General features: G+C 40.5%; 107 protein-coding genes, 4 tRNA genes, 3 rRNA genes and 1 other RNA gene (2 of these 115 cut by a window edge). 105 read left to right on the forward strand and 10 right to left on the reverse strand.

Annotated features, from left to right (window positions below; all coding sequences use genetic code 11):
- The 3 genes from acnA to RBB56_RS17235 all read left to right on the forward strand — a co-directional run.
- Positions 1-2,116, forward strand: the 3' portion of a protein-coding gene (gene acnA, locus RBB56_RS17225) for an aconitate hydratase AcnA (RefSeq protein WP_306720186.1). 572 nt of this gene lie to the left of the window's left edge; the window shows 2,116 of its 2,688 coding nt (coding positions 573-2,688); its start codon lies beyond the left edge, outside the window; it ends in the stop codon at positions 2,114-2,116.
- Positions 2,117-2,232: 116 nt separating this feature from the next.
- On the forward strand, positions 2,233-2,907 hold the full coding sequence (locus tag RBB56_RS17230) for a DUF5680 domain-containing protein (RefSeq protein ID WP_306720187.1): 675 nt from the start codon (positions 2,233-2,235) through the stop codon (positions 2,905-2,907).
- A 117-nt stretch (positions 2,908-3,024) separates the two neighbouring features.
- Positions 3,025-3,783 (forward strand): SDR family NAD(P)-dependent oxidoreductase, encoded by a 759-nt coding sequence (locus RBB56_RS17235; protein ID WP_306720188.1) that lies wholly within the window; start codon positions 3,025-3,027, stop codon positions 3,781-3,783.
- A gap of 147 nt (positions 3,784-3,930) precedes the next feature.
- Here the strand turns inward: RBB56_RS17235 and RBB56_RS17240 are convergent, their stop codons facing one another.
- A complete protein-coding gene (locus tag RBB56_RS17240) occupies positions 3,931-5,985 on the reverse strand; it encodes a catalase (protein ID WP_306720189.1) in 2,055 nt (684 codons plus the stop codon).
- Between the two features lie 173 nt (positions 5,986-6,158).
- Positions 6,159-7,154, reverse strand: a complete 996-nt coding sequence (locus RBB56_RS17245; protein ID WP_306722205.1) for an SPL family radical SAM protein — start codon at positions 7,152-7,154, stop codon at positions 6,159-6,161.
- A gap of 376 nt (positions 7,155-7,530) precedes the next feature.
- Between RBB56_RS17245 and RBB56_RS17250 the strand changes: the two genes are divergently transcribed.
- From RBB56_RS17250 to RBB56_RS17355, 23 genes are all read left to right on the forward strand, one after another.
- On the forward strand, positions 7,531-7,995 hold the full coding sequence (locus tag RBB56_RS17250) for a GyrI-like domain-containing protein (protein ID WP_306720190.1): 465 nt from the start codon (positions 7,531-7,533) through the stop codon (positions 7,993-7,995).
- Between the two features lie 15 nt (positions 7,996-8,010).
- Positions 8,011-8,556, forward strand: coding sequence for a GNAT family N-acetyltransferase (locus RBB56_RS17255; protein ID WP_306720191.1), 546 nt, complete (start codon positions 8,011-8,013; stop codon positions 8,554-8,556).
- 22 nt (positions 8,557-8,578) lie between these two features.
- On the forward strand, positions 8,579-9,205 hold the full coding sequence (locus tag RBB56_RS17260; RefSeq protein ID WP_306720192.1) for a class I SAM-dependent methyltransferase: 627 nt from the start codon (positions 8,579-8,581) through the stop codon (positions 9,203-9,205).
- Positions 9,206-9,402: 197 nt separating this feature from the next.
- Positions 9,403-10,158, forward strand: coding sequence for a MerR family transcriptional regulator (locus RBB56_RS17265; protein ID WP_306720193.1), 756 nt, complete (start codon positions 9,403-9,405; stop codon positions 10,156-10,158).
- 174 nt (positions 10,159-10,332) lie between these two features.
- Entirely contained in the window at positions 10,333-11,256 is a 924-nt protein-coding gene (locus RBB56_RS17270; protein ID WP_306720194.1) for a helix-turn-helix transcriptional regulator, read from the forward strand.
- A 138-nt stretch (positions 11,257-11,394) separates the two neighbouring features.
- A complete protein-coding gene (locus tag RBB56_RS17275; RefSeq protein ID WP_306720195.1) occupies positions 11,395-12,252 on the forward strand; it encodes a hypothetical protein in 858 nt (285 codons plus the stop codon).
- A 45-nt stretch (positions 12,253-12,297) separates the two neighbouring features.
- A complete protein-coding gene (locus RBB56_RS17280) occupies positions 12,298-13,206 on the forward strand; it encodes a helix-turn-helix transcriptional regulator (protein ID WP_306720196.1) in 909 nt (302 codons plus the stop codon).
- Between the two features lie 54 nt (positions 13,207-13,260).
- On the forward strand, positions 13,261-13,521 hold the full coding sequence (locus RBB56_RS17285; RefSeq protein ID WP_306720197.1) for a DUF3795 domain-containing protein: 261 nt from the start codon (positions 13,261-13,263) through the stop codon (positions 13,519-13,521).
- Positions 13,521-13,844, forward strand: coding sequence for a TfoX/Sxy family protein (locus RBB56_RS17290; protein ID WP_306720198.1), 324 nt, complete (start codon positions 13,521-13,523; stop codon positions 13,842-13,844). The genes RBB56_RS17285 and RBB56_RS17290 overlap by 1 nt, the downstream gene beginning before the upstream one ends.
- Positions 13,845-14,053: 209 nt before the next feature.
- Entirely contained in the window at positions 14,054-15,349 is a 1,296-nt protein-coding gene (locus RBB56_RS17295) for an MFS transporter (protein WP_306720199.1), read from the forward strand.
- 106 nt (positions 15,350-15,455) lie between these two features.
- Positions 15,456-16,019: a DUF402 domain-containing protein gene (locus RBB56_RS17300; protein WP_306720200.1), complete on the forward strand. Its 564-nt coding sequence runs from the start codon at positions 15,456-15,458 to the stop codon at positions 16,017-16,019.
- Positions 16,020-16,281: 262 nt separating this feature from the next.
- Positions 16,282-16,926 carry a flavin reductase family protein gene (locus RBB56_RS17305; RefSeq protein WP_306720201.1) on the forward strand — a complete coding sequence of 215 codons (645 nt, stop codon included), beginning with the start codon at positions 16,282-16,284 and terminating at the stop codon, positions 16,924-16,926.
- 77 nt (positions 16,927-17,003) lie between these two features.
- Positions 17,004-17,336 carry a DUF1801 domain-containing protein gene (locus tag RBB56_RS17310; protein ID WP_306720202.1) on the forward strand — a complete coding sequence of 111 codons (333 nt, stop codon included), beginning with the start codon at positions 17,004-17,006 and terminating at the stop codon, positions 17,334-17,336.
- A gap of 110 nt (positions 17,337-17,446) precedes the next feature.
- Positions 17,447-17,554, forward strand: a complete 108-nt coding sequence (locus RBB56_RS18635) for a nitroreductase family protein (protein WP_442905411.1) — start codon at positions 17,447-17,449, stop codon at positions 17,552-17,554.
- 42 nt (positions 17,555-17,596) lie between these two features.
- Positions 17,597-17,938, forward strand: a complete 342-nt coding sequence (locus RBB56_RS17315) for a phenylpyruvate tautomerase MIF-related protein (RefSeq protein ID WP_306720203.1) — start codon at positions 17,597-17,599, stop codon at positions 17,936-17,938.
- Between the two features lie 110 nt (positions 17,939-18,048).
- Complete coding sequence (locus RBB56_RS17320) at positions 18,049-18,519, forward strand: YbaK/EbsC family protein (RefSeq protein WP_306720204.1); 471 nt, start codon at positions 18,049-18,051, stop codon at positions 18,517-18,519.
- A 414-nt stretch (positions 18,520-18,933) separates the two neighbouring features.
- A complete protein-coding gene (locus RBB56_RS17325) occupies positions 18,934-19,287 on the forward strand; it encodes a hypothetical protein (protein WP_306720205.1) in 354 nt (117 codons plus the stop codon).
- Positions 19,288-19,337: 50 nt separating this feature from the next.
- On the forward strand, positions 19,338-19,691 hold the full coding sequence (locus tag RBB56_RS17330; protein WP_306720206.1) for a hypothetical protein: 354 nt from the start codon (positions 19,338-19,340) through the stop codon (positions 19,689-19,691).
- A 51-nt stretch (positions 19,692-19,742) separates the two neighbouring features.
- Complete coding sequence (locus tag RBB56_RS17335) at positions 19,743-20,285, forward strand: GNAT family N-acetyltransferase (RefSeq protein WP_306720207.1); 543 nt, start codon at positions 19,743-19,745, stop codon at positions 20,283-20,285.
- A gap of 129 nt (positions 20,286-20,414) precedes the next feature.
- On the forward strand, positions 20,415-20,861 hold the full coding sequence (locus RBB56_RS17340) for a GNAT family N-acetyltransferase (RefSeq protein WP_306720208.1): 447 nt from the start codon (positions 20,415-20,417) through the stop codon (positions 20,859-20,861).
- A 123-nt stretch (positions 20,862-20,984) separates the two neighbouring features.
- Entirely contained in the window at positions 20,985-21,176 is a 192-nt protein-coding gene (locus RBB56_RS17345) for a DUF1858 domain-containing protein (RefSeq protein ID WP_306720209.1), read from the forward strand.
- A 13-nt stretch (positions 21,177-21,189) separates the two neighbouring features.
- The gene (locus tag RBB56_RS17350) at positions 21,190-21,813 is read left to right on the forward strand and encodes a hypothetical protein (RefSeq protein WP_306720210.1); all 624 of its coding nucleotides are present in this window, start codon (positions 21,190-21,192) and stop codon (positions 21,811-21,813) included.
- A 4-nt stretch (positions 21,814-21,817) separates the two neighbouring features.
- On the forward strand, positions 21,818-22,372 hold the full coding sequence (locus RBB56_RS17355) for a hemerythrin domain-containing protein (protein WP_306720211.1): 555 nt from the start codon (positions 21,818-21,820) through the stop codon (positions 22,370-22,372).
- A gap of 47 nt (positions 22,373-22,419) precedes the next feature.
- On the opposite strand, the gene RBB56_RS17360 is transcribed toward RBB56_RS17355, so the two are convergent.
- From RBB56_RS17360 to RBB56_RS17370, 3 genes are all read right to left on the reverse strand, one after another.
- On the reverse strand, positions 22,420-23,757 hold the full coding sequence (locus tag RBB56_RS17360) for an MATE family efflux transporter (RefSeq protein WP_306720212.1): 1,338 nt from the start codon (positions 23,755-23,757) through the stop codon (positions 22,420-22,422).
- Positions 23,758-23,820: 63 nt separating this feature from the next.
- A complete protein-coding gene (locus RBB56_RS17365; protein ID WP_306720213.1) occupies positions 23,821-25,029 on the reverse strand; it encodes an MFS transporter in 1,209 nt (402 codons plus the stop codon).
- A 358-nt stretch (positions 25,030-25,387) separates the two neighbouring features.
- Complete coding sequence (locus RBB56_RS17370; RefSeq protein ID WP_306720214.1) at positions 25,388-25,780, reverse strand: desulfoferrodoxin family protein; 393 nt, start codon at positions 25,778-25,780, stop codon at positions 25,388-25,390.
- Positions 25,781-25,990: 210 nt separating this feature from the next.
- On the opposite strand from RBB56_RS17370, the gene RBB56_RS17375 reads away from it, so the two are divergent.
- From RBB56_RS17375 to RBB56_RS17460, 19 genes are all read left to right on the forward strand, one after another.
- Positions 25,991-27,454: an ISLre2 family transposase gene (locus tag RBB56_RS17375; RefSeq protein ID WP_306720215.1), complete on the forward strand. Its 1,464-nt coding sequence runs from the start codon at positions 25,991-25,993 to the stop codon at positions 27,452-27,454.
- Between the two features lie 182 nt (positions 27,455-27,636).
- Positions 27,637-28,182, forward strand: a complete 546-nt coding sequence (locus RBB56_RS17380; protein WP_306720216.1) for a CDP-alcohol phosphatidyltransferase family protein — start codon at positions 27,637-27,639, stop codon at positions 28,180-28,182.
- A gap of 47 nt (positions 28,183-28,229) precedes the next feature.
- Entirely contained in the window at positions 28,230-29,183 is a 954-nt protein-coding gene (locus RBB56_RS17385) for an NAD-dependent epimerase/dehydratase family protein (protein WP_306720217.1), read from the forward strand.
- Positions 29,184-29,319: 136 nt separating this feature from the next.
- Positions 29,320-29,859 carry a DUF1697 domain-containing protein gene (locus RBB56_RS17390; RefSeq protein WP_306720218.1) on the forward strand — a complete coding sequence of 180 codons (540 nt, stop codon included), beginning with the start codon at positions 29,320-29,322 and terminating at the stop codon, positions 29,857-29,859.
- A 156-nt stretch (positions 29,860-30,015) separates the two neighbouring features.
- A complete protein-coding gene (locus RBB56_RS17395; RefSeq protein ID WP_306720219.1) occupies positions 30,016-30,984 on the forward strand; it encodes a helix-turn-helix domain-containing protein in 969 nt (322 codons plus the stop codon).
- 146 nt (positions 30,985-31,130) lie between these two features.
- Positions 31,131-31,772 (forward strand): hypothetical protein, encoded by a 642-nt coding sequence (locus RBB56_RS17400; protein ID WP_306720220.1) that lies wholly within the window; start codon positions 31,131-31,133, stop codon positions 31,770-31,772.
- 287 nt (positions 31,773-32,059) lie between these two features.
- Positions 32,060-32,692, forward strand: a complete 633-nt coding sequence (locus tag RBB56_RS17405) for an RpiB/LacA/LacB family sugar-phosphate isomerase (RefSeq protein ID WP_306720221.1) — start codon at positions 32,060-32,062, stop codon at positions 32,690-32,692.
- Between the two features lie 83 nt (positions 32,693-32,775).
- Positions 32,776-33,303 (forward strand): GNAT family N-acetyltransferase, encoded by a 528-nt coding sequence (locus tag RBB56_RS17410; protein ID WP_306720222.1) that lies wholly within the window; start codon positions 32,776-32,778, stop codon positions 33,301-33,303.
- 82 nt (positions 33,304-33,385) lie between these two features.
- The gene (locus RBB56_RS17415) at positions 33,386-33,604 is read left to right on the forward strand and encodes a DUF5131 family protein (RefSeq protein WP_331526118.1); all 219 of its coding nucleotides are present in this window, start codon (positions 33,386-33,388) and stop codon (positions 33,602-33,604) included.
- A gap of 108 nt (positions 33,605-33,712) precedes the next feature.
- Positions 33,713-33,967, forward strand: coding sequence for a hypothetical protein (locus RBB56_RS18390; RefSeq protein WP_331526119.1), 255 nt, complete (start codon positions 33,713-33,715; stop codon positions 33,965-33,967).
- Positions 33,915-34,196 carry a 4Fe-4S dicluster domain-containing protein gene (locus RBB56_RS18550; protein ID WP_334307465.1) on the forward strand — a complete coding sequence of 94 codons (282 nt, stop codon included), beginning with the start codon at positions 33,915-33,917 and terminating at the stop codon, positions 34,194-34,196. The genes RBB56_RS18390 and RBB56_RS18550 overlap by 53 nt, the downstream gene beginning before the upstream one ends.
- A gap of 93 nt (positions 34,197-34,289) precedes the next feature.
- On the forward strand, positions 34,290-34,811 hold the full coding sequence (locus tag RBB56_RS17425) for a GNAT family N-acetyltransferase (RefSeq protein ID WP_306720223.1): 522 nt from the start codon (positions 34,290-34,292) through the stop codon (positions 34,809-34,811).
- Between the two features lie 12 nt (positions 34,812-34,823).
- A complete protein-coding gene (locus tag RBB56_RS17430) occupies positions 34,824-35,516 on the forward strand; it encodes an alpha/beta hydrolase (RefSeq protein WP_306720224.1) in 693 nt (230 codons plus the stop codon).
- A 78-nt stretch (positions 35,517-35,594) separates the two neighbouring features.
- Positions 35,595-35,963 carry a hypothetical protein gene (locus RBB56_RS17435; protein ID WP_306720225.1) on the forward strand — a complete coding sequence of 123 codons (369 nt, stop codon included), beginning with the start codon at positions 35,595-35,597 and terminating at the stop codon, positions 35,961-35,963.
- A 26-nt stretch (positions 35,964-35,989) separates the two neighbouring features.
- Positions 35,990-36,682 (forward strand): aspartate/glutamate racemase family protein, encoded by a 693-nt coding sequence (locus tag RBB56_RS17440; protein ID WP_306722206.1) that lies wholly within the window; start codon positions 35,990-35,992, stop codon positions 36,680-36,682.
- Positions 36,683-36,781: 99 nt separating this feature from the next.
- Positions 36,782-37,444 (forward strand): YoaK family protein, encoded by a 663-nt coding sequence (locus RBB56_RS17445; RefSeq protein ID WP_306720226.1) that lies wholly within the window; start codon positions 36,782-36,784, stop codon positions 37,442-37,444.
- 35 nt (positions 37,445-37,479) lie between these two features.
- A complete protein-coding gene (locus tag RBB56_RS17450; RefSeq protein ID WP_306720227.1) occupies positions 37,480-38,052 on the forward strand; it encodes a DNA-3-methyladenine glycosylase I in 573 nt (190 codons plus the stop codon).
- Between the two features lie 558 nt (positions 38,053-38,610).
- Positions 38,611-39,039, forward strand: coding sequence for a GNAT family N-acetyltransferase (locus tag RBB56_RS17455; RefSeq protein ID WP_306720228.1), 429 nt, complete (start codon positions 38,611-38,613; stop codon positions 39,037-39,039).
- A 213-nt stretch (positions 39,040-39,252) separates the two neighbouring features.
- Positions 39,253-42,015, forward strand: a complete 2,763-nt coding sequence (locus tag RBB56_RS17460; protein WP_306720229.1) for a glycoside hydrolase family 3 protein — start codon at positions 39,253-39,255, stop codon at positions 42,013-42,015.
- Between the two features lie 58 nt (positions 42,016-42,073).
- On the opposite strand, the gene RBB56_RS17465 is transcribed toward RBB56_RS17460, so the two are convergent.
- Positions 42,074-43,258, reverse strand: a complete 1,185-nt coding sequence (locus tag RBB56_RS17465; protein WP_306720230.1) for a cation diffusion facilitator family transporter — start codon at positions 43,256-43,258, stop codon at positions 42,074-42,076.
- A gap of 259 nt (positions 43,259-43,517) precedes the next feature.
- Between RBB56_RS17465 and gpmI the strand changes: the two genes are divergently transcribed.
- From gpmI to RBB56_RS17525, 13 genes are all read left to right on the forward strand, one after another.
- Complete coding sequence (gene gpmI, locus RBB56_RS17470) at positions 43,518-45,062, forward strand: 2,3-bisphosphoglycerate-independent phosphoglycerate mutase (RefSeq protein WP_306720231.1); 1,545 nt, start codon at positions 43,518-43,520, stop codon at positions 45,060-45,062.
- A gap of 46 nt (positions 45,063-45,108) precedes the next feature.
- On the forward strand, positions 45,109-45,324 hold the full coding sequence (locus RBB56_RS18395) for a DUF554 family protein (protein ID WP_331526125.1): 216 nt from the start codon (positions 45,109-45,111) through the stop codon (positions 45,322-45,324).
- Complete coding sequence (locus tag RBB56_RS18400; protein WP_331526127.1) at positions 45,311-45,619, forward strand: DUF554 family protein; 309 nt, start codon at positions 45,311-45,313, stop codon at positions 45,617-45,619. The genes RBB56_RS18395 and RBB56_RS18400 overlap by 14 nt, the downstream gene beginning before the upstream one ends.
- 179 nt (positions 45,620-45,798) lie before the next feature.
- Entirely contained in the window at positions 45,799-46,158 is a 360-nt protein-coding gene (locus tag RBB56_RS17480) for a GntR family transcriptional regulator (RefSeq protein WP_306720232.1), read from the forward strand.
- Positions 46,159-46,186: 28 nt separating this feature from the next.
- The gene (locus tag RBB56_RS17485) at positions 46,187-47,092 is read left to right on the forward strand and encodes an ABC transporter ATP-binding protein (RefSeq protein ID WP_306720233.1); all 906 of its coding nucleotides are present in this window, start codon (positions 46,187-46,189) and stop codon (positions 47,090-47,092) included.
- A gap of 91 nt (positions 47,093-47,183) precedes the next feature.
- On the forward strand, positions 47,184-49,169 hold the full coding sequence (locus RBB56_RS17490; RefSeq protein WP_306720234.1) for a hypothetical protein: 1,986 nt from the start codon (positions 47,184-47,186) through the stop codon (positions 49,167-49,169).
- A gap of 297 nt (positions 49,170-49,466) precedes the next feature.
- Positions 49,467-50,774, forward strand: a complete 1,308-nt coding sequence (gene eno / locus RBB56_RS17495; RefSeq protein ID WP_306720235.1) for a phosphopyruvate hydratase — start codon at positions 49,467-49,469, stop codon at positions 50,772-50,774.
- A 76-nt stretch (positions 50,775-50,850) separates the two neighbouring features.
- Positions 50,851-51,090, forward strand: a complete 240-nt coding sequence (gene secG, locus RBB56_RS17500) for a preprotein translocase subunit SecG (protein WP_306720236.1) — start codon at positions 50,851-50,853, stop codon at positions 51,088-51,090.
- Positions 51,091-51,238: 148 nt separating this feature from the next.
- Entirely contained in the window at positions 51,239-53,383 is a 2,145-nt protein-coding gene (rnr, locus tag RBB56_RS17505; RefSeq protein WP_306720237.1) for a ribonuclease R, read from the forward strand.
- A 26-nt stretch (positions 53,384-53,409) separates the two neighbouring features.
- Positions 53,410-53,877, forward strand: a complete 468-nt coding sequence (smpB, locus tag RBB56_RS17510) for an SsrA-binding protein SmpB (protein ID WP_306722207.1) — start codon at positions 53,410-53,412, stop codon at positions 53,875-53,877.
- A gap of 151 nt (positions 53,878-54,028) precedes the next feature.
- Positions 54,029-54,378, forward strand: a transfer-messenger RNA (tmRNA) gene (gene ssrA, locus RBB56_RS17515).
- A gap of 53 nt (positions 54,379-54,431) precedes the next feature.
- Positions 54,432-55,811, forward strand: a complete 1,380-nt coding sequence (locus RBB56_RS17520; protein WP_306720238.1) for a transporter substrate-binding domain-containing diguanylate cyclase — start codon at positions 54,432-54,434, stop codon at positions 55,809-55,811.
- Between the two features lie 48 nt (positions 55,812-55,859).
- Positions 55,860-56,351 (forward strand): GNAT family N-acetyltransferase, encoded by a 492-nt coding sequence (locus RBB56_RS17525; protein WP_306720239.1) that lies wholly within the window; start codon positions 55,860-55,862, stop codon positions 56,349-56,351.
- Between the two features lie 252 nt (positions 56,352-56,603).
- On the opposite strand, the gene RBB56_RS17530 is transcribed toward RBB56_RS17525, so the two are convergent.
- The 3 genes from RBB56_RS17530 to RBB56_RS17540 form a co-directional block, all read right to left on the reverse strand.
- Positions 56,604-58,118, reverse strand: a complete 1,515-nt coding sequence (locus RBB56_RS17530; RefSeq protein WP_306720240.1) for a catalase — start codon at positions 58,116-58,118, stop codon at positions 56,604-56,606.
- Between the two features lie 77 nt (positions 58,119-58,195).
- A complete protein-coding gene (locus RBB56_RS17535) occupies positions 58,196-58,852 on the reverse strand; it encodes a hypothetical protein (protein WP_306720241.1) in 657 nt (218 codons plus the stop codon).
- Complete coding sequence (locus tag RBB56_RS17540) at positions 58,849-59,220, reverse strand: YbaN family protein (protein WP_306720242.1); 372 nt, start codon at positions 59,218-59,220, stop codon at positions 58,849-58,851. Before RBB56_RS17540 ends, RBB56_RS17535 begins: the two co-directional genes overlap by 4 nt.
- A 268-nt stretch (positions 59,221-59,488) precedes the next feature.
- Here RBB56_RS17540 and RBB56_RS17545 point away from each other — a divergent pair, with 268 nt between their 5' ends.
- The 46 genes from RBB56_RS17545 to RBB56_RS17770 all read left to right on the forward strand — a co-directional run bounded on the left by RBB56_RS17545 (position 59,489) and on the right by RBB56_RS17770 (position 113,045).
- Positions 59,489-59,743 carry a hypothetical protein gene (locus RBB56_RS17545; protein WP_306720243.1) on the forward strand — a complete coding sequence of 85 codons (255 nt, stop codon included), beginning with the start codon at positions 59,489-59,491 and terminating at the stop codon, positions 59,741-59,743.
- A 92-nt stretch (positions 59,744-59,835) separates the two neighbouring features.
- A complete protein-coding gene (locus RBB56_RS17550) occupies positions 59,836-59,979 on the forward strand; it encodes a DUF1905 domain-containing protein (RefSeq protein ID WP_442905412.1) in 144 nt (47 codons plus the stop codon).
- 47 nt (positions 59,980-60,026) lie between these two features.
- On the forward strand, positions 60,027-60,584 hold the full coding sequence (locus RBB56_RS17555; protein ID WP_306720244.1) for a hypothetical protein: 558 nt from the start codon (positions 60,027-60,029) through the stop codon (positions 60,582-60,584).
- Between the two features lie 132 nt (positions 60,585-60,716).
- Positions 60,717-61,394 carry a response regulator transcription factor gene (locus RBB56_RS17560; protein WP_306720245.1) on the forward strand — a complete coding sequence of 226 codons (678 nt, stop codon included), beginning with the start codon at positions 60,717-60,719 and terminating at the stop codon, positions 61,392-61,394.
- Between the two features lie 15 nt (positions 61,395-61,409).
- The gene (locus RBB56_RS17565; RefSeq protein WP_306720246.1) at positions 61,410-63,083 is read left to right on the forward strand and encodes a glycoside hydrolase family 13 protein; all 1,674 of its coding nucleotides are present in this window, start codon (positions 61,410-61,412) and stop codon (positions 63,081-63,083) included.
- 36 nt (positions 63,084-63,119) lie between these two features.
- Positions 63,120-64,592, forward strand: a complete 1,473-nt coding sequence (locus tag RBB56_RS17570; protein WP_306720247.1) for a sensor histidine kinase — start codon at positions 63,120-63,122, stop codon at positions 64,590-64,592.
- Between the two features lie 86 nt (positions 64,593-64,678).
- Entirely contained in the window at positions 64,679-65,371 is a 693-nt protein-coding gene (locus RBB56_RS17575) for a hypothetical protein (protein WP_306720248.1), read from the forward strand.
- Between the two features lie 668 nt (positions 65,372-66,039).
- Positions 66,040-67,666, forward strand: a 16S ribosomal RNA gene (locus RBB56_RS17580).
- Between the two features lie 231 nt (positions 67,667-67,897).
- Positions 67,898-68,015, forward strand: a 5S ribosomal RNA gene (gene rrf, locus RBB56_RS17585).
- 10 nt (positions 68,016-68,025) lie between these two features.
- A tRNA-Ile gene (locus tag RBB56_RS17590) sits at positions 68,026-68,099 on the forward strand.
- A 93-nt stretch (positions 68,100-68,192) separates the two neighbouring features.
- Positions 68,193-68,265, forward strand: a tRNA-Ala gene (locus RBB56_RS17595).
- A 378-nt stretch (positions 68,266-68,643) separates the two neighbouring features.
- Positions 68,644-71,564: ribosomal RNA gene (locus RBB56_RS17600) — 23S ribosomal RNA — on the forward strand.
- The 16S, 23S and 5S rRNA genes sit together here with 2 tRNA genes alongside, the layout of an rRNA operon.
- A 397-nt stretch (positions 71,565-71,961) precedes the next feature.
- A complete protein-coding gene (locus RBB56_RS17605) occupies positions 71,962-72,867 on the forward strand; it encodes a chemotaxis protein (RefSeq protein WP_306720249.1) in 906 nt (301 codons plus the stop codon).
- Positions 72,868-73,020: 153 nt separating this feature from the next.
- Positions 73,021-73,827 carry a hypothetical protein gene (locus tag RBB56_RS17610; RefSeq protein ID WP_306720250.1) on the forward strand — a complete coding sequence of 269 codons (807 nt, stop codon included), beginning with the start codon at positions 73,021-73,023 and terminating at the stop codon, positions 73,825-73,827.
- Between the two features lie 68 nt (positions 73,828-73,895).
- Positions 73,896-75,746 carry a hypothetical protein gene (locus tag RBB56_RS17615; RefSeq protein ID WP_306720251.1) on the forward strand — a complete coding sequence of 617 codons (1,851 nt, stop codon included), beginning with the start codon at positions 73,896-73,898 and terminating at the stop codon, positions 75,744-75,746.
- 56 nt (positions 75,747-75,802) lie between these two features.
- The gene (gene hisH / locus RBB56_RS17620; protein ID WP_306720252.1) at positions 75,803-76,423 is read left to right on the forward strand and encodes an imidazole glycerol phosphate synthase subunit HisH; all 621 of its coding nucleotides are present in this window, start codon (positions 75,803-75,805) and stop codon (positions 76,421-76,423) included.
- Positions 76,424-77,185 carry an imidazole glycerol phosphate synthase subunit HisF gene (gene hisF, locus RBB56_RS17625; protein ID WP_306720253.1) on the forward strand — a complete coding sequence of 254 codons (762 nt, stop codon included), beginning with the start codon at positions 76,424-76,426 and terminating at the stop codon, positions 77,183-77,185.
- A gap of 12 nt (positions 77,186-77,197) precedes the next feature.
- Entirely contained in the window at positions 77,198-77,875 is a 678-nt protein-coding gene (locus tag RBB56_RS17630) for a uracil-DNA glycosylase (RefSeq protein ID WP_306720254.1), read from the forward strand.
- 149 nt (positions 77,876-78,024) lie between these two features.
- A complete protein-coding gene (locus RBB56_RS17635; protein ID WP_306720255.1) occupies positions 78,025-78,741 on the forward strand; it encodes a TrmB family transcriptional regulator in 717 nt (238 codons plus the stop codon).
- Positions 78,734-80,011, forward strand: coding sequence for a diaminopimelate decarboxylase (locus RBB56_RS17640; RefSeq protein ID WP_306720256.1), 1,278 nt, complete (start codon positions 78,734-78,736; stop codon positions 80,009-80,011). The genes RBB56_RS17635 and RBB56_RS17640 overlap by 8 nt, the downstream gene beginning before the upstream one ends.
- Positions 80,012-80,159: 148 nt before the next feature.
- Positions 80,160-80,242, forward strand: a tRNA-Leu gene (locus tag RBB56_RS17645).
- A gap of 320 nt (positions 80,243-80,562) precedes the next feature.
- Complete coding sequence (locus RBB56_RS17650; protein ID WP_306720257.1) at positions 80,563-81,396, forward strand: PRD domain-containing protein; 834 nt, start codon at positions 80,563-80,565, stop codon at positions 81,394-81,396.
- A 154-nt stretch (positions 81,397-81,550) separates the two neighbouring features.
- Complete coding sequence (locus tag RBB56_RS17655) at positions 81,551-81,952, forward strand: PTS sugar transporter subunit IIA (RefSeq protein ID WP_306720258.1); 402 nt, start codon at positions 81,551-81,553, stop codon at positions 81,950-81,952.
- A gap of 79 nt (positions 81,953-82,031) precedes the next feature.
- Complete coding sequence (locus RBB56_RS17660; RefSeq protein ID WP_306720259.1) at positions 82,032-82,289, forward strand: HPr family phosphocarrier protein; 258 nt, start codon at positions 82,032-82,034, stop codon at positions 82,287-82,289.
- Positions 82,290-82,385: 96 nt separating this feature from the next.
- Positions 82,386-83,834 (forward strand): N-acetylglucosamine-specific PTS transporter subunit IIBC, encoded by a 1,449-nt coding sequence (nagE, locus tag RBB56_RS17665; protein ID WP_331526136.1) that lies wholly within the window; start codon positions 82,386-82,388, stop codon positions 83,832-83,834.
- A 244-nt stretch (positions 83,835-84,078) separates the two neighbouring features.
- Positions 84,079-84,804, forward strand: coding sequence for a glucosamine-6-phosphate deaminase (gene nagB, locus RBB56_RS17670; protein ID WP_306720260.1), 726 nt, complete (start codon positions 84,079-84,081; stop codon positions 84,802-84,804).
- 24 nt (positions 84,805-84,828) lie between these two features.
- A complete protein-coding gene (nagA, locus tag RBB56_RS17675; protein WP_306720261.1) occupies positions 84,829-85,965 on the forward strand; it encodes an N-acetylglucosamine-6-phosphate deacetylase in 1,137 nt (378 codons plus the stop codon).
- Positions 85,966-86,171: 206 nt separating this feature from the next.
- On the forward strand, positions 86,172-86,495 hold the full coding sequence (locus tag RBB56_RS17680) for an anti-sigma factor family protein (protein ID WP_306720262.1): 324 nt from the start codon (positions 86,172-86,174) through the stop codon (positions 86,493-86,495).
- 44 nt (positions 86,496-86,539) lie between these two features.
- The gene (polA, locus tag RBB56_RS17685; RefSeq protein WP_306720263.1) at positions 86,540-89,188 is read left to right on the forward strand and encodes a DNA polymerase I; all 2,649 of its coding nucleotides are present in this window, start codon (positions 86,540-86,542) and stop codon (positions 89,186-89,188) included.
- A 17-nt stretch (positions 89,189-89,205) separates the two neighbouring features.
- Positions 89,206-89,829, forward strand: coding sequence for a dephospho-CoA kinase (gene coaE / locus RBB56_RS17690; protein WP_306720264.1), 624 nt, complete (start codon positions 89,206-89,208; stop codon positions 89,827-89,829).
- Positions 89,826-91,886 (forward strand): cell division FtsA domain-containing protein, encoded by a 2,061-nt coding sequence (locus RBB56_RS17695; protein WP_306722209.1) that lies wholly within the window; start codon positions 89,826-89,828, stop codon positions 91,884-91,886. The genes coaE and RBB56_RS17695 overlap by 4 nt, the downstream gene beginning before the upstream one ends.
- Positions 91,887-91,925: 39 nt before the next feature.
- On the forward strand, positions 91,926-92,726 hold the full coding sequence (locus RBB56_RS17700) for an MBL fold metallo-hydrolase (protein WP_306720265.1): 801 nt from the start codon (positions 91,926-91,928) through the stop codon (positions 92,724-92,726).
- Positions 92,727-92,744: 18 nt separating this feature from the next.
- The gene (locus RBB56_RS17705; RefSeq protein WP_306720266.1) at positions 92,745-93,017 is read left to right on the forward strand and encodes an ACT domain-containing protein; all 273 of its coding nucleotides are present in this window, start codon (positions 92,745-92,747) and stop codon (positions 93,015-93,017) included.
- Between the two features lie 19 nt (positions 93,018-93,036).
- On the forward strand, positions 93,037-94,401 hold the full coding sequence (locus tag RBB56_RS17710) for a PFL family protein (RefSeq protein WP_306720267.1): 1,365 nt from the start codon (positions 93,037-93,039) through the stop codon (positions 94,399-94,401).
- Between the two features lie 109 nt (positions 94,402-94,510).
- The gene (locus RBB56_RS17715) at positions 94,511-94,927 is read left to right on the forward strand and encodes a hypothetical protein (protein ID WP_306720268.1); all 417 of its coding nucleotides are present in this window, start codon (positions 94,511-94,513) and stop codon (positions 94,925-94,927) included.
- 217 nt (positions 94,928-95,144) lie between these two features.
- Positions 95,145-97,631, forward strand: a complete 2,487-nt coding sequence (locus RBB56_RS17720; RefSeq protein WP_306720269.1) for an ABC transporter substrate-binding protein — start codon at positions 95,145-95,147, stop codon at positions 97,629-97,631.
- 28 nt (positions 97,632-97,659) lie between these two features.
- Complete coding sequence (locus tag RBB56_RS17725) at positions 97,660-99,960, forward strand: ABC transporter substrate-binding protein (RefSeq protein WP_306720270.1); 2,301 nt, start codon at positions 97,660-97,662, stop codon at positions 99,958-99,960.
- Positions 99,961-99,974: 14 nt separating this feature from the next.
- Entirely contained in the window at positions 99,975-100,922 is a 948-nt protein-coding gene (locus RBB56_RS17730) for a carbohydrate ABC transporter permease (protein ID WP_306720271.1), read from the forward strand.
- Positions 100,919-101,881 carry a carbohydrate ABC transporter permease gene (locus tag RBB56_RS17735; RefSeq protein ID WP_306720272.1) on the forward strand — a complete coding sequence of 321 codons (963 nt, stop codon included), beginning with the start codon at positions 100,919-100,921 and terminating at the stop codon, positions 101,879-101,881. Before RBB56_RS17730 ends, RBB56_RS17735 begins: the two co-directional genes overlap by 4 nt.
- A 15-nt stretch (positions 101,882-101,896) precedes the next feature.
- Entirely contained in the window at positions 101,897-103,885 is a 1,989-nt protein-coding gene (locus RBB56_RS17740) for an HlyD family efflux transporter periplasmic adaptor subunit (RefSeq protein ID WP_306720273.1), read from the forward strand.
- A 19-nt stretch (positions 103,886-103,904) separates the two neighbouring features.
- A complete protein-coding gene (locus RBB56_RS17745) occupies positions 103,905-104,984 on the forward strand; it encodes an ABC transporter permease (protein ID WP_306720274.1) in 1,080 nt (359 codons plus the stop codon).
- A gap of 36 nt (positions 104,985-105,020) precedes the next feature.
- Positions 105,021-107,261, forward strand: a complete 2,241-nt coding sequence (locus RBB56_RS17750; RefSeq protein WP_306720275.1) for an ABC transporter substrate-binding protein — start codon at positions 105,021-105,023, stop codon at positions 107,259-107,261.
- A gap of 19 nt (positions 107,262-107,280) precedes the next feature.
- Positions 107,281-109,059 (forward strand): bifunctional homocysteine S-methyltransferase/methylenetetrahydrofolate reductase, encoded by a 1,779-nt coding sequence (locus RBB56_RS17755; protein ID WP_306720276.1) that lies wholly within the window; start codon positions 107,281-107,283, stop codon positions 109,057-109,059.
- Between the two features lie 57 nt (positions 109,060-109,116).
- A tRNA-Gly gene (locus RBB56_RS17760) sits at positions 109,117-109,187 on the forward strand.
- A 223-nt stretch (positions 109,188-109,410) separates the two neighbouring features.
- On the forward strand, positions 109,411-111,207 hold the full coding sequence (locus RBB56_RS17765) for an ABC transporter ATP-binding protein (RefSeq protein WP_306720277.1): 1,797 nt from the start codon (positions 109,411-109,413) through the stop codon (positions 111,205-111,207).
- Entirely contained in the window at positions 111,207-113,045 is a 1,839-nt protein-coding gene (locus RBB56_RS17770) for an ABC transporter ATP-binding protein (RefSeq protein WP_306720278.1), read from the forward strand. The genes RBB56_RS17765 and RBB56_RS17770 overlap by 1 nt, the downstream gene beginning before the upstream one ends.
- A gap of 71 nt (positions 113,046-113,116) precedes the next feature.
- Here RBB56_RS17770 and RBB56_RS17775 read toward each other — a convergent pair whose 3' ends face one another.
- A complete protein-coding gene (locus tag RBB56_RS17775) occupies positions 113,117-114,370 on the reverse strand; it encodes a nucleotidyltransferase (RefSeq protein WP_306720279.1) in 1,254 nt (417 codons plus the stop codon).
- 268 nt (positions 114,371-114,638) lie between these two features.
- On the opposite strand from RBB56_RS17775, the gene pta reads away from it, so the two are divergent.
- A protein-coding gene (pta, locus tag RBB56_RS17780) for a phosphate acetyltransferase (RefSeq protein WP_306720280.1) crosses the window boundary here: on the forward strand, positions 114,639-115,343 show its 5' portion. It continues 297 nt past the right edge of the window; the window shows 705 of its 1,002 coding nt (coding positions 1-705); it begins with the start codon at positions 114,639-114,641; its stop codon lies beyond the right edge, outside the window.

The raw sequence follows: 115,343 nt of genomic DNA on the forward strand, positions 1-115,343 counted from the left end.
AATAGAGAATACTCTCTTTCTTCAGCCTGATTCGGTTTTCGGTACCGATTCCCACACCACGATGATAAACGGTCTGGGTGTGCTCGGATGGGGAGTCGGCGGAATAGAAGCGGAGGCGTGTATGCTAGGTGAGCCTTCTGTATTCCCTATGCCCGAAGTCATCGGCGTGCGCCTCATAAACCGCATGCCTGTCGGTGTTGTTGCAACTGATTTGGCGCTGAAGATTACGAATGTACTGCGCGAGAATCATGTAGTAGGAAAGTTCGTGGAGTATTTCGGAGAAGGTTATGAAAGCCTTTCGCTTGCTGACCGTGCTACCATTGCCAACATGGCACCCGAATATGGTTCCACCTGTGGTTATTGCCCTCCGGATACTGAGACTCTCCGTTATTTGGAACTGACGGGACGGGATTCGGAAGAAATTGAGAAAATCTCCGCTTATCTGAAGGCGAATCACTTATTCTATGACTCAAACGATACTGTGGAGTATAGCGAGGTGATCGAGGTGGATCTTTCCCATCTGATGACCAGCCTTTCCGGTCCGAAACGTCCTCAGGATCTGGTGCCCATGGATCAACTTGCGGCGGCGTTTGAGCGCGCGATTGTCAGCCCGATGGGGAATCAAGGATTCGGACTTGAAGAGGACGAGCTGGAAAAGGAATATGCGTTTGAACTGGACGGAAAACAAGATATCTTAAAAACAGGCGATGTTTTAATCGCGGCCATCACCAGTTGTACCAATACCTCGAATCCCACAGTCTTGTTCGGTGCTGCTTTGATGGCTAAAAAGGCGGTGGAAAAGGGGCTGACAGTTTCCCCAAGGGTGAAAACCTCCTTTGCCCCCGGTTCCCAGGCAGTAACCCGTTATTTAGAAAGCTCAGGGTTGATTCCATATCTGGAGAAACTCGGGTTTCATATTGTAGCATACGGCTGTACTACTTGTATCGGTAACTCAGGGCCGCTGAAACCTGAAATCGAGACAGCCCTGAAAGCATCCGATCTGGTGTGTGGTGCGGTGCTCAGCGGCAATCGTAATTTTGAAGGCCGTATTCATCCCCTTATTAAGGCTAACTATCTGGGGTCGCCGATGTTGGTGATTGCCTATGCGCTGGCGGGCAATCTACGCAAAAACCTGATGCTTGATCCGATTGGAGTGAATGCGGAGGGAGAAAAAGTATATTTAAAGGATATTTGGCCCACAACGGAAGAAATCGACAGGCAGGTCAGAAACCATGTCACATCAGAAAGCTATCGTGCGGCATATGATGAGGTTTATAGTGGAAATCAACGTTGGAACGACATTGCAATTACAGGTTCTCACACGTATAATTGGGACGAAAATTCCACCTATATTGCGAATCCGCCTTATTTTGATGATTTAACCGCCGGCAAAACAACTGCCGCAGATTTGAATAAGCTGAAAGTGCTTGCCAAGCTGGGAGATTCTGTTACTACCGATCATATTTCACCCGCAGGTGCCATTGCAGTTAACTCTGCGGCCGGTGCTTACTTGCAGGAGCATGGCGTGGAACAGAAGGATTTTAATTCCTACGGATCCCGTAGAGGTAATCACCATGTGATGCTTCGTGGTACACTGGCTAATACCCGCCTGCATAATGAGTTAGCCGACGGCAAAGAGGGTAGTTTTACCCGTTACCTTCCTACCGGTGAGATTATGAGTATCTATGATGCGAGTTATCGGTATCAGCAGAATGGAACCGGATTGCTGATTTTGGCGGGTAAGGATTATGGCATGGGCTCCTCCAGAGATTGGGCGGCAAAAGGCGTAAAGCTTCTGGGTGTAAAGACTGTTATTGCCGAGTCGTATGAGCGAATCCATCGTTCTAATTTAGTGATGATGGGCGTACTGCCGCTGGAGTATTTGCCGAATCAGACGGCTGTAACACTTGGCTTGACCGGAGAAGAAGAATTTACAGTGCATCTGCCTGTCAATCCGGGTGTGAGAGAACACGTACAGATTACTGCTAAACGGTTAGATGGAAGGTCGCTTGAATTCGAAGCGGTAGTTCGTTTCGACTCAGAAGCGGATATCCGTTACTATCAAAATGATGGTATCTTACCGATGATTTTAAAGGAAAAGTCAAGAGTCGATTGAGTTATTCCAGGATGCTATATCATATGTAATCAAAAGTAGAAAAAAAGCAACTGACAGGTAATTCAAAAAAATTACTCTATACGTTAAGATATAAAAAAACATGGAGGTGAATTACTATGATTTTTCCGGAAAAGTTGCAAATTCTAAGAAAAAGTAAGGGGTTGACACAGGAAGAATTAGCTGAAAAAGTGTCCGTATCCCGTCAGGCCATAGCAAAATGGGAAAATGGTCAGTCATACCCTGATATTTCTAATCTCATTGGAATATCAGAGTTCTTCAAAGTTACAATTGACCATTTGGTGAAAGACAATGAGCCCTGCATGACTTCCATCATTGCTCAAGCCCACTGCGACAGCGAGGAAGTGATTGATTTTTTGATTCGGGCAAAGCGTAAAACTTACGCCGCAAAAGGTGTGGAATGCAATTCTTCAAGACCGAATTCCCATGATTTGAGATATGAAGAAGGCATATTTTTGTATTTAGATACGTATCTCGGCGGTGAATGTTTTTCCGGGGAAGAGGCTGTGTGGAAAAATACAAATCCTATATATGCGATGAACTATTCCGGACGTGTAACGAGCAGTAATTTTAGCAGTGATTTCTTGAAAGCAGCTTTATTTGCCGTGCCCAAAGAAAAACCATTCCGCGGGCCTGCCTTCTATCAAGAAAATGATTACATCTATAACTGCAAGGTATGCGGAGGCTTCAGGTGGTTTCAGGGATATGAAGAAATATATTATAAGGATTTACAAGTTTATGAATGCTATTTTCATGGAGGCATTGTAAGATAGTCAATGACGTGATGGAAAAATGTTGATATAAAAAAATAGCATAAACATAAAAATCTTTTTCTATCGTTAGAAACTGGTTTTTTATGAAATATATATGAATGATAAGGAGGATGAGAAATGAAGAACTATTTGGATTTGACCGGAAGAATTGCGGTAGTGACAGGCGCCTCTTCAGGCTTGGGCTATGCGTATGCAAAGGCTTTGGCTGGGAATGGTGCAAAGGTGGCAGCAATGGCTCGCCGGGTTGACTGGCTGGAGAAATTACGTAAAGAAATAGAGGCCGAGGGTGGAGAGTGCCTGCCTGTAGCCTGCGATGTATCAGATGAGCAACAGGTGGTAGCTGCAGTACAAGAGGTAATCGACCATTGGGGCAGAGTTGATATTTTGATTAACAATGCAGGAGCTATTAAGGTTATTCCGACTGTTGAGTTGAAGGCAGAAGATTGGCAGAATGTGGTTGATATTAGTTTGACGGGATACTTTTACATGGCGCGTGAGTGCGGCAAGAATATGATTGCTAATCAATATGGAAGAATTATTAATACCTGTTCGATGTTTGGACTGATTGCAGGTCAACAGATGCCTAACCTCGCGTATAATGCGACCAAAGGAGCTATTCCGAACTTCACCCGCAGCTTGGCTCAGGAATGGGCACAATACAACATTACAGTCAACGCTATAGCGCCGGGTATGTTCCCAAGCGAAATGATGGTAATTACTGATGATGTGCAGCAACTTCTACAATTCCGTTGTCCTGTAGGCAGGCCTGGAAACATAGAGGAACTTCTGGGGCAGATGCTGCTGTTCGCTTCCGAAGCGAGTGCTTATACTACCGGACAAACGATTGCAATTGATGGAGGCTGGACGGCCGTATAAACCTGTATTGCAACTTTCGAAATAGGATAGATTAATAGGGCTATAGCAACGAAATATATGCTATAGCCCTATTTTTTTATATCATTTTTATATCATTGGGAAAGAACGCAGTATTTGTGCATGGTGTTTTGAAACTTGTGCTTTTATTTAGCCTATTTTTCTTTGAAAATGGCGCCCCGTTGTAAGTGCTTCTATAAAATCAGCGACATAGCTTTTCATATCTTCGTCAGGCCCGCAGATGATACCGGGCTCCATATCTTGTCCGGAACGTAACAAACATAGTAGAGCTGTGGCTTCGCCGCTCAGCCCGATGGTTTTATAATGGTTATATGCATCGGTGAGGAAGCCTTGAACATCGATTGAATCCCGGAATAATTCGATATGGGAACCTCCGGGGATATAAATAGCATCATAAAAGACGGAGGCTGTAGTGGCATAGGTCTGATTACATTCTTCCGTGCTGTTGTCATCAGCGGTGACTGACCCCAGTTTACAGGATACAACGTCAAAACAAGCACCGGCAGCAGTAAGTGCGGTGGTGATGGCATTGAACTGCGTTTTATGAAATCCTTCGTCAATCAGAATAGCTACTTTTTTAGTCTTTGGACTTTTTGGAGTATTTGCCATGCTGAGAGCAGGGGAAGAAAAGGTTGTAGGATTAGCTGCCTGAGTTGGGGGAATAGCTCCTAAGCCTTCGGCAACTTTTTGAGCCAGTTCGGAATCGACATTACCTAACATATCAACTAGCCTTTGGTGTGTACTTTTATTTTTGCATTTTCCAAGTTCGAATCGGAACGCATCAATGATATGAACTTTTTCCCAATCAGACATACTATTCCAGAACATAGCCGGCTGGGTGTAATGATCCCGGAAGCTTTCGCTGCGCTCCCTGATAATATGGCCCTCAACCTTTTCCTGATAATGTTCAAAATGGCTTTCACCATCGTTAGCGGCATGAGGTTCGCCACAATTAAGAGAGTTGGGATAATAGCTGGTTTGCCCCACATCAATGGTCATGCGGTGCATGCCGTCTCGTTGATTGTTATTTACCTTAGTCAGAGGTTGGTTAATAGGAATCTGTTGAAAGTTTGGTCCCCCCAAGCGGGAGATCTGGGTATCCAGGTAGGAGAACAATCGTCCTTGTAGCATAGGGTCATTTGTAAAATCAATGCCGGGCACTACATTGGCTGGACAAAAGGCTACCTGCTCTGTTTCGGCGAAAAAGTTATCTACGTTTTTATTCAATACCATTTTCCCGATTGTCTGAAGGGGGATTAATTCCTCAGGCCAAAGCTTCGTGCAGTCCAGAATATCGAAATCAAACTTGAACTCATCTTCCGGGTCTAGTATCTGAATAGCAAGCTCGAATTCGATGGGATTGCCATTTTTAATATTTTCCCACAGATCTCTTCGATTGAAATCAGGATCCTTACCGGCAATCTTCTGGGCCTCATCCCATACGAGGGAATGGACCCCCAGAATCGGCTTCCAATGAAATTTTACAAATTTAAAATCCCCCTTGGCGTTAACCAGACGGAAGGTATGGATGCCGAAACCGTTCATTGTACGATAGCTCTTCGGTACAGCCCGGGGAGACATAAGCCACATGACATTATGCATGGTTTCGGGAGTGTTTACTACAAAGTCCCAGAAGGTATCGTGTGCTGAGGCCGCCTGAGGCATCTCATTGTTGGGTTCGGGTTTTATGGAATGGATGAGATCGGGGAACTTAATGGCATCCTGAATAAAGAATACAGGCATGTTGTTGCCGACGATGTCATAGTTACCTTCCTGCGTATAGAACTTGACTGCGAACCCTCTGACGTCCCTCACTGTATCAGGAGAACCACGAAATCCTGCAACAGTGGAAAAACGAACAAAAACTGGTGTAACCAGATTGGGATCGCTAAGGAAATGAGCTTTTGTCAAATGGGACATGCTTTCGTAAACTTGAAAATAGCCGTGTGCACCTGAGCCTCGTGCGTGTACAATGCGCTCGGGAATCCGTTCATGATCAAAATGGGTAATTTTTTCCCTGAAAATAAAGTCTTCCATCAGGGTTGGCCCTCGCTTGCCCGCTTTGAGCGCATCATCTGTATTGTTAACACCAACGCCTTGGTTCGTAGTAAGATAACCGCTGTCATGGTTGACCCGGACAGACTCCAGATTCAAGGATTTTTGATTCGGTTTCTGAGATTCCATAATGATACCTTCCTTTAGAAAATTTTATAACAGTAGTATAGGTTGGATTCATAAAAATATACCTTGCCCGCAAGCGGCCATGGTATGTTTTTTGCACACTCGCTTTTGCTCGGCGCAGTATAATATTATTAAAATATTATACTTTGTCCGCAAGCGGCCATTACCAAAAATTATTATGAAATATACAGTATTGGCATAGTTCCTAACTGTCGCGAAAGCTTTTCCCGTAAAAAGGACTCGGCTTCTGCACGGATATCGTTTCGATAGCAATATTTGCCGCGCCCGCGTCCGGTCATGGTTTCCCGGTCGAAAAGCTGTACGGCATTGGGGAAGGCCTCTGTGTTAATGGCATTTTGTACGAAACTGTACGTCATTAGTATAATTTCTATAAAGCCATTCTGTATGACTTTGGCGCTCAGTTCGTCTGCCAGGCGCTCTATTAGTTCCCCGTACAGTCGCTTCCAGTCCGGAAGAAGAATCACGGGTGCAATCAACAGCCCTACCGGATATCCAGCCTCCGCCATGTCGTTCAGCGCACGGATTCTTGCAGACAGTGGAGAGGTACCCAATTCTATGCTGCTTATTATTTCCTGCGGGTTCATGCTCATGCGAAATATGATCTTCCCTTGGTGGTCAAGATTAAGCAGTGGATTAACTAAATCAAATTTTGTCGGAAATGTCAGGCGCCCATGCCCTTCGTGCGCAAAACGCTCAATTGTATAAGGTAAATTATCCGTTACTGTGTTTTCCAGCAGCAAATCGCTGTTGCTGCCAATCTCAAAGGTTTGTGGTACAAGAGCCGCGGCGTCCTTTTTAAGTAGCCTGTCCAGCATTTGCTCCCGGTTGACAAATAAGCGGAGATAGGCACATTTATTGTAATTGCATACCAGATAGCAATATAGACACATCGCCCGGCAGCCTGAAGATGTGTAGGGTACCAGCCAGTCAGACACCTTATGATTAGGCACATACCGGTGTGTCTTTCTGACTCCGATGATCAGATGGTTTTTTAGCTTTGGAAAGTCCCGGTTGTCCGCCGATGTCATTTCCGGTATACGATTGTGATTCTCTATCTGTATCCAGGGCAGGTTTGCATATTTGCACTGCAGCATCTGTCCCAGCTTATAATCGAGCGCACCCGGCTCATAATATACCGTATCAAAGTGCATATTCATGCTAAACACCTCCCAATAGTTATAGTTTGCCAGAAATAGCGAAAAATATTATGCCTTGTCCGCAAGCGGCCAAAGTATGTTTTTTGCATACTCTCTTTGCTCGGCGCAGTATAATATTATTAAAATATTATGCCTTGTCCGCAAGCGGCCATGGTATGTTTTTTTGCACACTCGCTTTGCTCGGCGCAGCATAATATTATATCATTTATTAGGATTTGCCGTTCACATATAAAATGCGGAAAGCATAGGAAATTTGCCTGTTTCTTTATGCGATAAATTGTGCTATTGTGAATTCAAAGTTTATTTTATCTACAGGCCGAACAGAAATTTGTGCCGGTAAAGTATTCGTACGAAATGGGGGAAATTGCAAATGAATATCGACAAATATATAAAACAATCTTTTTCGGTTATTGGTAAGCTTGGCTCAACAGGAGATGGTACAGGCTTTATTCAGGAATTATGGCAAAGCGCTGGATCTCATTTCAACGAAGTTGCTCATCTTGCAAAAAGAGATGAGGGTGGAAACTTAGTAGGTTTCTGGGGTGCAATGTCCGACTTATCAGGATCGTTTATGCCTTGGGAAGATAATTTTTCTAAAGGTCTATATCTGGCAGGTGTTGAAGTCGATGATAATGCTCAGCCGCCTCAAGATTGGATAAAATGGACAATGCCGTCATCTGAATACTTGTATGTAAAAACGGAAGGACCAGATACTTTCATGAGTATGATAGAATATATGAAGGCTAATGAGATTGAACTTGTTGGTGCGGTTTATGATTTTATTAACCCACAGAGCGGTCAAGGATATATGTATTTTCCGATACGGAGATTATGAGCGAAAGGGATTATAATGAAAACGTTGGAAACCGAAAGATTGATCATGAGAAACTGGGAAGAATCGGATATATTTGACTTGTATGAATATGCGAGTGTTGATGGTATCAGCGATATGACCGGATGGCCCCGACATGAGAATATTAGAGATTCTAAAATAATACTGAAGGCCTTTATCGAAAATGACATAGAATATGCTTTGGTGTTAAAAGAAGAGAATAAAGTAATCGGTTCTTTAGGTTTTCATCATAGAACAGCCGATACAAATTATAAAGCAGGTATTCAAAGAGAGATTGGTTATGTCTTGAGCAAAGCATACTGGGGGAGAGGCCTTATGACTGAAGCTGTAAGAGAAGCAATTAAATATGCTTTTGAAGAGATTAAAGTTGATGTATTATGGTGTGGCCATAAAACATTTAATGTTCAATCAAAAAGGGTAATTGAAAAAAGTGGATTTAAATTTTATTGCGACGGTACCTATGAATCCTTTGATAAGAGTTATGATGCAAAAAAGTATATTCTGACTAAAGATGATTATCACCGATTATTTGTAATAAAGTAAGAATTTATAGGAGATTATTAGGATGCTTGATAGTAAAGACTTTGACTTATGGGCAGGTGGATATGATAAAAGCGTAGGAATATGTGATGAATCGAATAGTTATCCATTTGCTGGATATAAAAATATATTAAATACAATATATAACATGGTATTAAACAAAACAGAAGCAGCCGTGTTGGATATTGGTTTTGGAACAGGGGCTTTGACAAAAAAACTTTATGAACAAGGATGTCGTATTATTGGTATTGACTTTTCACATGAAATGATACGAATTGCCAAAGAAAAGATGCCAAATGCCACATTAATCCAAGCAGATTTCAAAAAAGGACTGCCGGATGAAATTTCTTCTATTGGCTACGATTTTATTATTGCCACTTATTCTTTGCATCACCTGTCTAATTCGGAAAAAGTTTTGTTCCTTGAATCGCTGCTCGAGTGTCTTCACCCTGATGGACAGATTATAATTGGCGATGTCGCCTTTGAGAACCGAGAGCTCCTAAATTCATGTATGGAAATGAGTGGAGATGAATGGGATGAGGATGAATTTTATTTTGTGTATGATGAACTGAAGGAGCATTTCAAAGACAAGATAGCGTTTCATAAGTTTTCTTTTTGTGCAGGCATCTTGACGATAACAAAGGGTAATTGATAATAGGCAGGGAATCTCAATCAAAAACTATAATTGCTTGGAGTTCCTGCTTGTTTTATTACTTGAATTTACTCTTTCAAAATGAATTTAGTCTTGCAATCACGAATTTAATTATTCATTTTACTAAAAAGTTTTTGAAAACTGTTGACCTTAACGTTACGTAATAGTTTATAGTTGTTTTTGCAGGAGGTGATGAAATGGAATACACCATTAATAAACTGGCGAGATTAGCAGGAGTCAGCACGCGGACATTGAGGTACTATGATGAGTTCGGCTTGCTTTCACCCGTACGGATGAGTTCAAATGGATATCGCATCTATGGGAAAAAGGAGGTCGATCGGCTCCAACAAATCCTTTTTTATCGTGAACTTGGTGTATCGCTTGAAGAAATCAAGAGAATTCTGTCTTCTAAAAATTTTGATGGGCAGAAGGCGCTGGAAAGCCACCTGTCAGCCCTGCGTATCAAGCAAAAACAATTAAATTCATTGATTGCCAATGTGGAGAAAACCATAAAGGCGGCGAAAGGAGAAATTATAATGAATGATCAGGAAAAATTCGACGGCTTCATTCAGAAGTTAGTCGATGATAATGAGCAACAATACGGTGAGGAAATTAGGTCAAAATACGGTGATGATGCCGTTGACCGCTCCAATGCCAAGGTTAAAGGAATGAGCAAGGAGCAGTATGCGGAAGTTGAAGAATTGTCGGCGGAACTGAACGAGGCGTTGAAAGCTGCTTTTGAACAAGGTGACCCCGCAAGCGAGCTTGCGCAAAGAGCATGCGAACTGCATAAAAAATGGCTGTGCTTCTTTTGGGATCAATATAGCAAAGAAGCTCATATCGGCGTAACACAGATGTATGTGGACGATCCTCGCTTTACTGCGTATTATGATAAAATTGCAGTTGGTTGCGCGGCATTTTTGCGGGATGCAGTGTTGATATACTGTAAATAATCCTATGGAGATTCAAAATATATAGACGGCGATTAATTCGCCGTCTGCACCGCGTACGGTCTCTTTGCGACAAAATACTACTTCTACAACTAGGCCGTGAAAAACAATAGAAATAGCAGTTGAAGTCAAGAAAAGTAGTTTGATTGTCTGTAAAATAATTGCAGGAGGTGAGAGATGATGGAAATTGAACACCATGAAGCTACGACGATAGTTGCACAAATGCAGGCTTATATAAAATCTCATTTGCAAGAACCTATCACATCGAGTGATATCGCAAAATCGGTAGGATATTCCCAGTACCATGCGGCACGGTTATTCAAAGCTGAAACAGGCTTGGCTTTATTTGAGTATATCCGGCGCGAGCGGCTGATACAATCAGCTTATGTTTTGCGCAGTAGTAAGTCCAAGGTGTTGGATATAGCCCTTGATTTTATTTTTGATAGTCATGAAGGTTTTACGCGAGCTTTTACCAATGCATTCGGAATAACTCCGAAAAAATATGCAAATTATCCAAGTCCTGAAGGGTGGCTGATTCCCTATCATTATCTCAACCGTCATAAACTAAAAACGGAGGAATGGAAGATGGAAACAAAAACTGCAGTTATTTTCACACAAATAATGGAACGGCCGGCACGGAAGCTGATTTTGCGGAGAAGCCAAAGAGCGACAGATTATTTCGAGTATATGGAGGAAGTAGGCTGCCGAACACCTGAAAAGCCTGAACCATGGGATATTCTTTGCGATATTAAAGAAGCGCTCTATGAGCCTGTCGGGGTATGGTTGCCTAACAATATGCGTCCGGAGGGAACCGGTATATATGCACATGGCGTTGAAGTTCCTGCTGATTATGCTAATAATATACCGGAGGGGTTTGATATCATTGAGCTTCAACCCTGTAAAGTCCTTGTGTTTCAAGGTGAGCCGTATGATGATGAAGATTTTCAGGAGGCTGTCGGTGTTTGTATGGAGAGAATTCAAGGATTCAATCCGTCTGTTTACGGGTATCAATACGCCGATGAACTGGCTCCCCGAATGCAGCTTTCACCTATGGGGTGGAGAGGATATATTGAGATGCGGCCTGTGAAAGAAATACGATAACTTTCCAAATGTTCTAAAATCCTAAGATATCTTTTTATAATTAACAGACGAAGAGACATAGTTTTCCCGCTAAGGGAATGCTATGTCTTTTCTTATAAGATAAAGAGTGATATTATGGATGAAAGGAGGGGAATGAAAATGGATATTGAAATAAAGAAATATTTTTATCTACTTTTTCCGTTGGTTATTACTTTATCGGCATGTACCATAAATGTCTCACAAGAAGAAATGGATGTAACAAGTGAAATGCACCCTCTTATTAGTGAGAAGACGCCTGTTTTTAGTGAAATCAAATCTCTTTTTGAGGAAGTGGATAACCGTAATTTTGATATATCTTTTCCAATAGAAATTGAAGGTGAGGATTGTTATAAAGTTGTTGTCAATGGAAAATTGAAATCCGGAAAAACGTATCCTATAGATATATTCGTTCTTAGCCCAAATGCAGATAAGATGTATTTTCTTAATAAAGAGACCGATACATATGAAAGGTTTTATACCATCCCTACCTTTGCATGTAAAACTTCACCGGATGGAAATCTCCGAATCGAAAGCATAGGAATGGATCAGGATGGACCGAGCGGTCTGCACAGTCTTAAGGAAATAAGAATTATCAATACTTCGACTGGCGATGTGCTATGGAGTGGGAGCAGCTTTTTGACAAATGAGTTCTTGTGGTCTGAGGATAGCCGCTTCGTTGCAACAGTATATTCCGGCAGGCAATGGACAGAAACGGATATTGTCGATATAAAAGATTATTCGGTAATACATATTCCTGGTGTAGAGGATATTTTAAAAGTTGTTCCCGATATTTCAAAACCAAATGATGATGCCCCGCTTCTTGTATTCAAGGCTGCCAACTGGCTGAGTTCATCTATAATTTGTATTCAGTTTCAATGGACAACGAATTCTGATACGATAATTTCCGGGGAATATGAATATGACATAATGAATGATAAAATGAATGTTAAGGAAATAAGGGAAGAAAGCTACGGCTAAATTGATGTAGTGATATGAGGAGGACTTCTGATTGAGGGGTACATCATGAAAATTGACCGATTGATTGGTATTATTACAATATTGCTGCAAAACGAAAAAATAACTGCTCCGGAGCTTGCGGAAAGGTTCGAGGTGTCGAGAAGAACTATTAATAGAGACATTGAGGATATCTGTAAGGCTGGTATTCCCATCGTTACGACCCAGGGTACGAATGGGGGAATTGCTATTATGGAAGGATATAAAATTGATAAAACTTTGTTTTCAGAGAAAGAGCTTCGGGCAATTTTTACAGGCTTATCTTCGTTGGATAGTGTTGCACAAAGTAAAAAATATAAAAATGTGATAGAAAAGTTTACGTCAAATAAAGGTTCTCATATTTTGAAAAACAATATTTTGATAGATTTATCTTCTCATTATAAAAGTGCGCTTGCTCCTAAAATTGAACTATTACAAGCGAGTATCGAAAGTAGGATACGAGTTTCCTTCCTCTATCATAACCAAAGAGGTGAACATTTTGTTATAATAGAGCCTTACTTGCTTATTTTCCAATGGTCTAGCTGGTATGTACTGGGTTTTGATAATGGCGCAAAGCAGTTTAAGCTATATAAGTTAAATCGAATCTGTGACTTGAAAGCAACCGGGCAGAGCTTTGAATTGCAGGATATTCCCGAAGAAAAACTAGATTTTGACAAATATTTTACAGATGAAATACAGGCAGTCGTACTTTTTGACGGGAGCGAAAAGTATCGTTTGATTGAAGAATACGGACTAAGCAGCTTTACATCGACATCTGACGGGAAGCTTCGTTTTTCGTTTCCATTTACTAACCGGGATTATTTATTGTCTTGGATTCTCAGCTTCGGAGAGAAAGCGGAGTTGATTGAACCAAAGGAACTACGCCCTATTATGAGGGATAAGCTTGGAAATACTGTAAAAAAGTATTTCGAATCATGACATAATGGTGTCATGTTTGTTGTGTTATCCTAAAATAAAAAGGAGGCACAAAAGATGATTGAATCAAGATGTGGCATCTTATGCAGTGAATGTGAGTATAGAGAGCAGATGAGCTGTAAAGGGTGTGTCGCTATTAAAAAACCTTTTTGGGGTGAAAGCTGCCCTGTGAAGGTATGCTGTGAAAATAAAGGAAAGGAGCATTGCGGTATGTGTGAAAACTTCCCCTGTATATTACTTCATCAGTTTGCTTATGATGAAAATCAAGGAGATCAGGGTAAACGTATTGAGCAATGCAGGCAATGGTGTGTCGGATAATGGCTACTTCTATTGAGTATATAGAATTTATTTGTGATCAAGTCAAAGATATGGGGGCAATTCGTTTTAAGAAAATGTTCGGTGAATACATGATATATGTAAATAATAAACCAATTCTTTTAGTTTGTGATAATACCGTATTTGTAAAAAAGCTGGACGAAATAAAGGAACAAATGCAGGATGCGGAGTTTGGATATCCTTATAAGGGAGCCAAGGAGCATTACATATTGGATATCGAAAATGCAGAACTTTGTAACAATGTTATCGGCATTTTAGAAGAGATCATACCGATTCCCAAACCGAGAAAAAAGAAGGAGAAATGAATATAATATTGAATTGAAAAATAAGAATTTGTGGAGGTATACATATGGTAATGTGCATTGCAAATGCTCCATGCAGAGTTTGAGGATGATGCATGGAGGAAAAATATAAGCAGACAAATAAAGAAGTTCGTCTGTAAATATATGATATAGTCCTCAGACTTTGCTCTTGATTTAGCGGAAAATCGAAAATTAAAGGAGCAAAGTAAATTATGAAAAATTCAATAAGAGGCGTAAAGGCTTTTATAATTCTTTGGAGTACACAATCCCTGTCTCAGCTTGGAAGCTCTATGACAAGTTTTGCTTTAACATTATGGCTCTATGAGCAGACAGGTTCTGCGCTCAAAACAGCACTTTTATCCATATGTTCTTATGCGCCATATGTTTGCATGAGCATATTTGCCGGTGCACTCAGCGATAGATGGAACAAAAAGAAAGTGATGCTTGTTTGCGATACGCTTGCAGCTTGTTGCACGATTGTAGTTTTAATGTTATTAAAAAATGACCTTTTGATGCCGTGGCATATATATTTGTTAAATGTAGTTAGTGGATTGATGAATACAATCCAGCAACCGGCAAGCGATGTTACTATGACGTTGATTACACCAAAGAATCAGTATCAAAGAACGAGCGGACTACGCTCTTTTTCCAACTCACTCGTAACGATCCTGAATCCGGTACTGGCTACATCTTTGTTTGCATTTGCCGGAATGGATGCGGTGATTTATGTAGATTTAGCAACTTTTGCAGTGGCGTTTTTGGCATTGTTTTTCTTTGTACGGATTCCGGAGACTGTACATGAAAAAATATCAGATAGGAAACCTCTTTTCAAGGAGGCAGAAGCTGGACTTTATTATCTGAAGAATAATCCGATGATTCTAACACTGATTCTTTTTCTTGCCGGGGTTAATTTTGTGGCATCTGCGTTTGATTCCGCGCTGCCGGCATATATTCTTCCGAGAAATAACGGTGGAGAAACGGTGCTGGGTATTGTAACATCTTGTGCGGGAGTGGCAACTCTTGCAGGTAGTTTGCTTGTTACGATGATGCCAAAACCTAAGAATCGCATTCGGGTAATTTATCTTACTATGTTATTTTCATTAAGCACAGAAAATTTTATGCTTGCGTTCAGTAGAGAGCCGATTATGTGGTGTTTATCTCAGATTGTGGGGTGGATAGTTGTTCCGGTCATGAGTGCAAATTTAGATGTTATTTTAAGAAGTACAATACCGGTGCATATGCAAGGACGAGTATATTCTTACCGGAATACACTTCAGTTCTTTACAATCCCTATAGGGCGATTTTTAGGTGGTTTTTTGGTCGATAAAGTATTTGAACCGATAGTGGAACGGGCATCAGCAGATAGTATACTTGTACATGTCTGGGGAAACGAAAAAGGTAGCGGAGCGGCCATCGTGATGTTGGTACTTGGAATTGCGGGTACATTGATTTGCTTAGCCTTTAGAGGGGGTTTGAAGAAGTATAGTTTTGCTGAACCAGTTCAATGAAACATAGTGTGGGGTAATTTTTGCCCCACACTTATAAAAATATATAGTTATATTGTTTTTAAAAAATATAATAGATGGAAAATCCCAATTTATAGAGGTGTCTCATATGAAAAGAAGCAGATTATCATACGATGAATGGAAATGTATTTTATCAAAGGAGCAAAAAATAGAGTTATTTAACAATAATATTATAGAAGGATATATCAGCTTAATTGATATTGAAGAGGTTTCAGAACCTCAGATTTGGAAATTTAATGGGAAAGATATTATTGTTTGCCAAGGTGGGTGTAAATGGCTGAGTATATTGCCAAGTAAGGAGAATTACTGCATTACAGCAATGATGAATGAGAAAAAGGAAGTTCTGGTCTGGTATATTGATATGATTGCAACAAAGGGAGTAGATAAGGACGGCATTCCTTATTTTGATGATTTGTATTTAGATTTGATAGTATATCCTGACGGAACAGTTATCGAAGATGATAGGGAGGAATTAGATGCTTCCCTAAATCAAGGAAAGATTACAATAGAGTTATTTGAATTAGCAAATGGTACTTGTCAAAAGTTAAAGACAGGGATACTTGCAAATATAGATTATCTTAAAGAATATACTAATGAGTGTATGAGGGTATTAAATGATAGTAATACGGGTTTGAATTTACAAATAAAATAAAGGATGGAAAGAGGTAAGGCAAATAACATTTCATGTATCACCAAAAGAAATATCGTATCTAATTGATTTGGCGATACAAGCAATAGACTCTTATCAGATTGAGTATGAAATTCCATTTGAGATAGGGAATGAATTATATATGATAGGGAGTGGTGATGCTAAAATAACATAACTTGGCAGAGACAAACGCTATTTGGCGGATTTAATTGCGGGAACGCAAGTACGGCAAATCTGAAATTAGGAGAATATTTGGAGGGTTAAAATGAAAAAAGAATTTAGTCAGTGTCCCAGAGTAATTGATGAATCAGAGTTATATGGATTTTCATGGATTGAACATGTCGCTGCAATACCGTCTCCGCTCATTGTGGTAACGAGTTATAAAGATAACGGAAAGCCTAATGCTACCATGCAATCATGGTCCACATTTGTAAGCGAAGAAGGATTTTACTGCATATTTGGAAGTGTGAATAAAGATGGTCATATGTATTCCTCCATAGCGAAAAATAAGCAACTGGTCATAAACTTTCCGTCAAGGGATATATACGGCAAATGCTATAAAACTATTGAGAATAACGGGTACGATGAGGATGAAATAACCTCATCGGGATTAACGGCCGAAAAAGCAAGTACAGTAAACGCTCCAAGAATTAAAGAATGTTTTTTGAATTTGGAATGTGAATATCTTTGGGAAAAAGAAATTGTTCCCAATGCACAGCATGTAGTTATGTGTGTAAAGATTGTAAATGTCTGTATGGACGAAGAACACTATAACTCAGAAGAAAAAGGGAGGTACGGAGAAACAGGATATTTGTATAATATCCATTCTCCAATAAATCCGGAAACAGGAAGAGAAGATGAAACATATATTGGGATGATTCAAAAATTAGCAGCCTATGATGAACTGTAAATAAGAACCGAAAAGGAATGGATAAAAATGAAGGCCGTTAAGGGCAATATAAATCGGAATTTGCAGAGGGAGTAGTAATGAATGACGAAATTCAGAATTATATAGTGAAGTATTGTGATGATATACAGAATCTGTTTACTAAATTAAGAAAACTTATTATACAAAGTGTCCCTTGTGAGATTGAAGAGAAAATGTGGGCAAAATTGCCGAGTTACTATTTAGGGGATAAATTTATTCGAATTATCCCGTTTAAAGATCATATCAACATTGAAGCGAAGGCAATTATGGAACATAATGAGCAATTAAAGCAATTTAAGATAACACCCAAGGGCATGCTACAGATTTATCCTAATCAGGATATACCGGAGAATGCTCTAAACTCAATTTTTAGTAAAACATTGATAGAATAACTGACTGCACTTTGGGGCAGTTTGCATCTTTTTTGATTTCGATTTATGATGCATACAAGTTATATTTTAGTCCTGTTGGTAACAACATATTAGAAAGTGAAGAGAATTTTATGTTAGAAATGCTACTTGCGAGGAGAAGTTGCCGGAAATTTGAAGACAAGGCCATGGAAGAGGAGAAAAAGGAAAAGCTTCTGCAGGCAGCACAGCCGGTGCGGTAAATGTTATAATAAAACTAATTTTATGAAAATGGAGGGCAAACCATGCCATATATTGCAATCAATACCTCGAAAACACTGTCCGATACGCAGAAGGAGGCGCTCAGGACCGCGCTGGGCGAGAAAATAACGGTCATACCCGGAAAGGGCGAAAGTAAGTTAATGATCGACATTTCCGACGGTCACACCATGTATTTCGCAGGCGAAAAACGCGAGCTTGCCTATGTGGACGTCAAGTGCTACGGTGCGACCGAATTCGCAAACAAAAAGGCGTTCACCGAAGCAGCGTTCGAGGCCGTGCAGCAAACGACCGGCCTGCCACAGGACGGTATCTATCTTACCTACAGCGAGTTTGAAAACTGGGGAACGCTGGGTTCGATGAAGTAAAAAGTCGTCTACTTTGTAAGTGAATTAAAGGGATTCAGTAAGCAGATAAATGAATACGGAAGTTATTTGTTTTTAATTGAACAAACTATAATTTGTGAGGAATAAACAAAATGTCTATTGAAAGAGTAAAAAGTTATTTTAAACAATATGGTATAGAAGATAGAATATTGGAATTCGCTGTTTCCAGTGAAACAGTTGAATTGGCGGCACTGGCTGTCGGATGCGAACCTAAACAAATTACAAAGACAATGTCTTTTCTTATTGATGGCAGACCTATATTAGTTGCAACAGCGGGTGATGCCAAAATTTCCAATCCCAAATATAAAGAGAAATTTCACACAAAAGCGAAGATGATTTCGTTCGAACAAGTGGAATTACTTATTGGACATGATGTAGGTGGTGTGTGTCCATTTGCAATTAATGAGGGAGTAGATGTATATCTTGATATTTCACTGAAAAGATTTGAAACTGTATTTCCGGCAGCTGGAAGTGGAAATAGTGCAATTGAGCTTACTGTTGAGGAATTAGAAAAACACTCTCATGCAAAAGAATGGATTGATGTTTGTAAAGATTGGGAGTAGCTTACTAATTAAGAATTTATAAAAGGACGAAACAATGGAAGAATATATTATAGAAACGGGACAGCTAATACTAAGAGAATTAACTAAGAACGATTTTTAAAATTATGTAGTGAGGTATTGTGATGATATACATAATCTGTTTACTAGATTAAGAAAACTTATTATTCAAAGTGTTCCTTGTGAGATTGAAAAGAAGATATGGGCAAAATTGCCGAGTTATTATTTGAGGGATAAATTTATTCGAATTATTCCGTTTAAAGATTATATGAACATTGAAGCGAAGGCAATTATGGACCATATTGATAGAATAACTTGTGGTATAAAGTTTGTAATATATACTGTTTGCAAGTAATTTATTTTTGATAGTTATTTATTATTTACGCATATAAATACCAATTTGACGAGGTATGTAAAATGTTGAGACTAAGACCATATAAGGCTTGTGATGCACAAGTTATTGTTTCATGGATAAAAGATGAGGTTACATTTCGTAAATGGTGTGCGGATAGATTTGAAAAATATCCGATTACAGAAGAGGATATGAATGCACGGTATAACTCATTGGCATATACAGATAATTTCTTTCAAATGACTGCATTTGATATTTTGAAAGCTAAAAAGATAACCCTTGGTGTATTTGAAAATAATGAGCCAGCATATTATTGTTATAAATCTGTTGGATTTCAAGATATACAATTAGAACAAGTAAAAATTTATCACGTTTTAAATGAAGACTGGATTTGCAGAGAGCTTGAATTAAATAAATAATTGATTATTTGGAAAGTTAAACTTAAAGTTAATCGAAGGTAGATAAAAATATGATAGGAAAATATGAAGTAGTTACATTGTGTGGTAGTACACGTTTCAAGGATGATTTTATAAATGTACAGAAGGAATTGACCTTAAAAGGGTGTATTGTTATATCAGTAGGATTATTTGGACATTCCGGGGATGTTATAACGTATGAACAAAAACTTATACTTGATGATATGCATAAAAGAAAAATTGATATGGCAGATACTGTTTTTGTAATTAACAGAGATGGATATATCGGAGAAAGCACAGAATCCGAAATTGAATATGCTGAAAGTCTTGGTAAGAGTATTGCCTATTTGGAAAGTTGTGGTAGAGACGAGGGTGATGAGGATGCAATCATAGGTCACATAAACTGAAATTTTCAGATCTAATAAATTTGAATTTATATGAATGGAAGGATATTAGCGATGCGTATAGACGATGAAAAAGTAATTATAAAAGGAAGAGAAGTTCTCTTTCGAAATGCTACGGAAGAAGATGCACAGCTACTATTGGATTATCTTAAGGTGACGTGTGGAGAGACGAGATATCTTGTGAAGGAGCCCCATGAGATAACCATGACACTTGAAGAGGAAAAAGAATTTATAAATAATACTAACGATTCGGGCAATGGTATTCTGCTATTAGGTTTTCTCGATGGCAGGCATGTTGGGAACTGTTCCTTAATGGGATATGGGTCGAGTAGATATAAACATCGTGTGAGTATGGGAATTGCACTTTATCAGGAATATACAGGTATGGGAATCGCACGGGTCATGGTGGAAAAGTTAATTGCTATAGCTCGGGAAAAAGGTTTTGAGCAAATTGAACTTGAGGTGGTCTCGGATAATGTGAGAGCTATTAATCTGTATAAGTCTATGCAGTTTGAGATTCATGGGACATTTCCTAATAACATGAAATATGAGGATGGTACCTATGCAGATGCATATTGGATGATTAAAAAGCTATAGGTATTTTCGCAGGTAAGTTTCAATAAGTTAGAATTCATCTAACAATTAAAATGTAACATATAGGGGAGCCTATGATAACGACAAAAAAGATTGGTAATAAAACCTTATTCAGATAAAGATCAAGAAGATATGATACTACTGTTAACGAATGAGGCGGTTAAGGCAACATACATAATTCCCGATTATAACACCAGAGAGGAAGCTATTTCTATGTTTAAGAAAATCCAAAAGTTTTCTTATTCAGAAGAACATTATGAATTCGGAATTTATAAGGATGATCAACTGATTGGGTGGGTGAATGACGTACATAAAGAACCATTTGTAATTGAATTAGGCTATGTCATTCATCCAAATTATCATAACAATGGATATGCAACAGAAGTGCTAAAAGCAGTTATTGAAGATATATTCTCAAAGGGATTTCATGAGATTATTACAGGCGTCTTTGTAATAAATAAGCCGAGTATCAGAGTGATGGAAAAGTGTGGAATGAAACGAATCGATCGGGAAGAGGATATCGTTTATCAAGATAAATTACAGCGTTGTATCTATTATTCCATCCAAAAAGAAATCTAATTCTCTTTGATTTTAAAAAATACGTTGCATGTGCAACAGACAGATTGTTTATTTCATGTTACTGTCTAAATATAAAAACAACAAAAGAGCATAATAAGTTTAGAAAATAAGGAGTGAATAAAAATGGAAATAACAAAAGATATGATTATTGGTGATTTAGTAAGGAATCACTCTGGAGCAGTAAATGTTTTAATGGCACATGGTATGGGTTGTGTAGGCTGCCCGTCCTCTCAGGCAGAATCCATTGAGGATGCATGTCGTGTTCACGGTATGAATATCGATTCTTTGCTTGAAGCGCTGAATAAAGCAGTATAATAAGGAGAACTACATGAGTGCATTTTTAGGAAAGATTCATTTTTGGCTATATAATAAGATTGTGCTGCACGAAAATCTAATTGACTCTATAGCGGAAGCGGCAACGGCTAAAGGGCATTCTTGTGAAAGCCTTTTGGCTGAAAGTTATGAGAAATATGGGAATCCGGTTACCGGTCCCTTGGAAGATCATATCAACCATTCGAATATCCATGGCTGGTTACAGGAAAGAATATTTAGTGTGGAGAAGAGACTTGCTTTTGTTGTAACGGAGCTTTTAAATAACGATGCGGTTACAGTGGAAGAGATTTCTGCTGTTTTCCGGAAAAACGGAGCGGAAGCTGCAAAGGAGATAGGTACTGGAGAACACAAAGCAGAAGATTTGTATACATTGATATTTGACCATATGATAGAAGGAATGCCCTGTGATCATGTGAATGAGATTGTCGAAAATACAGAGGATGCTTTTTCCTGGAAGACAGTGAGATGCCTTCATAAGGAACACTGGGATCAGGCAGATGGCGATGTGAGCAATTTTTACAATTTCAGAGATAACTGGATACAAGGATTTCTGGATGGAATGGAAACTGCTTACGGTTATGTAAGAGTAGATGGAATGAATACGATAAGAAAGGTATAAAGATATGGATGGAATCGTTTTAATGGTTGAAGAACATGTAAACATAAAGAGAATGCTTAAAGTAATAAGAAAAGCGTGCTTGGGCATTTTAAATGGTCAGGAAATCAATTATGAAGACTTTGAGCAGATGATGGATTTTGTAAAGAATTATGCAGATAATCACCATCATGGAAAAGAAGAGAAATTCTTATTTAACCGGATGGTGGATGAGATTGGTGGACCAGCAGAGAAATTAGTTAAATACGGTATGCTTATTGAGCATGATCTCGGAAGACTACACATGATGAACTTAAGAGAAGACCTTGAAAAGGTAAAAGCAGGGGATCAGGAAGCGAAGCTTGACGTGATTGCGAATGCTATCTCTTATACACATCTTTTAATAAGACATATCGATAAAGAAGATAGTGCAGTTTACACCTTTGCGCAAAGGGAGCTTTCTCAGGAAACATTGGATACGATTAATGAGGAGTGCGAAGTATTTGAGCAGGAAGAAGATGCGAAAGGTACACAGAAAAAGTATCTTCAAATTTTGGAACAGCTTGAAGAAAAATATAATTAATAAGAGAAATCCTGAGATGGATCATTTCATCTCAGGATTTCTGTTTGTTATCTATCTTCTTGCAAAATCTTCTTGTTCTGTTTCAAGTACCGATACCGCCCATAGCCGGCTAAATCTGCGACAGCCCAGCCAATAGGAATGCTCCACCAGATGCTATTGAGACCGAAATCCAGCCACACCAGAAGGTAGGAAAGACACACCCGAATGCCAAGGGAGATGATTGTGAGTACGATGGAGGTACGGAAATGCCCCAGTCCACGGTATAGAGCATAGTATAGAAAAAGGTAGCCGATCAGAATGTAAAAGGCTCCTTCGATACGTAAGTACTGTGCACCTACTATAATAGCAGCGGTATCGTCGGGCAAGAAGATGGCGATGAGCTGCGGAGCAAAAGCCCATACTGCGGCCGTAATGACAAAGCAAAAGATAGTGGTACATAGGATTGCGGAGCGGAATCCCTTCCGGATTCTTTCTTCTTTCCGGGCACCTTTATTCTGAGCCACATAGGTAGCAAAAGCATTGCCGAAGTCTTGGGCAGGCATATAACCAAAGGCATCGATACGCACACCGGCACTAAAGGCAGCCATAGCCACCACGCCGAAGGAATTGACCAGACCTTGAACTAAAAGTATACCGAAGTTCATAATGGACTGCTGGAGAGAAGTCATGATTGAATACTGAGCCACACTGCGGAACATAGCTTTTTCAAAGTGAAGATGCAGTTTCAAAAAGTCCAGTTTCTTTATGGCATAGATACATAGAGGAACGCCGGATAAGAGCTGAGCGGCAAAAGTGGAAAGAGCAGGACCTCGTACTCCCATAGGGATCCAAAGTACTAAAATAAAGTCGAAAGCCACATTGATGACTGAGGCCAGAATAAGAAAGAACAGCGGAGTTTTGGAATCACCGATAGATCGCATAATGGCAGCTCCGATATTATAGAGAGCCATAAAGGGTAATCCGGCTAAAATGATAAGCAGGTACTCTTTGGCTAAAGGCATTGCCTCTTCGGGCACCTGAAAAAGGAGTAGGAGAGGATGTAAACAGAGGGCGGACAAAAGAGAGATTGCACAGGTCATAATGAGAATAAAGATTGCGGATGTGGAAATGGCGGAGGAAAGCTTCTCATAGCAGCGTGAGCCGTAGAGAGCGGAAAAAAGTACTCCGCTTCCCATACACAAACCAATTAAAATCGAGTTGATAAAGATGATGAGAGCTGAAGATGCTCCAATAGAGGCCATGGGGGCAGTACCCAAAAAACGCCCAACGACAAAGGCATCGGACAAACCGTAAATCTGCTGGAATACATTACCTAGGAAAATGGGAAGAGAAAAAAGTAAAATTTTCTTGGATGCGTTGCCAGTGGTCATGTCGATTGTCTTCAATGTAAAATCTCCTTGTTGTATCGTTATTGTAACTATGAGGGTACCGAATAGTTAGCGTTATTTTTATAAGTGGCTCTTTCGAACGGATGGAGTGAGAAGCATGGTTGCTGCTAAACAAACAGAAAGTACACCGCCGATGAAGAAGCAAATATTGACTCCCATAAGTTCGGAAACAGTTCCTCCGAAGAGCAGGCCTAAGGGAGATGCGAAAAGGCTTACGCTATATGCAAGGGAGAGCACACGTCCCAAGTAATCTCCGGGCACATTGCTCTGGAGGATAGCCGTCCTCAGTCCATAGAAAAACGGAAGGGTCAGTCCCATGAGAATCGATAAGAGAATAAAAGGGCGCAGACCGTCGGGAGGCAATAGACCCGCCGCCATCAACCCCAGACCATATATTCCGATGGAAGCTGTGATGCCTCCTAACTTACGAATTTTATTTCCCATTAGACCTAATAAAAAGGAGCCTAGTAGTGTGCCAGAGGAAAATGCGATCTCCACCATACCCGACTCGGCTACGCCGCCGCCGAAATAAGCCATAGTAATAAGAGGATACATGGATCCGATAGGAAAATAAATAAAGGCATATACGGTGCTGATAATCATAACGGCCATAAGACCGGGCACGCGCCGGAGGACGGCAAATCCTTCCTTAGTGTCTTTCCAGATGTGGAGGGAAACTCGTTCCTCTTGGGCAGTAGCATACCGGGCTATAGGAAGAAGGATAACAATGATAATAGCTACTGCAGCCCCAACCACATCCAGAAGGATGATGGCGCTCAGATCCCATAATTTGAAGAGGAGTGCAGCGAGGGCAGGACTCAGGATTAAAGAGACCGACTCGAATCCTTGAGTAATTCCGGCACAGCGAGTTAACGCCTCCTTGGGCACCAATGTCGGTACTACAGCGTTGAAGGCGGGCGTATGGAAAGCAGCCCCCACTGAACGCAGACAGAGCATAGCGAAAATGAGCCAGATGGGAATATCTCCGGATAAGGCGACCGCTGCAAGAACCAGGGCAGCCAGGGCAATAATCAGATCGGCAAAAACCAAAATTTTCTTTCTGTCGAAGCGGTCGATAAATACTCCGGTAAAAAGCCCCAGCACCGCCCGGGGTAAATAACCGGCCAAGGTGGATAGAGTGACGATAGTTGGTGATAATGTTTTCTGTGTGAGATACCAAACGATAGATATTTGAAGAATGGAACTGGTGAGCATAGAAACAGCCTGCCCTACTCCAAGAAGAACGAATTTAGTTTTCCAGTTTTTCATAATGCCTCCTGAGCAAAGATTCAATCACTACTATAGCGAGAAACCTTTCCCCTGTCAATCCGGCCTTACGGTGTAGTTCTAGCTAAACCAAAAGGAAGTTTGCTTCAGCTATACTTGAAAAAATGTGATATAATAAGCACAAAGATTGTTTCAGTATAAAGATAAGATAATCTAATAAAAACAAGGCAATCTACAAATGAGGCAGGTATGATAATTCGAGGATATAAACCGATAGATGGCAAGATTAAAGAAAATAAAGCAATTCGGAATGGGATTATGTTGGTAAATTATAAAATGTTTAAGCATGATTAAAGGCATAGTTTTCCGCTTGGAAATACTACGCCTTTCATTCCCTGTTTTATGCTTCTGTTTTCCAAAATCCATGAAGGTTGCAGTAAGCGAAAGCAGCTTTGGGGGAATCGCCCTCTTCCAAGGTAAAACTGGCTATCGGTTCGCAGTCAGGAGTTAGGCTGACTCTCATGATACATCCTGCTATTGTTTGAAGACAGACCCAAGCTATGCTGTGTTCTTCAGACATAGGATGGAATATGCTTCCTATTTTTACGGTTACATGGTTTCCATTCGTTTCAATAACCGGAGCGTGCTTTTCAGAAGCCCCATCAGAAGTATTGGGTTCTACAATTTCGAATGGCTTTAAACTATCTGGAAGGGCAGCATTGGGTGCTCCTAAGATAACTTCTAAAATGACATTATGGGTTCTGTCCGTTAAAAATACAGGTTCATTGTTCATAGAGTCCTCCAATCATAAAATCTTCTATTAATAAGTTCGTTTTCATTCTCTATCAGATTTCCCCAATGGAGATAGAACAATTATGCCAATTTATTCCACAATGCTAGGGTAAAGTTTTTGTAGGATATTAATTGAATAAAAAGAGAACGCCTCTTTGTGTTATGATTTTAACGACTAAGAAAAAATCGGACACAAAGGAAGGTGCTCTCTATGATTAAAAGTATACAACAGTTTGAAGAAAATGGGGCAAAAAATTTAACAGGAGTTCTGGAAAAGTTTTTGAAAGATCCTCAACAACAAGCAGAGTTTATCTATGGAATTACAGATAGTGTAGTACAGTTAGGACTGGACATGATTGCGGAGACTTTTGAAAGTATGGATGAAGAACTGAGAAACAGCGGATACAGAAGGAGAAACTGGGTCATAAGCAGACGAGATGAAACATCCCTGATTACCAGCCTTGGAACTGTGAGATATTGCAAGACACTGTTTAAGAACAAGAAGACTGGAGCCTGTGAATATCTGCTAGATCGGATCATGGGATTAGAAAGCCATGTAAGGATGACAGAAGATGCACAGGCGCAGATGCTTGAGGAAGCGGTCGACAGTAGCTATCGCAAAGGAGGAATCAGAGCCAGTCTTTCCGAAAAAGTCAGCAAACAGACAGTAAAAAATAAGATACATGATCTGAAATTTCATACAAAACCAGAAAAAATAGAGAATAAAAAACAGGTTTCCTATCTTTATATTGATGCAGATGAAGATCATGTGTCATTGCAGTATCTCGAGAAAAAGGGAGATATCACGAAACCTCGAAGCAACACCAGTATGCCTAAAATAGCCTATGTATATGAAGGTGCGGAATCAGAAGCGCCTAAAAGCGAAAGGTTTAAGCTGATCAATCCGAAGTACTTTGGGGGCATATATGAGGGAAGCAAAGGAGTAGAACAGTTCTGGCGAGAGATTTATGAGTATATCAGCGCCACCTATGACATGGATGCCATAAAACAGATTTATATTAATGGAGATGGTGCAGCCTGGATAAAAAGCGGACGTAAATTTATAGCCGGATCAACCTTCGTACTGGATAAATTCCATATGCAGAAATATATCACAGCAGCAACTTCGCATTTAATGGATTCGTCAGAGGATGCAAGAAGTGAACTGTATGGTGCCATACACAAGAGAGCGAAATGGATGGCATCCGAGACCTTTGAAAAAATCCTGAATATAACAGAAAACGAAGCACAAAGGAAAAAGGTAGAAAGTAGTATGGCTTATATCCTAGGGCATTGGGATGGGATCATGCAGGGTTTGAGAAATAAAGAAACACAAGTGGGATGCAGTGCAGAAGGACATGTGAGCCATATCTACGCAGACAGGATGAGTTCCAGACCATTAGGGTGGAGTAAGCATGGAGTTCACCAAATGGCAAAGCTAAGGATTTATAAAGCAAACAAAGGAAATATGTTGGAGTTGGTGAGAATGCAAAAGCAGGAGTTGCCCATAGCAGTGGGTACAGAAGAAAGAATCTATTTAAGCAGCGAGATGTTTCGATTGGAAAGCAAGCGACTGACAGAGGAACAACGCTATGTAGAAAGGATAACTCATAGCATTCCCTTTCCAGAAGTGAAAAAGATAGCTTATTTTAAAAACCACATTTGGGGATTGTAAAAAGAATAGAAAGTAGGTATATTGTGAAAAGAGGTTAAATCTAAAACACATCAAGGGGATTCTCTACCCAATTAAATCCTACAGTAAATTTACGCTATCTTCCACAATATCTTATTATATATAAAGTGATATGATATAATTGAATCTGGAAGTTGTTAGATAATGAATACGAGCAATAATAAATGGAGGTGAGAATTATTAAAAACGTTCCCAATGGTATTACCGTTATTAGGATATTTGCGTCGATCAGTATGTTGTTTATAAAACCATTTTCATCTCTGTTCTTTTTCTTTTATATCATATGCGGGATTAGTGACGTTTTAGATGGATACATCGCAAGGAAAATGAATATTTGCAGTAAATTCGGGCAAATACTGGATAGTCTTGCTGATTTGCTATTTATTGGTGTGGTATTATTAATTTGTATACCGGTTATAAATCTTCCGTTTCAGATTATTTGCTGGGTGGCGGCTATCGCTATAGTACGATTGTTTTCAATAATTCTTGGTTTTGTAAGATACAGACAGCTTGCTTTTTTACATACTTATACTAATAAAATGACAGGAATGATCCTGTTTTTCTTTCCTTTTCTCTTTTTTATTCTTGGAAAAGAGGCAGCAGCAATTATTATTTGTTCTATAGCCAGTATTTCAGCAATTGAGGAGTTGCTCATTAATTTAACTTCTAAAATGTTACATAGGGACATTGTTTCTATTTTTAGTAAATGATTATACTTTACAATTACACTAATTCTAATTTGAAGGAGGATATTTACATGAAAGTTGTAGTTATCGGCGGTTGCGGACATATAGGTTCCTATTTGGTTCCAAGGTTAATTAAGGCAGGATATGAGGTTACGAATATTACGAGAGGTCAAAGCCGTCCTTATGTTCAGGATAGAGCTTGGGACAAGGTTGAGCAAGTAATTTTAGATAGGGGAAAGGAGAAAGACTTTGCCCAAAAGGTTGCAGGAATGGATGCAGATATTGTCGTTGATTTGATTAATTTCCACATCGAAGATACAAAAGAAATGGTGGAAGTTCTAAAGGGTACAAGGCTGTCTCATTATTTGTTTTGCTCGACCATATGGACTCATGGCAGAGCGGAGGTATTATCTGCCGCCCCGAATTGTTTGAAAGCGCCATTGGATGATTACGGTCTTAATAAATATCAAAGTGAATTGTACTTAAAGGAACAATATCGCACCAATGGCTTTCCTGCGACAATTATTATGCCGGGCCAGATTTCAGGACCGGGATGGATTATTATTAATCCATATGGCAATGTGAATACGCATGTGTTCGAGAAGATTGCAAAAGGTGAGAAAATTTATCTGCCTAACTTCGGAGTGGAAACCCTACATCATGTTCATGCTGCAGATGTCGCTCAAATGTTCTTTAAAGCTATCACTCATAGGAATCAGGCATTAGGAGAGAGTTTCCATGCGGTTGCTGAGGATTCGCTCACTTTATATGGATATGCCAATGTAATATATGAATTCTTCGGTCAAGAACCACAGATTGATTTTCTGTCATGGGAAAAATGGTGTGATTACATCGGTAATAAAGAGGAAGCTGAAACTACCTATTATCATATTGCCAGAAGTGGGCATTATAGCATCGAAAATGCTAAAAGGTTGATTGATTACCAGCCGCAATACTCTACACGGGAAACGGTTGAAATCAGTATTCAAAGTTATATTGATAGAGGAATTATTACGAAAGAATAAGCTTTAATACATGGACGATCAACCAAATTATTCGGGAAGTCTCTTATGAAGAGCGCTATCAATTTTATGTGAAATATCAAGAGAGTGAAGAGAAATAAAATATTTATATAACGATAAGTTTTAAGAGGATAGACGTATGCAAAAATATATTGCACTATTACGAGGCATAAATGTCGGTGGCAAAAATAAAATATCGATGCCTGAACTAAAAACATTATTTGAAGATAATGGGTATGAAGAGGTTGTTACCTATATCAATAGCGGAAATGTTATTTTCTCCAGTTGTAATGGTGATGAGGAAGAAATTAGGAAAAGATGCGAATCAGCGATAGAGAATAAATTTAAGTTAAAGATAATCGTTACGATTATATCGGCCGATGATTTATCTGCGGCGCTGTGCAATGCACCAAGTTGGTGGGATAAAGATGCTGAGTCAAAGCACAATGCAATTTTTGTGATACCGCCCGCTACAGCAGCAGAGATAATGGAGCAGGTCGGAACTGCGAAACTTGAGTATGAACAAGTTAGTTGTTATGGACAAGTAATTTTTTGGTCTGCTCCCATTGAAACATTTTCCAGAACAAGATGGGCGAAGATCGTGGGCAAGTCTGCATATAATAGTGTGACGATAAGAAATGCCAATACTGCCAAAAAGTTATTACAACTTTTGGAGTAATGTGCTGGTTATTCTCCCTTAAAAAGGCTTTTTATGAAGTTGCAACTGCCGGTTGCGGAATTTCCAAGTGATATTGATAGTATGTAACCGGAGGTACTGCTATTATTTTTTTGAGATCTCATTCAAATATCAATTAGAAAACAGGAGGAAATATCGATGATTTTAGCAGATAAAATTCTATCGTTACGAAAGAATAATGGATGGTCACAAGAAGAGTTAGCAGAAAAGATGAATGTATCAAGACAGTCCGTATCCAAATGGGAGAGTGCCGCTGCAATACCGGATATTAACCGAATATTGGAGCTCGCTAAGCTTTTCGGGGTAACAACGGATTACTTATTAAAAGATGATCTTGAAATGACGGTGTATTCCGATACAGACGAAACAGAAGATCTTGTTCGAGTGTCGTTATCTGAGATGAATGATTTTTTAAACAATAAGGCTATCTATGGAAGATGGGTTGCAAGAGGGGTTATGTTGTGCATTCTGTCTCCGATTTTATTAATATTGTTACCCGGATTATCCCAAGCAGGTATTGCTTTAACTGAAAATGCGGCATACGGTATAGGCATTGCGATGTTGTTATTTATGATTTCCGCTGCTGTCGCAATATTTATTATAAGCGGCACTAAAATAGAACACTTCAAATATTTGGAAAATGATGACTTTGAACTGGAATACGGATTGATAGGTATTATAAAGGAAAAGCAGGCAGCATTTGGAGCGACCTATATTAGAAATATAACGATTGGAGTCATCCTTTGCATTTTGAGCACTCTTCCTCTGATTATTGCTGGTATATTTGATGCTTCGGGTATCTTCTTATTATTATTCACGGCACTATTGTTGATACTTGTCTCTGTGGGAGTGTACCTGATTATTGTCGTAGGGACGATAAAAGGAAGCTATGACCAATTACTGCGCGAAGGTGAGTATGAACCGGAAGAGCAGGAGAAAGCAAAAAGAGTATCAAAAATCGCAGGGGTCTACTGGCCGATTGCTACAGCAATTTATTTGGGATGGAGTTTTTATACGAACAACTGGGGATTCACCTGGATCGTTTGGCCCGTTGCCGGTCTGGTTTTTGCCGGAATTTCTTCCTTGTTTCATGCACTTGAGCGATAACTTAATATGTAAAATATTACTTTCGAAAGACATGATTCTCCTGCCAAAGGAAGATTATGTCTTTTCTTATAAATGATCTTTTGATAAGATAGATGTAAATAGTTTTTTACCATATAGGTCAGTTTTAATTAGAGGGGGATATTCGAGTGAATCGTAGCATCGGTATGATAAGTTCTTTTGTAAATGGCATCTCCGTCATTGGATTTGCTGTATGTATGATTTTAGGCTTTGATTTCGGAAGTTTTATTGCATGTATGTTTATTGCATTTAGTTTTGTCCCGATGATAAGCGCATTTTGTAATAAATGCGATTCGGATAGAATTGTGGCAGGATATTCAGCGATTGCGTTTTCTTGCATATATGCGGTTATTATTCTTTTAGTTTATTTCGCACAAGTAACGGCCGTCAGGTTAGATGATTTAAATGGGCAGGCGGCACAAATCATTGATTATAAGAAATTTGGCCTGTTTTTCAGTTATGACTTACTGGGATATGGAATTATGGCCTTGTCTACATTTTTTATCGGTTTAACTATTAAATCCAGAAATCGACGTGATAAATGGTTAAAATGGCTTTTGATTATACACGGTGTATTTTTTATCAGTTGTTTAGTTATACCTATGCTTGGTTTGTTTTCAACAGATATGAACGGTGCTGATTGGATAGGGGTTCTTGTTTTAGAATTTTGGTGCGTATATTTTACTCCAATCAGTATTTTGTCATTTTTACATTTTAAAAATGTTGATAGATTCGGCAGGAGACAGTGGAGTTATGGTAAAATGGTTTAGGCTGTGGGATAATCAATATTTTGGATATTTTACTATAATGGCTTTCAAAGTTTGCCCTTAATACTTTGCTCTTTAGTCTCTTTACCGCCGATATATTATGCTTTTATCGGGTTGTGGCGGGGAAATTATGTTCTTGCAGTCCTCGGCGGTATGTTCTTTTTAGCACATATATCTAATGTATGGAACAACCTGAAGTTGTGAGTTTATATATTTTCGTTACCGATTGTACCATTTTATATAGAAAAATATATGGTAGATAAACAGCATTTGTTAGGAGAATTAATCGTATGAAAATAGGAGTTATACAAGCGAGCACACAAAAAAGCAAAAATAAAATCATAGAAGATTGCCTTTGTCAAGCGATCTCTCAAGATTATGATCAAATAATAAATTTTGGAGTATATGACAATGCAAATGAAAATATGTCATATATCCAAATCGCATTATGCATTTCTCTTCTTTTAGAGAGTAATTCCATCGATTTCATTATTACGGGATGTTCTTCCGGACAGGGTATGATGTTGGCTTGTAATAGCTTGCCGGGTGTGATTTGCGGATATGTAGAAAATATAACAGATGCATATTTATTTGGCAGAATTAATAATGGGAATGCGATTTCATATCCGCTTGGATTTAATTGGGGATGGGGTGCAGAATTAAATTTGAAAGAAACCTTAAGGGTGCTTTTTGATGAACCATTTGGAATTGGTTATCCGAAGGAACATGCTGACAGAAAAATAAAGGATACGGAACAACTGAAGAAAATAAATAAGATATGTAAAAAGGATTTAGCAGAAGTTTTGCCGATGCTTGATAAGGATATTGTTGAGTCAGTTTTAAATTATAATACAGTATATGACTATATTATGGAATATGGCACAAATGAAGAATTGAAGAATGTTATGAGAAAACTTCGATAGCCCCTGAGATTCTGTGTAGATTGAAGTGATGGATGATTTATATAAATGGTATATATAAATAGGGATTTATAGAGGAGATATTTATGGAAGCAAATATTACGATTGCGGAAACAGATAGATTGATTTTAAGAAGATATAAGAAAAATGATTTACACGATTTGTATGAATATTTATCGAATTCTGAAGTCGTTAAATATGAACCATATAAGCCCATGAGTATGGAAGAAGTAGAGAGTAATCTTGAATGGAGAATTTCGACGGAAGAAATGATTGCAGTTGAATTAAAGAGCAATAATAAAATGATAGGAAATGTATATTTAGGGAAGAGGGATTTTGAATCACTTGAAATGGGATATGTATTCAATAAAGATTATTGGGGCAAAGGTTATGCGAGAGAAAGTTGTGCGAAGTTAATTGCATTAGCATTTTCTAATAGTATACATAGAATTTTTGCTCAATGCGACCCGCAAAATTCTGATTCATGGACTTTGTTAGAGTCACTAGGATTTGAGAAAGAAGCACATTTAAAGAAAAATGTGTATTTTTGGAGGGATAATGAGAATAACCCCATTTGGAAAGATACATACATATATGCAAAGTTGAATGTATAAAGTTTGCGGCAACTTCCGAGTTGCTAATTTACCGTTAGGAATATAAATAAGAATTCAAATGTTTAGTGAAGGGAACGAGAATATGAATTGGGAACCGTGGACAGGATGTTATCAAATTAGTGATGGATGCACATATTGTTATTTTTATGGACCGCATGCAAAACGCTGCGGTCAAAACACCATTCAGAAAACAGATAAATTTGATTGGCCTATAAGGACAAACACTAAGGGTGAATACAATATTAAAGGAAATAAAATCCTTGCCACTTGTTTTGCTACTGATTGGGAGCATTGCACGTGAACCTGACATAAGCATTTTAAACGGAAAGAAATTGATAAGTATAAAGATATTGTTTTCAGTTATCCTGTACAATATAGTAATATACCTAAAATATTAAAAGATTTTATTGTGAATCATAAAACTACATGGAATGGTAAACGAGTTTTTGTTATTGCAACAATGGGGCTGTTTAGTGGAGATGGGTCAGGTATATTGGCGCGGGAACTCAGAAGATATGATGCGACAATTATTGGTGGCTTGCATCTGAAGATGCCGGATAGTATAGGTGATGAAAAGGTATTAAAGAGGTCTTTAGAGAACAATAAGAGACTTGTATCAGCAGATCGCAGGACTTTTTGGACAAAGACTGTACTTTATAAATAAAACGAAGCAATATTCGAATAAGCTACATATAAATTCTGAAAAATGTATTGGCTGTAATAAATGTGTTGCTCTGTGCCCTATGAAAAATATAGAATTAAAAAATAAAGTTGCTGTATCCGGAAATCGATGCACCCTGTGTTATCGCTGTGTGAATCATTGTCCGAAGCAAGCCATTACGTTATTAGGAAAGCGCGTGATCGAGCAAAGCAATATAGATAAGTATCTGTAATATAATCCTAAATTTCTTCGCGGATTGGAAAGACAGATTATTTATATAATGACATATGATAAATCATAAGTTGTGTAGCATGAAAGGCAAACGATGAGGATTGAAAAAGGAAGTCTGAATGATATCAATGAATTGGAAAATCTATACGATGATTTAAATGATTACCTGGAAATACATGTTAATTTTCCGGGGTGGAGAAAGGGTATATATCCTGTTAAAGAAACTGCTCTTAAAGGTATTGAAGAAGGTAATCTATTTGTGATTAAAAATGATGAACATATTATGGGGAGTGTAATTTTAAGACATAAGCCTGAGTTGGCATATTCTAAAGCCGATTGGAAAATAGATTTAGAAGATAAAGATATTTATGTCGTATATACATTTGCAATACATCCTCTTTATTTAAAGCGGGGAGTAGGGAAAGCATTGATGGATTTTATTATTCAATACAGTAAAGATACGAAGATAAAAGCCATTCGTTTGGATGTATATGAAAAAAATATACCTGCGATTCATCTCTATAAAAAATGTGGGTTTCAATATATTGATACGGTAGATCTGGGATATAGTGCATATGGATTGGATAAGTTCGAACTTTATCAAAAGATCTTATAGGTTGGAGGGAAAATGAAAGCTCAAAATATTAACATTAGTAATATCCCTGCTATTATTTGGGGTGAACAATCCGATAAGATATATATACATGTTCATGGAAAAATATCTTGCAAAGAATATGCAGAGAGTTTTGCTGAAATAGCAGAGAAAAAAGGATATCAAACACTTAGTTTTGATTTGCCGGAACATGGGGAAAGAAAGGAGAGCGATTATCGTTGCGATATCTGGAATGGGATGCATGACCTTACTATAATTGGTGATTATGTTTTTTCAAAGTGGAGTGATGTTTCGTTATATGCTTGCAGCCTTGGAGCATATTTTAGTTTGAATGCTTATGCGGACAGAAATTTTACGAAATGTCTTTTTCAATCTCCTATATTAGATATGGAATATCTTGTTAGGCAGATGTTTTGCTGGTTTGATATAACGGAGGAGAAATTACGTATGGAAAAAGAAATCTCTACTCCTATTGATTTACTGCGTTGGGATTATTATCAATATGTGAAGGAACACCCAATTCAAAATTGGAATCTCCCCACATCAATACTTTATGGGGGAAAGGATGATTTGCAGTCAGCAGAAGTCATTCGAAAGTTTGTGCAAGAGCGAGGATGTAAACTGACAATATCTCAAGGTAGTGAACATCCTTTTATGCAAAAAGAGGATATAAAAATAGTCCGTATATGGCTTGAAGAAAATATATAAGGTAAGTGTACGGTTAGAGAAAAGATATTCGAAGAATATAAACTAAAATAGGAAAAGCAGCGTTTAAAGGAAAAATCAATGGAAAGTTATTCAGAAAAAGAACGAGAGGATGCCGTACGGCTTATATCTTCTACCATCAGTAAGTGCGAAAAAATGCAGTTGAAATTTGCGGAGGGAACGTCCCAATATTCCCTCTTAAGGAATAGAATAAAAGCGTTATATATTTCAAAGGATTTAATAGAAAGAAATAGTGATATTGGGATGTGTACTCTGATAGACTTAGAAAAGGCATTGCCGCCGGTACTTTCTATTATAAGCAAAACGATGAAGGCTCAAAGTAAATATGAGGAGGGTACTGCCCAGTATAAACGGCTGGCTCCTATTATAAATGCGATGAATATCTCTAAGGATTTTATAGAGGATGAAATATTGAAAAGAACAGAGTGAATTAAGGTTTGATGAGGAGAAATATGTTGAAAACAATAGGATTGCTCGGGGGAATGAGTTGGGAGAGTACGGTTACTTATTATCAAATTATCAATGAATCGGTGAAAAGAGAACTCGGAGGATTCCATTCGGCAAAAGTGTTATTATACAGCGTGGATTTTGCTGAAATTGAGAAGTGCCAGGCGGATGGCGATTGGGAGAAGAGTGCAGATATTTTATCGGTCGCGGCTGAAAATTTGGAGAAGGCAGGAGCAGATTTTATTGTAATCTGTACGAATACCATGCATAAAGTAGCTCCCCGGATTCAAAGTAGAATTACGATTCCGATCATACATATCGCAGAGGCGACTGCAGATGAATTAAAAAAGCATAATATTACGAAAGTTGCATTGCTCGGAACCAAATATACGATGACACAAGACTTTTATAAAGACAAGCTGATAGAGGCGGGAATTGAGGTTCTTATTCCTGATGAGCAGGGAGTAGAGGCTGTAAATAATATAATCTATAATGAATTGTGCTTAGGTATTATTTCGGAACCTTCGAAAGAGAAGTATAGGAATATTATTGAGAATCTTGCAAAAAAGGGTGCTCAAGGAGTGATTCTGGGCTGTACGGAAATTGGCTTATTGATTCAGCAAGAGGATGCGGACTTGCCCATTTTCGATACAACTAGGATTCATGCATCGAAAGCCGCCATGTTGTCTGTGAAGGGATAAAATTTTATATCATATTTGCAGTGCATGAATGCAAAGTTTATTAAGTTACGTAATCAGACACAAGATCATTGTGAAGCCGCGAAGTCAGAAAGGTATACGATGAAAAAAGTTCAACAAGCATCAGAATCATTTCTGGTTGCAGCTATATTAACGCTATCTGGAGGATTTATGGATGCTTATTCATATTTATGTAGAGAACAAGTTTTTGCGAATGCTCAGACAGGGAATATTCTGTTGTTTGGGATTAATCTTTCAACAGGTAACTTCGCCGATGCGCTGAGGTATTTTATTCCCATATTAGCATTCGCTTTTGGCGTTGCTATTGCAGAAATTGTTAGAAACTGCTTCCGTAATAAAAAATATCTCCATTGGCGTCAGGTTACGCTTTTGGCAGAGATTGTTGCTTTATTTGTAGTAGCATTTATTCCTCAAGATTTAAATCTACTCGCTAATAGCCTTATTTCCTTCGCCTGTGGCGCACAAGTTGAGAGCTTCCGTAAGGTAAATGGAAACGGAATTGCAACGACAATGTGTATTGGCAACTTACGGGCGGCTACACAAGCTATATGTAATTATGGTCTTACTAAAAATTTAACATCAAAACAAGATGGTTTTTTATATTTTAGTATTATTGTAATTTTTATAATGGGAGCAATTATTGGAAATTTCTGTGTCGGAATATGGCAGGAAAAATCAATTATAGTTAGTGCGATATTGTTATCGGTAGGTTTTGTATGTATGCTTATTCCCAAGGAAGATTAACTGATAAAGCTATATAATTACAAGGAGATTAATAGATGGATGAGATAATAAGATGCGATTGGGCTATGAAAAGTAAAATGGAACAAGAATATCACGATCGTGAATGGGGGATTCCTGTCCATGATGATAAAAAGCTATTTAAAATGCTTATATTAGAAGGAAAACAAGCAGGACTGAGTTGGACAACAATTCTTGCGAAAATGGATACCCTTTGCGCCGCGTTTGATAATTTCGATCCGGAGGTTCTTGTAACTTATGATAATGATAAGATTGAGTCCCTTCTACATAATGATGGGATTATTAAGAATAGGCAGAAAGTAAATGCCGTTGTTAATAATGCAAAGGTATATTTCGAAATTTGTGAAGAGTTTGGCTCTTTAGATAATTACTTATGGTCATTTGTGAACTATCGACCGATTGTCAATAAATGGACCCGGATTGAAGAGGTTCCATCCAGTACGCCTATTTCAGATGTTATCAGTAAAGATCTGAAAAAGCGTGGATTTAAGTTTGTGGGTACAACGACAATATATGCGTTCATGCAGGCAGCCGGAATGGTGAATGATCATTTGATTTCCTGTGATTTTTATGATTGTTCAAGGATTTAGCCATGGAGTGGTTTAATTTATTCGGTTTAATTTTTATCATCATAATGATGATTCCCAATATTGTCTTTGCGCTGAAATGTAAGGATGGTTTTGTGAATGTATGGGAGAATAAGACAGTCGAAGTTTTGGAGCAAATCGGCCGCTTTGGATGTTTAGGGTTTATGGTATTTAATATTCCCGGGACGTGGTACGGGTTTCCTTCCTCGGAAGCTTTTACATGGTATTTAACGATTAATTCTTGCTTAATATTTATCTACTATTTAATTTGGATCATCTGTTTTAAGAAAAATAGCACTTTCAGGGCATTGGCTTTATCGATAATACCATCTATGATTTTTCTTTTTAGCGGTGTGATTAGTCAGTCAATTCTGTTAGTAGTCATGGCGGTTATCTTTGCTCCCAGTCATATATTAATAAGCTATAAAAACTGTTGTAATGGATAGCGAACTCTTTCAGTATGCTATATCTATCGCGATAACTGTACGCATGACGGAAAAGATTACATATGTAATGCTTTTATTTTTAAAATAGTTGCGGGTAAAGGGCAGAGGTAGTTTGATGATTAGAAAAATGGAAAAGTCAGATATAAATAGGGTGATGCAAATATGGCAGGACACGAATGTAAAAGCTCACAATTTTATTCCGGAAACTTATTGGAGAAATAAATATAATGAGGTAGAAGAACTGTTGTTGCAATCGGAGTTGTATGTTTTTGAAGACGGGATTAGTCATGAAATACAAGGTTTCATCGGATTGATTGACAGTTATATCGGAGGTATTTTTGTCTGCGATCAATCGCAATGTAAAGGAATCGGAAAACAATTGTTAGATTATGCAAAGAAAGTTAAAATTAGCTTATCTTTAAGTGTATATCAAAAAAATGTAAAGGCAATAGAGTTCTACAAAAGAGAGAATTTTAAGATTAAATCAGAAGGAATTGATAAAGATACAAATCAGAGGGAATATTTTATGGTATGGGAATCCTAGCTTCTAAAATTATAAAAAATAAAGTCAATATTGACCTAAAAATAAGTCATAAAAGCAGATAGCATATGATGTAAACCTATGATAATATGTGACAGTGGAACAAGTGGCAATAACTTTTAGTTGTCAAGATGTACGTAACAGTTCAGTACATGCGCAGATTTGCTGAATAGTTACGGATTATAATTTTATATGAAAAAAGAAAGAGGTATAAAGATGGGCAATAGGATCTTTGATTTGGATAGGTATGCGAAAAAGGCCAGAGAAGCCGCAGCAGAAGGAATTGTTATGCTGAAAAATGATAATCATTTGCTTCCGCTCGCTAAAGATACGAAGGTAGCTTTGTTTGGAAGGACACAGTTTCATTATTATAAAAGCGGCACTGGCTCAGGAGGTCTGGTAAATACAAAATATGTTATCGGTATATGGGAAGCATTGGAGATGGAGAAATGCTTTGCCGTGAACAAGACGGTAAAGGCAGTATACGAGGACTGGCTTTTAGAACACCCCTTTGAAACTGGTGATGGTTGGGCGAAAGAGCCTTGGTTTCAGGAAGAGATGCCGTTAAAGGCTGAATTCGTGGAGGAAGCGAGGAAAGAATCGGATGTAGCGATTATTGTTATAGGGCGTACCGCCGGTGAAGACAAGGACAATAAAGCGGAAGACGGAAGCTATCTGCTGACAAAAGAAGAGCGCGATATGCTTAATAAGGTATGTGCGGTTTTCGAGCGTACAATTGTTGTGCTGAATGTGGGAAACATTATTGATATGAAGTGGGTAAACGAGGTGAATCCGTCTTCCGTTCTATATGTATGGCAGGGCGGCCAGGAAGGCGGCCACGGTATAATCGATGTATTAAATGGAACGGTAACTCCTTCCGGACGGTTGACGGATACGATTGCTTCTGATATTACCGATTATCCGTCCACAGCCAACTATGGGGATGATGACCGCAATCTTTATAAAGAAGATATTTATGTAGGATATCGGTACTTTGAGACTTTTGCAAAGGATAAAGTTCTGTATCCCTTTGGCTTTGGTCTTTCCTATACTGCTTTTGACAAAGAATTAGTAGGTATGGAAGCAGAAGAAGACAAAGTTACTTTTCAAGTTAAGGTGACCAATACCGGAGAATACGAAGGAAAGGAAGTCGTTCAAATATACTGTCAGGCACCTCAAGGTAAGCTTGGCAAACCGGCTCGTGTATTGTGCGGATTTACGAAGACAAAGCTGCTCACTCCTGAGGATGATACGATTGTGACAATTTCTTGTCCGAAGTATTTTCTTGCATCCTATGATGACAGCGGAGTGACGGGACATAGATATAGTTATGTTATGGAGGAAGGAAGTTACCAATTCTATATGGGCGGTGATGTAAGGGAGGCTTCTCGTGTGGGAGAGATCGTTCTGGATACACTTACCGTTCTTGAGACATTTGAAGAGGTAATTGCTCCTGATGTTTCTTATCAGAGAATGAGACCTGCAGCAGGGGAAAATGGAGCGCTTACTATTTCTTATGAAGCAGTACCTGTAAGGACAGTGGACCCCATGAAGCGAAGAGGAGAAAATCTACCTGTAGAGGTAGCTTATACAGGAGACCAGGGGTGGAAGCTTGTGGATGTTTTCGAAGGAAAAGTATCTATGGAAACTTTCATTGCACAGCTTTCCGATGAAGATTTGTGCTGTATCGTACGTGGTGAGGGCATGTGTTCTCCGAAGGTAACACCTGGCACGGCATCTGCGTTTGGAGCGGTTACTGAGAGTTTAGAAGGTTTTGGGATTCCTCTCGGATGCTGTGCGGATGGTCCCAGTGGAATTCGTATGGATAGCGGAAGCCTTGCTTTTGCGATGCCCAACGGTACTTGTCTTGCTTGTTCTTTTAATGAGGAACTTTTACAAGAACTATATGAATTCGAAGGAATGGAACTTCGCATGAATCATATCGATACCTTACTGGGTCCCGGTATGAACTTGCATCGGAATCCGATGAATGGACGCAATTTCGAATATTTCTCAGAGGATCCTCTCCTAACGGGTAGAATGGCAGCAGCGCAGTTAAAAGGAATGCATAAGTATGGGGTGACGGGTACGATTAAGCATTTCATATGCAATAATCAGGAGCATAGACGCAATGATGCGGAAGCGATAGTGTCGGAACGCGCACTGAGGGAGTTGTATCTAAGAGGATTCGAAATCGCGGTGAAAGAAGGCGATGCTTACTCCATTATGAGTACCTACGGGCCGGTTAACGGCTTCTGGACATCCACGAACTATGATCTGCTGACTACCGTACTACGGAAGGAATGGGGATTCAAAGGAATCGTTATGACTGACTGGTGGGCGAAAGGCAATGAGCCTGGAGGTCCCGGAGATGTGAAAAATACGTCGGCTATGGTTCGCTGCCAGAACGATTTATATATGGTAACTACCGATGCCAAGGCGAATACACAGCAGGATGATTCCATGGAGGGGCTTATAAATAATCGTACCACAAGGGGTGAATTCCAGAGAAGTGCTATGAATATTTGCTATGCTCTTATGAAGCTTCCGGCATTTTTACGTGTCCAGGGGATTGAGACAGAGCTGGATAGACAATTGAAGGAATGCATTACCGAGGAAGAAATGGAACTGCGCGATATTAAGATTTTAGAAGTAGAAGGGGAAGCAGAGATTCCGCTTGAATGGATCGATACGAGAAAAGGGAAAGCGACTGTTTTACAAGTTGTATTAAAAGGGAAAAATACTGCCAGACTGACTTTCTTAAGCAGGGTAACAGGGGCAGAAGAATTATCCCAGATACCTGTATCCATTTTCAAAGATAAACAACTGGTGAAAACTGTTACGTTGACCGGGAAGGATAGTGAGTGGAAAGAAGTATCCCTTGACTTAGGAGAATTCTTCGGCAACACTTGTTTCTTGAAGCTTTATTTCGGTCAAGGTGGAATGGAACTGAAAGAATGCAAAATAGAACAAATATAGGAACAGAAAGAACAAGTATAACGTGACTTTTCCTATAAAATGAAAATGCCCTGTAGATTCATTTCTGCAGGGCATTTGAATGTGCTATCTTATCTACTTGTATCACTGCATCATAGGAGGAATCGATACATTTAATACGTTCTTTTAGATAAGCGATAATTTCTTCATCACTTTGTCTATAGTGAAAGGGGACCTCGATATCGAAAATGATATTTGTATGGGTAGGGCCCTTTACCAAACGGAAATCGTGAAAATGAATCTCGGGGTAGGTTTCAGCAATTATCCCGCTAATTTGGCTTTTCAAAACATTCGTCTGTTCGTCCTTCATAAGAATTGGATCCATATGTATGACGGCCTCACAGCGGAGTTCATTTTGAAGTCTGTGTTCGATATTATCGATCATATCATGAAGTGTGAGCATATCGCCGTCCGCCGGTACTTCCGCATGAAGAGAGAGCATAACACGGCCGGGACCATAGTCATGGACGATCATATCGTGAATACCAAGAACGTGTTCGTAGCTCATAACGATCGATTCCACCTGTTGGACGAATTCGGGACGGGGCGGCTGGCCGAGCAATGGGCTGATAGTTTCCTTCGCCGCACTATATCCGGCATAGAAGATGAAAAGGGCAACTAAAACGCCGCAGTAACCGTCGATGGCAAGGCCGGTAAGTTCACCTACTATAGCGGCAATAAGGACGACCGTAGTTGCCATGCTATCGCTTAGGCTATCCATCGATGTAGCATGCATGGTGGCACTGTCAAGCTTTTTGCCGATACTTTTATTATAAAAGGACATGTATAGTTTTACACAGATAGAAATCAGCAAAATGATTACGGTGACAGGGTTAAAGACCACGGGCTGAGGATGTAAGATTTTATCGATAGAGGAACGGACCAACTCGAAGGCCATAATCAAGATAGCGATGGATACGAGAAGACCTGATAAATATTCAATACGTCCATGACCGAACGGATGGTCTGAATCCGCTTCCTGGCCGGCCATTTTAAAGCCGATGAGTGTAATTAAGGAAGAACCCGCATCGGATAGGTTATTGAAAGCATCGGCAGTTACCGCAATGGAGTTGCTAAGAACTCCGGCGAAGAATTTTCCGGCAAAGAGAAAGAGATTCAAAGCGATACCTACAGCACCGCACAATATACCGTATGCCTGTCGTACGCGAAGGGAAGAGATGTCATCGTCTTCCCGAATAAAAAGTCTGGCAAGTAAAGATATCATAAAACTACTCCTGTGATGAGATTTTCGTTCATAGTAGATACATTATCTCTTATTTCCTATATATTATCTCTTATTTCTTATATTTACAATATGCAAAAAAACATGTATAATTGCAAACGGATAAGTAAAGATAATATTTATTCATTTTATGACAATTTATAAGTATGTTTGTAATTGTTCAGGTACTGCACAGTTACGTATGTTTCTCATATTTACAATAAGTAATTTACTAAGGTAATATAGGAAAAGGAGAAGAAGGATGAGTAAGAAACCAACAGTATTGATGATTTTGGATGGCTATGGCTTGAATGAAAGAGAAGACGGCAATGCCGTGGCAGAAGCTAATACGCCAGTGATGGATAACTTGATGAAGGAGTATCCTTTTGTAAAAGGTTATGCCAGTGGTATGGCAGTAGGCCTTCCTGACGGACAGATGGGTAACTCGGAGGTAGGACATCTTAATATGGGCGCCGGACGTATCGTATATCAGGAACTTACGAGAATTACGAAAGAGATTCATGACGGTACTTTCTTTGAAAATCCTGCTCTTTTGAAGGCGATAGAGAACTGTAAAGCGAATGATTCCGCACTTCATATGTTCGGGCTCGTATCCGATGGCGGTGTTCATAGCCACAATACTCATATCTACGGAATCCTCGAGCTGGCGAAGAGAAATGGCCTTTCTAAAGTATATGTACATTGCTTCTTAGATGGAAGAGATACTCCTCCTGAGAGCGGAAAAGGTTTCGTAGAGCAGTTAGAAGAGAAGATGAAAGAAATCGGTGTAGGTGAAGTAGCTTCTGTATCCGGTCGTTACTACGCCATGGATAGAGATAATAACTACGACAGAGTGAAGCTCGCTTATGATGCATTGACAAAGGGTGAAGGATTAAAAGCGGTAAGTGGCCCGGCAGCTATTGCAGAGTCTTATGACAGAGGCGAGACGGATGAGTTCGTAAAACCTACAGTAATTGAAAAGAATCGCGCTCCGGTAGCTCTGATTAAGGATAAGGATTCTGTTATATTCTTCAACTTCAGACCGGATAGGGCAAGAGAGATTACAAGATGCTTCTGTGACAATGAGTTCACAGCATTTGACAGAGGTGACAGAGTGGATACGACGTTCGTATGCTTCTCCGATTACGATCCTACCATTCCGAATAAGGATGTAGCATTCCATAAGATTGCAGTAACTAATACATTTGGTGAATGGCTTGCACAAAACCATATGACACAGGCGAGAATTGCAGAGACGGAGAAATATGCACATGTTACTTTCTTCTTTAACGGCGGTGTAGAAACACCGAATGAAGGAGAAGACAGAATTCTTGTTAATTCACCTAAGGATGTTGCTACTTATGACTTGAAGCCTGAAATGAGTGCTTATGAAGTATGCGATAAACTGGTAGGAGCAATTAAATCTGACAAATACGATGTTATCGTAGTGAACTTTGCCAATCCGGATATGGTTGGACACACAGGTGTGGAGAACGCTGCGATCCGAGCAATCGAAGCAGTGGACGAATGTGTGGGAAGGGCAGTAGAAGCTATCAGAGAAGTAGGGGGAGCGATGTTTATCTGTGCGGATCACGGAAATGCAGAGCAGCTCGTAGATTATGTAACGGGAGAACCTTTCACAGCTCATACTACGAATCCGGTACCATTTATCCTTGTGAACTACGATGAGGCTTATACACTGAAAGAAGACGGATGCCTTGCAGACATTATTCCTACGATGATTGAGATGATGGGAATGAAACAACCGGAAGAGATGACCGGAAAGTCATTGTTGATTAAGAAATAAAAAGTGCTATAAACGAAAGACGATATAAGTAGAAAAGAGCGGCAAGATGTTAGGAACGTTAGTAAATGCGATAGCTATTATAGTAGGTGCAGTAGTAGGAATCGTTTTAAAGAAGGGGTTGCCGGGGAGAATGACGGATACCTTAATGAAGGGAGTCGGACTGTGTACCGTATTTCTCGGTATCAGTGGTTCCTTGACTTGTTTGTGTAGGTGCTATGGCGATTGTAGGTGCCTTACAAAGTGGGCTTATGGGAGATCATAAGATGCTTTTTAGCAAATCGATCCTTGACTTTATCATGGCAGTCGTTCTTTCATCCACTTTGGGAATAGGAGTTGCTTTTTCTGCAGGCCTGGTCTTCCTCTATCAAGGTTCCATTACGTTGCTTGCACAGTGGATTGCACCTTTTCTGACGAATACAGTGATTATGGAGATGACTTGTGTCGGCTCTGTCGTTATGATTGGACTCGGCCTGAATATTATCGGAATCACGAAGCTTCGGGTTATGAATTATGTGCCTGCGATTTTCGTCCCGATTATTCTTTGCAGATTGATATAAAAATTGACAAATGATTAAGAACGCCTTATGGAACTCGTTGAGTAAACGAGATTCATAAGGCTTCTTTTTATGCTTGACAAAAGGCATAGCAGGGTATAACATGTGTGTTAGTAGTGATAGTACACATTAAACACTAGTGGTTGGAGAAGAATGGGTTAGAACCAAAGGAAGGTGAATACATGATAATTCTTGATTATAAGGATGCCCGGCCTATCTACGAACAAATTGTAGAGAAGTTTAAGTTACTGATTTTGAAAGGGATTTTGTTAAAAGATGAACAGATGCCCTCAGTAAGAAGCTTGGCGGTGGAGCTCGCCATCAATCCGAATACGATACAGAAGGCTTACACAGAACTGGAACGTAAGGGCTATATTTATGTAGTTAAGGGTAGAGGGAACTTTGTAGCGGACAATGCAAATCTTCTCGATGAAAGAAAAGGGGAACTGAGGGAGCGAATGATTCTTTTATATAAGGAAGGGCAGGAGCTCGGTATGACAAAGGCTGATTTTATAAGCTGCCTTGAAAAAATGGATGGGTAATCGCTTGTAGGGCGGATAGGAGGAGACAATGATTGAGATAAAGAATGTCAGTAAAGCATTTGAAGATATTCTTGCTGTCGATGATGTCAGTGTAACAATGAAAGAAGATACAGTGTTTGGTCTTATTGGTACAAACGGGGCTGGAAAAAGCACGGTACTTCGAATGATGGCAGGGGTTCTAAAAGCGGATAAGGGAACAATTATGGTAGACGGTATACCGGTCTACGATAACATTGAGGTGAAGGAGAACGTCTTTTTTATTGCGGATGAACCGTATTTTTTCTCCAATGCGAATGGAGAGGAAATGGAAAAGTATTTTTCCTCGATATACAAGGCATTTCGACGGGATGAATTTTATCTATACATGGACAATTTTGGTCTGAATAAAAAGAGAAAGATCAATACCTTTTCCAAGGGAATGAAAAAGCAGCTCGCCTTGTTATGCGGTATTTGTTCGGGCGCGAAATACCTGCTGTGCGATGAAACGTTCGATGGTTTAGATCCGGTGATGCGTCAAGGCGTGAAAAGTATCTTTGCAAAGGAAATGGAAACAAGGGGACTTACGCCTATTATTGCTTCCCACAACTTAAGAGAACTCGAGGATATTTGCGATCATGTAGGTTTGCTGCATAAGGGGGGCGTATTGTTATCGAAGGATTTAGAGGATATGAAGTGTAATATTCAAAAGGTACAATGTGTATTTAAGGAAGAGGTGGCTGAGAAGAAGTGCTTAGAGGGCTTAGTTGTTATGAAAGAGGAAAAGCGAGGTTCTCTTTATACCCTTACGGTCAGAGGAAGCAGGGAAGAGGTACTAACGCATTTTGCTACAGTAGATACCATATTCTTTGAAGTGCTGCCTCTTTCCCTGGAGGAAATATTTATCAGTGAGACGGAGGTGGTTGGATATGATATCAAAAAACTCATTCTTGGTTAATATGAGAGAGAATAATAAGAGGAGATCTTGGGTATGGGCCATCTCCGCACTATTTTGGTTCTTCTATTATCCGGTCGCGACAGCGATCTTAATGAGCAGGAAAAAGAACCATAATATAATTGATAATTTATCAGGAACGGTTGCCAAGGAACGGTTAGCGGAAGCGGCGGGGCAGTGGCTCAGTGCGGATATATTGGTGATGACATTCGTAGGTATCTTAGCCATTGTATGTGCAATTCATGGATTTTCTTATTTATACAGTAGGAAAAAGGTGGATTTATATCATAGTGTTCCTGTATCGAAAAGACGCCGATTTGCGGTGATTTATGTGAATGGAGTTCTGATATTTTTCCTGCCGTATCTGTTGAATGTATTCCTTGGGATTCTCGTGGCAGGAATAAACGGTGGAATGAATGTTATCAATGTGAAAATCACCCTTATCTCTGTGTTGATGAACCTTATTCTTTATCTGGGGGTATACAGCCTTACGATTATAGCGGTAATGATGACGGGAAATATTGTAATGACCTTGCTTGGTACGGCAATTTTTCTTGGCTATGAGTTGGCAGTCAGAATGTTAATGACGTTTTACCAGTCAGCATTTTTCCAATATTATCACTATCGCTATGATTATCAGCCTCTTTCTTCGCCGATAGGATACTATATAGAAGCAGTACAACATATAGAAAGTACCAATTCTTCCTTTATGGGAGTTCTTGCCCCTATGATGAAGTGTATGGTGCTGGCTATACTCTTTGGAACATTGGCATATGCTGCCTATAGGAGACGTCCTTCTGAGGCTGCGGGGAAATCTATGGCATTCTCAGTAACAAAGGCAGCGATAAAGACCTTTCTCGTAGTTCCCTTTACCTTATTTGTAGGAATTACGGTAAGAGATATCGTAGGAGCGGATGGCGGAGGAAAAAGCAGCGCAGTGATTCTTCTCTTTGTTATGGCAGCAGCAGCTATTATCGGCAGTTGTTTAATAGAAGTCATTTATGAATTGGATATCCGTGCTGCCCTTAGGAAGAAACATCAAATTCTAATTATCGGTGCATGTACTGCAATTATTTACAGTATCTTTCAGTTCGATCTCACCGGCTTCGATAAGTGGACACCAAATCCGGAGAAGCTGGAGGAGGCAACAGTTATTATTTCCGGACTTACCTACAGGCAGACCTATGTGGATGAAGAACTCAGACGTATGAATCCGGAGGAGTATGTTTTGCAAATGCCGGGAATTACCGATATTGAAGCTATCTGTGAGTTGTCGGAAAAGAAGGCAGAACACGAAAACAAAAACATCCAGGGTGAAAATTCCTACCTTTGGATGGATGTGGCATATCGTATGAAGAGCGGAAGAGTCATATGGCGGTCATTTGCGGTAGATGCGAGGGAAGAGGCTGTCCTAAACAAGATTATGAGTAATGAGGAATTTAAAAGAGCGAATTATCAAATCTACGAGGATGCTATCTTCGATCGAATAAAGGGAAAGGATTCGTATCAGATACTTTATCATACGGGAATAAGCGCGGTTAACCTCTCCCCTGATGATACGGATTTAATCAGACAGCTCTATATTAAAGACCTGGAAAATACTGATTATACAAAGAGAAAAGATGAGTTTATCTGCGGAACCCTTGAGTTCTCCGTAAGAAGTGGTAGTTATATGTGGTTTGAATATGATATTTATCCTTCTTATACGAATATCATTGGCTATCTGAAAGAAAAGGGATTGTACGAGGAAATGACTGTAAAAGCGCAAGATATTGCAAGCATAACGGTTACGAACAACCACTATGAGATGTATTCTGTAGATGACGATATGGTTCAGGACTATAGCATCACCAAAACCTTTTCGGAGGAAGAACAGATAGGAGAGCTGGTAGACGCACTGTATCCGGCAAGTTTTGATTCGATGTTCAAAATGACCGATACGATATCCACCGACTATTATGTGTACGTTCAATTGAAGAATGGTACGAATAATTCTAATTATTATCGCGGTGATAGCGGATTTTATCTCATTACGGAGAAGATTCCGGATTGGCTCGTGAGAGAGACTGCTTATGAATGAAGAGCAGACGGCACATTCGTTTATTTTAATGGATGTAGCATGATTACACATAAAATTTATTAATGTTTGTACTCAAGCTTAAAGAAAGCGAAGGTTATGGCAGGGATGTCGCAGCCTTTGCTTTCTTGTTTTTTATGTAATTAGAAAAGTTCTCCTAATATATAGAATGGACGAAGCACGCTTTTATTCTGCATGATTTTTCAAAATAAGGAAATAAATATAAAGATAGAAAGTAACTGTTCAGCAGGTCTGCACATTTACGATAGAAAATAGTTACCGATAAAGGAGATTAGAACTATGATTAATTCATGTTGGAAAATTACGAAAGTACATGGCAGGGAGATATTGGATTCTAGAGGGAATCCGACGGTAGAGGCGGAGGTAACGATAGAAGGAAGTATTGTAGGGCGGGCTGCAGTTCCTTCGGGAGCTAGTACCGGACGATTTGAAGCAGTGGAATTGAGGGATGGAGAGACTCGCTATTTCGGTCTTGGAGTACAAAGGGCGGTAAAGAATATCAATACGAAATTAAATGATGCATTAGTGGGACAAAATGTATTGGAACAGGGACTTATTGACCGCATTCTAATTGATACAGACGGTACGGAGAATAAGGAGAATCTCGGGGCTAACGCTACACTTGGCGTTTCTATGGCATGTGCAAGGGCTGCGGCACAGATTCTGGAACTTCCTCTTTATCGGTATCTGGGCGGTACACATACGAGATTGTTGCCGGTACCTATGATGAACATTCTAAATGGAGGAAAGCATGCAGCCAATACAGTGGATTTCCAAGAATTTATGATTATGCCGGTACAGGCGGAAAGTTTTGCGGATGGGCTCCGGATTTGTGCAGAGATCTATCACCACTTGAAAAAGCTGCTAAATGATAAAGACCTTTCTACAGGAGTAGGGGATGAAGGAGGTTTTGCTCCTGATTTACCGGATGCAAAATCCGTGTTATCGCTCATTGTAGAAGCTATTTCAGTGAGTGGCTATACTCCGGGAGAGGACATTAAGATTGCCCTCGACGTGGCAAGCAGTGAATTATATAATGAAAAAACAGGAATGTATCATTTCCCGGGAGAAAGTAAGCTTTCCGGAAATGAAGTGGTAAGGGATACCGCTGAGATGATTTCCTATTATGAAGAACTCATTGATCAGTTCCCCATTATTTCCATTGAAGATGGTCTTGCAGAAGATGATTGGGATGGATGGAAGGAATTGACGAAACGGCTAGGAGAGAAAGTACAGCTTGTAGGGGATGACTTGTTCGTTACTAATACGAAGCGTTTGGATGCGGGTATTAAGCTGCGTGTAGGTAATGCTATTCTGGTTAAGGTGAACCAGATAGGAACGGTGTCGGAAGCGATGGAAGCTATTGAGATGGCGCATAAAAATGCTTATCGCGCGGTGATTTCTCATCGTTCGGGGGAGACAGAAGATACGTTTATCGCGGATCTTGCGGTGGCAGTCAATGCAGGGCAGATTAAGACAGGTGCTCCCTGCCGTTCAGACCGAGTTGCGAAATATAACAGACTCCTTCGCATCGAGGAAGAGCTGGAAACAGTAGCAGCATACAAAGAGCCATTTAACAAAATATAGAGAAAAATCTAAAAATACTTGAAAATATAACCAGCATATGATAAACTAAAATCTGCTTGTATTAGGAGGTGTAGAAATGGAAGTTTTAAGAATTATATTGTTAGTAGCTTTTATTATAATATGCTTTGCTTTGGTTATATTAGTATTGATGCAGGAAGGTAAATCGGCAGGTTTAGGAGCCATCAGTGGCGCAGCGGAGACTTATTGGGGTAAGAACAAGGGGCGTTCTATGGAAGGAACTCTCGTTAAGATTACCAAGTATCTGGCAGCGGGCTTTATTGTGTTGGCAGCGATCTTAAATCTTAATGTATTTTAAGGATGATTACAAAAGCGCTCTTGCATATAACAAGGGTGCTTTTTTCATATTATGGGACAGATTTTGTTGTAGTTGATGATGAGAGTGAAGCGCATTTTTGTTCGATATGAGACACGGTTTTATTCTGAGAAGGTAAGTGAGGGACGATATGAATAGGGAATTATATGATAAAAGGAAGAATTTAATATGTGAACTTGTAGCGGATGAAATGTATGTTCCTATGAAAGAAAAAGAAATAGCAGCTTTTATGCAAGTGTCAAAGGAAGATAGAGAGGAATTTCATCAGATTCTGGAAGAACTTTTAGCCCAGAGCCGCCTGAGTCTTACTTCCAAAGGGAAGTATACCAAGCCGGATGAGAGAATTGTGACAGGAATCTTTATTAGCAATGCCAGAGGATTTGGCTTTGTTGAGGTAGAAGGCCGAGATGGGGATTTGTTTATTCCCGATACTAAGACAAATGGAGCTTTTCATAAGGATACGGTACAGGTAAGGCTTCTTCCGGGTGGGAAGGGAAAGCGCCAAGAGGCAGAAGTAATTAAGGTTCTTGCCCGTGGAATGACGCAGATTGTAGGTACATTCCAAAAGTCCAGGAATTTCGGATTTGTTTTACCGGATAATAGCAAGCTATCGGAAGATATCTTCGTTCCGTTGGAACGTTCTAAAGGGGCGGTAGATGGGCATAAAGTAGTGGTAGAACTTACTGGTTACGGCGATGAACAAAAAGGAAAGAAGCCGGAAGGAAAAGTTATCGAGATTCTGGGGCATATGAATGATCCGGGAGTGGATATCTTATCGATTGTAAGAAATTTCGAATTGCCTACAGGTTTTGAAGAGAAGGTATTGACGCAGGCAGAGCGTGTTGCTTCAGAAGTATCCGAGGCTGATATGCAGGGAAGAGAAGATTTGCGGAAGGTACAGATGGTAACGATAGACGGTGAAGATGCCAAAGACTTGGATGATGCAATCAGCATATCGAGGGAGGGAGATAATTACCTTCTTGGTGTTCATATTGCCGATGTTACCAATTATGTTCAGGAGAATTCAGCGTTAGACAGAGAAGCACTTAACAGAGGGACTAGCGTCTATTTGGTGGACAGGGTAATTCCAATGCTTCCCCATGTACTTTCTAATGGGATATGTTCCTTAAATCAAGGGGAAGATAGGCTGGCGCTTAGCTGCATTATGACAGTGAATTCCAAAGGTGAGGTAATCGATTACCGAATTGCAGAAACGGTTATCTGTATCGATCGACGGATGAGTTACACGAGCGTAAAGAAGATTCTTGAAGATAAGGATGAAGCGGAACGTGAAGAGCATAAAGAGTTTGTGCCTATGTTCGAACAGATGGAAGAACTCGCAGCTATTTTGCGGGAGAAAAGAAGGAAACGAGGCTCTATCGATTTTGATTTCCCTGAAACAAAAATTATATTGGACCAAGAAGGGCATCCGTTGGAGATAAAGCCCTACGACAGAAATACAGCGACGAAAATTATTGAAGACTTTATGCTTTTAGCGAATGAGACAGTAGCACAGCATTTTTACTGGCTCGATCTTCCTTTCGTTTATCGAATTCATGGCAATCCGGATCCGGAGAAGATTACGCAGCTCGGTATATTTATTCGTAACTTCGGGTATGGGCTTAAAGCCTCTAAGGACGAGATACACCCGAAAGAGATTCAGAAGTTATTAGGGAGAATTGAGGGAACGAAGGAGGAAATGTTAATTAGCAGACTTACCCTCCGAAGTATGAAGCAAGCAAAGTATTCCGTAGATTGTACGGGACATTTTGGGCTGGCTTGTCCCTATTACTGTCATTTTACATCTCCGATTCGTAGGTATCCGGATTTACAAATACACCGCATTATTAAGGAACAGCTTAGAGGGCGTCTAAAAGAAGAACGCACCTCCCATTATGAGGAGATTCTTCCCGGAGTGGCGGATCGTTCCTCTAAGATGGAGCGGCGTGCGGATGAGGCAGAGCGTGAGACCGATAAGTTAAAGAAAGCAGAATATATGGAGAAACATATCGGAGAGCAATTCGAAGGTGTGATTTCGGGTATTACAAGTTGGGGCATCTATGTGGAACTGCCCAATACGGTAGAAGGACTTATCCATGTATCTGAATTAGAAGGCGATTATTTCTATTACGATGAATTGAATTATGAGATGGTAGGAAGGGATTCGGGCAAACGCTATCGACTGGGAGAACGTATTGTGGTTATAGTGGATGGTACCGACCGCTTCACCAGAACGGTGGACTTCATACCTGCAGAGCAGGAAGAAGGGGTGTAGACCGTAAGAAAGGTATGGTGAGCAATATGGCAAAAGAGGCGATGAAATTAGTTGCAAATAATAAAAAGGCATATCACGATTATTTTATTGAAGAGAAATACGAAGCAGGTGTCGTCCTTCACGGAACGGAAGTAAAATCCATGCGTATGGGAAAGTGCAGTATCAAGGAGGCATTTATCCGTATTGAGAACGGGGAAATGTTCGCCTATGGAATGCATGTAAGCCCATATGAAAAGGGGAATATTTTCAACAAGGATCCTCTTAGAGTTAAAAAGCTATTGCTTCATAAACAGGAAATAAACAAACTGACCGGACAAATTGCGGAAAAGGGATATACCTTAATACCGCTACAGGTATATTTCAAAGATGGCTTGGCTAAAGTGGAAATCGGTTTAGCAAAAGGTAAGAAGTTGTACGATAAGAGGCAGGACATTGCTAAAAAGGATCAAAAAAGAGAAGTGGAGAAAGAAATGAAGATGAGGCTGCGAGGATAATACAAGGAAAAATATGATAAAATTACAATAAATTATAAGAAATGGAAGTAAAATCAGAATAAAATTATAAGGTATTGTATTGCGCGCCATACAGAACTGATATATAATGATGTAAGGATGGGGTCTGCATCTTCATCCGTTAATTTAATAGGGGATAGTAAAGGTTTCGACAGGGGTCTTGCAGCTGGAGAAGCTATCCGCAGGCGATGCGTCAAATCGCGAATATAAATATAAACGCTGAAGATAATTTAGCATACGCTGCCTAAAGGCAGCTGTCCGACTTAGTGCACCTACACATTAAGAACCGGGCATCGACTATGTAGGAAACGACACAGGTAAAGCTTTGAATCTGTGGGTGTATTATGAAGCTACTGAACACATTGGGGTGTCAATTTCCTGGTGTGGGAGGGAATGAGGGGTAACCCGAAATAATTGACTATGATAGTAGAAGGACAGGGAATGGGTCTTTGGACGCGGGTTCGATTCCCGCCTATTCCATCGTGGCGTGCCCTGAAATTAGATTTCAGGGCATTGTTATTTTGCAGGGGTTAATCATGAAAGTACAGAAGTGGAAGGTAATAATATGGGTAATCGGCATGTTCACCGTGCTGGGAATACCGATGTTAGTGCGGGCAGAAGAATTCTTGACACCGGAAGAAAAAGCATATATTGAAAGCAAAGAAATCGTGAAGGCATCAGCGATCAGCGGTGTGGCGCCAATGACTTATCTGGATGAAAACGGGGAGATTCAGGGGGTCGCTAAGTCAATATTCGATCAGGTTTCTGAGATGACAGGGCTTACATTTTCCTATGAATTGTATGATTCTACAGAGGAGACGCTCGCCAGTGATTATGATATTATTTTTTTTGCAGACAATCGGTATCTGCCGGAAGGCATGGTATGTTCCCGGACATATCTGAGAAGCGAGGCAATATTATACTTGAGGTCTTCGTTGAATGTAGATGAATTGAAGAATAAAAGATTTGCGATAGTAAAGGGTAGCAAGATTCCGGAAGGCGTAAATGAGGAACGGATAATTTATTATGATTCCCGAGAAGATAGTATAGATGCGGTGGCGAGCGGTGAGGCGGATTATGGTTATGGCAATTCTTATTCGGTTACTTATTATACTCGGAAAAATAACTATAAAAATATAATTATTGTTCCTACTGCTAAGGAAACGAGGGAATACTGTGCTGGTTTTGATGGGAATGATAAGATATTGGTTTCCATTATTAATAAGTCGTTAAAGGAAATTGGAGAGGAAAGAGTAAAGGAGTTAGTTTTAAAAGAGATATTGCAAGCGGAGAAGAAAGAAAGCTTTTCTTCGTTTATAGATTCTAATTCCAGATATATTTTAGCTGCGATTTTTTCCATATCTGTTGTTTTGCTTCTGTTTGTTTTCCTCTATGCCAGAAATCACCGTATATTAGTATTTAAGTCTGAGACAGATGGATTAACGCAAGTTTATAATGCGATAACTGTGAAGGAATTGGTATCGGAGAGTATAAAGGAAAAGAGAAAAGAAGAAAGAATCGATGCTCTCCTTATATTGGATTGTGATGACTTTAAGAATATTAATGATACGCTTGGCCATCTCTTTGGAGACAGAGTATTGGAACAAATTGGCGGATACTTGAAGCAAGTGTTTGGAAAAACAGTTATTATTGGACGCATAGGAGGCGATGAATTTCTGATTTATATGAAGGATATCCCTTCGCAAGAGGTTGTTTATAATAAATGCAAGGAATTAAGAACCCTTCTTCAAAGTAATGAAGATGGAATAGCCGTCACTGTAAGCGTTGGTGTAACTATTATTAAGAAAGAAACGGATTATGAGGAAGCCTTTCAAATAGTTGATGAGGCATTGTATCAGGCGAAAAGAAATGGAAAAGATAGTATCTTCCCGGATGATCGGAGAAGTTATTTGTAAGCATAAAGAAAAGAAGAAAAAGTACGTATTAGATGATGTGGAGATACAATGGGAATTATAGTTCGAGAATTTAGGATAGAAGATATCTTAGATATGATTGAAATTTGGAATGAAGTTGTCGAGGAAGGGATTGCTTTTCCGCAGATGGAATGTTTGAACGAAGAAACAGGTATCACCTTTTTTGAAGAACAATCTTTTACGGGGGTTGCTGTAGAAGAGGAGACTGGGAAGCTTGTCGGACTCTATATTTTACATCCGAATAATATTGGAAGGTGCGGACATATTTCCAATGCCAGCTATGCAGTGGCAGGGGGAGAGCGGGGTAAGAAAATCGGTGAGTTGCTAGTGTGTCACTGTATCGCACAGGCAAAAGAAACTGGATTCAAGATATTGCAGTTCAATGCGGTGGTAAGTTCAAATACAAGGGCGCTTCAGTTATATGAAAAGCTAGGATTTGTGCGATTGGGAATAATTCCGGAAGGATTTCTCATGAAAGATGGAAGCTATCAGGATATTGTCCCTCATTATATTAGTTTATAAAAGCTCTGCGAACAAATATGCGTGCTACACGTGCAGAACAAAAGCTGTGCCGTCAAAGTTTTGATGGCAGCCTTCCATAATCTTACAGTAGCGGGAGCTGGTGAAGCTGCTGCTGGAAACAGAGAAGCAGTATTATCTTAAATTTTTTTAGATTTCATACCTATACAAAAAAGTGCGCCCCCATATTCTGGAAGCGCACTTTCTTCATATTAGTCGTCTGGCTAATTCACTTGTCTGTCTTGTCTCGCTGATTTACATTTCCTCGGAAAGAGTAGCAGCAATCAAGCCATTGTTGTCTAACTTTGCGAGTTCCTTCACCTTATCAATGGAAAGTCCCATAGCTGCAGTAATCCGTTCGCCATATTCTGTATCCGCCAGATAGCAATGAACTGCATGGCGGTACTTCACATTGTTCGTAACCGGAGCGATATCGGCAGCAGTATTTCCAATGAGAAGCTGCTTCTTGTCTTCGCTAAGAATACGCCATAGATTACCACCTGCACGGAAGTTGTCATCAGTGGGATCATCCTTCGGATCATAACGCCACATAGCTCCTTCTACCTCGAGGGGAGGCTCAGAAACTTCTGGCTGGGCAGTCCAATAACCGTAACTGTTGGGGGAGTAAGCGGGTGCAGCACCATAATTTCCGTCAGTACGCATTGCGCCGTCACGGTGATATTCATTTACTTCTGTACGGGCACGGTTTACCGGAATATGATTGTGATTTACTCCCAGACGATAACGTTGAGCATCACCATATGCGAATAAACGTCCCTGTAAGAAGCGGTCAGGAGAAAAACCGATGCCCGGAACTACATGAGCGGGTGTAAAGGCAGCCTGCTCTACTTCTGCAAAATAGTTTTCAGGATTTCTGTTAAGTTCGAGTACACCTACCTGAATGAGCGGGAATTCTTTATGAGGCCATATTTTTGTGATATCAAAAGGATTCTCATAATGTTTTTTGGCTTGTTCTTCTGTCATGATCTGTACATACATCGTCCATTTCGGATAATCGCCTTTTTCGATCGCTTCAAAGAGATCTTTTCCGTGATGTTCGCGATCCATACCATTGATTTGAGCAGCTTCTTCATTGGTCAGACATTTGATTCCCTGATTGGTATGCAAGTGGAATTTACACCATACTCGTTCGTTTTCCGCATTATAGAAACTGAAAGTATGCTCTCCGAAAACATGCATATTGCGGAAGGAAGCAGGAATTCCACGATCGGACATAACAATAGTGCGCTGATGGAAGGTTTCCGGAAGAAGTGTCCAGAAGTCCCAGTTGTTCTGCGCGCTGCGGCGTCCGGTACGGGGATCGCGCTTTACGGCACGGTTTAAGTCGGAGAAGTTATGTACATCACGGATAAAGAAGGTAGGAGTGTTATTGCCGACAAGATCCCAGTTACCTTCTTCCGTATAGAATTTACAAGCAAAACCGCGGATATCTCTTTCACAGTCCGCTGCACCGCGTTCACCCGCAACGGTGGAGAAACGTACAAATACATCGGTCTTTTGCCCGGGCTGAAGTACCTTAGCCTTGGTGAACTGAGAAATATCTCCGGTAACAGTAAAGTTACCGTAAGCCCCCCAACCTTTGGCATGCATACGACGTTCAGGAATAACCTCACGGTTGAAGTGAGCCATTTTTTCCAGCAACCATACATCCTGCATTACGACAGGACCGCGGGAACCGACGGTAATGGCATTTTCATTATCGGCAACAGGAGCGCCGACCTCGTTTGTTAGCTTTTTGTACTGATCCATAAATTATCTCCTTTCATGTTTGTTATAATATGTAAAGTTTACAGTAGCGCATTTTAATAAAGGTTGGATAAAAGTTATCAGAAAGATAAAGCCATGATAAGAATCCATAAATAACAGCAAGTTTTCGGAAGCATCAGCATGCCGAGCTTTGGGTTTTTATTGGACCATAAAACTACGGGAAGATAAAATGCAAAGCTTAACAAAATAGCAAGCCACATGCCGTTTACTGCAGGTATGGCCCCTATATGAAAAGCGTATAAGGCGGATGTTGCGATGCCGAGGATAAAAAAGGGAATATTTCGATAAATGCCAAAACGGACGGGTGGATATCGGTCTGTCCAGCGATTTTGCGGCAATAAGCAAAGAAGAATACGCAAAACCGCAAGAATATAAATAAAAATAGAAAAGGAAATTCCTTTATCAGGTAAAAAGAGGAAAAGCCCGATTTGCCATAGTAACAAATAGAACAGGGTCATCGTAATGGAAGTGATTAATTTACCGATCCCCATCACTTTGGCAAAGCGTTTCTCTTGTCCGGTGAAAATAACAGCAATTCGAGGAATTAGATGAAAGGAATCTCCGGCAGCCAAAATCAAAGCCATAACCCCTGCAAGAGTACGAAGGGGTGTGACTGAGGAAGATATAAGATAAATGCCGATAAAAGCGGCAATTACTAAATAAAGAATATCGAAAACAGCCTCTATCCGGCCAAAAACCCGTGTTTTATTTTTCATTTTTTACGTTCTCCTTTTGGTTTAGCTATCCATAGAATATGCAGAGTGACACAACCTCCAATTAGGATAAGCAGAAGACTAAGCCAAAGCTGTTTTGTTAAAACCATCGTTAAAATTAGCATTCCCCATAAAGATATCAAGCTTTTGATTACCGTTTTGCGGGGGAGTCCACTTCCTTTTTGGTAGCTTTCTAAATATTCCCGGAAGAAAGAGACTTGCAGAACCCGTGCCCGAAGCTTCGGTGTGCCGCTCAAGCAGGCTGCCCCCAGAAGAACAAATGGTGTGGTGGGGAGTATAGGAAGGAATACGCCGATAAATCCTAAAGTCAAAAATAAGAAGCCGAATATAGTCAGGATAATGACGCGCATGCGCATAGAAAATACCTCTCTCTATTAATATTAAGATTCATTACTGTTAATATAAATTTATCTAAAAATACGTCATTTGTCAACAAATAAAAGTTATTTATTGGAATTATAATATACAAATAATAATTTATTACAAGTTATCTTAAATATGTTTAATAATAATGATATAATAAAAACTTAGAAAGGAAAGATAAGGAAGAAAACTATAAACAGAAATAATATATGCATTTATTATAATAAAAGTGATATAAGAAAGAGAGGAATTTTTATGAAAAAAATGAGTGGGGCGAAACTAATGATTGCGGGAATGGCGTTGTATACGCCACTGTTTTTGTGGCAGTCAATGGTGGGAGAGGTTGTTCCTGTTGTCTTTTATTGCTTTGCAATTCCATCCGGTCTACTGTTCATAGTAGGATTTATCTGGATGATGACGAAAAAGGATGAAGATCTGTATGATGAAATGGAACGGACAATGGAGGAAAAGGGATGCACATACAATCCCCACAATCATAAAAAAAGATGAAATTTAAATTCGTTGAATTTTGAAATACCACGTGTTATATTACAAGTAAATATTGATGACTGAGTATTGGAAGCTTTAAGAAACGAGGGGAAATGAATGGGGAAGCTTATGACGGACAAATTGTGAAAATGGGAACTCCTTGCCATATCATTGGGATACGGCAGGATATCAGGAAGAAAATAGGAAAGCAGCCGGGGGATACGGTGCATGTAACTTTTGCCGAAAGAACAAAATAGCCAAAGCTAATGATATTATTAAAATTACATCAGAATGAGGAACTGACATGGAAGATAAGAGCGAGTTAATAGTAAACGGGTATTATTTTAAAACTATGGAAGATGCAGAACTTGCCAGACAGGAAATGAAGAAGATTGAATATCTGGAAAGACATATGGATTATGAAAAGCCGGGGAATATGCTTTTAGTATATAAAAAGGCGGTAAAAGATTATATTTTTAAGACGCCTATTGGTTGGGAATATTTAAAGAAGCTTCAAGAAAAGCTGTATGAAAGTGAAGAATTCGGGACGGAAATTCCTCCTATCGGGCTATTTACTGTTTTTGCTTATCGTACGGTAGGTGAGACAAAAGCTACAACATCCCAGATAGATGTCAGAGAAAAGAAACAGCAAAAGAAAAAACTTACTATATCTGTCTGGTTGAATTCTGTATTGATAGTGGCAATAATTGCTATGTTTGTTATCACCTTAACGAGCGACCAACCTAATATTCTGAATTATGAAAAGGTACTGGTGAATAAATACGCAGCATGGGAACAGAATATATCAGAGCGTGAAAGTGTTGTCAGGGATAAGGAACGGGAACTGAGGATAGAAGAATAAGCTTCACAATTCCAACATATTTATTGATTATACTTAATTATTCAGTAGGTCTGCGCCTTTGCTGCGCTGACCGTAAGAAAACGTGGAAGAGTAAGTGAAAATTAGTTATGAGGAAGGGACGGCGAAGTAAAAATGGACAGGTTGAAAATTTTAGTTGTAGATGATGAAAGCAGGATGAGAAAGCTGGTAAAAGACTTTCTTCTGAAAAACAATTACGATGTACTGGAAGCGGAGGATGGAAGTGCTGCCCTGGATATTTTTTTCGAACAAAAGGATATTGCGTTAGTGATTCTGGATGTGATGATGCCCAAGGTTGATGGATGGGAAGTGTGCCGTGAAATCAGAGAATATTCCACAGTTCCTATTATTATGCTGACGGCAAAAACGGATGAACGGGATGAATTGCAGGGGTTTCAGATGGGCGTGGACGAATATATTTCCAAGCCTTTTAGCCCGAAAATTCTCGTAGCCAGAGTAGAAGCGATTTTACGCAGGACTAATCAAGTGAGCCTGGATGAAATTATGGAAGTTGGTGGCATTCAGCTTAATAAAGCAGCACATATCGTAATAATAGACAATAAAACAATCGACTTAAGCTACAAGGAATTTGAACTTCTTACTTATTTTATGGAGAACAAAGGAATTGCCCTTTCCCGGGAGAAAATATTGAATAATGTATGGAACTACGATTATTTTGGCGATGCAAGAACAATCGATACCCATGTGAAGAAACTGCGAAGTAAAATGGGTGAAAAAGGTGATCTGATTAAGACTATATGGGGAATGGGATATAAATTCGAGGCAGAATGAAAGGGCAATATAAATATGAAAAAATGGTGGCATGATAAGGTGGCTTATCAGATATATCCGAAAAGCTTTTATGATTCCAACGGAGACGGTATCGGTGATTTGCAAGGAATTATCAGTAAATTAGATTATTTGGAGAATCTGGGGGTGGATATTCTATGGCTTTCCCCTATTTTCTGTTCTCCATTAGCGGATCAGGGATATGATATATCCGATTATTATAATATAGACCCGAGATTCGGAACGATGGAGGATATGGAAGAGCTCATCGCAAAAGCGAAAGAGCGAAATATGTATATTCTGATGGATCTGGTAGTGAATCATTGCTCGGATGAACATGATTGGTTCCAAAAAGCGATTCAAGATCCCAGCGGTAAGTACGGTAACTATTTTTACATAGTGGATGCAAGGGATGGAAAGGCACCGACGAATTGGAGATCTTATTTTGGCGGAAGTGTTTGGGACAAGTTGCCTGGATGGGAAGACAAATACTATATGCACCTTTTTCATAAGAAGCAACCCGATTTAAATTGGGAGAATGGAGAAGTTCGGGAAGAAGTTTACAAAATGGTAAATTGGTGGCTGGATAAAGGGCTTGGAGGATTCCGCATCGACGCGATTATCAATATCAAGAAATCGTTTCCATTTAGAGACTATCCGATTGACCGGGATGACGGACTGAGTAAGATTCAGAATATGCTGGATGAAGCGAAAGGGATTGGTATATTTTTGAAAGAATTGCGCGATCGCACTTTCGCGCCTCACGATGCTTTTACAGTAGGTGAGGTATTCGATATCAATGAAGATGAAATACCTCAGTTTATTGGGAATGACGGTCACTTTTCTACAATGTTCGATTTTAACACGACAGTCATAGGAGATCATCAAAATGGTTGGTATGACCGTAGTGATGTAACTGCGAAAGAATATATAGAAGCGGTTTGCCGCAGTCAGAGCCGTGTGAAAAATATAGGGTTTTTATCCAATATCATTGAAAATCACGATGAACCGAGAGGTGTCAGTCGTTATCTTCCGGCAGATGGGTGCCATGATATGGGGAAAAAGATGCTGGCACTACTGACCTTTTTATTGAGAGGAGTGCCATTTATTTATCAGGGACAGGAAATCGGCATGGAAAATATGGAGTTTACATCCATTGATCAGATAGATGACATTTCGACGTTAGATGAATATAAGGTTGCTTTACATGCGGGCTTGTCAGAGAAGGAAGCGCTTCGGGCTGTGAACAAATACAGCCGTGATAATGCAAGAACACCTATGCAGTGGAATGCGGAGGAAAATGCAGGATTTACTACGGGTACACCATGGCTTGTAGTGAATCCTAAATATGAAAGAATTAATGTAGAAAGTCAATTGGCTAAGGATGATTCTGTATACGAGTTTTATCGAAAACTAATTGCTCTGCGCAAGAACCCGGAATGGAAAGATATATTGGTTTATGGAGATTTCATTTCCAGAGCCGAACCCGACAGAAATTTAATGGCATATCTGAGACAAGGTATGAAAGGAACGATTTTCGTTGCTGCGAATTATCAAATACAGCCACAGGAGGTAGATGTTCCGGGTAAGATTGCTTCTATATTATTATCCAATGATGATTGTGTGGATAGTAAGGATGGTAAGATTCATTTGAAAGGATATCAGGCAGTAGCGATAGAGGTTATTGTGTAGTTCATATGATACAGAAGGGATAGCGAAGCAGAAAAAATGAAATATTCGATTAAAAAACAATTTGCAGCTATTTTCATCGGCCTTATGGCAGCCACCATCGTGCTATGTTGGTTTATTAATAGTACTTTTTTGGGTGAATATTATCTGAACAATAAGAAGAATTCGCTCAAGGACGCTTATGCAGTTATCAACAAGGCAGCCAATGCTGGTAATATTCTGACAGAAGAATTCAGTATTCAGATACAGAAGATAGCCGAAAAATATAATATGAACTTAATCGTGCTGGATGCAGATTCCCGAATGAGAATTACGTTCAGTAGCGATCCGGATACAATGAGTCGGCGCTTATGGGATAACTTTTTCAATCTATCGGGCGATAATAACAATAATATTATATTAGAAGAAAGTGATTATTACTCGGTGCAAAGGATGACCGATTCCAGAACGATGACAGAATATATAGAGATGTGGGGTGTTCTTGATAATGGAAATATATTTCTGCTTCGAAGCGCGCTGGAAGGGATACAGGATAGTGTATCCATAGCTAATCGCTTTCTGGCATATGTAGGAATTGGGGCTGTTATTGTTAGTGGAGTTGTTATCCTGCTCGTATCGAGAAAGGTGACAGAACCGATATTAGAACTTGCAGATATTTCGGAACGAATGATACATCTTGATTTTGATGCAAAATATTATGGAAAAAGCAGAACGGAGATTGCTCTGCTTGGAAATAATATTAATGAATTGTCCAGCACTCTGGAGACGACAATATCGGAATTGAAAACAGCAAATAATGAATTGCAGAAAGATATCGAGAAAAAGAATGAAATTGATGAAATGAGAAAAGAGTTTTTATCCAATGTTTCTCATGAGCTGAAAACGCCAATTGCCTTGATTCAGGGATATGCGGAAGGTTTAAAGGAAGGCGTTACGGATGATGCGGAGAGTCGGGAATTTTATTGTGATGTCATTATTGATGAATCCAGTAAAATGAATGTAATGGTGAAGAAGCTGCTTACTTTGAATCAATTGGAGTTTGGAAATGATGTTGTGTCTATGGAACGTTTTGATATCTCGGCTTTAATAAGGAACTATATTCAATCGGCTGATATCCTAACGAGGCAGAAAGAAATAGCAGTTTATTTTAATGATGTGGAATCTATCTTTGTCTGGGGCGATGAATTCAAAACGGAAGAAGTGTTCGCTAATTATTTTAGCAATGCGATGAACCATGTATCCGGAGAGAAAATCATTGATATTAAGATAAGTAAGATAGAAGACAGAGTGCGAGTTTCTGTGTTTAATACAGGAGAGCAGATACCTGAGGAAAGCCTTGAACATCTATGGGATAAGTTTTATAAAGTGGATAAAGCGAGAACAAGGGAATATGGTGGAAGTGGTGTGGGTCTATCCATTGTAAAAGCCATTATGGAATCAATGAACCAGAAATGTGGTGTGATGAATTATGATAATGGTGTAGAATTTTGGTTTGAATTAGCAGCTCAGTGAACATGAGGGCTTTTCAGAATACCAAAGCTGTTGTATAATATATGGCAGAATGAGTGCTTTACTTACAAGAGTAGATGGGAGTCGACATGAGAAGAGGGAAAAAAATAGGGATTGTTTTACTGGCAATAGCATCTTTAACATTGACAGCATGCGGAGCTACAGTACCGGAGATGACAGAAGAAGAGAGCGCACAAGTAGTTGAATATGCAGCAGGGCTGTTATTAAAATATGATAAAAACTATAATGGCAGGTTGGTGGATGAGGAACTTTTGGCAGATACGCAGGAGGAACCGAAGCAACCGGAAGTAATAAAAGAAGAACCTGAGATGCCACAGGAAGAAGCTACTTCTGTAGATGCGGCTACTCAGGATGACTCTCAAGCGAGTAATAAAAGTGTGCAGGAGTTTTATGGAATAGAGGGCGTGGAAGTAATTTATAACGGGTTCGAGGTAAAAGATATTTATCCTGATTCGGAAGAGGAAGAAGTATATTTTGCAATGAATGCAGAACAGGGGAAGAAGCTCCTCATTCTAAATTTTGAGATGAAGAACATAACAGGGCAGAGCTTGGACATTGATATGGTTTCTAAAGGGGCTAAGTTTAAGCTGTCAATTAATGGAGGTGCTCCCAGATACGCGCTGACAACGATGCTTATGAATGATATGGCTACCTTTGCCGGAACGATTGAAGCAGGGGAGAGTGAAAATCTCGTATTAATCAGTGAAATATTGGAAGAAGAGGCAGGCTCTATATCCTCAGTTTCCTTAGTGATGAAATAGGCATTCGGCACACAGAATTAATAGCTGTGTGCTTTTTTCATTCTATATCAATATCCGGTAAAAATTATAAAAAAATATTTTGAAGAAAGGTGTTGACATTTGTTGAAAATTTGATTATACTAGCAAAGCACCTTGAGGGAAGAACAACAAACAAGGAGCTGCAAAAGAGCCATTCGGTGTGAATACGACGAACGGAATCGAAAAAAGAAAAAGTTTTAAAAAAGTTCAAAAAGGTATTGACTTTCCAAAATGCACATGATAAGATATCAAAGTTGCGTCTGAAACGAAAGACAAAACAAACCGAACTTAAGAAACACAGAACCTTGACAAGTAAACAGTAATGCAACCCTGAAAATTCTAAAACGGGCCTCTGCTTTTGCAGAAAGAGCCCAAAGAGAAAATTCAGAAGAACAACCTAAAAAACAGTAAAAGAATCGCACAAAAGCACCGCAAGGAGCAGATGTGAGATTACGGGAAAAAATTAGCAAGGATTTAAAGCCAAAGTTGATTTTGGACCGGGCAAACATGTGACATGCATGGGAGCAAATGCCAATTCGTAAGCGAAGCTTACTTCATTGAATTTACTCCTCAAATCATTTCATGGCATACCGAGTGCTGATGCGAGCATCAGACACGGCCTACCAGAAATGGCATGCATCGACGAATCTCAACATGAGAGTTTGATCCTGGCTCAGGATGAACGCTGGCGGCGTGCCTAACACATGCAAGTCGAACGGAGTTATATAACGGAAGTTTTCGGATGGAAGATATGTAACTTAGTGGCGGACGGGTGAGTAACGCGTGGGCAACCTGCCCTGTACCGGGGGATAACACTTAGAAATAGGTGCTAATACCGCATAAGCGCACAGCTTCGCATGAAGCAGTGTGAAAAACTCCGGTGGTACAGGATGGACCCGCGTCTGATTAGCTAGTTGGTGGGGTAGAGGCCCACCAAGGCGACGATCAGTAGCCGGCCTGAGAGGGTGACCGGCCACATTGGGACTGAGACACGGCCCAAACTCCTACGGGAGGCAGCAGTGGGGAATATTGCACAATGGGGGAAACCCTGATGCAGCGACGCCGCGTGAGTGAAGAAGTATTTCGGTACGTAAAGCTCTATCAGCAGGGAAGAAAATGACGGTACCTGACTAAGAAGCCCCGGCTAACTACGTGCCAGCAGCCGCGGTAATACGTAGGGGGCAAGCGTTATCCGGATTTACTGGGTGTAAAGGGAGCGTAGACGGCAGGGCAAGTCTGGAGTGAAAGCCCGGGGCTCAACCCCGGGACTGCTTTGGAAACTGCCTAGCTAGAGTGCAGGAGAGGTAAGAGGAATTCCTAGTGTAGCGGTGAAATGCGTAGATATTAGGAGGAACACCAGTGGCGAAGGCGTCTTACTGGACTGTAACTGACGTTGAGGCTCGAAAGCGTGGGGAGCAAACAGGATTAGATACCCTGGTAGTCCACGCCGTAAACGATGATTACTAGGTGTCGGGGCTTATAAGCCTTCGGTGCCGCAGCAAACGCAATAAGTAATCCACCTGGGGAGTACGTTCGCAAGAATGAAACTCAAAGGAATTGACGGGGACCCGCACAAGCGGTGGAGCATGTGGTTTAATTCGAAGCAACGCGAAGAACCTTACCAAGTCTTGACATCCCAATGACAGCATATGTAATGTATGTTCCCTTCGGGGCATTGGAGACAGGTGGTGCATGGTTGTCGTCAGCTCGTGTCGTGAGATGTTGGGTTAAGTCCCGCAACGAGCGCAACCCTTATCTTTAGTAGCCAGCAGTAAGATGGGAACTCTAGAGAGACTGCCGGGGATAACCCGGAGGAAGGTGGGGATGACGTCAAATCATCATGCCCCTTATGATTTGGGCTACACACGTGCTACAATGGCGTGAACAGAGGGAAGCGAAGGGGTGACCTGGAGCAAATCCCAAAAAACACGTCTCAGTTCGGATTGTAGTCTGCAACTCGACTACATGAAGCTGGAATCGCTAGTAATCGCGAATCAGAATGTCGCGGTGAATACGTTCCCGGGTCTTGTACACACCGCCCGTCACACCATGGGAGTCGGAAATGCCCGAAGTCTGTGACCTAACCCTCATCGGTAAGCATGACCGTATCAGGAGATAACGAAAGGAACAAAGAGAGTTTCGTTATATTCGAGAAAAAAGATACGTGCCGGTCGTGCTCAGCGATGAGGGGAGGAGCAGCCGAAGGCAGGTCTGATAACTGGGGTGAAGTCGTAACAAGGTAGCCGTATCGGAAGGTGCGGCTGGATCACCTCCTTTCTAAGGAAGAAGAAGTAGGGGTTGCATTACTGTTTAGCTGTTGAGGAAGCGGGAGATTTATAAAAGAGGATCCTGCTGTGATTGGCACCTCGAGACGAAAGTCTCTCGGTCGCGTCAGAGACGCTCATAAATTTAAGAGAAAAAGTCTGAGAAAGTACGCTTTCTCATCCATCTCTCCTTAAATTTACAATCACAGTCTAATCAAGATTAGACTTATTAACGCGAAGAATATCTGGTGGCGATGCGCTTAGGGGAGACACCCGTTCTCATCCCGAACACGAAGGTTAAGACTTAAGCGGCCGATGGTACTATGCTGGAGACGGCATGGGAGAGCAGGTGGCTGCCAGATCTAAAAAAAAGGGCTTATAGCTCAGCCGGTTAGAGCGCACGCCTGATAAGCGTGAGGTCGGTGGTTCGAGTCCACTTAAGCCCAGTGAAGAAAAGAAAAAATAAAGATAAATCATGAGTGCATGATAAGAAAGTCTTTCTCATGATACTCATAGGGGATTACCCAAGAACCGGAAACGGGGGCATAGCTCAGTTGGGAGAGCACCTGCCTTGCAAGCAGGGGGTCGAGAGTTCGAATCTCTCTGTCTCCATTACCGGAAGGACTATTTATGATAGGAGTTCCGGGACAGGACGCAGCACTTAAGTCTGTCTGAAAAGACAAAAGGAAGTGCCAAAGACCTGCAAGACCGTACCTTGAAAACCGAATACCAAAAAACAATCAAGTATCAAAGACATCCGAGGTCCATCGTGATGCAAGTCATGATGGCCGAACAAATGAGTTTTAAACTCAAATAGATTTACCTTCTGATGAAAGAGTAAAGAACACTCTCCGTCAGAAGAGCTGAAATGATAGATCGGTCTACGGACCGGTGTATGAGGACAGCGGACCAGCCGAGGACATCACGCTAGATGTCCGGTAAGAAAGAGGGGAGGGCACTCATAGAGTGCAGGAAGCTCTGACTTATTAAGGTTAAGCAAGAAAGAGCACAGGGAGGATGCCTTGGCACTGAGAGCCGAAGAAAGACGTGATAAGCTGCGAAAAGCTGCGGGGAGGAGCAAATATCCTATGATCCGCAGATATCTGAATGGGGAAACCCACATAAGAAGACCTTATGTATCCTTACGTAAATACATAGCGTAAGGAAGGGAACCCGGTGAACTGAAACATCTAAGTAGCCGGAGGAGAAGAAAACAACCGTGATTTCCGAAGTAGCGGCGAGCGAACCGGAAAGAGCCCAAACCGGAGTGCGTGCACTCCGGGGTTCGGACTGCATAGTCTGATTCGAAGAAGGAAGCAGAATGGTCCTGGAAAGACCAGCCAGAGAGGGTGAAAGCCCCGTAAGCGAACCCGGAAGCGACAGCGCAGGATCCAGAGTACCACGAGACACGAGAAACCTTGTGGGAATGAGCGGGGACCACCCCGTAAGGCTAAATACTCCTCAGTGACCGATAGTGTATAGTACTGTGAAGGAAAGGTGAAAAGGACCCCGGGAGGGGAGTGAAAGAGAACCTGAAACCCTGTGTTTACAAGCTGTGGGACCACGTTAAGGTGGGACCGCGTACTTTTTGTAGAACGGTCCGGCGAGTTGCGGATACTGGCAAGGTTAAGCACTTAAGGTGTGGAGCCGAAGGGAAACCGAGTCTTAACAGGGCGCCAAACGTCAACTTAGTTGACGCCATAGTCAGTATGTGCAGACCCGAAACCGGGTGATCTATCCATGTCCAGGTTGAAGTTGCCGTAAAAGGCAATGGAGGACCGAACCCACATCCGTTGAAAAGGGTGGGGATGAGGTGTGGATAGGGGAGAAATTCCAATCGAACCCGGAGATAGCTGGTTCTCCTCGAAATAGCTTTAGGGCTAGCCTCGTATGAATCTGGCGGAGGTAGAGCACTGAATACCCTAGGGGGCGTCAAAGCTTACCGAAGGTTATCAAACTCCGAATGCCGTACAGATGTTATACGGGAGTCAGACTGCACGAGATAAGTTGGGCAGTCAAAAGGGAAAGAGCCCAGACCTACAGCTAAGGTCCCAAAGTGTGTGTTAAGTGGAAAAGGATGTGGGATTTCAAAGACAACTAGGATGTTGGCTCAGAAGCAGCCATCCATTCAAAGAGTGCGTAATAGCTCACTAGTCGAGAGGTCCTGCGCCGAAAATGTCCGGGGCTGAAACACACCACCGAAGCTTAGGAAGCATGCGTAAGGCATGCTTGGTAGAGGAGCATTGCTGAAGCGAAGAAGCGGTACCGTGAGGAGCCGTGGAGTTTCAGGAAGAGAGAATGCCGGAATGAGTAGCGAGAAAGAGGTGAGAATCCTCTTGGCCGAATATCCAAGGATTCCAGGGTAAAGCTGATCTGCCCTGGGTAAGTCGGGGCCTAAGGCGAGGCAGAAATGCGTAGTCGATGGATAACAGGTGGAAATTCCTGTACTGCAGGATGACAGAACTGTAGGGACGCATGTGGAAAGCATGGGCCGGAAAAGGAAAAGCCGGTGCAAGCGAAGTAGGAGATAAGGAGGCAAATCCCCTTATCGATCCAAAGGCGTGATGCGGAGCGAAATGAAGTAGCGAAGCATGCGGGCCATGTGCCAAGAAAAGCTGCTATTGTTCGTCCTGTACCCGTACCGTAAACCGACACAGGTGGATGAGGAGAGAATCCTAAGGCCGGCGGGAGAAGCATTGTTAAGGAACTCGGCAAAATGACCCCGTAACTTCGGGAGAAGGGGTGCCCCAGAGATGGGGCCGCAGAGAATAGGCTCAAGCAACTGTTTAGCAAAAACACAGGTCTATGCAAAACCGGAAGGTGAAGTATATGGGCTGACGCCTGCCCGGTGCTGGAAGGTTAAGAGGAGAGGTCAACTAACGTGAAGCCTTGAATTTAAGCCCCAGTAAACGGCGGCCGTAACTATAACGGTCCTAAGGTAGCGAAATTCCTTGTCGGGTAAGTTCCGACCCGCACGAAAGGCGTAATGATTTGAGCGCTGTCTCAACAATGCACCCGGTGAAATTGAAGTACCAGTGAAGATGCTGGTTACCTGCGCCAGGACGGAAAGACCCCATGGAGCTTTACTCCAGCTTGATACTGGGATTCGATGCTGTATGTACAGGATAGGTGGGAGGCAAAGAAGTAGAGACGCCAGTCTCTATGGAGCCGCTGTTGGGATACCACCCTTACCGTATTGGATTTCTAACCGAGAGCCATGAAACTGGTTCCGGGACAATGTCTGGCGGGGAGTTTGACTGGGGCGGTCGCCTCCGAAAGGGTATCGGAGGCGCTCAAAGGTTCCCTCAGAATGGTCGGAAACCATTCGCAGAGTGCAAAGGCATAAGGGAGCTTGACTGTGACACCGACGGGTGGAGCAGGTAGGAAACTAGGACTTAGTGATCCGGTGGTATAACGTGGGATTGCCATCGCTCAACGGATAAAAGCTACCCTGGGGATAACAGGCTTATCACTCCCAAGAGTTCACATCGACGGAGTGGTTTGGCACCTCGATGTCGGCTCATCGCATCCTGGGGGGCTGTAGAAGGTCCCAAGGGTTGGGCATTCGCCCATTAAAGCGGTACGCGAGCTGGGTTCAGAACGTCGTGAGACAGTTCGGTCCCTATCCGGCGCAGGCGTAGGATATTTAAGAGGAGCTGTCCTTAGTACGAGAGGACCGGGATGGACGGACCGCTGGTGTATCTGTTAGGTACCAGACCTATGGCAGAGTAGCCAAGTCCGGCAGGGATAAACGCTGAAGGCATCTAAGCGTGAAGCCCCCCTCAAGATGAGATATCCCCATGAATTAATCATGGTAAGACCCCTTGTAGAGCACGAGGTAGATAGGCTTAAGGTGGAAGCGTAGCAATACGTGCAGCTGATAAGTACTAATCGGTCGAGGGCTTATCCTTATAGGCTGGGATAAAGAGTGGAGAACACTCTTACAAAAGAAGAAAAAACGGATGAAAAGATATGAGAGAGTGAAAGGACCGGAAGATGGAAGCATAAGAAGGTCTGTAGGTATTCGGTTTTGAGGGTATGAATTCTTGAAAATGTTATTATATAGAATGAAGAGAGAGGCTATCACGTTTTGTGATAGTTTTTTTGTTCTATACAAAATGTATCATTATGTTGAAAATTTAAAGTTTAGTTATATATTAGATAAAAGATTAATTTTGATAAAAAAACAGAAAATTATAAATAAAATGTTATTTAATTGTATTTTTTTTATACGGTATGTGTTATAATTACATCGAGTCAAGGTGATTTAGGAATAATTTACTAATAAGTGTGGTGAGGTGGATGAATATGGATACGAATATTCTGTTGGATAGCGGTACGAATGAGTTAGAAGTTTTGGAATTTACATTGGAAGGACAGCATTATGGAATAAATGTTGCAAAGATAAGAGAAATTATTTCTTATCAGGAAGTTACCCCGGTTCCGAACGCACATCCGAGTATCGAAGGAATTTTCATGCCGCGTGATACGATGATAACAGCAATTAACTTGAGAAATTGCCTTCAGATGAGAGAATATAACGATGAAGAGAGAAATACCTCTTTGTTTATTGTAACAAATTTTAATAAACTTGATATTGCATTTCACGTAGACGCAGTTATGGGAATACATAGAGTTTCATGGGACCAGATTATTAAGCCTGGAACCACTGTTTCAACGAGCGAGGATGGTATTTCTACAGGAATTATTAAGATTAATGGAAAGTTAATTATTATTTTAGACTTTGAGAAGATTGTTACAGATATTAATCCGGAGACAGGACTTAAAATGTCTGAGATTGAAGAGTTAGGTAACCGTTCACAGCGCAATGTACCTATTTTAATTTCAGAAGATTCTCCGCTTTTGAATAAGCTTATCGTAGATTCTTTGAAGCAAGCGGGTTATGTGAATCTAATACATACTGAAAATGGTAAGCAGGCATATGATGTAATTACAGCATGTAAGGAAGATGGTACATTGAACGAGCATGTGAAATGTATTATTACGGACATTGAAATGCCGGTGATGGATGGTCATCGCTTGACTAAGCTGGTAAAAGAGGATGAGTTGACAAAGCATATTCCGGTTATTATTTTTTCCTCTTTAGTTAATGAAGAAATGAGAAGAAAAGGTGAATTACTTGGGGCGGATGCACAGCTTTCTAAGCCGGAGATTGGGAATCTGGTTCATGTAATTGATGGGCTATTGAAATAATTAGCAGTAGGTTTCAATTATAAGAATATATTATATAAGCTTAAATAGCCGGGATTCAATTCCTGGCTTTTTTGTATCATAAGTATCATGGGAAGGATCTTGGTATGAAAGAAAATATTGAGGCTATAGGTTTGTAGCAGAATGAGGTTTTTAATGAATGATGTAAAAAAGAATATGATAGACAGTATAATGGAAGCAGATTTTGTCCTGGTTGGTCTGGGAGGAGAACTGAAAGCGAAGCTTTCGGATATCGAAAGGGATTCTCGTTATTTGGATATTTTAAATAGGATAAAAGCAAAGGAAGAATATCATTGGATAATTCCTTATGTGGAATGCGTTTATTTAAGTGAGCATAGGGATGCCGGCGTAAAAGCAGCTTACACTAATTTGGAGAAAATGCTGGAGGGAAAGAACTATTATATAGTTTCCACTTGTATGGATGATTATATATATGATACGGGTTTGGAAAGAGATAGAATTGTAACTCCTTGTGGCGGATATCGTTTCGTGCAGTGTACAGATAATTGTTCAGGAACAGTAACGAAAACGGATATGCATATTTTTAATCAGATTAAGTCTTGTATAGAGGGAAAAGAAGAAGCGGAGGATCTATTAGGAAGAATAGAGAAGCCGATATGTGAGAGCTGCAATAAAGATATGACATTTAATAAGATAGAAGCAGAACACTATGCGGAAGAAGGGTACATGGAAAGGTGGAAACATTACACAGAATGGTTACAAGGAACAGTCAATCGTAAGCTTTGTGTAATAGAATTGGGAGTAGGAATGCAGTATCCTACAGTAATTAGATGGCCTTTCGAAAAAATCGTGTTTTTCAATCAGAAGTCTTCCTTTTTTCGGATAAATAGTAAGCTATATCAGATGACGGAAGAGATTAAGGAAAGAGGGCATTCCATCAAAGAAAATTCGACAGATTTTCTCATAAATTGGTTTGTCTAATAAGAATATGTATGATAAACTAAGAGGGTAGGGTCATTACATAAATAGAAGAAATGTGAGGGTGTTTCATGAATTCAGATGAAGAATATTTGGACGATTTACTCAAGTCCATTATGGAAAGTGAAGATGAAGCCGATTCTTCAGAAGCGGAAAAAGAGGCGGATTTAGAGGATATCACCGAAGGGGACGGAGATGGTACGTCAACGAATCCTGATGTAGCACTGGAAGATGATTTTTTCCTTAATGATTTTGCTATTCAGGAACCGGATATAGATGATATGGAAGATATTGATACAATGTTTGCAGGTGCCGATGCGATGGCAATTGAAGACATAGGTGCAGAGGAAGAAGGATTTGCAGAAGTTTCAGAATACAATGAGGATGAATTGCATCTGAATGAGTTGAATGAGGAAGAGTATCCTCAAGATGAGAATTTTCTTGGGGTTGAAGAACCGCTGCAATTGGATGAAGAAATGGACGCTGACGATATGTTGGCGTTATTAGAGAGCATGTCCGATGAAATTGAAGCGGAAGCCTCCAGGGAGAAACTATCAGCAGAGGGAGAAACCTCGTTCGCATCCGAAGAAGATTCAGAAGATAAAAAAGGGAAAAAAGAAAAGAAAACCAAAAAGGATAAAAAAGAGAAGAAAAAGTGGTTTGCGAAGAAGACAGATAAAAAAGAGATAGATGGTGAAGAAGAAAGCGTGGGAGATGGAGAAGCTGAAGAAGTGGGAGCTTCTAAGAAGAAGGGACTTTTTGCTAAAGCTTTTTCTTTCCTGATGGAATCGGATGAGGGTGAAGATGAGACGGAGAAGTTAAAAGCTCAGCATGGAATGGCTCCCTCCGATGAAAATCGAGATATTCTGGAAGCTTTAGATGCAGAGGACAAGAAGAAAAAGAAGAAAAAAGCGAAAAAGAATAAATCAAATGATAATTCCGAGGAAGATGATGCTCCGGTTAAGAAGGCCAAAGAAAAGAAGCCTAAAAAAGTAAAAGTAATAAAAGAAAAGTCTTCTGAGCCGGTAACTCCGGGGAAGAAGGTATCTGTCAAGAATATTGTAATTATCTCGTCATTATGCTTGACTCTTGCAGCGATGGTGATTGTTTTAGTTACTGTTGTACCTGATTTCTTCGATAAGACGAAGGCCAGGACTGCTTATTATGAAGCTGATTACGCAAGTTCCTATGAATTACTCTACGGTAAGAAGTTGGATGATACCGATACAGTGATTTATAATCAATCGAAAATTATTTTAAGCCTGAATAGAAAACTTTCAGCTTATCATAATTATATGGGTATGGGAAAAGAGCTTGAGGCTTTGGATGCTTTGATGTCAGGTGTGGAGAAATATCCTGATATACTTTATGAGGCAGAAGAATATGGTGTTATAGAAGAAGTGGAAGCAGTATATGCGACGATTTTGAATGTCTTAAATGATAAATATTATTTGTCCGAGCCGGTAGCGAAAGTTATTGTTGGTTACGAAGATGATTTAGTCTATACAAGAAAGTTGCGATCCATTGTATATAAGACGCCTTTTGAATTGCCGGGGGAAGAAGAGCAACAGATGGTACAGGCTCCATCAGCTTCTGCCGATCTCCTTCCGGAGGAGCAGGAGCTACTGGGCGAAGCGGTTCTTTCGGGAGAACTTGCGTCTACAACGCCAGTAAGGAGTTCTGATTCCATAGTGCTTCAAAGCGAAGGCGTCCCCACTGAGGAAGAGCCGGAAGATTCAGAAGCACAAGATACTATGGAAGAAGCGCCTGTACAATCTCCGTCTGTAGAGGATGATTTACTGGTAGAAGAAGAACCTGTACAGGAAGAAGCTTCAATGCCAAGCATTAGTTCACCGGGGAGTCAGGGACAACTCATACAAGGAGTACGCCAGCCTATCAATATACAGATTAACGGTAACTAACGAGTTACTGCTCACAGAGTGAACAGTAACACTAACGATACAGAAAGTGACAGAATATGGTAGCAATTATTGATTATGATGCGGGCAATATAAAAAGCGTGGAAAAGGCACTTTTGTTTCTGGGGGAAGAGGCCATCGTTACAAGAAATCGAGAGGATATTCTTGGGGCCGATCATATTATTCTTCCGGGAGTAGGTTCTTTCGGCGATGCTATGAGTAAGATTCGGACTTATGGATTGGAAGAAATTATAAGGGAAGCAGTGGAAATGGAAATCCCATTTCTTGGAATTTGCCTGGGACTGCAACTTCTGTTTGAACAAAGTGAAGAAAGTGCGGGAGTAGCAGGGCTTGGAATATTAGAAGGGGAAGTATGTAGAATTCCGGTTAAAGAAGGATTGAAAATTCCTCATATTGGATGGAATTCTTTGGAATATCCGAATAAGGGAATATTATTTGAAGGTTTATCTGAGAATTCCTACGTATATTTTGTACATTCTTATTATTTGAAAGCTAAAGATGCTCATATTGTTACCGCGACGGCCGAATATGGCACTCTTATGCATGTATCGGTGGAGAAGAACAATGTGTTTGCTTGTCAGTTTCATCCGGAGAAAAGTTCGGATGTGGGGCTTCATATCTTAAAGAACTTCATACGAATTCAAAGGGAGGCAAAATAGATGCATACAAAGCGTATTATTCCTTGTCTTGATGTACACAATACAAGAGTCGTAAAAGGTGTTAATTTTGTAGATTTGAAAGACGCAGGTGATCCTGTTGAAATTGCGGCAGCTTATGATAAGGCCGGAGCAGATGAACTTGTTTTTCTGGATATTACAGCATCTTCTGATGGAAGAGCCACGGTAGTGGATATGGTAAGACGAGTAGCAGAGCGAGTATTTATTCCGTTTACAGTCGGTGGCGGAATACGGACTGTAGATGATTTCAGAATGATACTTCGTGAGGGTGCTGATAAGATATCTATCAATTCTTCAGCGATTGATAACCCTTCATTAATTGGTGATGCTGCAGATAAATTTGGAAGCCAGTGCGTAGTGGTAGCTATTGACGCGAAACAACGTGCGGATGGTTCAGGATGGAATATTTATAAGAATGGTGGCAGAATCGATACCGGACTCGACGCAGTAGAATGGGCAGAGAAGGTATACCGGCTTGGTGCCGGTGAGATTCTTTTGACGAGTATGGATTGTGACGGAACGAAAGCCGGCTATGATATTGCGTTAACACGGGCGATTGCAAATAGTGTGCCGATACCTGTAATAGCATCAGGTGGTGCCGGATGTGAAGCCGATTTCTACGATGCACTTACGAAAGGCAATGCAGATGCTGCACTCGCAGCTTCTTTGTTCCATTATAAAGAATTGGAAATTGTTCAGGTGAAGAAATATTTACAGACAAAGGGTGTATCGGTAAGGTTATAGGAGGTTAGGGCGATGGCGATGATTCAAAATGATTGGTTAGATCTTCTAAAACCAGAGTTTTCAAAGCCTTATTATAAAGAATTGTTTCAATTTATACAGAATGAATATAGCAAAGTGGTCGTTTACCCTCCGGCGGATGATATTTTCAATACGTTTCATTTTACACCTCTTAGCGAGGTGAAGGTGTTGCTGTTAGGGCAGGATCCTTATCATAATGAGCACCAGGCGCATGGATTAAGTTTTTCTGTGTTACCGGATCAAAAGGATATTCCTCCTTCTTTACAAAATATCTATCGGGAATTACATGAGGATTTAGGATGTTATATTCCTAATAACGGTTATTTGAGAAAGTGGGCAGAGCAAGGTGTCCTTCTTCTGAATACTGTGCTGACCGTACGGGCCCATCAAGCTAATTCACATCAGGGAAAAGGATGGGAGCAGTTTACTGATGCCGTAATTGAGGCTGTGAATCAACAGGATAGACCGATTGTATACTTATTGTGGGGGAGACCGGCACAGAATAAGATTCCGATGTTAACGAATCCGAAGCATCTGATTCTAAAAGCCCCTCACCCGAGTCCATTGTCGGCATATCGTGGATTTTTTGGTTGTAAGCACTTTAGTATGGCTAATGAATTTTTACAAAGTAATGGAGTAACGCCGATAGATTGGCAGATTGAGAATTTATAAAATTTATAATAAGAACAAACAAGAAGTTTGCAGAGATAGCGAATTTCTTGTTTTTTTATATAGTTTTTTCTTTCACTTAATTTTATATTGACAAATATTATAAATAATAATATAGTAGTCCTATAGAGAAACACTATTCGGAGGTATACATGGACGAATCGGGAATTTTAGAACGGATGATGTCCTTTGGTCTTACCAGACTGGAAGCAGGCATTTATATTTGTCTTTTTAAAAATGGTGAGTTAACAGGATATGAGGTGGCGAAGCAGACCGGCATCTCTAGATCTAATGTTTATGGTGGGCTGTCAGGTCTTGCAGATAAAGGGGCAGCGTATTTGATTGAAGGAGCAGCGAGCAAATATGCGGCGATTCCAATCGAAGAGTTTTGTGATAATAAGATTCGAAACATGCAAAAAGAAAAGGATTTCTTGATAAAGAATATGCCTGTTATGGCTGTTGCCGAAGAAGGGTATATTACGATTGAAGGTGCCAAAAATATAAAAGATAAGATTCTTACGATGTTGGAAAAAGCAAAGCAGCGTATTTATCTGTCAGCACCGGAGAGTTTTATCGAAAGTATCATAGAAGAGCTTACGGAGGCTGTTGAGCGGAAGATTAAGCTCGTACTGATTACGGATAAAGATATTGGAATAAGGGATACTGTTCAATATCTAACGGAGAAGAAAGAGAAGCAAATCCGCCTTATTATCGATTCCGTTTATGTTCTGACCGGAGATGTCAAAGGTGAAAAGTCAGATACCTGTTTATATTGTGGGCAGAGGAACTTTGTCAATGTATTCAAAGAGGCACTGAGAAATGAAATTAAATTAATTGAGCTTACCGAAGGAGAGACGAAAGATGAGTAAGAAACCATTTGTTACAAAAGAAATGATAGAAGAAATTGTAAAAGAATATCCGACTCCTTTCCACATCTATGATGAAAAAGGAATTCGTGAAAATGTTAAGGCAGTGAAGGAAGCTTTCGCATGGAATGAAGGGTTTAAAGAATATTTTGCTGTAAAAGCAACACCTAATCCATATTTAATACAGATACTTAGAGAATACGGCTGTGGCTGTGACTGTTCTTCCTTAACTGAACTGATGTTGAGTAAAGCCATGGGAATCGTGGGAGAGGATATTATGTTTTCTTCCAATGTAACTCCGGCAGAAGACTATGCATATGCCCAAGAGTTAGGTGCAATTATCAACCTGGATGATTTTACGCATATTGAATTCCTGGAAAAAACAATCGGAAAGCTTCCGGAGACAATAAGCTGCCGATTCAATCCCGGTGGAGTATTCATGATGAGTAATGGCATTATGGATAATCCGGGTGATTCCAAATACGGTTTTACCGTGGAGCAGATGTTCGAAGGTTTCCGAATTCTGAAGGAAAAGGGTGTAAAGAATTTCGGCATTCATGCATTTCTTGCCAGCAATACAGTAACTAATGAATATTATCCAATGCTTGCGAAGCAGTTATTTGAAATGGCGGTGCAGTTGGAAAAAGAGACGGGAGCAGATATTAAATTTATCAACCTGTCAGGTGGTGTCGGCATCCCTTATCAGCCGGATCAGATAGAAAACGATATTCGTGAAATAGGTGAAGGGGTTCGTAAAGTATATGAAGAAGTTCTCGTACCAGTAGGTATGGGGGATGTGGCGATTTATGCGGAAATGGGACGTTTTATGATGGGCCCTTACGGTGCCTTGGTGACAAAGGCAATTCATGAGAAGCATATATACAAGGAATATATCGGAGTGGATGCGTGTGCTGTCGATTTGATACGTCCCGCTATGTATGGCTCTTATCATCATCTTACCGTTCTTGGAAAAGAAGATGAACCTTGTGAATACAAATATGATGTAGTAGGATCTTTATGTGAAAATAACGATAAATTTGCGGTGGACCGTATGCTGCCGAAAATCGATAAAGAGGACTATCTGTTTATCCACGATACAGGCGCTCATGGTTATTCGATGGGCTATAATTATAACGGAAAACTGAAATCGGCGGAATTACTTTTAAAAGAGGATGGAAGCGTAAAGTTAATTCGAAGAGCAGAGACGCCGGCAGATTATTTTGCGACCTTTGATGGGCTGGATATTTATAAGGAACTTAAGAAAGAATTTTAAGGTGGCGAATATTGTCGAAACTGAAAAGTTTTATATTAAAAAATGACTTAAAGCTTTTAGAAATTTGATTAAAAATTTTAGAAAATATACTTGTCAACAACAGCCGAGTATGCTATTATATAACTCGGCTGTTAAATATTAGCGGTACGCCGGCGTGGCGGAATGGCAGACGCACCAGACTCAAAATCTGGCGATGGCAACATCGTACGAGTTCAAGTCTCGTCGCCGGCATTTATAAATTAAGAGGACTTATTTTTCAGCGGGAAGGTAGGTTCTTTTTTTATTCGATAAGAATTTGAGAACAAGATATGTGCAATATGTACAATGCGAACTGTGTATTAATGTATGGTATTGACGAAAATACCAAGAAAATTCTTCTAAAGCTTGACATTGTATATAATAGTTGCTATTATAATTTCAATAACAGAAAAGAAAAAGATGGATTGTTACTGGAAAGCAGGCAAAACCAGATTTTATAAGTTAATCGAACAATGTGGGATTAATTTATAAGGTTTGGTTTTTTTATAAGCTTATTACAATAGGAAATCGATATGAAGATAGATAAGATAATCAATAATAATATTATTTCATCCAAAGATGTCGATAATAGCGAGTTAATTGTTATGGGATGCGGCCTCGGCTTTGGCAAAAAAGTAGGACAAAGCGTGGATGAAACTAAGATTGAGAAGATTTTCAAATTGGATAACAAAGATAGTCTGAAGCGATTCAAAGAACTCCTGAAAAAGCTGCCTTTGGAATATATTCAAGTGTCGGATGAGATTATTTCCTATGCGAAAGGCGCGCTCGGTAAAGAACTGAATGAAAATGTATACTTGACATTGACGGACCACATTGGATTTGCAATCGATCGTTTCAAAGAAGGAATGATTTTCGGAAATGCTTTATTCGAAGAAATTAAGATGTTCTATCCCAATGAATACACGGTTGGTTGTCATGCACTTTACCTTATAGAGAAGAAGACCGGAATCAGACTATTGGATGAAGAAGCGGCTTCTATCGCAATACATATTGTTAACGCGGAGTTTAATTCAGCAGTCGGTGTTACTTTTATGCTAACACAGATGCTCCGTGAAATGATGGAAATTATTGAACAGGAAATACCCACATGTAAGACAGAATCTTACCAGCCGGATAAATTAGCGATTAACTTTAAATACTTAGTACATAGAATGCTCACGGAACAGCCGGAACAGAGCAAAGGGGATGAAGTTCTTTACGACTTTGTCAGAACTCATTGTAAAAGAGAATATGAATTAATTCGTAAAGTGAACGATTTTATTAAAGATAAGTATGATTGCTTCATGACGGAAGAAGAAAGTATTTATTTAACATTGAATGTAAAGCGCATCAGTGATTTAGTTTAAAGCATAGCAGGTCATGAGTTTAAGCTTGCGTTAAAAAGTAAAATAGGAATAAAAAATAGGAGGAGCAGTATGGGTTTATTTGATGCATTTAAGAAAAAAGAGATGGTGATTTCAGCACCTCTGAAAGGAAGATGTGTAAGTCTTAAGGAAGTTAGTGATCCTACATTTATTTGCCGAAGAAATATTAGGAAAAGGTGTTGCAATCATCCCGACGGACGGTAAGATATATGCCCCTGCTGCGGGAGTAGTTACGACGATATTTCCAACAGGTCATGCGGTTGGCATGACGACTAGGGATGGAGTAGAACTCCTCATCCATGTAGGTATCGATACAGTTGCATTAAAGGGCGACGGCTTTATCATTCATGGCAAAGAAGAACAGAAGGTGGAAAAAGGAGATTTATTAATAGAAGCAGATTTGGATAAGATCAAAGCAGCGGGTTATGAGGTAATTACTCCGGTTATCGTATGCAATACGGATGAATATCTTGACATTATTGGACATACAGATAAAGAAGTAAGTGCCGGGGATGACATTATAAGCATTAAGAAGTAAGAAGGAACAGCAAAAGGTAATAATAAAAATTATTATAGAAAACAAGAAAATAAGTAAAGATATGGAAGGAGAACAAAACGTGAAAGAATTTAAGTACACAATTAAAGATGAATTAGGTATTCATGCAAGACCGGCAGGTTTATTGGTGAAGGTAGCAGCACCTTTTAAAAGTACCATTACGGTAGATACAGGGGCAAAACAGGCAGATGCAAAGAAAATCATGGCAATTATGGGTGCCGGAGCAAAGAAGGGGATGACTGTTACTTGCCGTGCGGATGGTCCTGATGAAGCGGAAGCCATCGATGCGTTGAAGAAATTTTTCGAGGCAAATCTATAAGTTGTATTCTTAGGGCGAAAGCCTTTTAGAATAAAAAAGGTAATGAAGTCCTGCAGCCAGGGCAGGACTTAAATTAAACAAGGGGGTACTTTTTTTATGATGAAATATTTACAAAGACTTGGTAAGTCATTAATGCTTCCGGTTGCATGTCTTCCGGTTGCAGGTATTATGTTAGGACTTGGTTATTGGATTGACCCTTCAGGCTGGGGCGGCAATAACGTAATCGCTGCATTCCTTTGCAAAGCGGGTTCCGCTCTTATCGATAATATGGCACTTTTGTTTGTTATCGGTGTTGCAGTTGGTATGTCTGACGATAACGACGGAACATCTGCACTTGCAGGTATTGTTTCTTACTTAATGATCAAAACATTACTGTCTCCCGGTGCAGTTGAGATGTTCACCGGAGCGGAGGCTAATGTTGCTTTCTCCAAAATCGATGGAAACCAGTTTATCGGTATTTTAACAGGTTTAATTGGTGCTGGATGCTATAACAAGTTTAAGAGCACGAAACTGCCGGATGCGTTATCGTTCTTCAGTGGTAAACGAAGCGTAGCGATTGTTACAGCTGGCGTTACGATTGTTGTAAGTTTAATTCTGTTCTTTGTATGGCCGATTATTTACGGAGCACTCGTAGCTTTCGGTACAGCTATTTCCAGTACAGGAGCAGTTGGTGTTGGTCTTTACGGCTTCTTCAACAGATTATTGATTCCATTTGGTCTCCATCACGCATTGAACTCCGTATTCTGGTTTGATGCAATCGGTATTGCAGATCTCTATAAATTCTGGGGATTGGGAGGATATGAAACTTCAGCGGCAGTAATCGGTGAGACAGGTCAATATATGACAGGCTTCTTCCCTGTTATGATGTTCGGTGTTCCGGCAGGAGCTCTTGCAATGTATCATACAGCGAAATCCAATAAGAAGAAAGTAGCAGCCGGATTACTCGGTGCAGCAGCTCTTTGCTCCTTCTTAACCGGTGTTACAGAGCCTTTCGAATTCGCATTCATGTTCTTATCACCTGTACTTTATGTAATACATGCACTCTTAACAGGTATCGTATGTGCGATTACAGCACTTCTTCCTGTAAGAGCAGGATTTACCTTCAGCGGTGGTTTCATCGACTGGGTACTTTGTGCAAAACTGCCTGCAGCGATGAACACATGGATGATCCTTGTAATCGGTGCTGTTGTAGCAGTAGTTTATTATATCGTATTCCGTTTTATTATCGTTAAACTGGATCTTAAGACTCCGGGAAGAGAAGATGATGATGCGGAAGCGGATAAGAAAGTAGTTCTTTCCAATGATAACTTTACAGAAGTTGCAACCATCGTTTTGGAAGGTATTGGCGGAAAAGAAAACGTTACATCTCTTGATAACTGTATTACAAGACTTCGTTTCGAAGTTAAGGATTACACGAAAGTGGATGAGAAGAAAATTAAGTCAGCCGGTGTCGCAGGTATTATGAGACCGAGCAAAACATCCGTTCAAGTTATCGTTGGTACGAAAGTACAGTTTGTAGCGGATGAAATGAAGAAAATGTTGTAAAACATTATAATCCCTGGCATATCGGAAGCCTCATATCTTAATATGGGCTTCCGATATTAACTTATATCATAGAAACTTCGTTTTTATGATATAAGGCCCTACGGGCAGGTAATGCACAGCTACGCGCGCATAGCAAAAAAAGCAAAAAGGTAACAAAAAAAGCAATGTGAATCTGGCGGCAGATGAGGTATACTAAGTATAAATAGTTAAGAGCGTGTACAATGCGCGGATTGGAGAGGATAACGTGAATATAGTTAGAGCAAAAGATTATCAAGATATGAGTAAAAAAGCAGCTGGTATTATTGCTTCTCAGATTATTATGAAACCCAATTGTGTTTTAGGGTTGGCAACAGGTTCTACACCGATTGGGGCTTACGAGAATCTTGTGGAATGGTATCAAAACGGTGACTTGGATTTTTCTAAGGTTTCTTCTGTGAATTTGGATGAATATAGAGGTATTACGAGAGAGAACGACCAAAGCTACTATTATTTTATGAATAAAAACCTTTTTGGAAAGGTAAATATAGATAAGGCTAATACTCATCTTCCTGACGGAATGGAGTCGGATAGCGATAAAGCATGCAGTGATTATAATAAGGCTATCGAAGCAGTTGGCGGCATTGATTTGCAGCTTCTTGGACTCGGACACAATGGACATATCGGTTTTAATGAGCCGTCAGAAGAGTTTGTTCCGGATACGCACTGTGTGGATCTGGCACCTTCTACTATTGAAGCGAATAAGAGATTCTTTGCTTCTTATGATGATGTACCTAAGCAGGCATATACAATGGGAATTAGAAATATTATGCTGGCAAGAAAAGTTCTTGTAGTGGTGAGCGGTGAGGATAAAGCAGCGATTGTAAGAGATGCCTTCTTCGGTCCGATTACACCTAAGGTACAAGCTTCTGTATTACAGCTTCATCCGAATGTCACCTTGGTTGCGGATGAAGCAGCGTTATCCCTGATTTAATGAAATCTAAAGGAGGGTATTATTATGATTATTAAAAATGCAAGCGTTTTTACTGAAGAAGGTGTATTTGTAAAACAAGACATCTATACCAAAGGCACCCAGTTCGTAAAGACGGAAGGCGAAGCGGATGCGGACGAGATTATTGACGGCGAAGGTTGCTTTGCAGTACCGGGATTAACGGACATCCATTTCCATGGATGTGTGGGATATGACTTCTGTGACGGAACACAGGAAGCGATTGCTAAGATTGCAGAATATCAGGCTTCTGTCGGTGTTACCTCCATTGTACCTTCTACTATGACATTGGGAGAAGAAGTTTTAAAAGGGGTATGTGAAACCGCAGCAGCTTATCGTAAGGCGGGCAGCGGAGAGAAGGAAGCCGATCTATGCGGCATTAATATGGAAGGTCCTTTCGTTGCAGAAAGCAAAAAGGGAGCACAGAATAGTACCTACATCAGAAAGCCCGATGCAGGGATGTATGATCGTTTGAATGAAGCTTCTGACCATATGATTAAATTAGTAGCGATCGCTCCTGAAGTAGAGGGTGCTATGGAATTTATTCAGAGTAAAAAGGGAGAGGTTGTATTATCTACAGCACATACAGCGGCTGATTATGATACGGCAATGGAAGCTTTTGAAAAAGGTGCAACTCATGTAACTCATTTATATAATGCAATGAATCCGTATACACACAGAGCTCCGGGCTTGATCGGAGCGGCGGCAGATGCGGGTGCGGAAGTAGAACTTATCAGTGACGGAGTCCATGTACATCCCTCTGTAGTAAGAAATACCTTTAAAATGTTCGGTGAGGATAAAGTGATCCTTATCAGCGATAGTATGATGGCTACAGGTTTGGATGATGGTGATTATAGTTTAGGAGGACAGGCTGTTAAGGTCGTAGGTAACCGTGCGACATTAGCGGATGGAACGATTGCAGGTTCCGCAACCAACTTGATGGATTGTGTTAGGACTGCGGTAAAGAAGATGAATATCCCGTTGGAGACGGCAATTCGATGCGCAGCTGCTAATCCGGCTAAGAGTGTAGGGATTTACGATAACTATGGTAGTATCACCCCGGGAAAAATAGCCAATGTAGTTCTACTTAAGAAAGCGGATCTCGCTTTAGAATCTGTGATTCTTCGCGGAAAGAAGCTGTCATAAAATCAAGGAAATATAGGATGCAGGAGAGCTGCCGTAAGGTTTGCGCTTTTGCATCCTTTTTAATTAATTTTAAGGGGATACTTTTAAAATCTTTTGTTTTGGTGTATAGTACATTATGTATGAATATATTGTGAGAAAACATGTTATATGAAGTATACAGCGCATGGCAACGCGGAAGATAAAATAAGCACTTATGAGGAATAAGAATGAACTGCAAAAAAGTGGATAAGATGATACCTATGTTTCTGAATAAAGAGCTAAGCGGCAGGGAGTTAAGTGATTTTATGGAACATATCTCCGTATGCCCGGAGTGTAAAGAAGAACTTAATATACAATTTCTCGTGATGGAAGGTATGGCTAGCTTAGAGGGAGGAGATGCCTTCGATTTGAATAAGAATCTGAATAAACAGTTAGAAGATGCGAGAAGAAAGGTTCAGATGCGGAAAGGCTTTCATCTTTTTGTATATGGGCTCGAGGTTCTGGCGATTATAACGATGATAACCATTATCGTATTGGTTATGGTATTATAATCAGAGAAGAGAGCAAAGTCTGGAGACTTTGATGGGGTGTAAAGATGAGTAAGATAGTTTTAATAGACGGACATAGCATTTTAAATAGAGCATATTATGGAGTGCCGGATTTAACAAATTCGGAAGGACTTCACACGAATGCGGTGTATGGATTCCTTAATATTATGTTTAAGATTCTGGATGAGGAGAACCCGGAGTATCTTGTGGTTGCCTTCGATGTGAAGGATCCAACCTTCCGTCATGAAATCTATACAGAATATAAAGGGACGAGAAAACCTATGCCGGAAGAGCTGCACGAGCAGGTGCCGGTTATGAAGGAAGTTCTTCAGGCGATGGGAATTACTATAATGGAAAAGCCCGGATTAGAGGCCGATGACATTCTTGGAACGATTGCCAGACGTTCGGAAAAGGAAGGCATGGATGTGGCTTTAATCTCCGGCGACAGAGACTTGCTGCAAATTGCCTCCGAGAAGATTAAAATAAGGATTCCTAAGACAAAAGGCGGAAAGACAGAGATTGAGGACTATTATGCATCGGATGTAAAGGAGAAGTATCAGGTGACTCCGCTCCAATTTATCGATTTGAAGGCGCTGATGGGAGATACTTCGGATAATATTCCCGGTGTTCCGAAGGTTGGAGAGAAAACGGCAACGGAACTTATGGTTAAATTTGGGTCCTTAGAAGGAATCTATGAACATATTGACGAGGTCACAAAGAAGGCGGTGAAAGAATCGCTTGTTAATAATAAGCATCTGGCGGAATTGAGTAAGGTGCTTGCTACGATAGAGGTAGATGGAGATATCCAGTTTTCCTATGAAGATGCTCAGATTCAAGATTTTTATACGGAAGAAGCTTATAAGCAGTTCAAACGGCTGGAATTTAAAAATATGCTTAGCCGATTTGAAAGTGGTTCTGTAACGAATCATCAGACAGATTACTTTACAGAGGTAACAGATCTTGGTAAGGCGGAAGAAATCTTTGCTAAAATAGATACATTAGGCGATGGGAAGTATATCGCCTTCGATGTGATAGAAGATAGCAGCAGAGAAGAGGATTTTGTCGGAATTTCTCTGGCCCTTTCCGAGCAAGAAGTTTATTTTGTAAAAGCGGAAGGGTTTTTAACAAAGCAATATTTAACGGACAAGCTCACTGCTATGGCAGATAAGGTGAAGCTTGTTACTTTTAATATCAAAAATAAGTATAGCTACATCGATACAGACCAAACGGAGAACCTATTCGATATACTAATTGCCGCCTATCTGTTAAATCCTTTAAAAAATGATTATGAGGCAGAGGATATTGCCAATGAATATTTAAACTTAATGATTCCTTCAAGAGCACAGTTATTTGGAAAAGAGAGTTTCCGGAAGGCTGCAGAAAAAAAGGCGAAAGAATTGTTAGAATATGCTTGTTTCCTCGCTTATGTAGAATATATAGCAGTTTCTGTTTTAGAAAATAAGTTAGAAGAAGCCGGAATGGAGCACCTGATGCATGAGATAGAGATGCCTTTATCTTATGTATTATACGATATGGAACAGGAAGGGATTATGGTAGATCCCGAACAGTTAAAAGAATACGGCGAAGCGTTAAGCGGGCGTATCGGAGAACTGGAACAGAAGATACATGAACAAGCGGATTATGATTTCAATATTAATTCGCCAAAACAACTTGGCGAAGTGTTATTTGAGCGCCTTAAACTGCCGGGAGGAAAGAAAACGAAGACCGGCTATTCCACAGCGGCAGATGTGCTGGATAAATTAGCTCCGGATCATCCCATTGTGTCGGATGTTTTGGAATACCGGGGACTTGCGAAGTTAAAATCTACCTATGCAGATGGACTGGCAGCTTATATAGGAGAAGATAAACGGATACACGGTAAGTTTAACCAGACGATTGCAGCGACAGGCCGTATTAGCTCTACGGAGCCGAATTTGCAGAACATACCGATGCGTATGGAGCTTGGGCGTCTGATTCGCAAGGCTTTTATTCCTAAGGAAGGCTTTGTCTTTGCGGATGCCGATTATTCCCAGATTGAACTGCGTGTATTGGCGCATATGTCAGGAGATGAGCAGTTAATTGAAGCTTATCGTATGGAGGAGGATATTCATAGAATTACTGCTTCCAAAGTATTCCACACGCCTTTTGAAGAGGTGACAGATTTACAAAGAAGGAATGCGAAAGCTGTGAACTTTGGTATCGTTTATGGAATTAGTTCCTTTGGTTTAAGCCAGGATTTGAGTATTTCCAGAAAAGAAGCGGCAGAATATATCGAACAGTATTTTGCAACCTATCCCGATGTAAAAAAGTTTTTGGACCATCTGGTAGAGGATGCGAAGAAGAATGGGTATGTGACGACGATGTTCGGACGACGAAGACCGGTGCCTGAACTTTCATCCAGCAATTTCATGCAACGATCCTTTGGAGAACGTGTGGCAATGAATTCACCGATACAGGGAACTGCTGCAGATATTATCAAGGTGGCTATGATTCGTGTATGGAAACGTTTGAAGGAAGAAAATATGAGATCGAAACTGATTCTGCAAGTGCATGACGAACTTCTGGTGGAGGCTGCAAAAGATGAAGTGGATCAGGTCTCACGGATTGTAAAAGAGGAAATGCAGGCGGCGGCCGAGCTTAAAGTCGTTCTGGAAGCGGATTTGCATATAGGAGCCAATTGGTACGAAGCGAAATAAGGACGTGGAGATAAGGGATGAGGATAATAGGTATTACCGGAGGCATTGGTTCCGGCAAGACAGAGATATTGTCATACATTGGAAAGAAATACAATTGCAAGGTAATTTTAGCCGATGAGGTAGCTCATAAAGTAAAGGAGCCGGGAGAAGATTGCTATAGAGAACTCATTACTCTCCTTGGAACGGATATACTTATAGATTCTGAATTACCCGAAATGATGCCGCCCATTGACCGAATTAAAATGGCGGAGAAAATCTTTGCGAATAGTGAGCTGTTATATCAGGTGAACAAAATTGTTCATCCGGCAGTTAAAGCGTATATTTTGGATGAAATAACAAATGAGAAGGAAAAGGGGACGCTAGACTTTCTTTTTATTGAGGCCGCACTTCTTATCGAAGACGGATATATAAGCATTGTGGATGAACTCTGGTACATCTACGCGCCGGAAGCGGTGAGAAGAGAACGACTAAGGCAGTCACGCTCCTACAGTGATGAAAAAATAGATGGAATCTTCGGAAAGCAGCTTTCCGAAGAGGAATATAAAAGACACTGCCTTGTACTCATCGATAATGGCAAGGATCGGCAATACGCTTATGAGCAGATTGATAAGAAATTGGAGGAATACCTGTGGCAGAAATGAGCAAAGAAAACTCAATGAAAAAATATCCGGGACAAATGGTTTTTGGTTTGGACATTGGAACGAGAAGTATTGTAGGGACAGTAGGGTATCGGAGTGGAGATATCTTCTATGTGGTAGCACAGCGGATAAAAGAACATGAAACACGTGCTATGCTGGATGGGCAGATTCACGATATACATAAGGTAGGAGAGACAATAAAAGCGGTAAAAGAAGAGCTGGAGGAGGCTATTGGACGTCGGCTGACAGAAGCATGTATTGCGGCAGCGGGCCGTGTGCTTCGTACCGTGAATGTAACTGTCGATTATGAATTCGGCGGCGATAAAGAGGTATTAAAAGAAGATATTTATGCCCTTTCTACAATGGGGGTGGAAAAGGGATATGAAGAATTCCAAACGTTGAACGATACGGATATGAAGTTCTACTGCGTAGGATATTCGGTAGTTCATTATTATATCAATCATTATCCTATTTCTAATCCGGAAGGGCATAAAGCCAAGGTTCTCAGTGCTGATATGATAGCGACTTTTTTGCCTGATGATGTGGTGGATGGGTTGTATAAAGCAGTTGGTATTGCGGGACTGAACGTGGCAAATACCACATTAGAGCCTATAGCAGCGATACAAGTAGCCATTCCTGAGATGTATAGGATGCTCAACATTGCGTTAGTAGATGTGGGGGCGGGAACCTCGGATATTTCTATTACGAAAGATGGAAGTATTACTGCATTTGGTATGATTCCTATAGCCGGCGATGCGCTTACAGAGGAAATAGCCCGGCATTGCCTTGTTGACTTCGTGACGGCAGAACAGGTAAAAAGAGATGCAGGTGAGCAGGACCTTGTTTACTATAAGGATATAATGGGACTGGAGCAGACGATAACAAAGGAGGAAGTTTTGGAAGTGGTTGCTCCGATTCTTCAGAATATGGTGCTGCAAATATCGGATAAAATTAAAGAGCTAAACGGCGGGAAATCTGTGAGTGCTGTATTCGTCGTTGGAGGCGGAGGCAAAATAGAGGGTTATACGGATGTATTAGCACAGAACCTTGGTATACAGAAAGAACGCGTAGCGGTTCGTGGCGAAGAAGTCATGCAGAAGATCGAGTTCATGGAAGAAAATGTGAAAAAGGATTCCCTCTTAGTGACACCGATTGGTATTTGCCTGAGTTTTTATGAACAGAGCAATAATTTTATTTTTGTAGATTTCAATGGAAATCGGATTAAGTTATATGATAATAATATGCTGACGGTAGCAGATGCTGCTTTGCAGGCATACTTTCCCAATGAAGGTTTATTCCCGAAGCGAGGTCAGGAACTTAATTTTACCGTAAACGGCAAGGCGCGAATTGTCAGGGGGCAACTTGGTGAGACTGCGGTCATTCGGGTGAACGGTCAGGAAGCAGATATTTATGCTCCGATTCATGGAGGGGATAAAATAGAGGTAATTTCTTCTACCGCAGGGGAAGCGGCTTCCATGGAACTTGGAGCCTTGAACGAATTTGGCGATGTGATAAGTGTTATTGTCAATGAAAAGCGTATTGATTTACCTAAATTCGCAAGTGTGAACGGTACGCTGCAATCAGAGTATTACTCTATCCGGGAAAATGATGTTATCGAGTTGTTAAATTACTATACGATAAGACAGATTGTAGAATTCATGGATGTTACAATAGACCAAAGAATGAATCTGTATGTTAATAATAAGCTGGCAGACATGGATACCCGGGTATATGAGAATTTTTCTGTTACATGGACCATGGAGGAATTGACGTTTTCAGAACTTCCCTATATGGAAGAGGAGGAAGAAGAGCAGGCTGTATTGGTGGAGCAGGAGGAAATGAATCCTCAGACTTCCACAATTGCGGTAATTGTGAATGGAAAACCGGTGGCGATGACAGGAAAGGATTCTTATGTCTATGTAGATGTGTTCTCCTATATCGATTTTGACTTATCAAAGCCCCGCGGTACTTCGGTGGTAACGATGTTAAATGGGCAGACGGCACAATATATGGAGCCGTTACATAACGGTGATATCATAGAGATCTATTGGAAGGAATAATGGGAAGGGATATAAAATAAAAATAGTCAGGAGAACAATATGCGATTATGTAGTATAGCCAGCGGAAGTAGCGGAAACTGCATTTATGTGGGTTCTGATACTACACATCTGTTGGTGGATGTGGGAATCAGCGGCAAAAGAACAAAGGAAGGGTTGGAGAATCTTGGAGTAAAGCCGGAAGAAATCGATGGTATTTTTATTACCCATGAGCACAACGATCATATTAGCGGCCTCGGAGTTATGGCAAGAAAATATGGGATTCCTATTTACGGGACGAGAGGAACTCTGCAGGCAATTAAGAATACTTCATCGGTAGGCTCAATTGATACGGCATTATTCCAGGAAATTGAGGCGGATAATAAGGTTACGGTAAAGGATATCGTGTTGAATCCTATGAGTATTTCCCATGATGCCGCGCAGCCCGTGGCGTACCGTGTTTGTCATGGCAAACAAAAACTCGGTATTATTACGGATCTGGGATGTTATAACGATTATACGGTAGAATGTCTGCGGGGAATGAATGTTCTTCTGATGGAAGCGAACCACGATGTGAATATGCTTCAGGTAGGGCCTTATCCCTATTATTTGAAAAAGAGAATATTAGGAGATAGAGGCCATCTGTCCAACGAACTTTGCGGAAGGCTTTTGAGCAGGGTTTTACATGATGATATGCAGAAGGTGATTCTTGGCCATCTGAGTAAAGAAAATAATCTGCCGGAGCTTGCCTATGAGGCGGTAAGGGTAGAACTTACTATGTCGGATAGCGGATACAAAGTTGGTGATTTCCCGATACAAGTAGCGAATAGAAGCGAAATATCGGAGTTAATAGAGATTGCATAACTAAGAGGAGGGAAAGTAATGAAAAAGACAATTATTACAGTAGTGGGAAAGGATACGGTAGGTATCATCGCGAAAGTCTGCACTTATCTTGCGGAGAATGAGATTAATATTCTGGATATCTCCCAGACAATCGTACAAGGGTATTTCAATATGATGATGATTGTGGATACCAATGAAACGAAAAAGTATTTTGGAGATATTGTAGACGATTTGGGTTCATTGGGTGAAGAAATCGGTGTTATTATTAAGTGCCAGAAGGAAGAGATTTTTGACCAGATGCACAGAATATAGAAGAAAGCGGGAGTGACCTATGATTAATATATTTGAAGTTGCAGAAACAAACCAAATGATAGAGAAAGAAAACCTGGATGTTAGAACGATTACTCTAGGTATCAGCCTGCTCGATTGTATCGATGCTGATTTGGAGAAGCTGAATCAGAAGATTTATGATAAGATTTATGATGCGGCAAAAGATTTAGTGAAAACAGGGGAAGAGATTTCAAGAGAGTTTAGCATTCCGATTGTGAATAAAAGAATTTCGGTAACCCCAATTGCGCTGATCGGCGGTGCTGCATGTAAGACGGCAGAGGACTTTGCGACAATTGCGAAGACGTTGGATCGTGTAGCCCATCAAGTGGGTGTTAATTTTATCGGCGGTTATTCCGCTCAGGTTTCCAAAGGAATGACCCCGGCAGATAAGTTGTTGATCGAATCGATTCCCCTCGCTCTATCCACGACGGAGAGGGTATGCAGTTCTGTGAACTTAGGTTCTACTAAGACAGGAATCAACATGGATGCTGTGAAGTTAATGGGAGAGATTATTCTTAAGACGGCGGAACATACAAAGGATAGAGACTCCCTTGGCTGCGCGAAACTTGTAGTATTCTGCAATGCGCCGGATGATAATCCGTTTATGGCAGGAGCCTTTCATGGAGTGACTGAGGCGGATAAGATCATTAATGTAGGTGTCAGCGGACCGGGAGTGGTGAAGACGGCACTGAGCAAGGTACGGGGAGAGAACTTTGAGGTGCTTTGCGAGACAATTAAAAAGACAGCCTTCAAGGTAACACGTGTAGGACAGCTTGTAGCCCAGGAAGCTTCGAAGCGCCTCAATGTGCCTTTTGGTATTGTCGATTTATCCTTAGCGCCCACTCCGGCAATCGGAGACAGCGTAGCGGAGATCCTCTGTGAGATAGGTTTGGAATATGCAGGAGCGCCGGGAACGACGGCAGCGCTCGCACTTTTAAACGATCAAGTGAAAAAGGGCGGTGTTATGGCATCTTCTTATGTAGGCGGATTGAGCGGAGCTTTTATACCGGTCAGTGAAGACCAGGGGATGATCGATGCCGTAATAGCAGGAGCACTCACCTTGGAGAAGCTGGAAGCAATGACTTGCGTATGCTCTGTAGGATTGGATATGATTGCCATTCCCGGCGATACGAAAGCAACGACAATTTCCGGTATTATTGCGGATGAAATGGCAATCGGTATGATTAATCAGAAGACGACGGCAGTAAGACTGATTCCTGTTATAGGGAAAGGAGTAGGGGAAACTGTAGAATTCGGAGGATTATTAGGATATGCCCCCATTATGCCCGTGAATCCTTTTTCTTGTGATGACTTCATTAATAGAGGAGGAAGAATTCCGGCTCCTATTCATAGCTTCAAGAATTAGTAGAAAAGTAGAAAATAATCTTTTAAAGTTGATGAAAAAAGACATTGGTATATGATTTCCGGAAAATTACAGTGTAACTATAAAGGATGCTTGGCAATAGGGGAATTTCATGAAAGAAAACAAAAGAATAATTTATATTTTATTTATTATTATATTTATTTTTCTTACTATAACTATACTTTATGTGAAAAAGAATATGCGGATATATCATAATCAAGAAGTTTATATTTATGATGTAAATGAGTCGGAAATACATGTGAAAGGCTTTCCGACGAATACCGGAAGTTTTAGTAAGTCTTATATTATCAAAAATACAGATTCGCTCAAAATATTGGACCAGGCAGGGACGAGCATTAGTTTTGAAACTTTAAATCCGGGGAATATTTTTATTTTTGATTATAAGGGTATAGGAGCACCAAGGGCGAACGTGTATTTAAATAAAGGAATATATAATGTCCGATTAAGTGATGAAATATTTAATAATAAGTTCTGGAATGTCAATTTTGAAGATGAGAAAGCGGAATGATTCGTGTGGGAATTACAGTAATAAAATATTTCGATACAGATCCCTATTTCAATTTTTAGTGAATATGAAGTAGGGGCTTTCTTATAATTCAGAAATTATTAAGAAGTGCCACATTGTACTAATACTTATCCTATGTTATCCTATATATAGTATTTTTTTGAATGAGGTGGGTGTAGGTTGTGGTTACGACCAATAGTTAAAGGGAGACATGAAAGATATGAAAAAATCAGTTTTAAAGAAAATGTTAATAGCGGTCACTGCAGCTTTGGCTTGTATGCAGTTGGCGGCATGCGGTGGCAGTAAAGGGAATACGACAGCGCAGAAGGAATTCGTGTATGTGCCGGAATATCAGAATATCGATAGCGGCAATAGCAGTATAGATGCTGTAAATGTCATAGGCAATACAATCTATTATCTTGCATACGAATATGATGAAGTGAAGCAGACGTCCACTTCTTATTTGTGTGCATTGGAGATAGGAGCAAAAGAGCCTGTGAAGACGGCGCTTGATTTCGGGGATAATGCCACTGTTATGAGAATGACGGCGAATGCAGACGGTACCCTGCAAGCACTTATCAATACTTATGTGTATGAAGAAGGAGCCTCCATTGGCGGAGAAGAGATAGAAGCATTGGATGGAGAAGAGGGTTTGGCTGAGGCTGAAGATGCGAGCGAAGCCGTGGAAGATAGCGAAGAAACGGAAGCGGTGGTTGAAGAAGGAACTGAGAGTGAGAATGATGAGGCTGCAGAAGTAGAAGCATCCAATTCAGTGACCATTATGGATGGCGGTACTACGATTGTTTCCGAAAGTAGTATGCCGGGAAACGCTTATGTGGATGATTATATGATGCCTACCTCTCAAAAGACGGAGATTTGTAAGATTTCTACGGATGGTACTATAATGTCCACCATGGATATTACCTCAGTCTTCGGAGATGAAGAGGTCTATTTCAATAATATGGAGACCGATAATGATGGAAATATCTATCTTGCGTATGATCAGGCAATATGGGTCATCGATCAGGAAGGTAATGAACTTTTCCAAGTCGAAATTGACAGCTGGGTGAATAATATGTTCGTCACAAAAGACGGAGTGGTAATGATTACCTATTACGGTCAGGAAAGCATGGAAGTATGCCCTATCGATGTAGCGAAGAAAGGTCTTGGGGATGCTGTCAGCAGTATGATGGTTTCCCAGTATGGCAATTATATATTCGGCAGAAGTGTAGAAACAGATGTTTTATACAGCGTAGATAATATTTTGTACTCTTATAACATGGGAGATGCAGCACCTGTAGAAATATTGAATTGGATTGATTGTGATATTAACAGTAATGAACTTGTTGTATTCCATGCCCTTGATGATGGAAGAATTCTTACAATTAGTTCTTTTTGGGAGGAGGATACTTCTAATATCGAACTCACTTATCTGACAAAGAAGAAGGGGTCAGAGGTGCCTGAGAAGAAAATTATGTCTTTGGCTACCATGTATCTCGATTACGAGATGAGAAAGCAAGTAATTGATTTTAATAAGAAAAGTCAGGAATATAGAATTGAAGTAAAGGAATATATGAGCGCTTCTAACGATTATGAAGCCGGATTGACGCAATTAAATACAGATATTATAAGCGGTAATGCTCCGGATATGGTGGATCTTTCCAACGGTTCCATGAAGCAATATATTGCAAAGGGTATTTTGGAGGATTTATCTCCTTTCCTTGAAAAAGATGCTGAATTAAAACGTGAAGACTATTTGGAAAACGTGCTAAAAGCCTATGAAGTGGATGGGAAACTTTACGCAATACCTCCTTATTTTTACTTGCAGACGGTAGTTGCGAAAACTGCCGATGTAGGCGAAAGAACGAGTATCTCTATGGCAGAGTTGATTGATATGGTAAAAAATCTGCCGGAAGGTACTGAGTTATATGAATATGGAACGAAGAGCACGATTTTAATGTATAACACCATGATGAACATGGATGAATATGTAGATTGGTCTACCGGAGAGTGTAAGTTCAATGGAGAAGAATTTATTAATGCACTGGAATTTGCTAATTATTTCGACGAAAACTACAATTGGGATGAGGAGAGACCGAGCACACCTGAGCGTCTGCAGAATGGAACACTTCTCATGTTGAATACGGGTATTAGTGCAGTAACTGATTATCAGATGACAAAATTATTGTTTAAAGAGCCGATTACTTTTATCGGATTCCCTACGAGTAAGGAAAACGGTTCCTTCTTATCAGGAACAGGCGGTGTGCTTGGAATGAGTGCTAAGTCGAAGAATAAGGAAGGTGTATGGGAGTTTCTTCGCATCGCGATTACGAAGGAATCGCAGGAGAAAAGCGATAATAGAGGAAGATGGGGATTCCCGATTATGAAATCGGCATTAGAGCTACAGTTTACTGAGGCGATGAAGGAAGATTATTATGAAGATGCTGATGGCAATCAAATAAAGCAGCCGAAGACATCGTGGAGTTATGATGGCTATGATATGGAGATTTATGCAGCTACAGAGGAAGAGATAAAAGAAGTAAGAAGTCTGATTGAAAGTATAGATACGCAATATCAGTATGATGAGCAGATGAATGCCATTATTTCGGAGGAAGCGGCAGCCTTTTTCGAAGGTCAGAAGAATGCGAAGGAAGTTGCGGATATCATTCAGAGCAGAGTGCAGATTTATGTAAATGAGAATAGGTAATATAAAAAGTATAAGGGGGAAAGAGAGTATGAATAAGAAAAAAAGGGTAAAAGTTGCAGCATCAGTAGCGATGAGCTTGCTGCTTGCCGGATGTGGGAAGGGCACAGATGGCATGCAGGATGCTGCAGCGATACAAGAGCAAAGTGAAGAGTATGTATATGAGGCAGAATATCAGTCGCTTACGATGCCTGATTACTACACGAGCAGTATGATCTTTGGAGAGGATGAAAAGATTTATTTTGTCGGAAATAGCGAAGCCGGGGAAAGCAGATTGTTTTCTATGGAAATCGGGGATATGGAGCCGCAAGCTATTCCGGTAGAAATAAAGGAGCAGGCATACATCTCTTGTATCGGTACGGATGTAGAAGGGAATCTCGTGTTAGCAATCCCTGCCTATAAAGAGCAAACAGCTCAGGAAGACGGTGAATCTACAGATGCTGATAGTGCGCCCGAGGAAGTAGGCAGTATACTTGAGAGCGTTGAGCTTCGGAAGTTATCGACCGAAGGTCAAGTTCTGGAATCTGTGGATGTCTCTAATTTTTTCAATAAAATTAAGGATTTTTATATACAGGGTACATTATCCGATAAGGATGGGAATTATTATGTGAATGCCAATCAGACAGTATATGTAATAAGACCGACCGGCGAGATGTTATGTGAGATTCCCGCAAAAACTTATATTCAGAATATGTTTCGGATACGGGATGGGCGGATTATCGTAGGTTTTTATGACAGTACGGGCTGGCGCTTACAGGAAGTGGATTTAGCCGGTAAATCTCTGGTGGATGTGAATAGTTCGATTCCTTTTGATTATGGAACCTATCAAGGCGGTAAAGATGTTGATCTCGTTTATACTCAGGAGACCAAGTTATACACTTGTAATCTGACGGATCAGGAACCGATAGAAGTTCTGAATTGGCTGGATAGTGATATTAACAGCACTAGTTTACAAAGTGTGCAAATGCTTGGAGACGGCAGAATAGCAGCCATTACGATAGACTATATGTCAGAGTCACCGGAGGCGGAACTCGTAGTGCTGACAAAGAAGAATCGTTCACAAGTACAGGAGAAGACGGTACTGACTTACGGTACGATTTATGTGCCTTATTTTTTGAACAAGGACATTGTCGCTTTTAACAAACAAAGTGATAAATACCGGATTGAAGTGAAGCTGTACGGGGATGACAGTATGGACTTTGAGGAAAGAACTGCTCTTTTATCGGCAGATCTTGCGGCAGGTAAAGGACCGGATATGATCGATATGGTCTATGGATTCCTCACCTTGGAGCAATTGGTCTCTATGGGAATCGCGGAAGACCTAACGCCGTATTTGGAAGGGGATACAGGGATAAAAAGGGAAGAATATCTTGAAAATGTGATGGATGTTTACTCCGTAGATGGTAAGATTTATGCCATTATGCCTTGTTTTAGCGTAGGGACGCTTATCGGTAAAGTGTCTGATGTAGGAAACGGAAGTTCATGGTCTATTGATGATATGATAAAGTTCATTGATAGTAAGCCCGCCGATGTGGAAATTCTGCCTTTTAATACGAAGGATTCCATCCTACAGCTTATGTGTTCGATGAATTTAGGTGTGTTTGTAGATGCGGAGACAGGCGTATGTGATTTTACAGGGGAAGAATTCTTGAGGATTCTGGAGTTTGCTAACCGCTTTCCCAAGGAAATGGCAGAATCTTCCGGTGCGTCGAGTCAAATTGACCGGTTAAGAAGCGGTCAACTTTTGATGGAAGGAACAAGAATCACCGATGTGACCCAATATCAGATGTATGAGTACATGTTTGGAGAAGAAGTGAATTTCATCGGTTATCCCACGACAGAAGGAAGTGGTTCTGTAATAAATCCGAATGGAACAACGGCAGCAATGAATGCTAAAGCTGAAAATAAAGAGGGAATATGGGAGTTTCTGCGGTTCAACTTGTTGCAGGAAAGGCAGGAAAACCTGGAATCAGCAAACGGTGGATTTCCAATTAGTAAGTCAGCTTTGGAAAAACAATTTGCAAAAGATGCAGAAGCGGAATATTATGAAGATACGGATGGAACGAAAAAAGAAGTATCAAAAGTTACTTGGTCCTGGGGAGACGGGGATTCTCTTGTTACCGTAGACGTATATGCTGCAACGCAAGAACAGATTGGACGTATGAAGGCAATTATCGAGGCGGCCAGGGGAATAGAAAACATAAAGGATGAAAAAATGTTTTCTATTATTAGTGAGGAAGCACAATCTTATTTTGAAGGTCAAAAAAGTGCGCAAGAAACTGCTTCTTTGATTCAAAACAGGGTGCAGACTTATATTAATGAAACGAGATAGAAGGTAAAAGTATCGTGAAGAAGGAATTAATGGTTCCGAGAAAGAAGAAAATAAAGGATAAAGAGCAGAAGGTAAGTAAAAAGAAAGGTGGCATACAGAAAAAGGACGGACGTGGAAGGAAAATCTCTTTGATTTTCCTCTCGTTTAGCCTTCTTGGTGTGCTGGTGTTCTTTGTGATTCCTTTTTTAGTAGTAGTATATTATTCGTTAGTGGACAACCCTATTAACCATAGCTTTGTATTTCTTGATAACTTTGTTAATGTGTTCGGCAATGGGGCGTTTAAACAGGCGGCATCCAATACGCTGAAGTTCTCAGCAATTGCGGTGCCTCTTGCTGTGCTGCTCGCGTTGTTACTCGCGATGCTTCTCGACAGTAAGATACCGTTTCGGAGTCAGTTTCGAACGTTTTTCCTTACACCAATGATGGTGCCGATTGCGTCTATCGTATTGATATGGCAGGTGCTGTTTCACTATAACGGTATGGTGAATGATATTATTGGGCTATTTGGAGCAGGTAAAGTTGACTGGCTGAAATCGGATTATGCACAGATTGTAATTATTATCTTATTCTTATGGAAGAACTTAGGCTATAATATGATTTTATTTATGGCGGCCCTTTCCAGCATCCCGAAGGATATTCTGGAGGTGGCAGTATTGGAAAGCGCTAAGCCGTGGCAGATCTTTTTCCATATTAAGTTGAGATATTTGTCCTCCACCTTATTGTTCGTTACGATTATGTCGCTCATTAATTCTTTTAAGGTGTTTAGGGAAATATACTTATTGACCGGAGATTATCCTTATAATACGCTATATATGATGCAACACTTTATGAACAATACATTCCGGTCATTAGATTATCAGAAATTGTCGGCTGCCGCCATCATGATGTCGGTCGTTATGGTAATTTTAATTGGAATTCTCTTCCTTACGGAAAATTATTTCGGAAAGGATGTGGAAGGATGATGTTGCGGAAAAATGGTTTAAAAGGTGCGAAAGCCTTAGCGGGGAGCCGACTATATAGTAAGAGGAAAAAGAGAAGGGAAAGAAGGAATCTCATTAAGAGGGCCATTGCTACGATAGTAGCGGCTACTTTTGCCATTCTTTTCTTAATGCCGATTATTCTTACGATTAGTAATTCGTTTATGTCTGCTTCGGAAATTTCCTCTAATTACGGACAGGTCTTCTCGACTACAGATACCGGAGGAAAGACTTATATTTCTGAAAAGGTGAATTTGAAATTTATTCCGGATATTGTATCGTTCAGCCAGTATATTACGGTACTTTTCAAAAGCCCGGATTATTTATTTAAATTTTGGAATGCGGTGATTCTAGTCGTTCCTATTGTTGCCTTCCAATTGTTGGTGGCGGCGCTGGCCTCGTATGGCTTTACCAGATATCGGGGCAGAATAAAAGAAATTATATTTTTTGTCTATATTATTTTAATGCTTATGCCCTATCAGGTAACTTTGGTACCTAACTATTTAGTATCGGGATGGTTACATTTATTGGATACCAGATGGGCGATATGGCTTCCGGGTATTTTCTCACCGTTTGCAGTATATCTGTTAACGAAATTCATGAGAAGAATCCCAACGTCAGTGATTGAGGCAGCCCAGATAGATGGGGCGGGGGAATGGCAGATATTTAAGAGCATCTGCATGCCTCTTTGCAAAGGTTGTATGTGCTCCATTGCGATATTGATTTTTATCGATTATTGGAATATGGTGGAGCAGCCGCTTATTTTGCTCTCTGACGAAGCGATGCATCCGTTGTCTGTATTCCTTTCCAAGATAAATGCGGGAGAGATCGGACTTGCGTTTGCAGTTGCAACGATATACATGGTACCTACGCTATTAGTATTCCTGTACGGAGAAGATTATCTGGTGGAAGGAATCACTTATCAGGGCGGAATTAAGGGATAGGAGGAAAGATTTTAAATGAATGAGAATTCAAAAGCAGCCAAAAGAAGGGAATGGGTAAAGAATGCAGCCATTATATTTTTGACAATTATGCTGGTTCTAACCTTTTTTTCCAATACAATAATGAACTATTCTCTGCCCGAGGTAGCGACGGAGTACGTACAGAGCGGAACGATAACAGCTAAGGTAAGGGGAACCGGGAATTTAGAGGCTACTGATCCTTATAATGTAGTGATAAACGAAAGCAGAAAAATAGAAAGCGTAAATGTAAAAAATGGTGATACAGTAGAAAAAGATTCTGTGCTTTTCTATCTGGAGGATGTGGAGAGTGAAGAATTGAAAGCCGCTGAAAAAGAATTGGATGAATTGCGGTTAGCTTATTTGACGGGTCTGTTTACCGGAGATATTACGAGTGATATTATAAATAAGGTGGAAAATGGAAAGACGGGAAATCTGGCATCTTATCAGGCACAGCTTGCATCGATCGACAGTAGATTAGAATCAGCGAAGAATCGCTTGACTGCGGCAACGGCAAACCAACAGAACGTACAGGATACCTTGAACAATTTAACCGGCCAAAAGAATTTGAACGAAGCGGTGACTGTAGATACGACTGGAGAAGAGAAGGCTGTAAATTCAGCACAAAATAATGTTGATAGCGCAAAGGCAGAAGTGACCAGACTTGAAGGTGAGGTAAATAAGATACAAGAGCAGCTTAAGAAAGCGGCAGGACTTCTTGGGACGATTGTAACTGATGAAGATGGAAAAGTAAGTTCATCTGGTGGAATTGCTGAATATCAGAAGAAGAAAGATGATGCGGAAACTAATCTTACAAATGCATCCGATCAACTAAAAGAGGCAGAAACCAAATTAAGAACAGCAGAAAATGACTTGGCAACAGCAGAGGCTTCCGGGGATGAAGGGGCTATTGAGGCTGCTAGGAAGAATCTGGAGACCGCTCAGAATAATTATAATGAGATTAAGAAATTTATATATGATGCAGCTGAGTACCAATTGAATGTAGCCACTGCGGAATTGAATGAAGCGATTAAAACTTTGAAAAGCTATAATAGTAATTCCACACTATTAGCATCTTTGCAGGGTTCTTTGCAAGGCGCGGAAAGCAATCTGAAAAATGCCAATAATTCTCTGTCATCGGCACAAAGTGCATTAAATAATAAAAAGATCGATGCAGAAAAGACGGGTGAAAAAAATGATTTAAATAAACAACTCGCAGAGGCCAATAATAATAAAACGACATCTGAAACTGAAGTGTCTAATATTACGGCCGAGATAACTAAAATTGGAGAGGAACGAAGCGAATTAATAAAGACATTGACAGCGGAGTTAACTCTTGGCGCTAAGAATACGCAAATAGCTCAGAAGGAAGCTGAAATAGAAAAATTGAAGGAAAAATCAGTAGGAGCCAATGTGGTGGCGCCTGTGACAGGAACTATTACATCCATCAATCATGTAGCCGGAGAATCGACCAAACCGGAAGAGGTATTGGCAGTGATTCAGCCGGAAGGTAAAGGTTTTACCCTTTCTTTCTCCGCAACGACGGAACAGGCGAAGAAGCTTTCTGTCGGTGATATAGCGGAATTGCAAAATGCGTGGTATTATGACGAGGTAAAAGCAACGCTTGTATCCATTAAGCCCGATAAGGAAGATCCGGCACAGAAGAAGCTTCTTACATTTAATGTGGAAGGAGATGTGCAGGCGGGGCAGTCACTGAGCCTTGCAGTGGGGCAAAAGAGTGCTAATTATGAGCTGGTTGTGCCTAATAGTGCGATTAGAGAGGACAATAACGGTAAGTTTATCCTTATTGTGGAATCGAAGAGCAGTCCTCTGGGCAATCGTTATATAGCGACAAGAATCGATGTGGAGGTTCTCGCTTCCGATGATACCCATACGGCGATTTCGGCAGGACTTTATGGTTATGAATATGTAATTACTACGGCGACGAAGCCGGTAGAAGCGGGCAAGCAAGTTCGTTTAACAGATTAAGGCAGCAGGTTAATATATTATGAAAAATTTTTGGAGGAATCTTACGGTAAAACAAATCGTGTTGTCTGCGGTCGTAGTCTTTTGCCTGCTTTTATGGGCAGGGCTTACCATCTTCGCCACGGTGAAGAAACAAGCTTTGCTGGATCAAAATGTGGCAGGCAGGTGGTCGGCTGAGAATGATGTGGCGCAGATAAGCTGTTATTTTGCTGAAGGTACAGGAGTAGATAAAAATAAGATTTTGGGTTTTGGATATCAAATGGATGCAGTTCTTTTGGAATCCTCAATAACACCGCCGAATGAAAATGCGCGATTATGGGCAGATGCTTATAGTGCGCAAGGTAAAGTGACGATTAAGAGCGGCAAGGTATCTTTGGAAGTAGATGCAGCGGGAATCGGTGGCGATTTTTTCTTATTTCATCCGATGCAACTTGTTAGCGGATCCTATTTCTCGGGCAACGACTTGATGCAGGATAAAATTATTATTGATGAGGATGCTGCATGGCAGTTATTTGGTTCCAGCGATGTAGCCGGAATGGAAGTCTCCATCGGAGGGACTCCTCACTACATCTCAGGTGTAATAAAAAGAGCGGATGGAAGAATGCAAGAGGCCGCAGGGCTTAATAAAACCTATGCCTTTGTTTCCTATGAGACACTGGCATCTATGGGAAGTATAAGCGGTGTTGGCGCTTATGAAATCGTTATGCCTAATCCGGTCAGTGGATTTGCTTATGCGAAGGTGAAAGAGAAGTTCGGTATCGATGAGGTAGGAATGCAAGTGGTCGAGAATTCTGCAAGATACGGCTTCAAATCCTTATTTACCGTTATTTCCGAATTGGGAACGCGGTCCATGAATTCTTATGCTATCGGTTATCCTTATTGGGAGAATGTGGCGAGAGGATGGGAGGATATTTTTGCTATCGTGCTAGCGTTACAGATTATAACACTTATGATTCCGGCAGGAATTATGATTATTACACTAATTTTACTTTGGAAGCGAAAGAAATGGACATGGAGAGATGTAATTCATTTCCTTGGGGTATGGAAAGAGAACATTGGGAATCGTTTTCAGAAAGAAAAAAGTAAGTGGAAATATTTCTAAGATAGAGTAATACCATTAGAAGAGGAGGAGAACTATATGAAAAAAATAGTGGGTCTATTAGCAGCTATTATGGTATTATCACTTACTGCTTGTGGCGGAGGTTCAGAAGAGTCGAAAGCAACAAAGGAGCATGTTTATAGAATGGAAGAAGTTTCCATTGAGGAAGTGGAGGATAAGAATACCATTTCTGACTATTTCCTGCGTGAGGATGCCCTCTATATTATAGGATATAATTGGATGGAAGAGTCGAGAGAGACCTATATTGTGAAAAAGAAATTGGACGGCTCGGAATCTTCCATGGTTACTCTTACTTTAACGAACAATCAATACATGGGATCGTTAACGGTAGATGATGAAGGAAATTATTATTGCGTTTTGAATGAGTATTTCGAGGATAACAGCGATCCGGAGAACTATGTATGGGAGGAGAATTACTACCTCCTCAAAATGGATGGGGAAGGGAACGAGCTTTGGAAACAGTCTTTGAAGGGCGAAGGAGAAGATTCTTATTATGGTGTGAACTGGATGAAGATTTTAGGCGATGGACGTATTGCTATTGCGGACGCCTATGGATTGACGCTGTATGATACACAAGGGAATGTGCTCAAAAAGGTAAAGCAGGAAGAAGATTCCTATATGGGGGATCTTATACAGCTTACGGATGGTACTATTTTGAACATGTCTTATAGCAGTGAGAATAACAAATATATGCTGCAGAAGATGGATATCGAGACGGGTGAGAAGTCCGAAGAGTATTATGTCCCTGGCATTTCCTCTATGTATAGTTATTTTCCGGGTATCAGTCATGATTTACTTCTTGTAAGCAATGTGGGAGTATATGGTTATAATCTGGGGGATGAGGAAGTGACGGAGCTTATGAACTTTATTGACTCCGATTTAAATGCTTCCTACGTCTATAGTATTGTTCCGGTGAGTGAGACGGAATTCTATGGTATGATAAACGATAATCTTACAGGAAATACGGTATTGATGAAGTTTACGAAGGTAGACCCGAAAGATGTAGTGGATAAGAAGATATTAACTCTTGGCTGCAACGGAATTGGTTGGGATATCCGCAATCAGGTGGTGCAGTTCAATAAGACAAATGAGAAATACCGTATTCAGATTCGTGACTACTCACAATATAATACTGATGAAGATTATACAGTAGGCCTTACAAGGCTAAATACGGATATAGCTTCAGGCTATGTGCCTGATATTCTTGTGATGGATACGAGCCTTCCGGTAGAAAGTTATATTTCTAAAGGTCTGTTTGAAGACTTGTATGGATATATCGATAAGGATGAAGAGTTAAATAAAGAGGATTACTTCCAAAATATACTGAGGGCATATGAGTCCAATGGAAAACTGTATCAGTTGGTTCCCAGCTTTTCCATTTTTACAGTGGCAGGTAAGACTTCCGATGTAGGAGCGGAGCCAGGGTGGACACTGGAAGAGCTGAATGAGGTCATGGCGGGCAAGCCGGAAGGTACTTTGATATTCGCCAGAGAAACAAGGGCCAGTATGTTGCAATATAGCATTCAGATGTCCAGCGGACAGTTTATTAATTGGGAAACAGGTGAATGTAAATATAATTCAGATGCCTTTATCCAGCTTCTGGAATTCTTGAAACAATTCCCGGAGCAATATGATGATGGCGACTACAATGATGAGTTCTGGCGTAGTTATGACAGTCTGTGGCGGGATGACAAGGTGCTTTTATCCATTAGTTATCTGGACGGCTTTCCTTCATATAATTATATGAAGAAAGGAACTTTTGGAGTGGATATTACTCTCAAAGGCTTCCCGGCAGAAGATAGAAACGGCTCTACCATCATTCCGAATTTGGATTTGGTAATGGCGGCGAAATCGAAGCATAAAGAGGGTGCATGGGAATTTATGCGATACTTCTTAATGGATGAATATCAAAACTCAATCAGTTATGGATGGCCCTTAAGTCTGGCACGTGTTGAAACTATGGCCGAAGAGGCGATGAGAACAGAACCTTACGAAGATTCCTTTGGAAATATGGTGGGTTACGCTCAATCGTATTTTGTAGGGGATGTAGAGATTAAGATCGATCCGATTACAAAGGAAGAGGTGGATGATGTAATGAACTTCATTATGTCGGTAGATCGTCCTCATACCTATGATGAAAATCTGATAAATATTATTTCAGAAGAAGCTGCGCCTTATTTTTCAGGACAGAAGAATGCGAAGGAAGTGGCGGATATTATCCAAAGCAGAGTGCAGATTTATGTAAACGAAAATAGATAAGATATTTCGGAGAAAATAGATGAAGATTCATGAATATTTGCAAGATAAGAAAATAATATGCGACGGGGCATTCGGCACCTACTTTTCAGCGTTGTTCGATGATGAAATACTTCCCGAACAGGCGAATATACAGCATCCGGAGCTGGTGAAAAAGATACACAGCAGTTATCTGGACGCTGGAGCCGTGCTGGTGCGGACGAACACTTTTGCCTCGAACAAAGAGAGTCTTCAGTGTGATGAAAAAGGATTGGCGGAAAATATAAGGGCAGCGTGGAAGCATGCGACCGAAGCTGCCAGAGAAAGCAAAAGGATATCGGGAGAGGATTGTTTTCTGGCAGGTGATATCGGTCCGATTCCGGGAAGCCATGGAATTTCTGAAGAAGAAACCTATCTGGAATACAAATTAATATGTGATACCTTCCTGGAGGAAGGTGCACAGATTCTTATTTTCGAAACCTTTACGGATATGGATAGGATTCTGCCGGTAATAAAGGAGATAAAGAAAGAACGGGAAGTTTTTATTATCGTGCAGTTCTGTGTGAATCAGAACGGTTATAGTAATGCGGGAATCAGCGCGGGAAGGCTGATACAGGATGCCGGAAAGGTTAGTGAAATTGATGCACTGGGCTTTAATTGCGGCGTAGGTCCCGGGCACATGTTCTCAATTATCGATGCCGTTGACTGGCCGGAAGGCAAGTATGTAACCGCCCTTCCCAATGCAGGATATCCTAAGTTAATTAAGAACCGCATGATTTTCAGGGATAATGCAGAATACTTTACCTTAAAGATGAACGAGATTTCTTTGAAGGGAGTAGATTTCCTCGGTGGATGCTGTGGTACGAATCCTGACTATATCCGTCGTATGAAGGAAATGATCGACATACACCAAAGAGAAAAGAAGCTGTCCATCCAGGGTATAGAGGAAAGAACGCAGCAGAGTGTAAAGGATAATAGTTTCTGGAAAGATAAGAAGCCGGGAGAGAAGTTGATTGCGGTGGAGATTTCGCCTCCTCCCGGAGCGAACGATGAAAAAGTGATGGAAGCTGTTTTTCAATTAAAAGAAGGAATTGCGGATGTTGTTACTTTCCCTGATTCCCCTTCTGGAAGAACCAGGGCAGATTCCGTGCTTATGAGTATGAAGGCTGCAAAGGAGACAGGACTTTGTGTAATGCCGCATATATGCTGTAGGGATAAGAATGCGATAGGAATGCGCTCCCAGCTTTTAGGGGCATACATTAATGGAATAAGGAATATGCTCGTTATTACGGGAGATCCGGTGCCTACTTTAATAAGACAGGAAGTGAAAAGTGTATTTAACTTCGATTCGGTAGGGTTGATGAAGATGCTGGATGAACTGAATCAGGAAGAATTTGCGAAGGATCCCGTTGTATTTGGCGGTGCGCTGAACCACAACAGACCGAATCTGAATGTAGAAGTGGGACGGGTGAAGAAAAAAATGCAGCAGGGAGCGGAGTTTTTCCTGACGCAGCCAATCTTTACGCAGGAGGAAGCTGAGAAGCTGCGCATTGTGAAGGAAGAGACAGGGGCAAGAATTCTATGTGGGATTATGCCTTTAGTAAGTTACCGGAATGCTCTTTTTATTAAGAACGAAATGACAGGAATTAATGTGACAGAAGAAGTGCTCGCTCACTTTTCCCCCGATATGACACGGGAAGAAGGGGAGAATGCGGGTATAGAAATCGCTAAGAAGGTGATGGGTTATACAGATGATTTTGTAGACGGATATTACTTTTCTATCCCGTTTAACAGGGTTTCTCTCTTAAATCGAATTTTTTGAACACACAGGCACAATCAGAGAAGCTGTTTTATTATATCTTGATGAGGTATGATTTGTGCAGATATGGTTCATCGGCAGAACGCCGGCTTCCCAAGCCGGAGAGACGGGTTCGACTCCCGCTATCTGCTTGAAAGGGTCTTTTTCAAGGCCCTTTTTCATTTTATTCGCACTATTCATACGCGAAGAATCTCCAAGCAGATTCTTTATTTTTTTGCAGAAATGTCTTTTCTATGAAATTATCTAATAATTTAATAATTTTTTAATTGAATCAAAGCTAAGAGAAGAGTATGATAGATGATTATTGCAAGTTTTTAAAGGGAAAGATTATGAAAAGGAGTTAAAAGCAAATTTATGTTTAAAATTTTGAAATATTTAGGTGAATCAAAAGCCTCTGTAGCTATTATCATCGCTCTTTTAGTTCTCCAGGCTTACTGTGATCTAACATTGCCTCAGTATACTGCAGACATTGTGGATATCGGCATAAGCCGTGGCGGTATTGATCCGGCGATGACAGAAGTAATAAGTGGCGATCCTGCCTATATACAGACTCATTATTTGTTATCTAAGGGTGCTGTTATGTTAGGGTTATCGGTAGTAATGATGTTGACGACAATTCTATCGAGTCTGATTGCAGCCAGAGTATCCGCTAAGATTGGTATGTCCTTAAGGAGTAGGGTCTTCCATCGTGTTATTTCCTTTTCCAATGCGGAGATGGAGACGTTCTCAACCGCTTCGTTAATTACAAGAAGTACGAATGATATCCAGCAAGTACAGATGGTATCGGTCATGCTGCTTCGCATGGTATTGTATGCTCCCATCATAGGAATTGGCGGTGTTATCAGGGTATCCGGCACAAGAACCGGTATGGGATGGATCATCGGGGTGGCAGTTGCTGCGATTACTGTTTTGGTAGGAAGCCTTATGATAATAGCTATGCCCAAATTTAAGAAGATGCAGCCCTTAATCGATAGGCTGAATCTCGTTTCCAGGGAGATATTAACCGGTATTCCGGTCATCCGGGCTTTTGATAGAGAGGAATTTGAAGAGAAACGTTTTGATGAGGCGAGTAGACAGTTGATGAAGAATCAGTTGTTCACGAATCGTGTTATGACCTTTATGATGCCTGTGATGATGCTGATTATGAATGGAATTACTGTTATGATCGTGTGGTTCGGTGCACAAGGTGTTGATATGGGTAATCTGGAAGTAGGAGATTTGCTGGCGTTCATTACTTATACAATGCAGATTGTAATGGCATTTTTGATGATTACTATGATTTCTGTAATGCTTCCTCGTGCAGGGGTGGCAGCAGAGCGTATTGAAGAGGTAGTCAATACGGAGTCTTCCATTCACGATAAGGAAATTGTGAAGGATAGAGAAGTTGATGGTTTAAGAGGAGTGCTTTCTTTTGATAATGTATCCTTCCGTTATCCGGGGGCTGACGAGGATGCCCTTGTAGATATCACTTTCACCGCCGAACCGGGTAAAACGACTGCGATCATTGGCAGTACCGGATGTGGCAAATCTACATTGATTCAATTAATTCCCAGATTCTATGATGTGACAGAAGGGAAGATTACGATAGATGGAATTGATATTAGAGATTTATCTCAACATAGACTTCGCAGTATCCTCGGCTATGTACCGCAAAAGGGAGTGTTATTTTCCGGAGATATTGAGTCGAATATTAAATTTGCCGGAGATTTTATCGACGATGAAGCGATGAAGGAAGCGGCGTCTATCGCTCAGGCTCAGGAATTCATCGATAGCAAGCCGGATACTTATAAGAGTGAGATTTCTCAGGGAGGAACCAATGTATCGGGTGGACAGAAGCAGCGGCTTTCGATTGCAAGGGCTATTGCATCTAAACCAAAGGTGTGCTTGTTCGACGATAGTTTCTCAGCCCTTGATTACAAGACAGATGTGGTGCTTCGAAAGGCATTACATGAAAAGCTATCCGAGTCCACGGTAATGATTGTAGCCCAGAGAATCAGCACTATATTACATGCGGATCAGATTATCGTCCTGGAGGAAGGAAAAATGGTCGGCATCGGTACTCACGAACATCTTCTTCGTACGTGTGAAACGTATCAGGAGATCGCCAGAGCACAGCTATCGGAGGAAGAACTGAAAGGAGGTATGGCATAATGAGTGAGCAAAGTAAACCTCAAAAAAGGTCATATGGGCCTGGAAGCGGAATGATGCCGGGGGAGAAGGCTAAGGACTTCAAGGGTACAACCGGTAAGTTGTTACGATACATGGGTGCTTATAAGTATGGATTGATCGCAGTGGTGATTTTTGCCATAGGCGGTACTGCCTTTGGTATTGTAGGACCGAAGATAATGAGTAGGGCAATCACCGAAATATTTAACGGACTTATGGGTAAGTACGCAGGAACCGGAGGAATCAACTTTGATAAGATATGGCAGATTCTTCTTGTATTGCTCGGATTATATGTATTTAGTGCGGTGCTATCCTTTATTCAGGGATTTATTATGACAGGAATCTCACAGAAACTTAGCTATAGATTTCGACAGGAGATCTCACAGAAAATTAATCGTATGCCCTTTGAATACTTTGAGTCGAAGCCGGTAGGAGAAGTTCTGTCTCGTATTACTAACGATGTGGATACCTTAGGACAGAGTCTGAATCAAGGTATCACCCAGCTTATTACTTCAGTCATCACTATTATCGGTGTGCTTATTATGATGTTAAGCATTAGTCCGCTCATGACATTGATTGCCTTTGTAATTCTGCCTGTATCAGGTATTCTTATTGGGGTGACTGTGAAGTTCTCCCAAAAATACTTCGTATCTCAGCAAAAATATTTAGGTAAGATTAACGGGCAGGTAGAAGAAATTTATGGAGGCCATAACATTGTAAAAGCTTTCAACAGAGAAGAACAGGTACTGAAAGAATTCAATGAGACTAACGAGATTCTCTATCAGTCTGCCTGGAAGTCTCAATTTTTCTCCGGAATGATGCATCCGATTATGAACTTTGTAGGTAACTTAGGTTATGTAGCAGTTGCGGTAAGCGGCGGCTTTTTAGTAATTAAAGGGAGTATCCAAATTGGAGATATCCAAGCATTTATCCAATATGTAAGAAACTTTACCCAACCGATCGCTCAAGTGGCACAAGTATCGAATATGCTTCAGTCTATGGCAGCAGCGGCGGAAAGAGTCTTTGAATTCTTGGGTGAAGAGGAGGAAAACAGAGGAGAGAAGGCACTTTTCCTTGATAATCTGGAGGGGAATGTAAGTTTTGAACATGTACGCTTTGGTTATCACCCTGATAAGATTATTATTCACGATTTCAGCAGTCAGGTAAGGGCTGGTGAGAAGGTAGCGATCGTAGGACCTACGGGAGCGGGTAAGACAACGATGGTGAAGCTTTTGATGCACTTTTATGATGTGAATGGCGGAAAGATTCTCGTAGACGGACACGACATTAAGGAGCTTGAAAGAAGTGAGCTTCGAAAAGCTTTCGGTATGGTATTACAAGATACCTGGCTGTTTAAAGGCACGATTATGGAAAATATCCGTTACGGTAGGCTGGATGCTACCGATGAAGAGGTGATTGAGGCAGCAAAGGCAGCTCATGCCCATCATTTTATTCAGACACTTCCGGGTGGCTACCAAATGGAATTGAATGAAGAAGCGAGCAATGTATCCCAAGGGCAGAAACAGCTTCTCACGATTGCCAGAGCAATCCTTGCAGACAGTAAGATTATGATCCTTGACGAAGCGACGAGTTCTGTGGATATGAGAACAGAAGCTCGTATTCAGAAGGCTATGAATAACTTGATGAAAGGAAGAACCAGTTTCGTCATCGCCCATCGCCTCTCAACAATCCGCGATGCGGATTTAATCCTTGTAATGAAGGATGGGGATATTATCGAACAGGGGAATCATGAGCAGTTGTTAGCACAAAAAGGCTTCTATTCAGAATTGTATCAATCTCAGTTTGAAGAAATTACCGCATAAAAGTAAACCGCAGTAATGAAATGAAATTAATAGAATAAAAGTAACTATTAGGTAAACGGCTGGCCATCCGCCTATAGGATAACCAGCCGTTTGCTATATTCGCTCGTGCTATCGCAGTCGAACTTATGAGCAACAACACTGTCATAAATATGAGAAGCTTGAATTTCTTTTTTCAACATCCTGTTTCCGGCTTCGTTAAGAAAGGGAGCGGCATCTGCCAATTTGGAAATAAGAGGAATGGAGGAATGGATTCGGATTTCGTGTAATAATTCTTCCGCTTCTTTTCGGAATCCGAGCATTCTGGCATAATAGATACAATCACCGTTTAAGAAAGTGGTAAGTTCCTCCTTTTTTATATCCAAAAGGATATGTAAGAGGCAGCGGCTGATACGGGAATAAGTCATATCTTTGGATTTGAGCAATTCACAGAACTGTTCAAAGCTCCTGTAAAAACGTAAGTTTTTCTTTATTTTATCCGATAAATCTGAAGATACGTCCACATATTTCGTATATCCCTCTTCTTCCTCTGATAGAAGCTTATATTTTAATAAGAGAGAAAAGTCATCACTTCTTATAGGAAAGCTCTTTTGATAAGAATCGCTTAACCGTTCATAGACGGAGGGCGGAACATGATCTTCTATGGAAAAGAGTCCATCGATACCATTCATGGACTGTCGAATGGCGGAGGCAGAGCTTTTAGGAGACGCATCTTCTTTAAAATCTGCTATGAGGGAGGTGTCATGATAGCCGCCGCCCTTTCTTTGAATGGTATAAGGATGTATCCTGCTTTCCATTCGTTTCAACGCTTTTATATATTCAATACCGAGAATGTTGTTCGGAGATGAGATCGCTTCTACGTATGCAGGGGAAGAGAGACAGGTTGAAATAGCTTCACTTCTCGCTTTCGGATAGGATAAGCCTTTTCTAAGCCGTGCTTGCAAAACTTCCCTGTAAAGAGTCGGCTCGTCAATAAGGACGGAAGCGATTTCTGATAAAATATGCACATCGCCACATTCACTGCCAAAACATAAGGAATCTGTGACCTCCAGTTTATTCAAAAGGGAGACAGCGCCAAGAGCGAAATACTCTGCACTCGCAGATGCATAGAAGAGGGGAAGTTCCAGCACCAAGTCGACACCATTTCGAAGTGCCATCTCAGTGCGGGCATATTTATCGATAACAGCAGGAACACCTCGCTGCATATAATTACCGCTCATCACCGCAATTACAAAATCACAACCTGTTAATTCCTTTGTTCGTTCGATATGATATTTATGTCCATTATGAAAGGGATTGTATTCTACGATAATACCTGCTGTTTTCATTTATACTGCCTTTCCAGTCGTTCTTTTCGGTTATAATAGCATGAATTTACATAGAATACAATTCATACAGTAATTGGTAAGGATTAGTTTGTAACATTAGTTTTGTATTTGATTTAGCACAATATTTATAGGTTTTCTTATAAATTTCATCTTGTATGCGGTATTCAAATCTTGTATAATTTTTGTATACAAAATGAAGGTATATGAAAATGGGGAAAATTGTTCTTTTGGAACAAATACGATAAGAAAAGAGGAAGGAGAATAGGATATGTCCTATATCGATATTATTAAAGAAAAGGCAAGGAGCAACAAAAAGACAATCGTTCTGCCGGAGACTACGGATAAGAGAACGTTAATTGCTGCATCCCATATTATTGCAGAGGGAATCGCGAATATTATTATGGTAGGCAATGAGGAGAAAATTATGGATGGTGCCAGCTGGCTGGAGGTAGAGCTCGGCGGTGCTAAGATTATAAATCCGGCTCAGACGGACAAGTTGGAAGAATATACGAATCTATTATATGAAATAAGAAAAGCTAAGGGAATGACGATGGAAAAAGCGAAAGAACTTCTCTTAACCGATTATTTAACCTTCGCTGTTATGATGGTAAAGGCGGGAGAAGCGGATGGAATGGTGGCAGGTGCATGTCATGCGACAGCGGATACACTACGCCCGGCGTTGCAGATTCTTAAGACAGCCCCCGGAGTAAAGCTCGTATCAGGCTTCTTTATTCTGGATGTACCGAATTGTGAATATGGAGATAATGGAACTTTTCTTTTTGCAGATTGTGGTCTGAACCAAGATCCTACGGCGGAAGAGCTTGCAGCTATTGCAGATTCCAGTGCTACGAGTTTCCGCCAGTTAGTGGGAACAGAACCGATAATCGCCATGCTATCCCATTCGACGAAAGGAAGTGCGAAACATCCTCTCGTGGATAAGGTTGTGGAAGCGACGAAGATTGCGAAGGAAGAA

Source organism: Kineothrix sp. MB12-C1 (genome assembly GCF_030863805.1).
Classification (GTDB): Bacteria; Bacillota; Clostridia; order Lachnospirales; family Lachnospiraceae; genus Kineothrix.

Bases quoted from the DNA above. Each gene is read 5' to 3' on its own strand.
- RBB56_RS17230 (WP_306720187.1), top strand. From the start codon at position 2,233: ATGATTTTTCCGGAAAAGTTGCAAATTCTAAGAAAAAGTAAGGGGTTG.
- RBB56_RS17235 (WP_306720188.1), top strand. From the start codon at position 3,025: ATGAAGAACTATTTGGATTTGACCGGAAGAATTGCGGTAGTGACAGGC.
- RBB56_RS17240 (WP_306720189.1), bottom strand. From the start codon at position 5,985: ATGGAATCTCAGAAACCGAATCAAAAATCCTTGAATCTGGAGTCTGTC.
- RBB56_RS17245 (WP_306722205.1), bottom strand. From the start codon at position 7,154: ATGCACTTTGATACGGTATATTATGAGCCGGGTGCGCTCGATTATAAG.
- RBB56_RS17250 (WP_306720190.1), top strand. From the start codon at position 7,531: ATGAATATCGACAAATATATAAAACAATCTTTTTCGGTTATTGGTAAG.
- RBB56_RS17255 (WP_306720191.1), top strand. From the start codon at position 8,011: ATGAAAACGTTGGAAACCGAAAGATTGATCATGAGAAACTGGGAAGAA.
- RBB56_RS17260 (WP_306720192.1), top strand. From the start codon at position 8,579: ATGCTTGATAGTAAAGACTTTGACTTATGGGCAGGTGGATATGATAAA.
- RBB56_RS17265 (WP_306720193.1), top strand. From the start codon at position 9,403: ATGGAATACACCATTAATAAACTGGCGAGATTAGCAGGAGTCAGCACG.
- RBB56_RS17270 (WP_306720194.1), top strand. From the start codon at position 10,333: ATGATGGAAATTGAACACCATGAAGCTACGACGATAGTTGCACAAATG.
- RBB56_RS17275 (WP_306720195.1), top strand. From the start codon at position 11,395: ATGGATATTGAAATAAAGAAATATTTTTATCTACTTTTTCCGTTGGTT.
- RBB56_RS17280 (WP_306720196.1), top strand. From the start codon at position 12,298: ATGAAAATTGACCGATTGATTGGTATTATTACAATATTGCTGCAAAAC.
- RBB56_RS17285 (WP_306720197.1), top strand. From the start codon at position 13,261: ATGATTGAATCAAGATGTGGCATCTTATGCAGTGAATGTGAGTATAGA.
- RBB56_RS17290 (WP_306720198.1), top strand. From the start codon at position 13,521: ATGGCTACTTCTATTGAGTATATAGAATTTATTTGTGATCAAGTCAAA.
- RBB56_RS17295 (WP_306720199.1), top strand. From the start codon at position 14,054: ATGAAAAATTCAATAAGAGGCGTAAAGGCTTTTATAATTCTTTGGAGT.
- RBB56_RS17300 (WP_306720200.1), top strand. From the start codon at position 15,456: ATGAAAAGAAGCAGATTATCATACGATGAATGGAAATGTATTTTATCA.
- RBB56_RS17305 (WP_306720201.1), top strand. From the start codon at position 16,282: ATGAAAAAAGAATTTAGTCAGTGTCCCAGAGTAATTGATGAATCAGAG.
- RBB56_RS17310 (WP_306720202.1), top strand. From the start codon at position 17,004: ATGAATGACGAAATTCAGAATTATATAGTGAAGTATTGTGATGATATA.
- RBB56_RS18635 (WP_442905411.1), top strand. From the start codon at position 17,447: ATGTTAGAAATGCTACTTGCGAGGAGAAGTTGCCGGAAATTTGAAGAC.
- RBB56_RS17315 (WP_306720203.1), top strand. From the start codon at position 17,597: ATGCCATATATTGCAATCAATACCTCGAAAACACTGTCCGATACGCAG.
- RBB56_RS17320 (WP_306720204.1), top strand. From the start codon at position 18,049: ATGTCTATTGAAAGAGTAAAAAGTTATTTTAAACAATATGGTATAGAA.
- RBB56_RS17325 (WP_306720205.1), top strand. From the start codon at position 18,934: ATGTTGAGACTAAGACCATATAAGGCTTGTGATGCACAAGTTATTGTT.
- RBB56_RS17330 (WP_306720206.1), top strand. From the start codon at position 19,338: ATGATAGGAAAATATGAAGTAGTTACATTGTGTGGTAGTACACGTTTC.
- RBB56_RS17335 (WP_306720207.1), top strand. From the start codon at position 19,743: ATGCGTATAGACGATGAAAAAGTAATTATAAAAGGAAGAGAAGTTCTC.
- RBB56_RS17340 (WP_306720208.1), top strand. From the start codon at position 20,415: ATGATACTACTGTTAACGAATGAGGCGGTTAAGGCAACATACATAATT.
- RBB56_RS17345 (WP_306720209.1), top strand. From the start codon at position 20,985: ATGGAAATAACAAAAGATATGATTATTGGTGATTTAGTAAGGAATCAC.
- RBB56_RS17350 (WP_306720210.1), top strand. From the start codon at position 21,190: ATGAGTGCATTTTTAGGAAAGATTCATTTTTGGCTATATAATAAGATT.
- RBB56_RS17355 (WP_306720211.1), top strand. From the start codon at position 21,818: ATGGATGGAATCGTTTTAATGGTTGAAGAACATGTAAACATAAAGAGA.
- RBB56_RS17365 (WP_306720213.1), bottom strand. From the start codon at position 25,029: ATGAAAAACTGGAAAACTAAATTCGTTCTTCTTGGAGTAGGGCAGGCT.
- RBB56_RS17370 (WP_306720214.1), bottom strand. From the start codon at position 25,780: ATGAACAATGAACCTGTATTTTTAACGGACAGAACCCATAATGTCATT.
- RBB56_RS17375 (WP_306720215.1), top strand. From the start codon at position 25,991: ATGATTAAAAGTATACAACAGTTTGAAGAAAATGGGGCAAAAAATTTA.
- RBB56_RS17380 (WP_306720216.1), top strand. From the start codon at position 27,637: ATGGAGGTGAGAATTATTAAAAACGTTCCCAATGGTATTACCGTTATT.
- RBB56_RS17385 (WP_306720217.1), top strand. From the start codon at position 28,230: ATGAAAGTTGTAGTTATCGGCGGTTGCGGACATATAGGTTCCTATTTG.
- RBB56_RS17390 (WP_306720218.1), top strand. From the start codon at position 29,320: ATGCAAAAATATATTGCACTATTACGAGGCATAAATGTCGGTGGCAAA.
- RBB56_RS17395 (WP_306720219.1), top strand. From the start codon at position 30,016: ATGATTTTAGCAGATAAAATTCTATCGTTACGAAAGAATAATGGATGG.
- RBB56_RS17405 (WP_306720221.1), top strand. From the start codon at position 32,060: ATGAAAATAGGAGTTATACAAGCGAGCACACAAAAAAGCAAAAATAAA.
- RBB56_RS17410 (WP_306720222.1), top strand. From the start codon at position 32,776: ATGGAAGCAAATATTACGATTGCGGAAACAGATAGATTGATTTTAAGA.
- RBB56_RS17415 (WP_331526118.1), top strand. From the start codon at position 33,386: ATGAATTGGGAACCGTGGACAGGATGTTATCAAATTAGTGATGGATGC.
- RBB56_RS17425 (WP_306720223.1), top strand. From the start codon at position 34,290: ATGAGGATTGAAAAAGGAAGTCTGAATGATATCAATGAATTGGAAAAT.
- RBB56_RS17430 (WP_306720224.1), top strand. From the start codon at position 34,824: ATGAAAGCTCAAAATATTAACATTAGTAATATCCCTGCTATTATTTGG.
- RBB56_RS17435 (WP_306720225.1), top strand. From the start codon at position 35,595: ATGGAAAGTTATTCAGAAAAAGAACGAGAGGATGCCGTACGGCTTATA.
- RBB56_RS17445 (WP_306720226.1), top strand. From the start codon at position 36,782: ATGAAAAAAGTTCAACAAGCATCAGAATCATTTCTGGTTGCAGCTATA.
- RBB56_RS17450 (WP_306720227.1), top strand. From the start codon at position 37,480: ATGGATGAGATAATAAGATGCGATTGGGCTATGAAAAGTAAAATGGAA.
- RBB56_RS17455 (WP_306720228.1), top strand. From the start codon at position 38,611: ATGATTAGAAAAATGGAAAAGTCAGATATAAATAGGGTGATGCAAATA.
- RBB56_RS17460 (WP_306720229.1), top strand. From the start codon at position 39,253: ATGGGCAATAGGATCTTTGATTTGGATAGGTATGCGAAAAAGGCCAGA.
- RBB56_RS17465 (WP_306720230.1), bottom strand. From the start codon at position 43,258: ATGATATCTTTACTTGCCAGACTTTTTATTCGGGAAGACGATGACATC.
- gpmI (WP_306720231.1), top strand. From the start codon at position 43,518: ATGAGTAAGAAACCAACAGTATTGATGATTTTGGATGGCTATGGCTTG.
- RBB56_RS18395 (WP_331526125.1), top strand. From the start codon at position 45,109: ATGTTAGGAACGTTAGTAAATGCGATAGCTATTATAGTAGGTGCAGTA.
- RBB56_RS18400 (WP_331526127.1), top strand. From the start codon at position 45,311: ATGGGAGATCATAAGATGCTTTTTAGCAAATCGATCCTTGACTTTATC.
- RBB56_RS17480 (WP_306720232.1), top strand. From the start codon at position 45,799: ATGATAATTCTTGATTATAAGGATGCCCGGCCTATCTACGAACAAATT.
- RBB56_RS17485 (WP_306720233.1), top strand. From the start codon at position 46,187: ATGATTGAGATAAAGAATGTCAGTAAAGCATTTGAAGATATTCTTGCT.
- RBB56_RS17490 (WP_306720234.1), top strand. From the start codon at position 47,184: ATGAGCAGGAAAAAGAACCATAATATAATTGATAATTTATCAGGAACG.
- eno (WP_306720235.1), top strand. From the start codon at position 49,467: ATGATTAATTCATGTTGGAAAATTACGAAAGTACATGGCAGGGAGATA.
- secG (WP_306720236.1), top strand. From the start codon at position 50,851: ATGGAAGTTTTAAGAATTATATTGTTAGTAGCTTTTATTATAATATGC.
- rnr (WP_306720237.1), top strand. From the start codon at position 51,239: ATGAATAGGGAATTATATGATAAAAGGAAGAATTTAATATGTGAACTT.
- smpB (WP_306722207.1), top strand. From the start codon at position 53,410: ATGGCAAAAGAGGCGATGAAATTAGTTGCAAATAATAAAAAGGCATAT.
- RBB56_RS17520 (WP_306720238.1), top strand. From the start codon at position 54,432: ATGAAAGTACAGAAGTGGAAGGTAATAATATGGGTAATCGGCATGTTC.
- RBB56_RS17525 (WP_306720239.1), top strand. From the start codon at position 55,860: ATGGGAATTATAGTTCGAGAATTTAGGATAGAAGATATCTTAGATATG.
- RBB56_RS17530 (WP_306720240.1), bottom strand. From the start codon at position 58,118: ATGGATCAGTACAAAAAGCTAACAAACGAGGTCGGCGCTCCTGTTGCC.
- RBB56_RS17535 (WP_306720241.1), bottom strand. From the start codon at position 58,852: ATGAAAAATAAAACACGGGTTTTTGGCCGGATAGAGGCTGTTTTCGAT.
- RBB56_RS17540 (WP_306720242.1), bottom strand. From the start codon at position 59,220: ATGCGCGTCATTATCCTGACTATATTCGGCTTCTTATTTTTGACTTTA.
- RBB56_RS17545 (WP_306720243.1), top strand. From the start codon at position 59,489: ATGAAAAAAATGAGTGGGGCGAAACTAATGATTGCGGGAATGGCGTTG.
- RBB56_RS17550 (WP_442905412.1), top strand. From the start codon at position 59,836: ATGAATGGGGAAGCTTATGACGGACAAATTGTGAAAATGGGAACTCCT.
- RBB56_RS17555 (WP_306720244.1), top strand. From the start codon at position 60,027: ATGGAAGATAAGAGCGAGTTAATAGTAAACGGGTATTATTTTAAAACT.
- RBB56_RS17560 (WP_306720245.1), top strand. From the start codon at position 60,717: ATGGACAGGTTGAAAATTTTAGTTGTAGATGATGAAAGCAGGATGAGA.
- RBB56_RS17565 (WP_306720246.1), top strand. From the start codon at position 61,410: ATGAAAAAATGGTGGCATGATAAGGTGGCTTATCAGATATATCCGAAA.
- RBB56_RS17570 (WP_306720247.1), top strand. From the start codon at position 63,120: ATGAAATATTCGATTAAAAAACAATTTGCAGCTATTTTCATCGGCCTT.
- RBB56_RS17575 (WP_306720248.1), top strand. From the start codon at position 64,679: ATGAGAAGAGGGAAAAAAATAGGGATTGTTTTACTGGCAATAGCATCT.
- RBB56_RS17605 (WP_306720249.1), top strand. From the start codon at position 71,962: ATGGATACGAATATTCTGTTGGATAGCGGTACGAATGAGTTAGAAGTT.
- RBB56_RS17610 (WP_306720250.1), top strand. From the start codon at position 73,021: ATGAATGATGTAAAAAAGAATATGATAGACAGTATAATGGAAGCAGAT.
- RBB56_RS17615 (WP_306720251.1), top strand. From the start codon at position 73,896: ATGAATTCAGATGAAGAATATTTGGACGATTTACTCAAGTCCATTATG.
- hisH (WP_306720252.1), top strand. From the start codon at position 75,803: ATGGTAGCAATTATTGATTATGATGCGGGCAATATAAAAAGCGTGGAA.
- hisF (WP_306720253.1), top strand. From the start codon at position 76,424: ATGCATACAAAGCGTATTATTCCTTGTCTTGATGTACACAATACAAGA.
- RBB56_RS17630 (WP_306720254.1), top strand. From the start codon at position 77,198: ATGGCGATGATTCAAAATGATTGGTTAGATCTTCTAAAACCAGAGTTT.
- RBB56_RS17635 (WP_306720255.1), top strand. From the start codon at position 78,025: ATGGACGAATCGGGAATTTTAGAACGGATGATGTCCTTTGGTCTTACC.
- RBB56_RS17640 (WP_306720256.1), top strand. From the start codon at position 78,734: ATGAGTAAGAAACCATTTGTTACAAAAGAAATGATAGAAGAAATTGTA.
- RBB56_RS17650 (WP_306720257.1), top strand. From the start codon at position 80,563: ATGAAGATAGATAAGATAATCAATAATAATATTATTTCATCCAAAGAT.
- nagE (WP_331526136.1), top strand. From the start codon at position 82,386: ATGATGAAATATTTACAAAGACTTGGTAAGTCATTAATGCTTCCGGTT.
- nagA (WP_306720261.1), top strand. From the start codon at position 84,829: ATGATTATTAAAAATGCAAGCGTTTTTACTGAAGAAGGTGTATTTGTA.
- RBB56_RS17680 (WP_306720262.1), top strand. From the start codon at position 86,172: ATGAACTGCAAAAAAGTGGATAAGATGATACCTATGTTTCTGAATAAA.
- polA (WP_306720263.1), top strand. From the start codon at position 86,540: ATGAGTAAGATAGTTTTAATAGACGGACATAGCATTTTAAATAGAGCA.
- coaE (WP_306720264.1), top strand. From the start codon at position 89,206: ATGAGGATAATAGGTATTACCGGAGGCATTGGTTCCGGCAAGACAGAG.
- RBB56_RS17695 (WP_306722209.1), top strand. From the start codon at position 89,826: ATGAGCAAAGAAAACTCAATGAAAAAATATCCGGGACAAATGGTTTTT.
- RBB56_RS17700 (WP_306720265.1), top strand. From the start codon at position 91,926: ATGCGATTATGTAGTATAGCCAGCGGAAGTAGCGGAAACTGCATTTAT.
- RBB56_RS17705 (WP_306720266.1), top strand. From the start codon at position 92,745: ATGAAAAAGACAATTATTACAGTAGTGGGAAAGGATACGGTAGGTATC.
- RBB56_RS17710 (WP_306720267.1), top strand. From the start codon at position 93,037: ATGATTAATATATTTGAAGTTGCAGAAACAAACCAAATGATAGAGAAA.
- RBB56_RS17715 (WP_306720268.1), top strand. From the start codon at position 94,511: ATGAAAGAAAACAAAAGAATAATTTATATTTTATTTATTATTATATTT.
- RBB56_RS17720 (WP_306720269.1), top strand. From the start codon at position 95,145: ATGAAAAAATCAGTTTTAAAGAAAATGTTAATAGCGGTCACTGCAGCT.
- RBB56_RS17725 (WP_306720270.1), top strand. From the start codon at position 97,660: ATGAATAAGAAAAAAAGGGTAAAAGTTGCAGCATCAGTAGCGATGAGC.
- RBB56_RS17735 (WP_306720272.1), top strand. From the start codon at position 100,919: ATGATGTTGCGGAAAAATGGTTTAAAAGGTGCGAAAGCCTTAGCGGGG.
- RBB56_RS17740 (WP_306720273.1), top strand. From the start codon at position 101,897: ATGAATGAGAATTCAAAAGCAGCCAAAAGAAGGGAATGGGTAAAGAAT.
- RBB56_RS17745 (WP_306720274.1), top strand. From the start codon at position 103,905: ATGAAAAATTTTTGGAGGAATCTTACGGTAAAACAAATCGTGTTGTCT.
- RBB56_RS17750 (WP_306720275.1), top strand. From the start codon at position 105,021: ATGAAAAAAATAGTGGGTCTATTAGCAGCTATTATGGTATTATCACTT.
- RBB56_RS17755 (WP_306720276.1), top strand. From the start codon at position 107,281: ATGAAGATTCATGAATATTTGCAAGATAAGAAAATAATATGCGACGGG.
- RBB56_RS17765 (WP_306720277.1), top strand. From the start codon at position 109,411: ATGTTTAAAATTTTGAAATATTTAGGTGAATCAAAAGCCTCTGTAGCT.
- RBB56_RS17770 (WP_306720278.1), top strand. From the start codon at position 111,207: ATGAGTGAGCAAAGTAAACCTCAAAAAAGGTCATATGGGCCTGGAAGC.
- RBB56_RS17775 (WP_306720279.1), bottom strand. From the start codon at position 114,370: ATGAAAACAGCAGGTATTATCGTAGAATACAATCCCTTTCATAATGGA.